The organism is Inquilinus sp. 2KB_23 (assembly GCF_052115705.1).
In the GTDB taxonomy this organism is placed as follows: domain Bacteria; phylum Pseudomonadota; class Alphaproteobacteria; order DSM-16000; family Inquilinaceae; genus Inquilinus; species Inquilinus ginsengisoli_A.
In genome coordinates, this window is the sequence record NZ_JBFRHF010000010.1 from 55,997 (window position 1) to 166,982 (window position 110,986).

113 protein-coding genes (2 of these 113 cut by a window edge) are annotated in these 110,986 nt (G+C 69.2%); 70 read left to right on the forward strand and 43 right to left on the reverse strand.

Annotated features, from left to right (window positions below; translation table 11 throughout):
* The 13 genes from AB4112_RS14480 to AB4112_RS14540 form a co-directional block, all read left to right on the forward strand.
* Positions 1-675, forward strand: the 3' portion of a protein-coding gene (locus AB4112_RS14480) for a dioxygenase family protein (protein WP_441720584.1). Its footprint begins 219 nt before the window's first position; the window shows 675 of its 894 coding nt (coding positions 220-894); its start codon lies beyond the left edge, outside the window; it ends in the stop codon at positions 673-675.
* Between the two features lie 8 nt (positions 676-683).
* Positions 684-1,448 (forward strand): SDR family NAD(P)-dependent oxidoreductase, encoded by a 765-nt coding sequence (locus AB4112_RS14485; protein WP_441720585.1) that lies wholly within the window; start codon positions 684-686, stop codon positions 1,446-1,448.
* A 12-nt stretch (positions 1,449-1,460) separates the two neighbouring features.
* On the forward strand, positions 1,461-2,345 hold the full coding sequence (locus tag AB4112_RS14490) for a 3-keto-5-aminohexanoate cleavage protein (protein WP_309794456.1): 885 nt from the start codon (positions 1,461-1,463) through the stop codon (positions 2,343-2,345).
* A complete protein-coding gene (locus AB4112_RS14495) occupies positions 2,342-2,869 on the forward strand; it encodes a gamma carbonic anhydrase family protein (RefSeq protein ID WP_309794454.1) in 528 nt (175 codons plus the stop codon). Before AB4112_RS14490 ends, AB4112_RS14495 begins: the two co-directional genes overlap by 4 nt.
* An 11-nt stretch (positions 2,870-2,880) precedes the next feature.
* Entirely contained in the window at positions 2,881-3,363 is a 483-nt protein-coding gene (locus tag AB4112_RS14500; protein WP_441720588.1) for a (2Fe-2S)-binding protein, read from the forward strand.
* The gene (locus AB4112_RS14505; RefSeq protein ID WP_441720590.1) at positions 3,353-5,455 is read left to right on the forward strand and encodes a molybdopterin cofactor-binding domain-containing protein; all 2,103 of its coding nucleotides are present in this window, start codon (positions 3,353-3,355) and stop codon (positions 5,453-5,455) included. Before AB4112_RS14500 ends, AB4112_RS14505 begins: the two co-directional genes overlap by 11 nt.
* 552 nt (positions 5,456-6,007) lie before the next feature.
* Positions 6,008-6,766, forward strand: a complete 759-nt coding sequence (locus AB4112_RS14510) for a response regulator (protein ID WP_309794450.1) — start codon at positions 6,008-6,010, stop codon at positions 6,764-6,766.
* 355 nt (positions 6,767-7,121) lie between these two features.
* Complete coding sequence (locus tag AB4112_RS14515; protein ID WP_309794448.1) at positions 7,122-7,448, forward strand: hypothetical protein; 327 nt, start codon at positions 7,122-7,124, stop codon at positions 7,446-7,448.
* Complete coding sequence (locus AB4112_RS14520) at positions 7,445-7,672, forward strand: hypothetical protein (RefSeq protein WP_309794446.1); 228 nt, start codon at positions 7,445-7,447, stop codon at positions 7,670-7,672. The genes AB4112_RS14515 and AB4112_RS14520 overlap by 4 nt, the downstream gene beginning before the upstream one ends.
* 10 nt (positions 7,673-7,682) lie before the next feature.
* Positions 7,683-7,946 carry a hypothetical protein gene (locus AB4112_RS14525; protein WP_309794445.1) on the forward strand — a complete coding sequence of 88 codons (264 nt, stop codon included), beginning with the start codon at positions 7,683-7,685 and terminating at the stop codon, positions 7,944-7,946.
* Between the two features lie 237 nt (positions 7,947-8,183).
* Positions 8,184-9,164, forward strand: coding sequence for a cytochrome-c peroxidase (locus AB4112_RS14530; protein WP_309794443.1), 981 nt, complete (start codon positions 8,184-8,186; stop codon positions 9,162-9,164).
* Positions 9,161-11,665 carry a two-component system VirA-like sensor kinase gene (locus AB4112_RS14535; RefSeq protein ID WP_441720593.1) on the forward strand — a complete coding sequence of 835 codons (2,505 nt, stop codon included), beginning with the start codon at positions 9,161-9,163 and terminating at the stop codon, positions 11,663-11,665. Before AB4112_RS14530 ends, AB4112_RS14535 begins: the two co-directional genes overlap by 4 nt.
* Before the next feature lie 260 nt (positions 11,666-11,925).
* Positions 11,926-12,219, forward strand: coding sequence for an ETC complex I subunit (locus tag AB4112_RS14540; RefSeq protein WP_309794439.1), 294 nt, complete (start codon positions 11,926-11,928; stop codon positions 12,217-12,219).
* 421 nt (positions 12,220-12,640) lie between these two features.
* Here the strand turns inward: AB4112_RS14540 and AB4112_RS14545 are convergent, their stop codons facing one another.
* Together AB4112_RS14545 and AB4112_RS14550 are read right to left on the reverse strand one after the other, a co-directional pair.
* Complete coding sequence (locus tag AB4112_RS14545) at positions 12,641-13,192, reverse strand: OsmC family protein (RefSeq protein ID WP_441720595.1); 552 nt, start codon at positions 13,190-13,192, stop codon at positions 12,641-12,643.
* Positions 13,193-13,225: 33 nt separating this feature from the next.
* Positions 13,226-14,809: an ABC transporter substrate-binding protein gene (locus AB4112_RS14550; RefSeq protein WP_441720597.1), complete on the reverse strand. Its 1,584-nt coding sequence runs from the start codon at positions 14,807-14,809 to the stop codon at positions 13,226-13,228.
* A gap of 163 nt (positions 14,810-14,972) precedes the next feature.
* Here AB4112_RS14550 and AB4112_RS14555 point away from each other — a divergent pair, with 163 nt between their 5' ends.
* From AB4112_RS14555 to AB4112_RS14570, 4 genes are read left to right on the forward strand one after another with little or no spacing between them, the layout of a single operon-like run.
* The gene (locus AB4112_RS14555; RefSeq protein ID WP_441720599.1) at positions 14,973-15,977 is read left to right on the forward strand and encodes an LLM class flavin-dependent oxidoreductase; all 1,005 of its coding nucleotides are present in this window, start codon (positions 14,973-14,975) and stop codon (positions 15,975-15,977) included.
* Between the two features lie 29 nt (positions 15,978-16,006).
* Positions 16,007-17,359, forward strand: a complete 1,353-nt coding sequence (locus AB4112_RS14560; RefSeq protein WP_441720601.1) for an LLM class flavin-dependent oxidoreductase — start codon at positions 16,007-16,009, stop codon at positions 17,357-17,359.
* Positions 17,356-17,937: a GNAT family N-acetyltransferase gene (locus AB4112_RS14565; RefSeq protein WP_441720603.1), complete on the forward strand. Its 582-nt coding sequence runs from the start codon at positions 17,356-17,358 to the stop codon at positions 17,935-17,937. The genes AB4112_RS14560 and AB4112_RS14565 overlap by 4 nt, the downstream gene beginning before the upstream one ends.
* Positions 17,934-19,103: a M20 aminoacylase family protein gene (locus tag AB4112_RS14570; protein WP_441720605.1), complete on the forward strand. Its 1,170-nt coding sequence runs from the start codon at positions 17,934-17,936 to the stop codon at positions 19,101-19,103. Before AB4112_RS14565 ends, AB4112_RS14570 begins: the two co-directional genes overlap by 4 nt.
* Positions 19,104-19,166: 63 nt before the next feature.
* Here the strand turns inward: AB4112_RS14570 and AB4112_RS14575 are convergent, their stop codons facing one another.
* From AB4112_RS14575 to AB4112_RS14585, 3 genes are all read right to left on the reverse strand, one after another.
* Complete coding sequence (locus tag AB4112_RS14575; protein ID WP_441720607.1) at positions 19,167-19,679, reverse strand: GNAT family N-acetyltransferase; 513 nt, start codon at positions 19,677-19,679, stop codon at positions 19,167-19,169.
* Between the two features lie 72 nt (positions 19,680-19,751).
* Positions 19,752-20,687 (reverse strand): ABC transporter substrate-binding protein, encoded by a 936-nt coding sequence (locus AB4112_RS14580; protein ID WP_441720609.1) that lies wholly within the window; start codon positions 20,685-20,687, stop codon positions 19,752-19,754.
* 93 nt (positions 20,688-20,780) lie between these two features.
* Positions 20,781-22,625, reverse strand: coding sequence for an amino acid ABC transporter permease/ATP-binding protein (locus AB4112_RS14585; protein ID WP_441720611.1), 1,845 nt, complete (start codon positions 22,623-22,625; stop codon positions 20,781-20,783).
* A 312-nt stretch (positions 22,626-22,937) separates the two neighbouring features.
* Between AB4112_RS14585 and AB4112_RS14590 the strand changes: the two genes are divergently transcribed.
* The 3 genes from AB4112_RS14590 (at position 22,938) to AB4112_RS14600 (ending at position 25,937) form a co-directional block, all read left to right on the forward strand.
* Entirely contained in the window at positions 22,938-23,861 is a 924-nt protein-coding gene (locus tag AB4112_RS14590) for an ABC transporter substrate-binding protein (protein ID WP_441720612.1), read from the forward strand.
* 37 nt (positions 23,862-23,898) lie between these two features.
* Positions 23,899-24,957 carry an LLM class flavin-dependent oxidoreductase gene (locus AB4112_RS14595; RefSeq protein ID WP_441720613.1) on the forward strand — a complete coding sequence of 353 codons (1,059 nt, stop codon included), beginning with the start codon at positions 23,899-23,901 and terminating at the stop codon, positions 24,955-24,957.
* A gap of 101 nt (positions 24,958-25,058) precedes the next feature.
* Positions 25,059-25,937, forward strand: coding sequence for an NAD-dependent epimerase/dehydratase family protein (locus AB4112_RS14600; protein ID WP_309794420.1), 879 nt, complete (start codon positions 25,059-25,061; stop codon positions 25,935-25,937).
* A gap of 21 nt (positions 25,938-25,958) precedes the next feature.
* Here AB4112_RS14600 and phnY read toward each other — a convergent pair whose 3' ends face one another.
* From phnY to AB4112_RS14615, 3 genes are read right to left on the reverse strand one after another with little or no spacing between them, the layout of a single operon-like run.
* Entirely contained in the window at positions 25,959-27,440 is a 1,482-nt protein-coding gene (gene phnY, locus AB4112_RS14605) for a phosphonoacetaldehyde dehydrogenase (RefSeq protein ID WP_441720614.1), read from the reverse strand.
* 16 nt (positions 27,441-27,456) lie between these two features.
* Entirely contained in the window at positions 27,457-28,737 is a 1,281-nt protein-coding gene (gene phnA, locus AB4112_RS14610) for a phosphonoacetate hydrolase (protein ID WP_441720616.1), read from the reverse strand.
* Between the two features lies 1 nt (position 28,738).
* Positions 28,739-29,935, reverse strand: a complete 1,197-nt coding sequence (locus AB4112_RS14615; RefSeq protein ID WP_441720618.1) for a 2-aminoethylphosphonate--pyruvate transaminase — start codon at positions 29,933-29,935, stop codon at positions 28,739-28,741.
* A 136-nt stretch (positions 29,936-30,071) separates the two neighbouring features.
* On the opposite strand from AB4112_RS14615, the gene AB4112_RS14620 reads away from it, so the two are divergent.
* Positions 30,072-30,935 (forward strand): LysR substrate-binding domain-containing protein, encoded by an 864-nt coding sequence (locus tag AB4112_RS14620; protein ID WP_441720620.1) that lies wholly within the window; start codon positions 30,072-30,074, stop codon positions 30,933-30,935.
* Here the strand turns inward: AB4112_RS14620 and AB4112_RS14625 are convergent.
* The 4 genes from AB4112_RS14625 to AB4112_RS14640 all read right to left on the reverse strand — a co-directional run bounded on the left by AB4112_RS14625 (position 30,932) and on the right by AB4112_RS14640 (position 35,409).
* A complete protein-coding gene (locus AB4112_RS14625; RefSeq protein ID WP_441720622.1) occupies positions 30,932-33,385 on the reverse strand; it encodes a GcvT family protein in 2,454 nt (817 codons plus the stop codon). The genes AB4112_RS14620 and AB4112_RS14625 overlap by 4 nt on opposite strands.
* An 82-nt stretch (positions 33,386-33,467) precedes the next feature.
* On the reverse strand, positions 33,468-34,259 hold the full coding sequence (locus tag AB4112_RS14630; protein WP_441720624.1) for a DeoR/GlpR family DNA-binding transcription regulator: 792 nt from the start codon (positions 34,257-34,259) through the stop codon (positions 33,468-33,470).
* Positions 34,260-34,319: 60 nt separating this feature from the next.
* Entirely contained in the window at positions 34,320-34,592 is a 273-nt protein-coding gene (locus AB4112_RS14635; protein ID WP_441720626.1) for a hypothetical protein, read from the reverse strand.
* A 238-nt stretch (positions 34,593-34,830) separates the two neighbouring features.
* Positions 34,831-35,409 carry a LexA family transcriptional regulator gene (locus tag AB4112_RS14640; protein ID WP_441720628.1) on the reverse strand — a complete coding sequence of 193 codons (579 nt, stop codon included), beginning with the start codon at positions 35,407-35,409 and terminating at the stop codon, positions 34,831-34,833.
* Positions 35,410-35,711: 302 nt separating this feature from the next.
* On the opposite strand from AB4112_RS14640, the gene AB4112_RS14645 reads away from it, so the two are divergent.
* From AB4112_RS14645 to AB4112_RS14720, 16 genes are all read left to right on the forward strand, one after another.
* Positions 35,712-36,047: a hypothetical protein gene (locus AB4112_RS14645; protein WP_309794405.1), complete on the forward strand. Its 336-nt coding sequence runs from the start codon at positions 35,712-35,714 to the stop codon at positions 36,045-36,047.
* The gene (locus tag AB4112_RS14650; RefSeq protein WP_441720630.1) at positions 36,044-36,562 is read left to right on the forward strand and encodes a hypothetical protein; all 519 of its coding nucleotides are present in this window, start codon (positions 36,044-36,046) and stop codon (positions 36,560-36,562) included. The genes AB4112_RS14645 and AB4112_RS14650 overlap by 4 nt, the downstream gene beginning before the upstream one ends.
* 18 nt (positions 36,563-36,580) lie before the next feature.
* Positions 36,581-37,117, forward strand: coding sequence for a DUF6456 domain-containing protein (locus AB4112_RS14655; RefSeq protein WP_441720632.1), 537 nt, complete (start codon positions 36,581-36,583; stop codon positions 37,115-37,117).
* A 357-nt stretch (positions 37,118-37,474) separates the two neighbouring features.
* Complete coding sequence (locus AB4112_RS14660) at positions 37,475-38,818, forward strand: DUF1073 domain-containing protein (RefSeq protein WP_309794401.1); 1,344 nt, start codon at positions 37,475-37,477, stop codon at positions 38,816-38,818.
* Between the two features lie 184 nt (positions 38,819-39,002).
* Positions 39,003-40,028, forward strand: coding sequence for a DUF2213 domain-containing protein (locus AB4112_RS14665; RefSeq protein ID WP_309794399.1), 1,026 nt, complete (start codon positions 39,003-39,005; stop codon positions 40,026-40,028).
* 65 nt (positions 40,029-40,093) lie between these two features.
* Positions 40,094-40,567 (forward strand): structural cement protein Gp24, encoded by a 474-nt coding sequence (locus tag AB4112_RS14670; RefSeq protein WP_309794397.1) that lies wholly within the window; start codon positions 40,094-40,096, stop codon positions 40,565-40,567.
* Positions 40,568-40,617: 50 nt separating this feature from the next.
* The gene (locus AB4112_RS14675) at positions 40,618-41,571 is read left to right on the forward strand and encodes a DUF2184 domain-containing protein (protein ID WP_309794396.1); all 954 of its coding nucleotides are present in this window, start codon (positions 40,618-40,620) and stop codon (positions 41,569-41,571) included.
* 174 nt (positions 41,572-41,745) lie between these two features.
* Positions 41,746-42,057 (forward strand): hypothetical protein, encoded by a 312-nt coding sequence (locus tag AB4112_RS14680; protein WP_309794395.1) that lies wholly within the window; start codon positions 41,746-41,748, stop codon positions 42,055-42,057.
* A gap of 2 nt (positions 42,058-42,059) precedes the next feature.
* Entirely contained in the window at positions 42,060-42,428 is a 369-nt protein-coding gene (locus tag AB4112_RS14685) for a DUF4054 domain-containing protein (protein WP_309794394.1), read from the forward strand.
* A complete protein-coding gene (locus AB4112_RS14690) occupies positions 42,428-42,778 on the forward strand; it encodes a hypothetical protein (RefSeq protein WP_309794393.1) in 351 nt (116 codons plus the stop codon). The genes AB4112_RS14685 and AB4112_RS14690 overlap by 1 nt, the downstream gene beginning before the upstream one ends.
* Positions 42,778-43,185 carry an HK97-gp10 family putative phage morphogenesis protein gene (locus tag AB4112_RS14695; protein ID WP_309794392.1) on the forward strand — a complete coding sequence of 136 codons (408 nt, stop codon included), beginning with the start codon at positions 42,778-42,780 and terminating at the stop codon, positions 43,183-43,185. Before AB4112_RS14690 ends, AB4112_RS14695 begins: the two co-directional genes overlap by 1 nt.
* A 40-nt stretch (positions 43,186-43,225) precedes the next feature.
* Complete coding sequence (locus tag AB4112_RS14700) at positions 43,226-43,402, forward strand: hypothetical protein (protein WP_309794391.1); 177 nt, start codon at positions 43,226-43,228, stop codon at positions 43,400-43,402.
* Positions 43,389-43,802, forward strand: coding sequence for a DUF3168 domain-containing protein (locus tag AB4112_RS14705; RefSeq protein ID WP_309794390.1), 414 nt, complete (start codon positions 43,389-43,391; stop codon positions 43,800-43,802). Before AB4112_RS14700 ends, AB4112_RS14705 begins: the two co-directional genes overlap by 14 nt.
* Positions 43,803-43,874: 72 nt before the next feature.
* Complete coding sequence (locus AB4112_RS14710) at positions 43,875-44,324, forward strand: phage tail tube protein (protein WP_309794389.1); 450 nt, start codon at positions 43,875-43,877, stop codon at positions 44,322-44,324.
* On the forward strand, positions 44,324-44,794 hold the full coding sequence (locus AB4112_RS14715) for a gene transfer agent family protein (RefSeq protein WP_309794388.1): 471 nt from the start codon (positions 44,324-44,326) through the stop codon (positions 44,792-44,794). Before AB4112_RS14710 ends, AB4112_RS14715 begins: the two co-directional genes overlap by 1 nt.
* Positions 44,791-44,937 carry a hypothetical protein gene (locus tag AB4112_RS14720; RefSeq protein ID WP_309794387.1) on the forward strand — a complete coding sequence of 49 codons (147 nt, stop codon included), beginning with the start codon at positions 44,791-44,793 and terminating at the stop codon, positions 44,935-44,937. Before AB4112_RS14715 ends, AB4112_RS14720 begins: the two co-directional genes overlap by 4 nt.
* Positions 44,938-44,975: 38 nt before the next feature.
* Here the strand turns inward: AB4112_RS14720 and AB4112_RS14725 are convergent, their stop codons facing one another.
* Entirely contained in the window at positions 44,976-45,359 is a 384-nt protein-coding gene (locus AB4112_RS14725) for a hypothetical protein (protein ID WP_309794386.1), read from the reverse strand.
* Between the two features lie 86 nt (positions 45,360-45,445).
* Between AB4112_RS14725 and AB4112_RS14730 the strand changes: the two genes are divergently transcribed.
* From AB4112_RS14730 to AB4112_RS14760, 7 genes are all read left to right on the forward strand, one after another.
* Positions 45,446-47,587 (forward strand): hypothetical protein, encoded by a 2,142-nt coding sequence (locus tag AB4112_RS14730; RefSeq protein ID WP_309794385.1) that lies wholly within the window; start codon positions 45,446-45,448, stop codon positions 47,585-47,587.
* A gap of 24 nt (positions 47,588-47,611) precedes the next feature.
* A complete protein-coding gene (locus tag AB4112_RS14735) occupies positions 47,612-47,746 on the forward strand; it encodes a hypothetical protein (protein ID WP_441720639.1) in 135 nt (44 codons plus the stop codon).
* A 4-nt stretch (positions 47,747-47,750) separates the two neighbouring features.
* A complete protein-coding gene (locus tag AB4112_RS14740; protein ID WP_309794383.1) occupies positions 47,751-48,416 on the forward strand; it encodes a hypothetical protein in 666 nt (221 codons plus the stop codon).
* Positions 48,416-49,021: a hypothetical protein gene (locus tag AB4112_RS14745; protein WP_309794382.1), complete on the forward strand. Its 606-nt coding sequence runs from the start codon at positions 48,416-48,418 to the stop codon at positions 49,019-49,021. The genes AB4112_RS14740 and AB4112_RS14745 overlap by 1 nt, the downstream gene beginning before the upstream one ends.
* Positions 49,006-49,404 carry a DUF6950 family protein gene (locus AB4112_RS14750; protein WP_309794381.1) on the forward strand — a complete coding sequence of 133 codons (399 nt, stop codon included), beginning with the start codon at positions 49,006-49,008 and terminating at the stop codon, positions 49,402-49,404. Before AB4112_RS14745 ends, AB4112_RS14750 begins: the two co-directional genes overlap by 16 nt.
* A 4-nt stretch (positions 49,405-49,408) precedes the next feature.
* Positions 49,409-52,603 (forward strand): phage tail protein, encoded by a 3,195-nt coding sequence (locus tag AB4112_RS14755; RefSeq protein ID WP_441720642.1) that lies wholly within the window; start codon positions 49,409-49,411, stop codon positions 52,601-52,603.
* A gap of 200 nt (positions 52,604-52,803) precedes the next feature.
* A complete protein-coding gene (locus AB4112_RS14760) occupies positions 52,804-55,332 on the forward strand; it encodes an SGNH/GDSL hydrolase family protein (protein WP_441720644.1) in 2,529 nt (842 codons plus the stop codon).
* Between the two features lie 10 nt (positions 55,333-55,342).
* Here AB4112_RS14760 and AB4112_RS14765 read toward each other — a convergent pair whose 3' ends face one another.
* The 3 genes from AB4112_RS14765 to AB4112_RS14775 form a co-directional block, all read right to left on the reverse strand.
* Positions 55,343-56,677 (reverse strand): hypothetical protein, encoded by a 1,335-nt coding sequence (locus AB4112_RS14765; RefSeq protein WP_441720646.1) that lies wholly within the window; start codon positions 56,675-56,677, stop codon positions 55,343-55,345.
* A gap of 67 nt (positions 56,678-56,744) precedes the next feature.
* On the reverse strand, positions 56,745-57,869 hold the full coding sequence (locus AB4112_RS14770; RefSeq protein ID WP_441720648.1) for an acyltransferase family protein: 1,125 nt from the start codon (positions 57,867-57,869) through the stop codon (positions 56,745-56,747).
* Positions 57,870-57,880: 11 nt separating this feature from the next.
* The gene (locus AB4112_RS14775; protein ID WP_441720650.1) at positions 57,881-58,723 is read right to left on the reverse strand and encodes a class I SAM-dependent methyltransferase; all 843 of its coding nucleotides are present in this window, start codon (positions 58,721-58,723) and stop codon (positions 57,881-57,883) included.
* A 68-nt stretch (positions 58,724-58,791) separates the two neighbouring features.
* Between AB4112_RS14775 and AB4112_RS14780 the strand changes: the two genes are divergently transcribed.
* From AB4112_RS14780 to AB4112_RS14790, 3 genes are all read left to right on the forward strand, one after another.
* The gene (locus tag AB4112_RS14780; RefSeq protein WP_309794373.1) at positions 58,792-59,112 is read left to right on the forward strand and encodes a hypothetical protein; all 321 of its coding nucleotides are present in this window, start codon (positions 58,792-58,794) and stop codon (positions 59,110-59,112) included.
* Positions 59,113-59,204: 92 nt separating this feature from the next.
* Positions 59,205-59,882: a structural protein gene (locus AB4112_RS14785; RefSeq protein WP_309794371.1), complete on the forward strand. Its 678-nt coding sequence runs from the start codon at positions 59,205-59,207 to the stop codon at positions 59,880-59,882.
* On the forward strand, positions 59,879-60,139 hold the full coding sequence (locus AB4112_RS14790; protein ID WP_309794369.1) for a hypothetical protein: 261 nt from the start codon (positions 59,879-59,881) through the stop codon (positions 60,137-60,139). The genes AB4112_RS14785 and AB4112_RS14790 overlap by 4 nt, the downstream gene beginning before the upstream one ends.
* Before the next feature lie 208 nt (positions 60,140-60,347).
* On the opposite strand, the gene AB4112_RS14795 is transcribed toward AB4112_RS14790, so the two are convergent.
* Entirely contained in the window at positions 60,348-61,211 is an 864-nt protein-coding gene (locus tag AB4112_RS14795) for a pirin family protein (RefSeq protein ID WP_441720653.1), read from the reverse strand.
* Between the two features lie 123 nt (positions 61,212-61,334).
* On the opposite strand from AB4112_RS14795, the gene AB4112_RS14800 reads away from it, so the two are divergent.
* The 4 genes from AB4112_RS14800 to AB4112_RS14815 all read left to right on the forward strand — a co-directional run bounded on the left by AB4112_RS14800 (position 61,335) and on the right by AB4112_RS14815 (position 64,506).
* A complete protein-coding gene (locus AB4112_RS14800) occupies positions 61,335-62,285 on the forward strand; it encodes a LysR family transcriptional regulator (protein WP_441720655.1) in 951 nt (316 codons plus the stop codon).
* Between the two features lie 67 nt (positions 62,286-62,352).
* Positions 62,353-63,045, forward strand: a complete 693-nt coding sequence (locus AB4112_RS14805; protein WP_441720657.1) for a pirin family protein — start codon at positions 62,353-62,355, stop codon at positions 63,043-63,045.
* 166 nt (positions 63,046-63,211) lie between these two features.
* Entirely contained in the window at positions 63,212-63,421 is a 210-nt protein-coding gene (locus AB4112_RS14810) for a hypothetical protein (protein ID WP_441720658.1), read from the forward strand.
* Between the two features lie 92 nt (positions 63,422-63,513).
* Positions 63,514-64,506 (forward strand): GlxA family transcriptional regulator, encoded by a 993-nt coding sequence (locus tag AB4112_RS14815; protein WP_441720660.1) that lies wholly within the window; start codon positions 63,514-63,516, stop codon positions 64,504-64,506.
* A gap of 9 nt (positions 64,507-64,515) precedes the next feature.
* Here the strand turns inward: AB4112_RS14815 and AB4112_RS14820 are convergent, their stop codons facing one another.
* The 6 genes from AB4112_RS14820 to AB4112_RS14845 all read right to left on the reverse strand — a co-directional run bounded on the left by AB4112_RS14820 (position 64,516) and on the right by AB4112_RS14845 (position 69,083).
* The gene (locus AB4112_RS14820) at positions 64,516-64,839 is read right to left on the reverse strand and encodes a low molecular weight protein tyrosine phosphatase family protein (protein WP_441720662.1); all 324 of its coding nucleotides are present in this window, start codon (positions 64,837-64,839) and stop codon (positions 64,516-64,518) included.
* A gap of 7 nt (positions 64,840-64,846) precedes the next feature.
* Complete coding sequence (locus tag AB4112_RS14825; RefSeq protein WP_441720664.1) at positions 64,847-65,461, reverse strand: NUDIX domain-containing protein; 615 nt, start codon at positions 65,459-65,461, stop codon at positions 64,847-64,849.
* Positions 65,448-66,149, reverse strand: coding sequence for a Crp/Fnr family transcriptional regulator (locus AB4112_RS14830; RefSeq protein WP_309794358.1), 702 nt, complete (start codon positions 66,147-66,149; stop codon positions 65,448-65,450). The genes AB4112_RS14825 and AB4112_RS14830 overlap by 14 nt, the downstream gene beginning before the upstream one ends.
* A 106-nt stretch (positions 66,150-66,255) precedes the next feature.
* The gene (locus AB4112_RS14835) at positions 66,256-66,756 is read right to left on the reverse strand and encodes an isoprenylcysteine carboxyl methyltransferase family protein (RefSeq protein WP_309794356.1); all 501 of its coding nucleotides are present in this window, start codon (positions 66,754-66,756) and stop codon (positions 66,256-66,258) included.
* The gene (locus tag AB4112_RS14840) at positions 66,753-67,766 is read right to left on the reverse strand and encodes a type III polyketide synthase (RefSeq protein WP_309794355.1); all 1,014 of its coding nucleotides are present in this window, start codon (positions 67,764-67,766) and stop codon (positions 66,753-66,755) included. The genes AB4112_RS14835 and AB4112_RS14840 overlap by 4 nt, the downstream gene beginning before the upstream one ends.
* A 123-nt stretch (positions 67,767-67,889) precedes the next feature.
* Positions 67,890-69,083, reverse strand: coding sequence for an MFS transporter (locus AB4112_RS14845; protein WP_441720667.1), 1,194 nt, complete (start codon positions 69,081-69,083; stop codon positions 67,890-67,892).
* 46 nt (positions 69,084-69,129) lie between these two features.
* Here AB4112_RS14845 and AB4112_RS14850 point away from each other — a divergent pair, with 46 nt between their 5' ends.
* A complete protein-coding gene (locus AB4112_RS14850; RefSeq protein WP_309794353.1) occupies positions 69,130-69,627 on the forward strand; it encodes an Lrp/AsnC family transcriptional regulator in 498 nt (165 codons plus the stop codon).
* 6 nt (positions 69,628-69,633) lie between these two features.
* Here AB4112_RS14850 and AB4112_RS14855 read toward each other — a convergent pair whose 3' ends face one another.
* The 3 genes from AB4112_RS14855 to AB4112_RS14865 form a co-directional block, all read right to left on the reverse strand.
* A complete protein-coding gene (locus tag AB4112_RS14855) occupies positions 69,634-70,335 on the reverse strand; it encodes a pirin family protein (protein WP_309794351.1) in 702 nt (233 codons plus the stop codon).
* 153 nt (positions 70,336-70,488) lie between these two features.
* The gene (locus AB4112_RS14860; RefSeq protein WP_309794350.1) at positions 70,489-70,869 is read right to left on the reverse strand and encodes a GNAT family N-acetyltransferase; all 381 of its coding nucleotides are present in this window, start codon (positions 70,867-70,869) and stop codon (positions 70,489-70,491) included.
* A gap of 71 nt (positions 70,870-70,940) precedes the next feature.
* Positions 70,941-71,495: a nucleotidyltransferase family protein gene (locus tag AB4112_RS14865; RefSeq protein WP_309794349.1), complete on the reverse strand. Its 555-nt coding sequence runs from the start codon at positions 71,493-71,495 to the stop codon at positions 70,941-70,943.
* A gap of 294 nt (positions 71,496-71,789) precedes the next feature.
* Here AB4112_RS14865 and AB4112_RS14870 point away from each other — a divergent pair, with 294 nt between their 5' ends.
* Positions 71,790-72,266 (forward strand): SRPBCC family protein, encoded by a 477-nt coding sequence (locus AB4112_RS14870; protein WP_309794348.1) that lies wholly within the window; start codon positions 71,790-71,792, stop codon positions 72,264-72,266.
* 573 nt (positions 72,267-72,839) lie between these two features.
* Here AB4112_RS14870 and AB4112_RS14875 read toward each other — a convergent pair.
* The 6 genes from AB4112_RS14875 to AB4112_RS14900 all read right to left on the reverse strand — a co-directional run bounded on the left by AB4112_RS14875 (position 72,840) and on the right by AB4112_RS14900 (position 78,750).
* The gene (locus AB4112_RS14875; RefSeq protein ID WP_309794347.1) at positions 72,840-73,601 is read right to left on the reverse strand and encodes a GNAT family N-acetyltransferase; all 762 of its coding nucleotides are present in this window, start codon (positions 73,599-73,601) and stop codon (positions 72,840-72,842) included.
* Positions 73,602-73,706: 105 nt separating this feature from the next.
* Complete coding sequence (locus AB4112_RS14880) at positions 73,707-74,972, reverse strand: ABC transporter substrate-binding protein (protein ID WP_309794346.1); 1,266 nt, start codon at positions 74,970-74,972, stop codon at positions 73,707-73,709.
* Between the two features lie 32 nt (positions 74,973-75,004).
* Complete coding sequence (locus AB4112_RS14885) at positions 75,005-75,841, reverse strand: carbohydrate ABC transporter permease (protein WP_441720671.1); 837 nt, start codon at positions 75,839-75,841, stop codon at positions 75,005-75,007.
* Positions 75,838-76,764, reverse strand: a complete 927-nt coding sequence (locus tag AB4112_RS14890; RefSeq protein WP_441720673.1) for a carbohydrate ABC transporter permease — start codon at positions 76,762-76,764, stop codon at positions 75,838-75,840. The genes AB4112_RS14885 and AB4112_RS14890 overlap by 4 nt, the downstream gene beginning before the upstream one ends.
* The gene (locus AB4112_RS14895; RefSeq protein ID WP_441720675.1) at positions 76,757-77,911 is read right to left on the reverse strand and encodes an ABC transporter ATP-binding protein; all 1,155 of its coding nucleotides are present in this window, start codon (positions 77,909-77,911) and stop codon (positions 76,757-76,759) included. The genes AB4112_RS14890 and AB4112_RS14895 overlap by 8 nt, the downstream gene beginning before the upstream one ends.
* Positions 77,908-78,750: a metallophosphoesterase family protein gene (locus AB4112_RS14900; protein WP_441720677.1), complete on the reverse strand. Its 843-nt coding sequence runs from the start codon at positions 78,748-78,750 to the stop codon at positions 77,908-77,910. Before AB4112_RS14900 ends, AB4112_RS14895 begins: the two co-directional genes overlap by 4 nt.
* Before the next feature lie 308 nt (positions 78,751-79,058).
* On the opposite strand from AB4112_RS14900, the gene AB4112_RS14905 reads away from it, so the two are divergent.
* The 3 genes from AB4112_RS14905 (at position 79,059) to AB4112_RS14915 (ending at position 83,003) form a co-directional block, all read left to right on the forward strand.
* Positions 79,059-81,221 carry an FUSC family protein gene (locus AB4112_RS14905; protein ID WP_441720678.1) on the forward strand — a complete coding sequence of 721 codons (2,163 nt, stop codon included), beginning with the start codon at positions 79,059-79,061 and terminating at the stop codon, positions 81,219-81,221.
* A 53-nt stretch (positions 81,222-81,274) separates the two neighbouring features.
* On the forward strand, positions 81,275-81,643 hold the full coding sequence (locus tag AB4112_RS14910; protein WP_441720679.1) for a GFA family protein: 369 nt from the start codon (positions 81,275-81,277) through the stop codon (positions 81,641-81,643).
* Between the two features lie 190 nt (positions 81,644-81,833).
* Positions 81,834-83,003 (forward strand): MFS transporter, encoded by a 1,170-nt coding sequence (locus AB4112_RS14915; protein WP_441720681.1) that lies wholly within the window; start codon positions 81,834-81,836, stop codon positions 83,001-83,003.
* A 22-nt stretch (positions 83,004-83,025) separates the two neighbouring features.
* On the opposite strand, the gene AB4112_RS14920 is transcribed toward AB4112_RS14915, so the two are convergent.
* Positions 83,026-83,406, reverse strand: a complete 381-nt coding sequence (locus AB4112_RS14920) for an ankyrin repeat domain-containing protein (RefSeq protein WP_309794336.1) — start codon at positions 83,404-83,406, stop codon at positions 83,026-83,028.
* A 36-nt stretch (positions 83,407-83,442) separates the two neighbouring features.
* A complete protein-coding gene (locus tag AB4112_RS14925; protein WP_309794334.1) occupies positions 83,443-84,888 on the reverse strand; it encodes a DEAD/DEAH box helicase family protein in 1,446 nt (481 codons plus the stop codon).
* A gap of 219 nt (positions 84,889-85,107) precedes the next feature.
* Here AB4112_RS14925 and AB4112_RS14930 point away from each other — a divergent pair, with 219 nt between their 5' ends.
* From AB4112_RS14930 to AB4112_RS14940, 3 genes are all read left to right on the forward strand, one after another.
* Positions 85,108-86,265 carry a porin gene (locus tag AB4112_RS14930; protein WP_309794332.1) on the forward strand — a complete coding sequence of 386 codons (1,158 nt, stop codon included), beginning with the start codon at positions 85,108-85,110 and terminating at the stop codon, positions 86,263-86,265.
* Between the two features lie 80 nt (positions 86,266-86,345).
* Positions 86,346-87,188, forward strand: coding sequence for an alpha/beta hydrolase (locus AB4112_RS14935; protein WP_309794330.1), 843 nt, complete (start codon positions 86,346-86,348; stop codon positions 87,186-87,188).
* A 317-nt stretch (positions 87,189-87,505) separates the two neighbouring features.
* The gene (locus tag AB4112_RS14940; RefSeq protein ID WP_441720684.1) at positions 87,506-87,778 is read left to right on the forward strand and encodes a hypothetical protein; all 273 of its coding nucleotides are present in this window, start codon (positions 87,506-87,508) and stop codon (positions 87,776-87,778) included.
* A 17-nt stretch (positions 87,779-87,795) separates the two neighbouring features.
* Here the strand turns inward: AB4112_RS14940 and recG are convergent, their stop codons facing one another.
* Positions 87,796-89,877 (reverse strand): ATP-dependent DNA helicase RecG, encoded by a 2,082-nt coding sequence (gene recG, locus AB4112_RS14945; protein WP_441720686.1) that lies wholly within the window; start codon positions 89,875-89,877, stop codon positions 87,796-87,798.
* Positions 89,878-89,923: 46 nt separating this feature from the next.
* Here recG and AB4112_RS14950 point away from each other — a divergent pair, with 46 nt between their 5' ends.
* Entirely contained in the window at positions 89,924-90,211 is a 288-nt protein-coding gene (locus AB4112_RS14950) for an FAD assembly factor SdhE (RefSeq protein WP_441720688.1), read from the forward strand.
* Positions 90,208-93,693 carry a transcription-repair coupling factor gene (gene mfd / locus AB4112_RS14955; RefSeq protein WP_309794323.1) on the forward strand — a complete coding sequence of 1,162 codons (3,486 nt, stop codon included), beginning with the start codon at positions 90,208-90,210 and terminating at the stop codon, positions 93,691-93,693. Before AB4112_RS14950 ends, mfd begins: the two co-directional genes overlap by 4 nt.
* A gap of 22 nt (positions 93,694-93,715) precedes the next feature.
* Here the strand turns inward: mfd and AB4112_RS14960 are convergent, their stop codons facing one another.
* Genes AB4112_RS14960 through AB4112_RS14970 form a run of 3 tightly spaced genes read right to left on the reverse strand, consistent with a single transcriptional unit; the run spans position 93,716 to position 95,135 of the window.
* Positions 93,716-94,372 (reverse strand): DsbA family oxidoreductase, encoded by a 657-nt coding sequence (locus tag AB4112_RS14960; RefSeq protein WP_441720690.1) that lies wholly within the window; start codon positions 94,370-94,372, stop codon positions 93,716-93,718.
* The gene (locus tag AB4112_RS14965; protein ID WP_441720692.1) at positions 94,373-94,627 is read right to left on the reverse strand and encodes a hypothetical protein; all 255 of its coding nucleotides are present in this window, start codon (positions 94,625-94,627) and stop codon (positions 94,373-94,375) included. It lies immediately after the preceding gene.
* 16 nt (positions 94,628-94,643) lie between these two features.
* The gene (locus AB4112_RS14970; protein WP_441720694.1) at positions 94,644-95,135 is read right to left on the reverse strand and encodes a hypothetical protein; all 492 of its coding nucleotides are present in this window, start codon (positions 95,133-95,135) and stop codon (positions 94,644-94,646) included.
* 200 nt (positions 95,136-95,335) lie between these two features.
* Here AB4112_RS14970 and AB4112_RS14975 point away from each other — a divergent pair, with 200 nt between their 5' ends.
* The 6 genes from AB4112_RS14975 to AB4112_RS15000 all read left to right on the forward strand — a co-directional run bounded on the left by AB4112_RS14975 (position 95,336) and on the right by AB4112_RS15000 (position 100,919).
* Positions 95,336-96,040 carry a corrinoid protein gene (locus tag AB4112_RS14975; RefSeq protein ID WP_309794317.1) on the forward strand — a complete coding sequence of 235 codons (705 nt, stop codon included), beginning with the start codon at positions 95,336-95,338 and terminating at the stop codon, positions 96,038-96,040.
* A 32-nt stretch (positions 96,041-96,072) separates the two neighbouring features.
* On the forward strand, positions 96,073-96,684 hold the full coding sequence (locus AB4112_RS14980; RefSeq protein WP_441720696.1) for a DUF1638 domain-containing protein: 612 nt from the start codon (positions 96,073-96,075) through the stop codon (positions 96,682-96,684).
* Between the two features lie 23 nt (positions 96,685-96,707).
* Entirely contained in the window at positions 96,708-97,022 is a 315-nt protein-coding gene (locus AB4112_RS14985; RefSeq protein ID WP_441720698.1) for a virulence factor, read from the forward strand.
* Positions 97,023-97,119: 97 nt separating this feature from the next.
* Complete coding sequence (locus AB4112_RS14990) at positions 97,120-98,028, forward strand: methyltetrahydrofolate cobalamin methyltransferase (protein ID WP_309794314.1); 909 nt, start codon at positions 97,120-97,122, stop codon at positions 98,026-98,028.
* A 56-nt stretch (positions 98,029-98,084) separates the two neighbouring features.
* A complete protein-coding gene (locus tag AB4112_RS14995; protein WP_441720700.1) occupies positions 98,085-100,163 on the forward strand; it encodes an ASKHA domain-containing protein in 2,079 nt (692 codons plus the stop codon).
* A gap of 84 nt (positions 100,164-100,247) precedes the next feature.
* A complete protein-coding gene (locus AB4112_RS15000) occupies positions 100,248-100,919 on the forward strand; it encodes a carbonic anhydrase (RefSeq protein WP_309794312.1) in 672 nt (223 codons plus the stop codon).
* A gap of 34 nt (positions 100,920-100,953) precedes the next feature.
* On the opposite strand, the gene AB4112_RS15005 is transcribed toward AB4112_RS15000, so the two are convergent.
* From AB4112_RS15005 to AB4112_RS15020, 4 genes are all read right to left on the reverse strand, one after another.
* Positions 100,954-101,538 carry a hypothetical protein gene (locus tag AB4112_RS15005; RefSeq protein ID WP_309794310.1) on the reverse strand — a complete coding sequence of 195 codons (585 nt, stop codon included), beginning with the start codon at positions 101,536-101,538 and terminating at the stop codon, positions 100,954-100,956.
* Positions 101,539-101,627: 89 nt separating this feature from the next.
* On the reverse strand, positions 101,628-102,932 hold the full coding sequence (locus AB4112_RS15010; protein WP_309794308.1) for an aminotransferase class I/II-fold pyridoxal phosphate-dependent enzyme: 1,305 nt from the start codon (positions 102,930-102,932) through the stop codon (positions 101,628-101,630).
* A gap of 131 nt (positions 102,933-103,063) precedes the next feature.
* On the reverse strand, positions 103,064-103,915 hold the full coding sequence (locus AB4112_RS15015) for a methyltransferase domain-containing protein (RefSeq protein ID WP_309794307.1): 852 nt from the start codon (positions 103,913-103,915) through the stop codon (positions 103,064-103,066).
* A gap of 62 nt (positions 103,916-103,977) precedes the next feature.
* A complete protein-coding gene (locus AB4112_RS15020) occupies positions 103,978-105,102 on the reverse strand; it encodes a 2OG-Fe(II) oxygenase (RefSeq protein ID WP_309794304.1) in 1,125 nt (374 codons plus the stop codon).
* 193 nt (positions 105,103-105,295) lie between these two features.
* On the opposite strand from AB4112_RS15020, the gene AB4112_RS15025 reads away from it, so the two are divergent.
* Positions 105,296-106,825, forward strand: coding sequence for a trimethylamine methyltransferase family protein (locus tag AB4112_RS15025; protein ID WP_309794303.1), 1,530 nt, complete (start codon positions 105,296-105,298; stop codon positions 106,823-106,825).
* Between the two features lie 150 nt (positions 106,826-106,975).
* Here the strand turns inward: AB4112_RS15025 and mbfA are convergent, their stop codons facing one another.
* A complete protein-coding gene (gene mbfA / locus AB4112_RS15030; RefSeq protein WP_309794302.1) occupies positions 106,976-107,932 on the reverse strand; it encodes an iron exporter MbfA in 957 nt (318 codons plus the stop codon).
* Positions 107,933-108,178: 246 nt separating this feature from the next.
* On the opposite strand from mbfA, the gene bmt reads away from it, so the two are divergent.
* Both bmt and asnB read left to right on the forward strand, forming a co-directional pair.
* A complete protein-coding gene (bmt, locus tag AB4112_RS15035) occupies positions 108,179-109,195 on the forward strand; it encodes a betaine--homocysteine S-methyltransferase (protein ID WP_441720704.1) in 1,017 nt (338 codons plus the stop codon).
* A 226-nt stretch (positions 109,196-109,421) separates the two neighbouring features.
* Positions 109,422-110,986, forward strand: partial view of an asparagine synthase (glutamine-hydrolyzing) gene (gene asnB / locus AB4112_RS15040; RefSeq protein WP_441720706.1) — the 5' portion only. The gene runs 205 nt beyond the window's last position; 1,565 of the gene's 1,770 nt are visible here — the first part of the coding sequence; it begins with the start codon at positions 109,422-109,424; the stop codon falls past the right edge of the window.

A 110,986-nucleotide genomic window follows, 5' to 3' on the forward strand; every position in this document is an offset into this window, starting at 1 on the left:
TTCTCCGACGCCATCGGATTCTCGACGCTGATCTGCCTGCTGAACAATGGCAATGCCGGCGCGACGGAGACGGCCTCGGCCCTGCTGGGCCCGTTCTGGCGCAAGCAGTCGCCGCGCACGGCCAATGGCGGCTCGATCGTCCGGTCGGCGACGCCGGGGCCGGAGCTGTTCGCGCGCTGCCGGATCACCGACCCGCAGGGCCGCCCGATCCCCGAGGTCGAGGTCGATGTCTGGCAGGCGTCGCCGGTCGGCCTGTACGAGAACCAGGACGACAGCCAGGCGGACATGAATCTGCGTGGCAAGTTCACCACCGATGCGGATGGCCGGTTCTGGTTCCGCTCGGTCCGCCCGGCCGGCTATCCCGTGCCGACGCATGGGCCGGTCGGCGACCTGCTGCGCGCGCAGCACCGCCACCCCTATCGCCCGGCGCATCTGCATGTCCTGGGCTACAAGCCCGGCCACAAGACGCTGATCACCCAGGTCTTCGTCGCCGAGGATGAGCGGCTGGAGACCGATGTCGTGTTCGGCGTCACCCGGCATCTGGTGGGCGAATATGTCCGCCACGAGGGCGGAGTGCCGCCCGAACCCGGCGTCACCTCCCCCTGGTACACGCTCGCCTACGACTTCGTCATGGAGCCGGGCGAGGCGAAGCTTCCCGTTCCCCCGATCAAGTGAGCCGCAGCATGGCCTATCCCAAGGACCTCTCCGGAACGGTTGCCCTGATCGTCGGCGGCGCCGGCGCGATCGGGGCCGCCACCGGCCGGATGCTGGCCGAGGCGGGCGCCACCATCGTCGTCACCCACATGCCGGGCGCGGAGTTCGGGCGCGCCGCGGCCGAGGTGATCGGCCGGCTGCCCGGCGGCCGCGACCATGCCGCCTATCCCGCCGATGTGGTGGACAGCGCGTCCCTGATCGCCCTGCGCGGGGAGATCGAGCGGCGCTACGGCCGGCTCGACATCCTGGTCAATGCGGCGGGCTTCACCAAGCCGGTGCCGCATGCCGATCTCGATGCGCTCGACGACGCCTTCATCGACCGCATGTTCCAGGTCAACTGGCGCGGCCAGTTCGCCGCGATCCGCAGCTTCGCGCCGCTCCTGAAGGCTTGCGGCGACGGCCTCGTGGTCTCGATCTCCTCGATCGCGTCCTTCACCGGGGTCGGGTCGAACATCGCCTATTGCGCGGCCAAGGCCGGCATCGACGTCATGACCAAGGCGCTGGCGCGGGCCCTGGCGCCGCAGGTGCGGGTGCTGGCGGTGTCGCCCGGCGTGGTCGACACCGCCTTCGTCCCCGGCCGCAGCGCCGACTTCAATGATAAGGTGGCGGCCTCCACCCCGCTCCGGCGCATCGGCGGAGTCGAGGATATCGCCGCCGCGATCACCGCCTGCGCCACCCATCTCGGCTATTCCACCGGCCATATCATCCAGGTCGATGGCGGCCGCGCGCTCTAGGAGGGCTGGCACATGCTCGACAAGGTCCTGATCACCTGCGCCATCACCGGCAACCTGACCACGCCGGAGCAGACGCCGCACCTGCCGATCACCCCGGCGCAGATCGCGCAATCGGCGCTGGAGGCGGCGAAGGCCGGCGCGGCGGTGGCGCATATCCATGTGCGCGACCCCGAGACCGGCCGGCCGTCGATGGCGATCGAGCTGTACCGCGAGGTCGTCGCCCGCATCCGCGACGGCAACCCCGACCTCATCCTCAACATCACCACCGGCCCGGGCGGGCGCTTCGTGCCCTCGGCCGACGACCCCAAGGTCTATGGGCCCGGCACGACCCTGATGGTGCCCGAACAGCGGGTCGAGCACATCGCCCTGCTGAAGCCCGAGATCTGCACCCTCGACCTCAACACCATGAATTCGGGCCGGGAGGTGGTGATCAACACGCCCGGCAATGTCCGTCGCATGGCCAAGGTGATCCGCGAGGCAGGGGTGAAGCCGGAGATCGAGCTGTTCGATTCCGGCGACATCGCGCTGCTGAACGATCTGGTGACGGACGGCACGCTCGACCCCGCGCCACTGTGCTCGATCGTCATGGGGGTGAAGTACGGCTTCCAGCCGGGGCCGGAGACTGTGCTCTACGCCCGGGGGCTGCTGCCGGCGAAGGCGACCTGGACCGCCTTCGGCATCGGCCGAACCACCTTCCCGATGGCGGTGCAGTCGCTGCTGGCCGGCGGCCATGTCCGGGTCGGGCTGGAGGATGCGGTCTACATCGCCCGCGGCGAGTTGGCGCCGTCCAATGCGGCCCTGGTCGCGAAGGTGCGGCGGCTGGTGGAGGAGCTGGGCGCCACGGTCGCAACCCCGCAGGAGGCGCGCGGGCTGCTCGGCCTCGGCGGACCGTCATGACCATCCACGGGCTGGATGACGATGATCCGCGGATCGACAGCGACGTCTGGATCGCCCCCAGCGCCGATGTCATCGGGCGTGTCCATCTGCGCCGCGGCGCCAGCATCTGGTTCGGCGCCATCCTGCGCGGCGACAATGAATGGATCAAGGTCGGGGCGGATTCCAACATCCAGGATGGCGCGGTGCTGCACACCGACATGGGGGCGCCGCTGACGCTGGCGGCGCGCTGCTCGGTCGGCCATCGCGCCATCCTGCATGGCTGCACGGTGGGGGAGGGCTCGCTGGTCGGGATGGGCGCGACCATCCTCAACCACGCGGTGATCGGCCGGAATTCCCTGGTCGGGGCGAATGCGCTGGTGACCGAGGGCAAGGCCTTTCCCGACCGCTCGCTGATCATCGGGGCCCCGGCGCGGGCCGTCGGCATACTCGACGATGCCGCCGTGGAACGCTGCCTGGCCGTCGCCGCCCGCTATGTCGCCAATGGCCGGCGCTTCGCCGCGGGCCTGCGGCCGGCGCGATCGTAGGAGCCTCCGCCGTGTCGATCCGGTTCCAGGTCAATGGCGAAGAGGTCGAGGTCGGCAGCGATGGGGCATCGACGCTGATCCTGGCATTGCGCAACGAGCTGGGATTGAAAGGCACGCGCTTCGGCTGCGGCGAGGAGAGTTGCGGCGCCTGCAACGTCATGATCGACGACCGGCTGCACTATGCCTGCAGCATCTTCGTCGAGGATGTCGCCGGCAAGCGGGTCGAGACCGTGGAGGGCCTGCGGGGCCCGGTCGCCGACGCGCTGCGGGCGGCCCTGGCCGAGGCGGGGGCCGGCCAATGCGGCTACTGCCTCAGCGGCATCTTCGTCACGGCGCACGACCTGCTGTCGCGGCGGCAGCGCCCGTCGATGGTCGAGGTGAAGCAGGCGCTGTCCCGCAACCTCTGCCGCTGCGGCGCGCATCTCGGTATCCTCAGGGCGGTCGCGGCCGCGATCGACACCGTCGTAGCGTCGGGAGGCTATGATGAAGCCTGAGGCCGCCAGCCCGTCGCCGGGCCCGAGCCGGCGCCTGGGCGCCTGGTTCGACCTGGCCGAGCCCGGCACCGTCACGCTCAAGACCGGCAAGGTCGAGCTGGGGCAGGGGATCCTGACCGCCCTGCGCCAGATCGCGGCGGAGGAGCTGGACCTGCCGCTCGACGCGATCGCCGTCGTCTCCGGCGACACCGCGATCTCGCCCTTCGAGGGCGGCACCGTCGGCAGCATGTCGGTGCAGGGCTCGGGGCCTCTTGTCCGAGAGGCGGCGGCGGAGCTGCGGCAGCGGCTGCTGCAGGCGGCGGCGATGCGGTCGCAGGCGGCAGCGGCCGAGCTGACCACCGCCGCCGGCCGGTTCTATCGCGACGGCGACCCGCTGGGCGACACCTTCTGGACGGTGGCGGGCGAGATCGACTTCGACGCCGCGATCTCCGGCGCCGCGCCGGTGAAGCCGCCGGGCCGGTACCGGATCGTCGGCGCCAGCCCGCGACAGGCCGGGCTGCAGGATCGCCTGGGCGGCGGTGTCTACATCCACGACATCGCGCCGGCCGGCATGCTGCATGGCCGAATCCTGCGCCCGCCCCATCCGCAGGCCCGCCTCGGCGCGGTGGCCGCCGACAAGGTCGCGGCGATGGCCGGCGTGCTCCACATCCTGCGTCAAGGTGACCTGATCGGCGTCATCGCGGCCGATGAGCACACGCTGTCGGTGGCGATGGAGCGGCTGGCGCGCGCCTGCGACTGGCAACCGCCGCAGCCCAACGACCGCAGCCGGACGGTGCTGGACATCCTGGAGCAGCACGCCGGCCAGGACAGCGTGATCCGCGACGATCCGGGTGTGGCCGACGCCGCCGGCGACCGGGTCGAGGCGACCTACACCAAGCCGCTGATCGGCCATGGCTCGATCGGGCCGTCCTGCGGCATCGCCGTGGTCGATCCCGACGGCATTTCGGTGTGGAGCCATTCGCAATCGGTCTTCGCCCTACGCGACCAGATCGCCCGGGTGACCGGACTCGCCGTCGACCGGGTCCGGGTGCGGCACGCCCAGGGCGCCGGCTGCTACGGCCACAACGGCGCCGACGACGCGGCCATGGATGCGGTGCTGCTGGCCCGGGCGGTGCCGGGCCGCCCGGTCCGGGTGCAGTGGACCCGGCGGGACGAGCTGGTGTCCGAGCCGCTGGGGTCGCCGATGCGGGTGCGCATCGTCGCCAGTGTCGCCGGGGGGCGGATCACCGGCTGGAAGATGGAGACCCGGTCGGGCACCCACATGCGCCGCCCGGGCTGGAACGGAGAGATCAACCTGCTGGGCCCGGCCGCGGCCGCCGGCGGCTGGAGCTTCGAGCGGCAGAAGGACCTGCCGGCCCACAATGGCGGCACCAAGAACGCCGTCGCGCTCTACGACATGCCGCAGCGGGTCACCCACCAGTTCGTGCCCGACCTGCCGTTCCGGCTGTCGGCGCTGCGCTCGCTCGGCGCCTTCGCCAATGTCTTCGCCATCGAGGGCGTGATGGACGAGCTGGCGGACAAGGCCGGCATCGATCCGGTGGCGTTCCGCCTGGCGCATCTGTCCGACCCGCGGGCCCGCGCCGTGATCGAGCGCGTGGCGGCGCTGAGCGGCTGGTCGGACCCGTGCCCGCCGGGCTGCGGCCTGGGGCTCGGTTTCGCCCGGTTCAAGAACACCGGGTCCTACTGCGCCGTGGTCGCCCTGGTCGCGGTGGAGGAGCAGGTCGAGCTGCGCCGGATGTGGGCGGCGGTGGATGCCGGGCTGGCGATCAACCCGGAGGGCATCGTCGCCCAGGTCGAGGGCGGCATGCTGCAGGCCGCGAGCTGGGCCCTGAAGGAGGCGGTGCCGACCGAAGGCACGCTGCTGACGGCGGAGACCTGGAAGGATTATCCGATCCTGAGCTTCGCCGAGATCCCCGAGGTCGAAGTCGACGTGATCTCCCGACCCGAGGAAGACTCGACCGGGGTCGGGGAGGTCTCGCTGGGGCCGGCGGCGGGGGCGATCGGAAATGCCGTGGCCCGGGCGCTCGGTATTCGCATCCGCGACCTGCCGATGACCCGCGAACGGGTGGTCGACGCCGTCATGAACAGCTGAGACGACAGCGGCCGGCGCGCGCTCGCAACCCCTGCCACCGCATCCGATATGCCGCTCGCCACCCTGGTCTGCCAACTGTTTGTCGCCTTAGGCGAAGAAGCACTGATCCAGCGCGACGGGGACGTCGTATAGGGGATGGATCGACAATCGAGATCCCAAACCCGGACGCCGGAGAAACCATCCGGCGTCCGGCAACGAACCAAGGCCAGCACCTGACATCAGCAGTCCGGTCATTTAGACCAAAGACTGAAAGGTCCAGAGTGGGGTCTATGAATTCGATGTCATTTCTTCTCCAGCTATCGACGTGCGCTTGCGCTGGAGGTAGTATGGTAGACTTCTTAAAAGAAACGGGCTCAACAGGGAACAACGACGGGGGCAATGTGTTTGGGTGCGGACTTGTATGATGACAGTGTTTGTCTCTGACGGGAATCCTAGAGTCGCTGTGTCGCCGGGGAATGCGGGTCAAGGCTCCGCATGCCTATGGCGCAGTTGGCCGTTCGGGGTCTCCAACCTGGAGCACGGGTGACGATGAGCGTTGAAACAAGAGTGACGATGGGCGTCGATTCACGGTTCATGATGAGCGTCGAAACCACTCAGGCGGTGCGCGTCCTGGTCGTCGATGACGATCCTGCGATGCTCCACATGATCGTCAACTATCTCGACGAGCATGGGTTCCGTGGCATCCCCGCGGCCGATCCCCACGACATCAACGACCATTTCGCCCAGGGCGAACCGGGCCTGGTGATCCTGGATCTGCATCTCGGCCAGGGTGACGGGCTCGACCTGCTGCGCGACATCCGGTCGCGCTCCGACGTGCCGGTCATCATCACCACCGGCCATCGGCGGGATGAGATCGATCGCGTCGTCGGGCTCGAACTCGGGGCCGACGACTACGTGACCAAGCCCTTCGGGCTGCGCGAGCTGCTGGCGCGGATCCGGGCGGTGCTGCGCCGACATGAGGTCGGCCGCACGGTGCCGGCGCGGGATCCGGAACGGGGCCGCTACCGCTTCGGCGGGTGGCAGCTCGACCGCCGCACGCGCCGCCTGTCGGATTCCGCCGGCGCCCCGGTCACGCTGACCAAGGGCGAATACGCCCTGCTGATCGCCTTCCTCGGCGCCCCGCAGCGGCCGCTCTCGCGCGAACACCTGCTGCAGGCGACCCGGGTGCATGAGGACGTCTTCGACCGCACCATCGATGTCCAGGTGCTGCGGCTGCGGCGCAAGCTGGAGACCGACCCCAGCGCCCCGCGCGTCATCCAGACGGAGCGCGGCGTCGGCTATGTCTTCGCCCTGCCGGTCGAAGTGATCTGACGACGGCTGCCGGGCGAATCGGCAGCCGGGTTCCGGCCGGCATCTGTGTCATGCCGGCCGGATGGGCGCTGATCCTGGCTGCGACAGGATCAGCGCGGCATCTCCTCAGGGGATGGCCGTTTCCACTTTCTTGTTCATGCCCGGTCTTGGAGAAGCAGTCGTTCGACGATGTTCGGACGACTGTCAGTGCTTGCTCGCATGATTCATGTATTCGTCAGAGAGAGTCTTTGAACTCGTGCTCCAGAGACGCGGGTGCGATCGATAAAATTACGATTGTAGCCTTATTCCACGGATCCGAACTGATACGGTAACGACGGATCGCCAAGGTCTCCCCATAACCTCGTGGGAGAAATCCATGCGATCCGTGAACCGACCACCCGATGACGCCAGCGTCGTTCCCAGCGGACGGGCGCGCCCGGGTCCCAGTGGCAGCCTGCGCTTCTGGATCAACGGCCGCGCATTCGGCATCGCCATCGATTCGATCACGGCATTCCCCACCGGCTGGGTCAGCCGTGACCATGCCAATGACCAGCCCGTCGGCGTGATATCGGTCGTCACGCCCGGCGCTCCGCTCTCGCTGGACGAGATTGCGGCCTCTTCCGCAAACAAAGGCCGGCCATGCGCTCCGGAGGGGGCTACCGGCCGCAGCGCTGCCGGACCGAAGCCGAGGGTCGGGGCATGACGGCGAACCGGCGATCGTCGCCCGGCCCGGCCACGCGGCGACGTCCCTTCGCCACCGCGACGTCGCTGGTGATGCGCCATGTGATCGCCAGCTTCGCCTTCGGCGCGACCGCCATGCATCCGGAACTGTTCTATCGGGTCTACGGGCGGCCCGAGCATGACGACTTTGTCGACGACGCCCCCGGCAATTGGCGGGCCGAAAGCCACTTCGACGAAAGCATGTGAGGGGAATCAGATGGTGTCTCTGTTGAAATCCGCGCGGGCGGTCGGGCTTGCGGCCTTGATGATGCTGGCCGCGGTCATGGGGGGAACGCTGGTCAGCCACGCCCTGCCCAGCCCCGATCCGGACGACGTCCCAACCCGGCTGGGTCCCGATGCGGTGAGCAGTTTCCAGGCTGCGCCGATGGTGTCGCAGCCTGAGGAGATGTCGAGCGGCGCCGGTCACGCTTCGGCCTCGGCGGACGGATACGGCCGCGCCGCGATCGATGGCAGGCCCTGAGCCGGTTTTGCGGTGAGGGCGGACGCCGGTCCGGACAGTGTTGGAGACGATGCGGTTTGATTTCGGGCGCCCGATCGTCGATACGACGCGATATCCTTCGAAACCGTTGACGGCGGATGCGCCGCATGGCGGGATCGTGGGCATCGACCAGGGCTGTCATCGGTCGATCGCTATCGTCGTCGATGGCCCGGTGCGGACGCCAAGGCCGAGCTGCCGCCCCATTGCAAGGACATGACCGTGGCCGCTTCGCTCGCCCTGGCCGGCGCATCGTATCGCCGATGGATCCCGATCGGCGCCGCGCTGCTGGTGCTGACCGGCGCGGCGACCGCGCAGGCGCCGGATCCGCTCGCCCCGCGCGCGGTGGTTCCGATGACTCAGGAGCCGATCACGCCGATCCCGCCGATGGCCGATCTGGATCCGCGGAAGGTGGCGCTCGGGGAGAGGCTGTTCAGCGACGTTCGCCTGTCCGGCGACGGCGCGCGGAGCTGCCTGTCATGCCACGACACGCGCACCAACGGTGCGGACGACAACCGGCGCGATCCGGGGCCCGATGGGTCGGAGCTTTCGCTTAACACCGATACGGTCTTCAATTCCGCCCTCAGCTTCCGGCTGAACTGGGAGGGCAACTACCGCACGCTGCAGGCGCAGGCCAAGGCGTCGCTGGAGAACCCCGATATCATGGCCACCAGCATCGACGATGTCCTGGCCAGGCTTCAGGCGGATCCGGAGGTGGTCAGGGAATTCCAGGAGGCCTATGGCGGCGATCCGGACCAGGACTCCCTGCTGGATGCCATCGCGACCTTCGAGCGGTCGCTGGTGACGCCGGGAAGCCGCTTCGACCTGTGGCTCGGCGGCGATGCCGATGCCCTGTCGGCGGAGGAGCTGAACGGCTACCAGCTGTTCAAGTCGCTGGGATGCGTCGCCTGTCATCAGGGGGTGAACATCGGCGGCAACCTGTTCCAGCGGCACGGCATCTTTCATCCGCTGGCATCCCCGAACCCGAAGATCCTGCGCGTGCCCAGCCTGCGCAACGTTGCGACGACGGCCCCGTATTTCCATGACGGCAGCGCGGCCACGCTCGACGATGCCGTCAGGCAGATGGCCCGGGCGCAGCTGGACCAGACGCTGTCGGACCCCCAGGTGTCCTCGATCGTCGCGTTCCTGCGCACGCTCACGGGAACCTATCGCGGCCGCCCCATCACTGCCAACGCGCCATGAGGCTGACGCCGACGGTGGTGGCCCTGCCGCTCCTTCTCCTGCTGCTGATGCTGACCTGGCTGCTGGTCCGCGGCATCAACACGGATGCCGAGCTGTTCGACCGCACGCTCGAGGCCGTCGACCAGTTCGCGATGACCAACAGCGCTCTGGGGCGCGATGTCCTGGCCACGCGGGCAGGCCTGTTGCGCACCTACGACCCGTTGGTCCGGGAGGTGAAGGGGCTGTACGATTCCCTCGACCGGCTGCGTGAAGCCGCGGCGGTGGACACGGATCTGGCGACGGCGATCGAGCGGCTCGCGACCTCGGTCGGCCAGCAGGAGCAACTGGTCGAGCTGTTCAAGAGCGACAACGCCCTGCTGCAGAATTCCCTCGCCTATTTCGGGCGCTTCAGTGCCAACCTCGGCACCGCAACCGCAGACGGGCCGCTGATCGCGGATGTCAGCGGCCTGGCCGCGGCCATCCTGCATCTCTCGCTCGACACCTCGCCGGCGACCGCACGAGAGGTCCAGGACCGGCTGGACAGCCTGTCGCAGCTGATGCCGTCCTTCAACGACGTCAACGCCGCGAAGGGGCTGCTGGTGCACGGCCAGATGCTGCACAACCTGCTGCCCGCGACCGACGGCCTCCTGAAAGCCCTGTTCGCCCTGCCGATCCGCCAGGATCAGGTCGCCCTTCGCAACATGATCGTGCGGCACCAGATCCATTCGCGGGATTCGGCGCGGCAATACCGGCTGGTGCTGTATGCCGTGGCGGTGATGCTGCTGGCGCTCCTGATCCATCTCGGGCTGCAGCTTCGCGAGCGGGCGATGGCCCTGCGGGACCGGGCCGCGTTCGAGCATTTCGTGGCCGGCATCTCGACGCGCTTCATCAATGCGCAGCCGCAGCAGGTCTCCGCCCATGTCGAGCAGTCGCTGGCGGAGCTGGCGCAGCGGGTCGGCGCCGACCGCGCCTATTTCGTGTGGCGCAGCCCCCAGACCCAGCGATATCTGTGGAGCCGCGACGGCGGCCCCTATCCGCCGAACTGGCCGGACCAGGCCCTGGCCCTGGCGGCCCGGTTCGACCCGACCAAGGACGGGGTCATCCACATCCGGCGGGTGGACCGCCTGCCGTCCGGTGCCGACCGGGACGCCCTCGCCGATGCCGGCCTGTCCAGCTGGGCTTGCGTTTCGCACCGGAACGCGGGCGCCATCGTCGGCCTGCTGGGGTTTGACGTGCTCGGCCCCTTCGCCGTGATGCGGCACAGCGAGTTCGGCCTGCTGCGCATGGCGCTCGACGCCCTCACCAACGCGGTCGGGCGCGAGCAGCTGGAACAGGAGCGGACACGCCTCGAATCCCGTCTCCAGCAGGCCCGCCACATGGAAACGGTGGGCGTCTTCGCCAGCGGCATCGCCCACAATTTCAACAATATCGTCGGTGCGATCCTCGGCTACACCGAGATGGCGGAAGGCCAGGTCGAACCGGACAGCCGGCCTGCCCGCAACCTCAGGGAAATCCGCCGGGCGGGGGAGCGGGCGCGCGATCTGATCGAACAGATCCTGACCTTCGGCCGGCGTCGCCAGCTGGGCCGCAGGGCCGTCGGCATCCCGGCCCTGGTCGCGGAGGCGGCGTCGCTGCTCCGGGCCTCCCTGCCGTCGGCGGTGGAGCTGACGGTGCACGCGGTCCCGGAGGGTGCGGTGGTGCTCGGCGATCCCGGCCAGCTGCAGCAGGTCATCCTCAATCTCTGCAACAACGCGTCGCAGGCGATGGACGAAGCCGGGACCATCGACATCGAGAGCGAGATCTACGACGTCACCGCGGAAAGCCCGCTGCCGCATCGGGAGTTGGCCTCTGGACGCTACGCGGTGCTGTCGGTCAGCGACCACGGGCGCGGCATGGACCAGGCGACCCTGGAGCGGATCTTCGAGCCGTTCTTCACCACCCGGCTGGCCGGCAACGGCCTCGGCCTGGCCACGGTGCAGGAGATCGTCCGCGAGCATGGCGGGACGGTGGTCGTGCAAAGCAAGCCGGGCTTCGGCAGCCGGTTCGAGGTCTGGCTGCCCTGCGTCTCCGCGGCCGAGCTGGAGATGACGCCGGATCAGGACACGCCCGATGCCATCCCCTTCGGGCGCGGCGAGACGGTGCTGGTGATCGACAGCGACCGGGACCGGCTGCTGCGCGACGAGGAGATGCTGGCGGCGCTCGGCTACGAGCCCGTCGGCTTCGCCCGCGCGGCCGGCGCCCTGGCTGCCTGCAAGGAGGCGCCGGACCGCTTCGACGCGTTGCTGGTGAGCCATCCGGCGTCGGCCGCGGCCGCGCTGGCCCTCGCGAAGGAGCTGCACGGGATCGCACCGTCCCTGCCGGTGCTGCTGGCGGCGAACTCGGTCGACGACTTCAATGCGCGTGATCTGGTGGATGCCGGCGTCGACGAGGTCGTGCGTCAGCCTTTGGCGTCTTCCGAAATCGCCGCCGCCCTGGCGCGGTGCCTGCCGGCGGCTGCGGAACGCCCCGTATCGGCATCCTGATCCATCGTCCCGATCCGCGACGCTGCGGCCGCTACGCCGGTAACGACGATCGGCCATAAGGCAATCATCCGGTGGCTGTGTCCCTCTAAGCCCAATACCCGATGGCCGGATCCTGTCTCCGATCATGCCCTGGCGCAGTTATGCCGGCCCGCACAGCGGTGTTCCCCTGCATCCGGGTTGGTGCTAGGAGGAGGCAGGATGTCGGGAGCGCGAATCTCTCCGCCCCGACCGCCCCGCGAGCACGAGAGGTCGACTGAGGCATGCAGGCGCGCATTTATCGCCGGTCGAAGACCGCAATGCAGAGCGGTCGCGGCAAGATCCACGACTGGGTCCTGGAGTACGAGCCGGCCACGCCGCGCCGGCCCGAGCCGCTGATGGGCTGGGTCGCGTCGGGCGACACGCTGAACCAGGTGCAGCTGGCCTTCCCGACCAAGGAGGAGGCGGTGGCCTTCGCCGAGCGCAAGGGCATGGTCTATTCGGTGCAGCAGGAGCATGAGCGCCGGGTGGTGCCGCGCAACTACTCTGACAACTTCCGGCCGCGGCCGACGCGCTGAGCGCAGGCGGGCCGGTCCGCGACGGAAGGGCTTGGCGCTTCATATTGAAATGGAGTACCGAGACGGCCACGACCCCATAGCTCAGTGGATAGAGCAACCGCCTTCAATCGGGAGTGCGCCGCCGGAAACGGCGGACGTAGAACCTGTCAAATTCGGGGAACCCCCAGCCGCCTTGCGGCGGGCAATCCCGAGCCAAGCCCGGCCGATGCCGGGAAGGTGTAGAGACTAGACGGCAGGCGCCTAACGGCAGGAATGCCCAGGGCGAAGGGATAGTCCAGACCACGAACGCCGGTTGCGGCGGCGGCGGAAGCCGAAGTGGGATGCTAAGCGGTAGGTCGCAGGTTCAAATCCTGCTGGGGTCGCCACTCCATCCAGGCTGGGTCGGGTGGGAGGCAGGGCTATCCTCCTGCCTCCGTCGCGATCATTCTGCCGCCAGACCCTCGGCCCGGCTCGGCGTCAGCCGGACCTCGCCGCCGATCTGCTGCGGGTTCTTCAGCAGATTCAGGATCGGGCAGTTGCGCTCCACCGCCTCCTGCAGGGCGTCGATCTCTTCCCGGCTGGCGGATGAGGTGACGTTCACGGTGTAGGTGATGTCATGGGGATAGATCGGCACCTGCTCGAAGCCCGGACGCCCGGCGCGCGGGTCGATCTGCCCCCGGATCTCGACATCCAGGGATTCGAGCGGCACGCCGCGGTCGGCGGCCTGGATCAGGAAGATGTGCGTCAGGCAGCTGCCGAGCACGCCGAGCTGCAGCTCGGGTGAGCTGGGGCCGAGGTCGTAGCCGGCGAAATCCGCCTCGCTGTCGCTGATCACCTGAAAGTCGCGGATGCGGATGCGGCGGATGCCGCTGCGGCCCTCGGCGCGCACCTGCGCCGTCAGGGTTTTCGGGCCGGAGTCGCCGGCGGCGATGCGAGCCTTGCGGGCGGTGATCGCCTCGCGCTTCTGGCCGAGATAGTCGTTGAGCGTGCTCATCTTCGAATTCCCATGGGTCGGAAGGGCGGTCGGTCAGTCGGCCTTGGCGACGGCGGCGTAGCTGGTCTTCGGCTGCAGGACCAGGCCGTCGACCGTGCTGCGGTGGGCGGCGACCAGGGTCTGCTGGAACAGCAGGACAAAGGGTCCTTCGGCCTGGACCTTCCGCTGCAGGTCGCCGTACAGCGCGGCACGCTTGCCGGCATCGGGCTCGCGCAGCGCCTCGGTTACGGTCTGGTTCCAGCCGGCATCCTGCCAGCGGTTGCGCCAGGCCAGCGTCTTCGGCGCGGTCGCGTCATTGACGTCCTTGTCGAAGGCGAAGGCGTCGGCATTGCTGTGCGGGTCGCGGTAGTCCGGGCCCCAGGTGCCGATGTAGATGTCATGCGTGCGGGCCCGGTATTTGGTGATGGTCTGCTTGCCGTCACCGGGCAGGATCTCCAGCCGGATTCCGGCCCGGGCGAAGCTGGCCTGCAGCGCCTGGGCGATGTCGGCGAAGGGGGCGACGTTGCGCACGTCGATGGTGACGCTGAAGCCGTCGCGCAGCCCGGCCTGGGCCAGCAGGGCCTTGGCCCGCCCGACGTCCAGCCGGTAGGGGGTGTCGTCGATGGCGCCGAGATAGCCCGTCGGCAGGAAGCTCTGGCGCACGGTGTAGGTGCCGCTCAGCAGGGCGTTCTCGATGCCCTGGTAGTCGACCAGCCACTTCAGGGCCTCGCGCACCTCGGGCTTGGCGAGGTTGGGGTTGGTCTGGTTCAGGCCGAGATAGAGCAGCAGGTCGCCGTCCTCGCTCTGCAGCGCCACGCCGGGCGCGTCCTTCAGGGACAATATCTGGTCGCGGGTCAGGTCGCGGGCGTAGTCGACATCGCCCTTTTCCAGCAGCAGGCGCTGGGTGGCCGGCTCCGGCACGTGCAGGAACACCAGATGTGGCGTCTTGGGGCCGCCGTCCTGGGCGTGCGGGTTGGCGTCCAGCACCACCCGCTCATTCGGCACCCAGCGCTGCAGGGCATAGGGGCCGGTGCCGGCGCTGTGGCCCTTCAGCCAGGCGTTGCCGAGGTCGCCGCCCACATCATGGGCCTGGACCTCCTTGGCGTCGACGATCGAGGCCACGCCCGCGGTCAGCGTGTTGAGGAAGAAGGTCGGTGCCACCGCGTGGTCGATCCGGATCTCCAGCGTGCGGTCGTCGACCGCCCGGATCCGGTCCGCCGCATTGTCCGGGGTGAAGCCGAACTGGGTCAGGATGAAGGCCGGCGACTTGTTCAGCCGCACCGACCGCTGCAGCGACCAGGCGGCATCCTGGGCCGTCACCGGATTGCCACTGGCGAAGGCCACGCCGGGCTTCAGCGTGAAGCGGTAGGTCAGCCCGTCATCGCTAATCGACCAGCTTTCGGCCAGGTCGCCGACGATGGTCGGGTCGGCGGCGCTGCGATACCCCACCAGCTGGTCGTAGAGATTGCCGGTGACCTCGCCGACGCCGGGCTCGAAGGCTTCGGCGGGGTCGAGCGAGATGAACTGGTCGATCTGCTTGGCCACCACGATGGTGTCGCGCGGGGTGCCGGCATGGGCGGCGCCGAGGCCGGGCAGGATCAGCAGGGCGCCGAGCAGCGGCGCCGCGAAACGACTCATGGGACTCTCCGTGAGATCGTGTGAGGGGATTTAACGGAGTAAATTGTATAAATAATATTCTATTGACAGTAGAATGTGTATTTCATGAGATAACAACATGAATCTTTGACCTATGGCCGGCCGGCCACGGTCCGACCCCGCACGTCATCCCGGGATGAACGGCATGAGCTATGTCCTGAGCCTGCTCGACAAGAGCCCGATCGATGGCGGCGAAGGCGCCTCCGAGGCGCTGGCGCGAACCGTCGCCCTGGCGCAGCGGGCGGAGCGCTGGGGCTTCCACCGCTTCTGGGTGGCCGAGCACCACCACACGGCGCAGCTGGCGAGCTCGTCGCCCGAGGTGCTGATCGCCTATCTGCTGGCCCACACCCGGACCATCCGCGTCGGCTCCGGTGGGGTCATGCTGCAGCATTACAGCCCCTACAAGGTGGCCGAGAACTTCAACCTGCTCGCGGCGCTGGCGCCGGGCCGGGTCGATCTCGGGATCGGCAAGGCGCCGGGCGGGCTGCCGCTGTCGACCCGGGCGCTGCAGGCTGCGATCGATCCGGCGCGCAAGCCCGGCTTCGCCGAACAGCTGGCCCAGCTCGACGCCTTCCTCGACGACACCATCGCCGATGCCGACCCGCTGGCGGGCGTCAGCGCCACGCCGCGGCCCGCGGTCCCGGCCCAGCGCTTCCTGCTCGGCGCCAGCGTCGAGAGCGCGCAGCTGGCGGCAGCCGAGGGCTGGGCCTTCGTCCATGCCAGCCACATCAATGGCGATCCTGTTCTGCTCGAACAGGTGTTCGCGGCCTATCGCGCCGTCAGCGGCGGCAAGGCGCCGCTCCTGGCCGTCGGCATCATCGTGGCCGAGACCGAAGCGCGGGCCGAACGGCTGGCCGCCGGGCTGCAGCACTTCAAGGTGCATGTCGACAATGGCCAGAGCGTGAATGTCGGCAGCATCGCCCAGGCCGAGGAATATGCCCGCCAGGCCGGCGCGAAGCAGTACCGGATCGAGGAGAAGCCCTCGAGCGTAATCCACGGCACCGCGGAGCGGGTGCGGGCCGAGCTGGACCGGCTGCACCGCCAGCACGGCGTCCGCGAATTCATCATCGACACCCCGATCGCCGCCGCCGCCGAGCGCCTGGTCTCGATCGAACTGCTCGCCCAGGCGCACTTCGCGCTCGCGGCCTGATCCCTTTCCGTGTCCAAGGACATCGTCGCATGAGCAAGTCTCAGATCACCTTCGGCGTCATGCTGCAGGGCCCCGGCGGCCACATGAATGCGTGGAAGCACCCCAGCGTGCCGGCCGATGCCAGCGTCAATTTCGGCTTCCTGCTCGACGCCGCCCGCAAGGCCGAGGCGGCGGGCATCGCCTTCGCCTTCATCGCCGACGGGCTGTACATCAACGAGAAGTCGATCCCGCATTTCCTGAACCGGTTCGAGCCGATCTCGATCCTGTCGGCCCTGGCGGCGGTGACCTCGAAGATCGGTCTGGTCGGCACGCTGTCGACCTCCTACAGCGACCCGTTCACGGTGGCCCGCCAGTTCGCCACCATCGACGCCATCAGCGGCGGCCGGGCCGGCTGGAACGCCGTGACCTCACCGCTGGAGGGCTCCGGCCGGAACTACAGCCGCGAGCATCCGGAACACGGGCTGCGCTACGAGATCGCCGAGGAATATCTCGAGGTGGTCAAGGGCCTGTGGGACAGCTGGGACGACGACGCCTTCATCCGCGACCGCGCCACCGGCCGCTTCGTCGACTTCACCAAGATGCGGCGGCTGAATCACCAGGGCCGGTTCTTCTCGGTCGAAGGGCCGTTGAACATCAGCCGCTCGGCGCAAGGGCAGCCCGTGCTGTTCCAGGCCGGCGCCTCCGATGACGGCATCCGGCTGGCGGGGCATCACGCCGATGCCGTCTTCACCAATGGCGGGCCGATCGAGGACGCCAAGGTGTTCTACAAGCAGGTCAAGGACAGCGCCGTGGCCCATGGCCGCCGGCCGGAACATGTCCGGATCTTCCCGGGCATCGGCCCGATCGTCGGCCGCACGGCGGCGGAGGCGGAGGAGAAGTACCGCGCCATCCGCGACCTGCTGTCGGTGGAGGAGGCGCTGCTGTATCTCGGCCGCTTCTTCGACCATCACGACTTCAGCCAGTACCCGCTGGACGGGCCGTTCCCGGATCTCGGTGACCTCGGCAAGAACAGCTTCCGCGCCACCACCGACACGATCAAGCGCACCGCGCGCGAGCGCAACCTGACCCTGCGCGAAGTGGCGCTGGAGACGGCAACGCGACGGGCGCTGATCGGCACGCCGGAGACGGTGGCGGACGAGTTGATCCGCTGGGTGGAGGAGGGGGCGGCCGACGGCTTCATCCTCGGCTTCCCGGTGCTGGGCGAAGGGCTGGACGATTTCACCCGCCACGTGCTGCCGCTGCTGCAGGAGCGCGGCCATTACGATCCGGTGCTGCGCGGCACGACGCTGCGGGAGAACCTCGGCCTGCCCTATCGCGAAAGCCGCTATGCCGGAGGGCCGGCGCGCGAACCGGCCGCGGCCGGGCAGGGCGCGCGCCGATGACCGACAGCATCCGCATCGCCGGCCCGGAGGACGCGCCGGCGCTGCTCGACCTGCTGAATGCGGCCTACCAGCCGCTGCGGGAGATGGGCATCCGTTTCACCGCGGTCACCGCCGATCTCGACCTGGTGCGGCGCATCATCCGGCGCCACACCACCTTCCTGCTGGAGCGGGACGGGGAAGCGATCGCCACGGTGTCGGTGCGCTTCCCCTGGCCGATGGGTGAGGGGCACCTCGCCAGCTATCCCTTCATCCATTGGTTCGCGGTGGCGCCGCAGTTGAAGCGCCAAGGCATCGGCGCCGCGCTGCTGGACCATGTCGAGGCCGATTTCCTGCGCGACCGCATCAAGGCACCGGCCGTCTACCTCGCCACCGCCACGCGCCATCCCTGGCTGGCCGGCATCTACGAGCGCCGCGGCTATGGGGCGTTCCACCGCCAGCCGAGCAGCCGGGGCGAGGAGATGGTGTTCCTGCGCAAGATCCTGCTGCCGGAGATCTACAACGATCTCGAGGTCGGCGAGCTGGCGCATGCCTTGTCGCCGGTGCCCGCAGCGGTGCTGGCGGAGGTCCGGGCGGGATGAGCGGCGGAACTGACATCGCCGCGGGCGTCGAAGCCCATCGCGAGGAGATGGTGGCGCTGCGCCGCGACCTGCACCGCCATCCGGAACTGGCCTATGCGGAACGGCGCACCAGCGACCTGGTCGCGCAGTCGCTCTCCGACTGGGGCTACCAGGTCAGCCGCGGCCTGGGCGGCACCGGTGTGGTCGGGACGCTGGTGCTGGGCGACGGTCCGCGGTGCGTCGGCATCCGCGCCGACATGGACGCGCTGCCGATCGTCGAGGCCACCGGCCTGCCTTATGCCAGCGGCACATCGGGGGTGATGCATGCCTGCGGCCATGACGGCCACACCGCCAGCCTGCTGACCGCCGCCCGGGTGCTCGCCGAACGGCGGGACTTCTCCGGCACGCTGAACCTGATCTTCCAGCCGGCGGAGGAGGGTGGCGCCGGCGCGCGGCGGATGATCGAGGACGGGCTGTTCGAGCGCTTCCCCTGCGATGCCGTGTTCGGGCTGCACAACTGGCCCGGCGTGCCGACCGGCCAGTTCGGCTTCGTCACCGGACCGGCCATGGCCGCGGCCGACCGGGTCGTGATCCGGGTGGTGGGCAAGGGCGGCCACGGCGCGGCACCGCACCAGACCGTCGATCCGGTGGTGGCCGGCGCCTCGCTGGTGATGGCGCTGCAGAGCGTGGTGTCGCGCAACGTCGACCCGCTGGACGCCGCCGTGATCACCGTGGGATCGATCCATGGCGGCCTCGCCGCCAATGTCATCCCGGACAGCGTCGAGCTGCAGATCACGGTCCGCACCTTCAAGCCGGAGGTGCGCGACCGGATCGAGGCCCGCATCACCGCCCTGGCTCGGGCCCATGCCGAAAGCTATGGCGCCGTCGCGGAGATCGACTATCGCCGCGGCTATCCGGTGCTGGTCAACCATGCCGATGAGACCGAGTTCGCACGCCGGGTCGCTGCCGAACAGTTCGGCCCGGAGCGGATCCAGGCCGGCTTCCCGCCGATCACCGCCAGCGAGGATTTCGCCTATATGCTGCAGGAGCAGCCGGGCAGCTATCTCTTCCTCGGCAACGGCGACAGCGCCGCCCTGCACAGCCCGCGCTACAATTTCAACGACGAGATCCTGCCCGTCGCCGCCCGCTACTGGGTGGCGCTGGCGGAGCGGTATCTGGCGGCGTAGGGGCGCATTCCCCCTTCACCGTCATTGCGGGCGCAGCGAAGCAATGACGGTGAAGGGACAGGATCACGCCGTCCGGCGGACCGCCGGGGCCAAGGCGCTGATGTCCTTCCTGAAGGGCAGCGTGCCGTGGATCTCGGGGTCGACCGCGGTGTCGAACAGCGCGGTGTAGCCGGAGCGGAGATAGAGGCCGGCGGCCTCCGGTTGGCGGAAGCCGGTGGTCAGGTACAGCTGGGTGTAGCCCTGCCGCGCCGCCTGGGCCTCCAGCTCGTCCAGCACCCGGCGCGCCAGGCCCTGGCGGCGAAGGTCGACATGGGTCCAGACCCGCTTCATCTCGGCGGTGGTGTCGTCATAGCGCTTGAAGGCGCCGCCGGCGATGGCGACGCCGTCGCGCAGCAGCAGTAGGAAATTGCCGTCCGGCGGCGCGAACAGCTCGGCCGGATAGCGGTTCATCTCCTTGATCCCGTCCCCGGCGCCCCAATAGTCGCCGTAGCGCGTCTCGTATTCCTGGGTCAGGGCCTGGATCAGCGGCTGCGCCTGCGGGTCCAGGGGGCTGGTGTAGAGGAAGCTGTCGGTCATCTCGGTCATGCCTGTGCGGGACGGGTGAGGGCGGCCGCGACGCCAGAAGGGCCGCGGCCGCTGGCTGGGCACTTAGACCTTGGGCAGGCCGGGTGGGTTGGTCCGGGACTGGGCGACGGCCTCGGCGGTCAGGTTCCAGCGGGCCAACGCCTCGGCATATTTGCCGTTCGCGATCAGCCCGTTGATCGCCGCCGTCAGGGCGTCGGCCAGGCCGCTGCCCTTGCGGGTGGTGATCGCGATCTCCGCCGTCAGCGGCCAGCCGCCGTTGATGACGCCGACCTGGCGGGTCTTGCCGCCGACGGCCGCGGAATAGGCCAGGCGGGAATTCGGGTTGACCTCCACATCGGCGCGGCCGGACTGGAGGGCGAGCAAGGATGCCCCATTGTCTTCGAAATACAGGAATTCAGCCGGCTTCAGGCCGGCCGCGACGTTCTGGCGATTCCATTCCAGCACGATCTTTTCCTGGTTGGTGCCGGCGCCGACGATGACCTTGAGCCCGGCGATGTCCTTGGGCTCCTTGATCGACTTGATCGGGCTGTTCAGCGCGACATAGGCGCCGAGCACGTCCTGGCGGTAGGAGGAGAAGTCGAAGCGCTGCTTGCGCTCCTCGGTCACCGTCACGTTGCTGATGACGGCGTCGAACTTGCCGGAGGTCAGGCCCAGCGGCCAGTCGTCCCAGGCCACCGGCACGAACTCCACCTTCCGGCCCAGGCCTTCCGCCACCAGCGAGGCGAGGTCGGCATCGGTGCCGATAACGGTCTTGGCGTCGGTGGCATAGGTGTTCAGCGGCGGGTCGCCGACGCTGACACCCACGGTGAAGACCCCGTCCTTGACGAATTTGAAGCCGGCGGGGATGGAGGCCGCGGCGGCATCGATCCTGGTGGTGTGGACGCGGCCGGCCTGTTCGGGGCTGAGGTCGAAGGCCTTGGTCTGGGCGGCGGCGCCGAAGGCCGTGAGGAGGGCGGCGATGCCGATGGCCGCGGCTGCCGCGTTCCGGCGGATGGACATGGTGTGACTCCTGGTCTTGAGGCGGTTGGAACCGGCCGCGGTGACGCGGACGGCACGCGGCGGCGTGAAGAACCCGGTGGTCCGGGAAGGGGGCTAGAGCACCTTGGCCAGGAACTCGGCGGTGCGGGCGTGCTTCGGCGCGGTGAACACCTGCGACGGCGGGCCCTGCTCCAGGATTCGGCCGGAATCCATGAACACCACGGTGTCGGCGACCTCGCGGGCGAAGCCGATCTCGTGGGTGACGATGACCATCGTCGTCCCGGACCTGGCGAGGTCGCGGATGACGTCCAGCACCTCGCCGACCAATTCCGGGTCGAGGGCCGAGGTCGGCTCGTCGAACAGCAGCACCTTGGGCTTGAGCGCCAACGCCCGGGCGATGGCGACGCGCTGCTGCTGCCCGCCCGACAGGCGGCGGGGATAGGCATGGGCCTTGTCGCTGAGGCCGACCCGGGCCAGCAGGGCCAGGGCATCCTGCGTCGCCGCCGCCTTCGACTGCCGGCGGACCGTGACCGGGGCCTCGATCACGTTCTCCAGCACGGTCAGGTGGGGGAACAGGTTGAAGGTCTGGAACACCATGCCGACATCGACGCGGCGCTTCAGGATCTCGGCCTCCTTCAGCTCGTACAGCGTGTCGCCCTTCTCGCGGTAGCCGAGCAGGTCGCCGTCGATGGTGACGAAGCCGGTGTCGACCTTCTCCAGGTGGTTGATGCTGCGCAGCAGCGTCGACTTGCCGGAGCCGGAGGGGCCGAGGATGACGGTGACGTCGCCGGACGGGACGGTCAGGCTGATGTCATCCAGCACCTTCAGGGCGCCGAAGCTCTTCGACACGCGATGGATCTGCACCTCGCCGGTGGCGCCGGTCGGCTGCTGCCAGGCGGCGACGGCCTTCGGCGCGACGGCGGGCACGGAGAGGGGGTTGTGATTCTCGATCTCTGCCGGGACCGGCGCGGCCACGCGGCCGGCGCGCCATGCCTTCAGCCGCTGGATCGGCGTCGGCGGCAGGGTGCGCAGCGCGCCGCGGGCGAAATGGCGCTCGACGTAGAACTGGAGGACCGACAGGCCGGTCATGATGATCAGGTACCAGACCGTGGCGACCATCAGCAGCGGGATGACCGCGAGGTTGCGCCGGTAGATCACCTGCACGGTGTAGAACAGTTCCGGCAGCGCCAGCACGTAGATGATCGACGTGCCCTTCGCCAGGCCGATGATCTCGTTGAAGGCGGTCGGCAGGATCGCCCGCATCGCCTGCGGCAGCACGATGCGCAGGGCCTGGCGCGACCGCGGCAGCCCCAGCGCGGCGGCGGCCTCCAGCTGCCCCTGGTCGACCGACAGGATGCCGCCGCGGATGATCTCGGCCGAGAAGGCGGCCTGGTTCAGGCTGAGGCCCAGGATGGCGGCGGCGAACGGCCCCAGCAGCGCGACCGTCGGGTATTCCGCGAAGACGATTTCGGTGAAGGGGATGCCCAGCCAGACCGTCTCGTAGAGGTAGCCGAGGTTGAACAGGATCAGCAGCAGCACGATCAGCGGGATCGACCGCAGCAGCCAGATATAGCCCCAGGCCAGGCCCGACAGCAGCGGCGATTTCGAGACCCGCGCCAGGGCCAGGGCGGTGCCCAGCAGGAAGCCCAGCGCCGATCCGATGACCGTCAGCAGCAGGGTGCGGCCCAGCCCGCTGATCACCGGCTCGGCGAAGAACCACTCGGCGAAGACGTCCCATTCCCAGCGCGAATTGGTCAGGATCGACTGCAGCACGGCGATGATGACGACCGCCGCGAACAGGGTGCCGGCGAGGCGGCCGGGGTGGCGGGCGCCGACGATCCGGTGCCCGGAATAGTCGCGCGGCTTGGCTGGATCCGGCCAGCGAACCTGCGGCTCCGCGGCCTTGGGGATCGGACGGATCCGGGGGCTGGCTTCGATCTCGGCGTCGCGGGTGGTCATGCGGCCTCGCGGGAAGCTCGATGTCGGAAGGGGATTGCCATGGAATCGGGGTGCAGCCGGGCGGGCAGGCGCCGCAGCGGCCCGCCACGGGACGGGTCGGGCGCCGGCACCACGCCCGGGCGGCGCGGTTCGGCGCCGCACGCCACGATCACGGAGGAAGGCCTATAGAACATATTTTATCTGCATAATTATCAAGATTCACATCTCTATTGCGCATATGTATTTTCAAACTGTCAATTGAGATTGTATATGTGATGGCGCTTTCGGCCTGGTCGGGCGGGACCATCACAGTTTTGCGAGGGAGAATTGGGTGTGACCGTTTCCAGGAAGGCGGCAGCCGCCGCGATCGCTGTCCTCTTCGTCGCCCTGGGGTTCGGCGGCGCGGCCTCGGCCCAGACCTTCGACCTCAGCCCGGAGCAGCCGGACCGCGTTCGGGCGCAGAAGGACGACGCGATCGCCGCGTCCCTGCCGAAGGACTTCAAATTCGTCGAGGACGGGGCCCTGACCATCGCAGTCGCGCCGAGCACGCCGCCGATCGCCACCTATGCCACGGATGCGCGGACCGTGGTCGGCGCCGACCCCGATCTGATCCAGCTGGTCGCCGATGTCCTCGGCCGGCGCCTGGTGCTGGTGCCGATCGCCTGGGAGGACTGGCCGCTGGGCCTGGTCTCCGGCAAGTTCGACGCCGTCGTGTCCAATGTCGGGGTGACGGAGGAGCGCAAGCAGCGCTTCGACTTCTCGACCTACCGCAAGGGCCTGCACGGCTTCTACGTGAAATCCGACAGCCCGATCCAGGCGATCCGCGAGCCGAAGGACATCGCCGGCCTCAAGATCATCACCAGCCCCGGCACCAACCAGGAGAGGATCCTGCTGGAATGGAACCGGCAGAACCTCGCCGCCGCCGACCTGCTGTACTACGAGGACGTGGCCGCCTGGCCGCTGGTCATCCAGTCCGGCCGCGCCGATGCGGAGTTCAGCGTCAACTCCGCCCTGGCCTACCAGGCCGCCCGGAACGGCCATCTCAAGCCGGTCGGGACCGTCAGCTCAGGCTGGCCGCTGGCGGCGGAGGTCGGCATCACCACGCGCCGGGGCAGCGGCCTCGCGGCCCCCTTCACCGCGGCGATCAATGCGGTGATCGCAGACGGCAAATATGCCCAGGCGCTCTCCCGTTGGAGCCTGGGCGAGGAGGCGGTGGATGTGGCCCAGACCAACCCGCCCGGCCTGCCGAAATTCTGACGCCCGCCCAGCCCTACCCAGCGACAAGGACCGGATCATGGGATCATTCCCGATCACCCTCGACCATGCGGGTTTCCTGACCCCGGGCAGCTACCCGGATGACGACCCCCATGACGGGCTGGAGAAGACGCTGCGCCTGTTCGCCTTCGGGGAAGACCTCGGCTTCGACAGCGCCTGGGTCCGGCAACGGCATCTCGAACCCGGCGTGTCGTCGGCGTCGGTGTTCCTGGCCGCCGCCAGCCAGCGCACCAGCCGCATCCAGCTCGGCACCGCGGTGATCCAGATCGGCTATGAAAGCCCGTACCGCCTGGCCGAGGACCTCTCCACCGTCGACGTGCTGTCGCGCGGCCGTCTCAATGTCGGGCTCAGCGCCGGCGTGCCGCCGCATGCCGACCTGCTGGGCCCGCGCGTCTTCGATGGCGACTGGATCGGCTACGACCTGTCCTACGGCCGGGTGGAGCGCCTGGCCGAGAATCTGCGCGGGACCTATCTCGGCGATCCCGACCGGGTGATCGTCAATGCCGCCGGCCGCCATCGGCCCCGGCTGCAGCCGCATGCAGCGGGGCTGGTCGACCGGCTGTGGTACGGCGGCGGGTCGCTGCGCTCGGCCGGCTGGGCCGGCCGCAGCGGCCTCAACCTGCTGATCGGCAACGTCACCTCCGGCGAGGACACCGACGACTTCTTCGTGGCCCAGCGGCGCCAGCTCGATGCCTACCGCGCCGCCTACCGGGGTTTGCGCCCGGCGCGCGTGGCCCTGGGCCGGGTGATCGTGCCGACCGACAGCGCCGATGCGCGCACCCGGGCCCGATACGCGGAGTTTGCCGCCAGCCGCCACGAGCGCCCCCTGAAGCCCCAGGGCGAGCGGCGGATGCTGTTCGCGCCGGATCTGGTCGGGACGTCCGACCAGATCCTCGAGGCCCTGGCACGGGACCCCGTCCTCGCCGAAGTCCGGGAGCTGCGGCTGGAACTGCCCTACGAGTTCGAACTTCACGACTACGAGCAGATTCTCCACGACGCCATCGATCACATCCTGCCGCAGCTCGGCTGGCACGGCCCGGACCGCCAGCCCCTGGTGAAGCGCCACCAGGCGTTCTGACACGGCCAATCTGCGTCGCCGGTGCCTTCTCAGCACGCATCGGGTGTGGTCCAGTACGCGCCGCCGGTTGCGTTGCCGGCGTGCAGTCGGAGCGTTCCTCGATGCCGCAAAGCGTCCTCATCACCGGTGCCGGCGGCAATCTGGGCCGCAAGCTGACGGCCCATCTGCTGGCGGGAGACTGGTGCGAGCGCGTGGTCGCCGTCGACCGCGTCGGCCACGCGCCGGCTGCCGATGATCCGCGGGTGCGGCCGGTCGAGGCCGAACTGACGGACCCGCTCGACAGCCGCTGGCGCGAGGCGCTGCAGGGCGTCGACGCCGTGGTCCATCTCGCCGCGCAGAACCCGTTGCCCGATGCGTCCTGGGCGGAGGCGGCGGCGTCGTTCGACATGACGGCGAACCTGGTCGGGGCAGCGGCCGAGGCCGGCGTCCGGCGGCTGGTGTTCGCGTCGTCCAACCATGTGATGGGGCAGTACAAGGACCCGCCGCTGGCCGACGGGCTGGAGGCGGGCGGGCTGCGCACCGACCTGCCGCCGGGCCCCGGCACGCGGTGGTTCAACGGCCAGCAGACCGTGCAGGACTTCGGCTATGCCGCGTCGAAGCTGATGGGCGAGCGGATCTGCAATGCGCGCGCGGCGCTGTCGGGCGGCGCGTTCACCACCGTCAGCGTGCGCATCGGCTGGTGCCAGCCCGGCGCGAACCTGCCGGAGACGCTGAGCGCCGCGGGCGTCCCTGGCGGCGCGGCCGGGGCCGACCCGGACGAGGTGCGCAACCTGCGCTGGTTCCGCAACATGTGGCTGTCCAACCGCGACCTGCTGGCGGTGATCGAGCGCGCGCTGGTGGCCGATGCGGCCGGCTGGCCGGCGCCGGGCATCGTGGTCAACGGCATGTCGGCCAATTCGGGCATGCCGTGGGACATCGAGACCACGCGCCGGCTGATCGGCTATCAGCCGCAGGACAACGTCTGGGACCACGTCGGCTGAGGTCTCCGGGTCAGGCCCGGGTCAGCTGGCCCAGGGCAGCGAGTAGGTCTTCACATTGGTGAAGCTCTTCATCGCCTCGACCACGCCTTCCTTGTGGCCGTTGCCGGAATCCTTGATCCCGCCGAAGGGCGATATCTCGGTGCGGTAGCCCGGAACCTCCCACAGGTTGACCGTGCCGACATCCAGCCCGTTGACATAGGCGACCATGCGGTCGAGCCGGTTGGTGCAGACGCCCGAGGACAGGCCGAAGGCGGTGGAGTTCGAGATCGCCATGGTGGCGATGTCGTCATCCGGCACCCGCACGATCGGGATCACCGGGCCGAAGGTCTCCTGCATCACCAGCTCGCTTTCATGCGGCACCCGGTCGACCACGATCGGGGGCAGCAGGGCGCCCTTGCGGCCGGGGTTGTACAGCACCTCGGCCCCCAGTTCGGCGGCGTCATGGACGCGGCGCTCGAAGGTGGCCGCGGCGTGCTCATTCACCACGGTGCCGAGATCGGTGGCCGGGTCCATCGGGTCGCCGAAGCGCAGCCGCCTGGCACGCTCCAGCACCAGCGGCACGAAGCGGTCGGCGACGCCCTGCTGGCACAGGATGCGCTTCACCGCGGTGCAGCGCTGGCCGGAGTTCCGGGTGGCGCCCTGCACCGCCAGGTCGGCGGCGCGGGCGAGGTCGTCGGGGTCGAGGTCGTTCAGGATGATCAGCGGGTCGTTGCCGCCGAGCTCCAGCACCTGGCGCTTGTAGCCGGCCTTCGAGGCGATCATCTTGCCGACCGCGACGCCGCCGGTGAAGGTGATCAGGGCGATGTCCGGGTCGGTGATCATCTGGTCGCCGATCTCGGCCGGCCAGCCGGTGACGACCTGGAACATCTCCGGCGGCAGCCCGGCCTCGTACAGGATGTCGGCCAGGGCGATGGCGGTCAGCGGCGTCGCCTCGGCCGGCTTGCACACCACGCAGTTGTTGGTGGCGATCGCCGGGGCCACCTTGTGCGCCACCATGTTCAGCGGATGGTTGAACGGGGTGATGGCCGAGATCACGCCGACCGGCTGGCGCAGCGTGTAGATCTTGCGCTCCTTGCCGTGTGGGGTGACGTCGCAGGAGAAGGTCTGGCCGTCGTCGAGGATCGCCAGCTGGCCGGCCAGAGTGAAGACGTCGAAGGCGCGGCCGATCTCGTAGAGCGAATCCTTCTTCGAGATGCCGAGCTCGAGCGTGATCAGGTGGGACAGCGCGTCCCGCCGCTCGGCCAGCAGCTCCGCGGTGCGCAACAGGATGCGCTGGCGCTCGTAGCGCGACAGCTTCGGCCTGTAGGCCGCCGCGGCGGCGAAGGCCTGCCGGGCATGTTCGGCGCGGCCCGCCGGCACGGTGCCGACCAGGGTGCCGGTGTAGGGGTAGCGGATCTCGATGACCTCGTCGGTGCCGACCGACCGGCCGGCGATCCGCATCTTCTCCCGCCGCAGCGGCCGCTCGGCCGCGGGCTTGAAGGTCAGTGGGGTGACCGTGGACATGCTCGTTCCCCTCGCTTCAGGACACCGCCGCGAGGCGGGTCGCGACCTGGAAGGCATCGAAGTTGCGCAGCCCGGGGGCGTCGCCGAGGTCGGGCAGCCGGCCGTTGACGATGAAGGGGATGACCTGCTCGGTCAGGCCGCCATGCGACCGCAGCGGCTCCTTCAGCGCGCTGAGGTCGTGCCGGTCGGCGCTGGTGCCGATGACCTTGTTCTCGGCGGAGACCAGGACGATGTCGCCGATCCGGTCCGGCGGCAGTTCGAACCGGGCGCAGGCCTCCTCGCGGCCGATGGCGACGGTGATGCCGTCGACGGCCTGGAACTTCGCCAGCACCGCGGCGCGGTCGACGCTCTCCGGCAGATAGGCGGTGGCGAAGGAGCCCAGCGCGCCGTGATGGACCACATAGGGGTCGGTGATCGGCAGGATGACACGGGCCACGGACTTGCCGAGCCAGCCGTCGAGCAGCTCCTGCGCATAGATCACGTCCGGCGCGCCGCCGGCCAGGTGCTTCGGCTTCATGCCGTGGTCGGCGGTGATGACGATGGCGGCGCCGAGCGCGTCGAGCTGGCCGAGATAGCGATCGAACATGGCGTAGAAGCGGTTCGCCTCGGCATCACCCGGCGCGAATTTGTGCTGAATGTAGTCGGTGGTGGTCAGGTACATCACGTCGGGCCGGAAGTCCGCCAGCAGCCGTACCCCGGCGGCGAAGACGAACTCGCTCAGCTCCGCCGAATAGACCTCGGGCACGGCGCGGCCGAGCCATTCGCTGGCATTGTCGATGCCGTGCTCGGCCAGGGTGGTGCGGTCGGACCGCTCGGAGGAGAAGCAGACCGCCCGGCCGTCGTCGAAGCGCAGGCCGTGGCCCAGCAGGGCGCGCAGCTTGTCCTTGGCGGTGACCACCGCGACCCGGGCGCCGGCGTCGTAGAAGCCCTGGAAGATGGTCGGCGCCCGCAGGAACTTCGGGTCGTTCATCATCACCTCCTCGCCGGTCTCCCGGTCGTAGAGGGTGTTGCCGCAGATGCCGTGCACGGAAGGCGGGCGGCCGGTCGCCATCGACAGATTGTTCGGGTTGGTGAAGCTGGGGATCACGCTGTGGGCGTGCCGGCTGGTGCCCTTCTGCCGGATCGCCTGCAGTGCCGGCATCAGCCCGGCCTCGGTCGCGGCGTCGAGATAGGCGGGCTCGCAGCCATCGACGCAGATGGCGACGGCGGGCCGCTTCGGCATCGCATAGTCGCGGCCGTTGACGGTGATGGTGGGGACGCCGGTGCTGCGCGCCAGGGTCGGGGTCATGGTGTTCATCTCAGGCGGCCTGCAGCTTGCGTTCGTCGAGGGCGGAGGAGGGCGGGGCGGCGGTGGCGACGCCCATGGCCGCCAGGGCCTGGTCCGCGGCGGCGACCACGCGGCGCATGACGTGTTCGTCCAGCTGGCCGATGCAGCCGATGCGGAAGCTGTCGACCACGGTCAGCTTGCCGGGATAGATGATGAAGCCCTGGTCCTTCATCAGCGCGTAGAACCGGTCGAAGCGGAAGGCCGGGTCGGCCGGGGCGAAGAAGGTGACGATGATCGGCGACATCAAGCGGTCGCCCAGCAGCGTCTCGAAGCCCAGGCCGCGCATCCCCGCCACCACCGTGTCGCGATTGCGGGTGTACCGCGCCAGCCGGCCGGGCTGGCCGCCCTCCAGCGCATGCAGGCGCAGCGCCTCGAGGAAGGCGGCGACCGCATGGGTCGGCGGCGTGAAACGCCACTGGCCGGTCTTGTTCATGACCGCCCACTGGTCGTGCAGGTCGAGGCTGAGCGAGTGCGAGTTGCCCTTGGCCGCGGCCAGCGAATCCTTGCGGGCGACGACGAAGCCGAAGCCGGGCACGCCCTCGATGCATTTGTTGGCCGAGGACACCATCGCCTCGTAGCCGAGGGTCGCGGCGTCCAGCGGCGCGGCCCCGAACGCGCTCATCGAATCGATCAGCAGCTTGCGGCCGCGCGCCGCCGTCGCCGCCGCGATCTCCTCGATCGGGTTCAGGATGCCGGAGCTGGTTTCGCAATGGACCACGACGACATGGGTGATCGCCGGATCGGCGTCGAGCATCGCCCCGACCTCGTGGCCGCGCGGCGGCAGGTAGTCGCCCTTGTCGAGGGTGACATGGGCGCGGCCGAGATAGCCCAGGGTCCGCGTGATGCGCTGGCCGTAGGCGCCGTTCATCAGCACCAGCACCTTGCCGTCGCGCGGCACGAAGCTGCCCAGCATCGCCTCGACGGCGTAGCTGCCGCTGCCCTGAAGCGGGACGCAGTCGTAGGCGTCGCCACCGCCGGCGATCTCGACCAGGCGGCGCCGCAGCTCGGCCGTCAGGGCCCGGAATTCGCCGTCCCAGGAGCCCCAGTCGACCAGCATCGCTTCCTTGGTCGACCGGGCGGTGGTCAGGGGGCCGGGGGTCAGGAGATAGGGCTCACCACCGGCCGGTGCCGGCAACGGAATTCCCGAGAGGGGCTCGACCGCGGTCATGAGCTGGGTGTCTCCTCCAGATTGGCGCTGACGGGCTGGACTCTGTGGCAGGACCGTGCATCTGTAAAATCGATAAAAAAGATTATCATATCGATGTGACTTATATGTGATGGCGGCCGGCCTAGAGGGTTGAGACATGCAGTACGCGCAGCTCCGCGCCTTCCACGCCGTGGCCGAGCATGGCGGCTTCTCCAGGGCGGCGGAGGCGCTGCACCTGACCCAGCCGGCGATTTCCGACCAGGTGCGCCGGCTGGAGCAGGAGTTCGGCGTGACCCTGTTCTACCGGCGAGCCCGGACCGTGGAGCCGACTCCGCTGGGGCGGCGCCTGTTCAACGTGACCCGGCAGTTCTTCGCCTTTGAGCGGGATGCGCGGGACATCCTGACCTCGGCCGGCACGCTGATCTCGGGATCGCTGACCCTGGCCGCCGACGCGCCCGACCTGGCGGTCAAGCTGATCGCCGCCTTCCGCGAGCGTTATCCCGGCATCCTGGTCAACCTGATGATCGCCAATGCCCAGGAGTGCATGGAGCGGGTGCTGACCTACGAGGCCGATGCGGCGGTGACGGCGGCGCTGCTGGTCGACGGCCGGCTGGTGTCGCAGGTGCTGCGGCGGGAGCCGATCGTGGCCATCGTGCCGCGCAACCATCTCTGGGTCGGGCGGGCCGCGGTGACGCTGGCTGAATTCGCCGGCCAGCCGGTGATCTTCCGCGAATCGCGTTCGGTGACCCAGCGGCTGCTGGAGGAGGATCTGACCCGCCACGGCCTGCAGGTCGACCCGGCGATGCTGGTCGAGGGCCGAGAGGCGCTGGAGGAGGCGGTGGCCAATGCGCTGGGCATCGGCGTCATCACCCGGGCCGAGTTCAACGGCGACCCGCGGATCGTCCCGATCCCCCTGGCGGATTCGCAGGCGGAGATGGTCGAGGCGCTGGTCCGCCTCGGCGACCGACCGCCGTCGCGCCTGGTGATGGCGCTGTTCGAGACCAGCCGGGCGCCGGCTTAACTCCGCAGGCGCTTGCTCTCGGGGTCGTAGAACGGCTTCAGGCTGCAGCGCACCGGGACGGTTTCGCCGGCGATGTCGATGGCGAAGCGCGCCTGCGCCAGCCAGGCCTCGTCGATCGGGCGGCCGTTCGACTTGACCCAGCCCAACCCGACCAGGCCGCCGACCGCATGGCCATAGGCCACCGAGGTGACCTCGCCGAACGGGGCGCCGTCGGCCAGGATCAGCTCGCCACCCCAGGCCATCGGCGTCTCCGCCTCCGTCGCCAGGAACGAGACCAGCCGCCGCGACGGCGCCGCCGCCTTGGCCTCGACCAGCGCGGCGCGGCCGATGAAGTCGACGCCCTTGTCGAGCTTGACCGCGAAGCCCATGCCGGCCTGCCAGGGCGTGTCGTCCGGCGTCAGCTCGCGGCCCCAGGCGCGGTAGCCCTTCTCGATGCGCAGGGCGTCGATGGCGTAATAGCCGGCGTCCCTGAGGCCGAGATCGGCCCCGGCCGCGCCCAGCGTGTCGTAGACCGTGGCGGCGAATTCGGTCGGGACGTACAGCTCCCACCCCAGCTCGCCCACATAGCTGCGGCGCGCGGCCAGGACGGTGGCGTGGCCGATGCCGATCTCGCGGATGGCGCCGAACCGGAATGCCGCGGCGTCCAGCGCGGCGCCGCTGACCCGTTGCAGCAGGGTGCGCGACTGCGGGCCCATCACGCCGATCACGGCATGGGCCGAGGTCACGTCGGTCAGCACGGCGCGGGCCGTCTCCGGGATCTGCCGGCGGATCCAATGCGCGTCGCGGGTCGCCTGCGCCGTGCCGGTGACGAGAAGGAAGCTGTCGCGGGCCAGCCGAGCGATGGTCAGGTCGCTCTCGAAGCCGCCGCGCCTGTTCAGCAGCGGGGTGTAGACGGTCTGGCCGACCGGCACGGCGATGTCGTTGGCGCCCAGGCGCTGCAGCACCGCCTCGGCATCCGGCCCCTGCATCAGGAACTTGGCGAAGGACGTCATGTCGAAGAGGGCCACGCCCTCGCGCGCTGCCCGCTGTTCCGCCGCGACATCGGCGAACCAGTTCTGGCGGCCGAAGGAATAGTCGATGCGCCGTTCGGTGCCGGGCGAAGCGAAGAAGTTCGGCCGCTCCCAGCCCATCTTCGACCCGAACACCGCGCCCTTGGCGACCAGCCGGTCGTACAGCGGCGACCGCCGGAATGGCCGCGCGGTGTCCAGCTCGCGGTTCGGCCAGGGCATGGCGTAGTGCAGGCCCAGCGTCTCCTTGACCCGGTCCTTCAGCCACTGCGCGTTGTTGTTGAAGCGGGCGAAGCGGCGGATGTCGACCGGCCACAAATCATGCGACGGCTCGCCGCCGACCATCCATTCGGCCAGCGCCCGGCCGGCGCCGCCGCCCGAGGCGATGCCCATCGAGTTGAAGCCGGCGGCGACGAAGACGTTGCGCACCTCCGGCGCCTCGCCCAGCAGGAAGTTGTTGTCCGGGGTGAAGCTCTCCGGGCCGTTCAGGAAGGTCTTGATCTCCGCGGTCTCCAGCGCCGGCACCCGCTGCAGTGCGTTGGTCATGAGGATCTCGAACTGGTCCCAGTCATCCGACAGCAGCTGGAACTCGAACTTGTCGGGGATGCCGTCCATGCCCCAGGGTTTGGCGTCGGGCTCGAAGCCGCCCATCACCAGCCCGCCGACCTCCTCCTTGAAGTAGACGTAGCCGTCGGGGTCGCGCATCACCGGCAGGTCGGGGTGCACGCCGTCGATCTTGCCGGTGACGATGTACATGTGTTCGGCCGAATGCAGCGGGATGCTGACGCCGCACATCTCGCCGACCTTGCGCGACCATTGGCCGGCGCAGATCGCGATGCTGCCGCAGACGACGGTGCCCTGGTCGGTCTCGACCGCGGTGACCTCGCCATTCCTGGTGCGGATGCCGGTGACCCGGATCTTCTCGATGATGCGGGCGCCGCCGTCGCGGGCGCCGCGGGCCAGCGCCTGGGTGATGTCGGTCGGGTTGGCCTTGCCGTCGCCTGGCAGCCACACCGCGCCGACCAGGTCGTCGGTGCGCATGATCGGGTACATCTCCCCGGCCTCGCGCGGGGTCAGCACCTCGATCGCCACGCCCTGGGCCCGGGCGGCGGAGGCGGTGCGCTTCAGCTGGGTCATGCGCTCGGCGGTGCGGGCGACGCTGAGCGAGCCGCACTGCTTCCAGCCGGTGGCCAGCCCGGTCTCGGCCTCGAGCGCGGCATAGAGCTCGGTCGAAGTGCGGATCAGCCGGGTCAGGCTCTGGTGCGACCGCAGCTGCCCGACCAGGCCGGCGGCGTGCCAGGTGGTGCCGCAGGACAGCGTGCCCTGCTCCAGCAGCACGACGTCGCGCCAGCCCAGCTTGGTCAGGTGGTAGGCGACGGAGCAGCCGACGATGCCCCCGCCGATGATGACGGCACGGGCGTGGGTGGGGAGATCATGCGCCATGAGGCACCTTCCGCTGCGAGGGGCGGCGTCAGGATAAGGCGCGTCGGTCAGAAATCAACAGGAAATGCAACAAAATGCAACATCAATGCGATGCGATGATCAGCTCCAGCCCCTTCCGCTCCAAGGCCTCAGCCGTTGGGGCGGGAGGGCGCGCGTCGACGATCAGGCCGGTGGCGGCCTCGAGCCGCGGGATGCGCAGCGGGGTCAGGCGGCCGAACTTGCCGTGGTCGAGCACGAAATAGGCGCGGCCAGCGGCGGCGGCCATCCGGCTGCGCTGCTCCGCCCCGGCGCGGGTGTAGTCGGTGACCTCGCCATCGGCCGACAGGCCGCCGCCACCGAGGAAGGCGATGTCGATGCGGAAGCGGGCCATCGCCTCCAGCGCATCGATCCCGCTGGTGGCCTCCTCACGCGGGTCGATCTCCCCGCCCAGCAGATGCACCCGCATCCCCGGGATGTGGCACAGCAGCTGGGCGATGGTGAGGCCGACGGTGCAGATCGTCAGATTCCGGCGCTCGCCCAGCGCCCGGGCCACGGCCAGGGTGGTGGTGCCGGAATCGAGGAAGACCACCATGCCGTCCTCGACCAGGGCTGCCGCGGTCCGGCCGATCGCCGCCTTGCCCTCGGCATTCTCGGTGCTGCGCTGGGCCAGTGCCGGCTCTTGGCCCTCGCGGCGGGTGGCGCCGCCATGGACGAGATCGAGGCGGCCGCCATCGGCCAGCTGCTTCATGTCGCGCCGGATGGTCTCGCGGGAGACGTCGAAGAATTCCGCCAGCGCGCTGATCGACACCGAGCCATCGGCGGCGAGCCGCCGGAGGATCTCGTCGTGCCGGCGCGGCGCGAGCGCCCGGCTGGAGGGGGGGAGGGGGCTGGACATCAATGGAGTGTGAGGGGTGTCCGGGAATGTTGCAATATGTGGCGATCGTCCCGCGATCGCCTACTCCGCGACAGCTCGGACCAGCGCCGCGGCCTTGAGCCGAAAGCTGCGGACCGCGGCCAGCCTGCGGGCAGGCCCGGCGCCGTCGGTCACGCCGAGGGCCCGCAGCGCGCTGCGGTTCTCGCGCAGGCAGACCAGCCCTTCCGCCGCCTTGCGCTTCCAGAATTGCGGCGTGGCCGGGCCGGCCAGCAATTCGAACCCGCCGCGTAGCCCGCCATGCACCCGAGGACGGTTGGCCGAGATGATCTGCAGCAGGCGCTGGCTCGGCGACATGACCCCTCCCCGGAAGCGGGCATCCTGGCGAGCCGCCGAAGCGCTTCCCGGAAGCCAGATCGCAGACACAAGGGATCATCCCCATTTCGTGTATCCAAAACAACCCCAAAATGGGAAATATGAACAAACACTGAAAAGTAGAGAGGGTCGGCTGAACGGCGTCGGGCGTCGCGAAGTCGATCGGCGCGGGGACGTTGAACGACGGATTGCTCAAGAAGGCGTCGCAGCGGGCCGGCCGCTAGTCGCGCTTGACCCATTTCACCGGGACCACCCACTCGACCACGACATCCTCCATCGGCGCCGCGTTGTAGCTGTCGAGGGTGAAGTAGCCGGGGCTGAAGCCGCGGCGCAGCACCTTCACGAAGGTGCGGCCGTCGGCCAGGCGGACCACCACCTCGCGCCCGATCAGGCTGGTGGGGTCAGCTGAGGCGTCGGCGCGGCGGTAGTAGATGGTCTCGCGCTCGAGATAGCGCGGGAACATCGAATCGCCGGAGACGATCACCGCCACCGTGGTCTCGTCGGCGCCGGGCGGGGCGTCGACCTCGTCGATCTGCTCCGACGACGCGTCGCCATCGAACAGATGCACCTCCGCGCCGGCGCCGACCTTGCCGACCAGCGGCACGGTGCCGGCCGCGCCCATCACCTCGAGCTCGCCCGCGCCGAAGGCCTCGGCTGCTTGCCGGATGTAGTCCGCAGTCAGCCGGCGCTCGCCGCGCTCGAGCTTGATGAACTGGCTGCGCGAGATGGCCATGGCCTCCGCCGCCTGTTCGTGCGTCCAGGCCCTGGCCAGGCGCAGTCGTTTCAGTCCGTTCCCCATTTTGGGGACTATCCGGCATTTTGAGATAAATGTCATTCCCCAAAATGGGAAATATCAGCTTGTCGATATTTCCCAATATGTGTAACATCTCGATCTGGACATGGCCGATCGCCGATGTCCCGCCACCAAACCCGGAGGCCGACCATGGATTCTCGGCTGCTCGACGCCCTGGCCGTCGCCGTGCTGCTCGGCCTGACCGTGGCCCTGGTGCTGCTAAGTGGGGCGGCCGGTTAGCCCCACCCGCGCTTCCTCGTCCCGATCCGTTGCGGCCCGGCAGACCGCCCTTGCAGGAGTTCCGTCCGATGAATTTCGCATCCGTCCTGTCCAGCCGCGCCGCCGGCCCCATCCTGGGCCTCGCCCTGCTCGCCGTCCCGGCGGCCGCGCAGGCCCCGCAGCAGAGCCCCTGCGCACCCTATGAGATCATCGCCGCCTCGCTGAACGAGCGCTACCACGAGGCCCCGGTGGCCCGGATGCTGGCCGACCAGGGCTTCGTCATCGAGGTCCTGGCCTCGGCCGACGGCGCCACCTTCACCGTGCTCGGCGTCCAGCCCAACGGCACCGCCTGCCTGCTGGCGACCGGATCGGGCTTCGCCTTCGTCAACGCCGCCGCCACGCCGGCGCCGGGGACCGGGGCATGAGCGGCCGTGCCGGCAGGCCGCCGGTCCTGAGCGACCGGAGCCAGGCGCTGTTCGCCCTCGTGGCCGCGGCGGCGGCGGCCGGCACGGTCACGCCCTCGTGCACCGAGCTGACCCGGGCGCTTCGGGCTGGCGGGCACCGCATCGGCAACAATCCCGGCCTGATCAGCTATGAGTTGCGGCGGCTGCAGACCGCCGGCCGGATCGCCGTGATCGGCGCGCAACGCCACCGTGTCCTGGAGGTCGTCGCCACCGGCCAGCGCACGGTGCGGCGGCCGATCCGGCCGAGCCCGGATCGCCTCCTGGCCCTGGGGCAGGCGATGGAGCGGCGGCGGGCCGGGCAGGAGGGTTGGCCCCGACCGACCCCGGAAAGCGCGGCCAGCTACGACGCCGCGGTCGCCCGCCGCGACTTCGCCCGGCACGAGCTGCGCGAACCATCAGGGCCGGCCACCTGGATCGGCGCGCCCTATGTCCGGCGCTCGCTGACCGGCTGCGCCGCCCAAATGATGACGACCTGAACCGGCCGCGGAGGGGTGATGGCGAAGGACAGAACCAGACAGAAGCCCTCGGCCGCGGTGATGCGCGAGACGCCGGAGCGGGCCCGGCACGCCGCCGGCATCGTCGATCGGCCGACCGGCACGGCGCTGGGGGCCCCGGTCGGCCGCCTGGTGCAGGCGCCTATAGATCGGATGATCGCCCGTGGCTCGATCAGCCGGCGCATGCATTCCGCCGGCCAGACGCTGCGCGGCCAGTTCGAGATCGGCGTGCTGGGGGCGCAGAACCGCGACGGCGAGCTGCCGCCGGGCATTCGCGGCACGGCGATGACGCGGACGCCGGGGGAGGTCCAGCTCGACACCCTGGCGGCCTACAGGACGGCGCTGCGTTGCCTCGGGGCGCATGTCGGGGCGGTGGTGGTCGCGGTCTGCTGCTACGAGTACGACGTGTCGGTGGTGGCGGAGCAGCAGGGCCGCAACCGCGACAAGGTGATGGGCGTGCTGGAGGACGGGCTGAAGACCCTGGCCGACCACTACCGCCTGACCGGGACCGATGAGCCGGCCCGGGCCGGTTCCTGATTTTTTAGGATGTTCGCTTTTTGTTCTTGACCGAGGCCGCGTCGCGTGGCATGGTTATGTCACAGTCCGACAGATGCGCCCTCCCGGCTCGCCGCGGCGGGCGCTTCCGCATCATCGACGAGCTGGCGCCTGTACAGCTGCCGCACCGACCAGCGGACCGGCGAGATCCTGCCGCTGCTGCGGGACGCGAGAACCATGTGACCAACGCCCTGCGCTGCGCCGTCGAAGGCCAGCGCCGGGGCATCTACGACACCTCGCCGAGCTGGGTCTGATCGCAGTCTCGGCGTGACCTCTCCGCTCGCGGGAGAGGCAACGCGACCATCGGGCCGGATGGGCCCGGGATTTCGGAGGCCCGCCTTGTTGCTGGACACGCTGACCAACGTCGTCGCCGGGCTGTTCTCGGCCAAGGACAAGCTCGCCCATGATCGGTTCGGGCTCTTTTCCCAGGATCGCGGGCAACTCGATGCCGCCTATCGCGGCGACTGGATCGCCCGCAAGGTGATCGACGTGCCGCCCTTCGACATGACCCGGGAATGGCGCCGCTGGCACGCCGCCCCGCCGCAGATCGCGGCGATCGAGGCGGAGGAGGCGCGGCTCGGCCTGCAGGCCAAGGTCGCCCGCGCGCTGCGGCTGGCGCGGCTGTACGGCGGCGCCGCGCTGGTGCTGGGCGCGGGCGATGCCGACCCGTCGCAGCCGCTGCCGCCGATCGGCCTCGGGGCCTTGCGCTACCTGCATGTGATGCATCGCTGGGAGATTTCGCCCGGCGAGATCGAACGCGACGTGCTGTCGCCGCTGTTCGGCGAGCCCGCCTGGTACCAGGTGGCGTCGGCTGGTCAGAGTGGGGGCGGCCAAAGCGGGGCTGGTCAGAGGAGGGCGGGTCAAAGCGTGCGGCTGCATCCCAGCCGGGTGATCCGCCTGCTGGGCGCCGAACTGCCGGACTGGGCGGCGCAAGGCGCCGACGGCTGGGGCGACAGCGTGCTGCAGGCGGTGATGGACGCCATCCGTCAGGCCGGCCTCGCCACCCAGGGCGTGGCGGCGCTGATCCATGAGGCCAAGCTCGACGTCATCCGCATTCCCAGCCTGGCGCAGAGCCTGTCGAGCCAGGACTACGCCGCCAAGCTGGTGGACCGCTTCACCCTGGCGAACACCATGAAGGGGCTGGTCAACGCCCTGGTGATCGACAAGGAGGAGGAGTGGGACCGCAAACAGCTGAGCTTCGCCCAGCTGCCCGAGATCATGCAGCAATATCTGCAGGTCGCCGCCGGCGCCGCCGACATCCCGGCCACCCGCCTGCTGGGCCAGGCCCCGGCCGGGCTGAACGCCACCGGCGAGGGCGACATCCGCAACTACTACGACCGCATCGCGGCCGAGCAGCGGGTGGTGCTGGGCCCGGCCCTGCGCCGGCTGGACGAGGCGCTGATCCTCAGTGCGCTCGGCGAGCGGCCGGCGGAGATCCATTTCGACTGGGCGCCGCTGTGGCAGCTGGGCGCGGTCGAGCGTGCGGCCGTGGCCAAGACCAAGGCCGAGACCACCGCCGTCTATGCCTCGGCCGGGCTGATCCCGCCCGAGGTGCTGGGCCGGGCGGTGCGCAACCAGGTGGTCGAGGACGGTCTCTACCCCGGTATCGAGGCCGCCTATGCCGAGTTCGACGCCCAGTCGGTGGAGGAGGCGGAGATGGAGGTCAGGGCGTCGACGACCTGATCTGACCGGTGTTTTCGACGGTCTATCTTGCCCTTTTCTGTCATTGCCGGGCTTGACCCGGCAATCCAGGGGCAGCCGGCGCCGTCCTCGATAGTCCCTGGACCACCGGGTCAAGCCCGGTGATGACAATTGAAGAGGTTGGGGTCGCCGTTCGATCCCACGACCTGCCATCACGGGAGATCCCATGCTTATCACCGACGACGTGACGCTGGTCGGCGACAGCCGGACCACGGCCGACGGCTATCTGGTCGCCGCCGCCCGCATCGCCCGCACCGGCGTCCAGACCTACAGCGGCGCCGAGATGGGGCGGCCGGACCTCGCCGCCGTTCGCGTCTGGCGGCCCGAGGACGAGGTCTTCGCGGCCGACGCCATGGCCTCGATGGCGCATCGGCCGGTCACTCTCGACCATCCGGCCGAGGCGGTCACCGCCGCCAACTGGAAGACGCATGGCGTCGGCCAGGTCGGCGGCGAGGTGGCGCGCGACGGCGACTACATCCGCGTGCCGCTGATCCTGATGGACCGGGCGGCGATCGACGCCGTCACCGCCGGCCGGCGGCAGCTCAGCGTCGGCTATTCCGCCGAGATCGACTGGACCGCCGGCACCACCGCGGGCGGCCAGGCCTATGACGCCGTGCAGCGCCGCATCCGCGCCAACCACCTGGCCGTGGTCGACGCCGCCCGCGCCGGCCCCGCCTGCCGCATCGGCGACGCCTGGACCGGCGGGGCGGCCCCGCCGGCGGCGCCGACGGTGGCCACCCTCCAGGCCGACATCGCGGCGCTGCACCAGGCGGCCGAGGCGAAGGACGGCGAGATCGCCGCCCTGGCCGCCCGGCTGCGCGACGCCGAGCTGACCCCGGCCCGGCTGGATGCCGCCGCGGCCGCCCGCGCCGCGCTGGTGGCCGATGCCCGCCGGATCGCCGGCGACCGGCTGGCAATCGAAGGGCGAAGCGGGGCGGAGATCCGCCGCGCCGCCGTCGCCGCCCGCATCGGCGAGGCCGCGGCGCAGGAGATGACCGACGCGGCGATCGAAGGCGCCTTCCGGGTGCTGGTCCCCGCGACAACGCCCGATCCGCGGCACCCCGATCCGCTGCGTCAAGTCCTGGCCGACCGGCCACTGCCGGGCGACCGCAGGGCCGAGGCGCTGCGCCGGCGCGATGGCCGGTTGGCCCAGGCCTGGAAGCCCCGCAACCCGGCCGATCCGGCCCCCTGAGTTCCGATGCGGCCCGATCCGCCGCCCAGCTTCAGCAGTCAGCTTCAGCAAAAGGAGAGACGGACATGGCCGTCGCGCAGAGCAGCTACAGCGAAACCCTCCGGCCCGGCGTCGCCGGGCTGGTCGCCAACATGACCAACGCCGATGGCGACACCCGCATCGTCGAGACCGCCGGCGGCATTCCGTTCGGCGTCGCCGTCGGCCAGGGCGCCGCCGCAAGGGGCGCGGTGCTGGGCGCCGCCGCGGCCGCCGGCTTCGTCGGCATCTCGATCCGCGACGTCACCCTCGATTCCAGCCCGGCCGACCGCTACCTGCTGAACGACAGCATCGCGGTGCTGACCGAAGGCGACATCTGGGTCGTGGTCGGCGGCGCCGTCGCGGCCGGCCAGGACGTCACCTTCGCCGCTGCGACCGGCGTGCTGTCCAGCGTCGCCGCCGATGGCGCCAATTTCGCCGTCGCCGGGGCCCGCTGGATGACCGCTGCCGGCGCCGGCGGCCTTGCCGTGCTGCGGCTCGGCGGCGCCCTGCCGGCCGCGTGACCCCCTCCCGCACCATCCGATCGCCCAGCCCCTCAAGGAGCGACCCCCTCATGTTCGCATTCGATGCTCAGCAGGCGCTGGGCTTCCTCGTCGCCCAGACCAGCCAGATCGAGGCCCAGGCCTACGAGATCCAGTACCCCGACATTCAGTATCCCAGCCTGGTGCCGGTCGACACCTCGGCCAACCCCTGGGCCAAGAGCGTCACCTTCTTCTCCACCGACAAGCTGGGCCAGGCGGCGTGGCACAACGCCCTGGCCAAGGACGTCCCGTTGGCGGATGTCGAGCGCAACCGCAGCGAACAGCCGGTGGAGCTGGCGGCCATCGGCTATCGCTACACGACCGAGGAACTGGGCCAGGCGATGATGATCCCCGGCCTGAACTTGTCGGCCGACCGTGCCGCCGCCGCGGTGCGCGCCTATGAGGAGTTCATGGACGGCGTGGCGCTGCGCGGCGTGCCGCCCAGCGGCGTGTCCAAGGGCTGGACCGGGCTGATCAACGACGCCAACGTCTTCGCCGGCAACGTCGCCAATGACGGCGCCGGGGCCTCGACCCTGTGGTCGGCCAAGACCCCGGACCAGATCCTGCGCGACATCAACGGGCTGCTGGGCGGAGTCTACACCGGGTCGCTGACCGTCGAGATGGCCGACACCCTGCTGCTGCCGGTGACGCAGTTCGACTACATCGCCACCACGGCGCGCACCGCCACCAGCGACGTCACCATCCTCGAGCATCTGCGCCGCAACAACACCTACACCGCCATCACCGGCGCACCGCTGACCATCCGCGCGGTGCGCGGGCTGGAAACCGCCGGCGCCGGGTCCAGCGCCCGCATGGTGGGCTATCGCCGCGACCCTCAGGTGGTGAAGCTGCACCTGCCGATGCCGCACCGCTTCCAGGCGCCGTGGCAGTCCGGCGCGCTGGCGTTCGACGTGCCCGGCATCTTCCGCACCGGCGGCGTCGAGATCCGGCGGCCGAAGGCGTTCCGCTACGGCGACGGCATCTGATCCGCCCGCTCGATGATGCGCCCGGGGCGGCCGTCTGGCGGCGGTTTCTGCGCTTCCGGTGCTCACGGACGACCATGTCCGCTGCGCGCCGGTTCTCGAAACCACCGCCACCCGACTCGCCCCAAATGCATCCTCGAACAGGCTTTGCTTCTCTCTCGTCGGAGGACGCGCGTCATGCGCATCGCCAACATCTCGCCGGGGCCGCGCTTCCTCTACGCCCAGGGGCAGGCAAGGCTGATCGAGCCCGGCGCCGTCGCCGATCTCGACCTGACCGAGGCCGAGATCGCCAATGCCAGGCAGCAGGTCGAGGCCGGGCTGCTGGCCTGGGCCGACCGGCCGCGCAATCCCGATGCCCCGACCGTGGTTCACAAGCGCTTCGGCCAGTATCACATCGTCGGTGTTGACGGCGAGGTGCTGCAGGCCGGCCCCTTCTCCAAAGTCGAGGCCGAGGCCGAGCTGGCCCGGATGCTCGGGCGGGGGGCCTGACCATGGCGGCTCCGACCCCCGCCGAGCTCAAGGTCCGCTTTCCGGACTTCGCCGCCGTCGCCGATGCCGTGGTCCAGGCGGCGCTGGACGAGGCCGCCCTGCAGGTCGACGGCAGCTGGGCCGGCGAGGCGGACATCCGCCTCGGCCGGCTGCTGCTGGCGGCGCACATCCTGACGCTGGACGGCCAGGGCAGCGGCGCCGAGGCCGCGGCGGTGGCAGGCGGCGGGTTCCGGCGGATGAAATCGGGCCAGCTGGAACTCGAACGCCGCGACGACGCCGGAACCGAGCCGGGCACACTCGACTCGACCGGCTATGGCCGCCGCTTCCTCGAGCTGATGCAGCGCAACGTTCCGGCCGTGTCGGTGGTGTGATGGGCCTGCTCAACGGAACGCTCCGGGCGGTGTTCGGCACCGCCTTCACGCCGCTGCTGCCTGACGGCACGCTGCATGTCGCGGCAAAGGATGTCGACGGACAGGTGATCCTGCCGCCGGTGTTCACGGATGTCCCGGTCAAGGGCCATCGCGATAACGTCACCGACCGGCAGCGCGCCGATTGGGGCATCCCGGACCGGGCGGCGCGGCTGATCGTGCTGCAGGCCGGGGTGGCTGCGGCGCCGACCCCGGATGACGAGATCACCCTGGCCGGCGGCCGCTGGCGGATCGGCGCCGTCGAGCGCGATCCGGCGGGGGCTGCCTGGGTCCTGACCGGGATGCCGGCCTGATGGCCCACGTCACCGGCGCGGACCGGCATATCCGACGCCTGAAGCGGATCGGCCAGACCGTTCGCACCCGGGTCGGCCAAGCCTTGGTACCGGCCGCGGAACTGGTCGCGGCCGAAGCGGTGACCAGCATCACCATCGACGCGGTGCGGGGACCGGGCCATGTGCCGTCGCAGCCGGGCGAGCCGCCGAACGCCGACACCGGCCGGCTCGAACACAGCATCGCCGTGGAACGGCGGGGCGAGCTCGCGGTCGATGTGGTGGCGGCCGCGCCCTATGCCGCGGATCTCGAATTCGGCACCTCGCGCGTGGCGGCGCGGCCCTATCTGCGGCCCGCCACCGCGAAGAAGCGGATGGAGGTGGTCGAGCGGATCGTCCAGGCCGCCCGCCGCGGTGTGGAGGATGCGTGAAGTCCCGGTCCTCGCGGCCCCCCGAACAGGAGACCGAACCGTGCCCTGGATCTGCTTCACTGCCGATTTCGATTTCCGGCCGTCGCGCCGTCTCGCCCTGGCTTACCGGGCGGGAACGACGCTGCTGGTCCCGACCGCCACGGCCGATGCCGCGGAAGCCGCCGGTGCCGGCCGGCGCATCCCCAAGCCGAAGGACGACCCGCATGAGCGGCCGTGACCTCTCCGGCCCGCTGCGCCGCGCCGTGGTCGCCGCGCTGCAGGCCGATTCCGGCGTGGCGGCGCTGGTCGGGACCCGCGTCTACGACTACGTCTCGGCCGCTCCGGCCTATCCCTTCCTGCGCTGCACCACCACGATCGCATCCCCATGGGAGGCGACGGGTGGGGTGCAGGGCAGCCTGGTCCAGCTGCAGGTCGACGCCTTCGTCAAGGGCCATGGCCGCGGATCGGTCGAACCCTTGACCGCAGCCGTGGTCGCGGCGCTGGACGAGGCCGATCTCGCCATCGCCGGCGGCACCGTCCTGTCGCTGCAATGGCGGCAGACCCTCACGCTCGACGACCCGGCGGAGCAGGGCGTCACTCACGGCGTCGTCGAGTTCGAGAGCATCGCGGCGCAGTAGCGTCCCCACTCATGCCTGCTGGCATGCCCGGCCCCGCCTTTGTGCGGGGTCTTTTCGTTCGAGGAGATCCCGATGGCCCAGGCCAAGACCTTCAAGTTCAGCGATGTGATGATCCTGCTCGGTAGCGGGGCGACCCCGACCGAGGTCTTCGCCGCGCCCTGCGGCCTGACCGAGCTGGGCATGACCATTGCCACCGACACCAACGAGACCGTGATCCCGGATTGCGACAATCCGGATGACCCGGCCTGGAAGATCACCGACATCACCGCCCTGCAGATGACCTTGAGCGGCCAGGGCGTGCTCGACCGCACCGCCCGCAAGACCTGGGAGGAGTGGGCGTTCTCCGGCGCCGAGAAGAACGTTCGCTGGATGTACGACGTCACCGCGGCGGATTTCGGCGGCTACTACCAGGCGCCCGGCATCCTGACGAGTTACCAGGTCACCGCCCAGCGTGGCCAGCGGGCGACGGTGCAGATCGCCATCACCCTGAACGGCAAGCCGGCCTGGACGGCGGCGACCTGATGGCGGGCCAGCCGAACGTCGCCGCCGAAATCGAGCTGAGATGGGGCGACGGCACCCATCTCTTCGCCCTCAAGCTCAAGCAGATCGAAGAGCTGCAGCGCCTGTGCGGCGTCGGGCTGGGCGAGATCGCGCAGCGGCTGTTGATCCAGCGCCGCTGGTACGCCGGCGACATCGTCGAGACCCTCCGGCTCGGCCTGATCGGTGGTGGCCTGCCCGCGGTGCGGGCGCGGGAGCTGATCGAGACCTATGTCGACGGCCATCCGCTGGCCGATCCACGCGATCCGGCGAACCATCTGGCGACGGCGCAGGCCGTCATCTCGGCCGCCTATTTCGGCGTCGCCGAAGCGTCGGAGGAGCCGGAGGGAAAAGCCGAAGCCGCGGCGGGCGAAGGGACGGATGGATCGACGTCGCGGCCTTCACCGGGCAGGCCCTCGCGGTCGGGCTCTCGCCGCTCGAAGTCCGCCGCATGAGCCTGGCCGAATTCCTGCTCGCCGGTCGGGAATACGCCAGGATCATGGATCCCGGCGGCGCTCCGACCACTGCGGCACCATCCGATGACGCCTTCGACGAAATGCTGGCCCGGGCACGGGAGACGGGCTTCCTGGCGGGATGACGGACGCCGGACGGTCGCTGCGAGCCCGGCCGGCTCGGTCAATGGCAGAGATCGTTGAACAAGGCGAGGCCGTCGTAGAGGACCTTCATCGTGGCATCGAAATCCTTCAGCAGGAGGTTGCTGGAGGTGCTCACCCGGTTGGCCACGTCTCTCATCGCCACGAGGTCGGCCGGGTCGATGCTCGGGTATTTGAGCTTCAGGAGTGCGATCGTGGCTTCAAGCCTCACCGGTTGGGTCATGATCGCTCCAGACTGGTCCGCGGCCGTCCGCTGACTGTTTTCCAAGGTCTTGAGCAGCGTCCTGAGCGTGTCGCATTGCTGTGGCGTGGCGGCGATGGCGGGGGCCGCAAACGCGACTGCAGCCGACAAAGTGGCCACCCGCAGGACAGTGCAGGCGCCGCGATATCTCAGAAAGTTGAGCATATAATATTCCATCCCCCATAAATGGAAATTCCAGTTTCCCGTGAATCTGTTCCCGTGTCGAGCCCGCTTCTCGCCGAGGTGCCGCAATGTCCCAAATCGCCGATCAGATCGTGGTCGAGATCGTCGCGATCTCCGCACAGCACGACCGTACGATGAACCAGGTCGCCGACAGCACCGATCGCAACATGGCGAAGGTCGAGGCCGCTGCGGAGAAGGCCGGTGCCACGGTCGAGAAGGTGGCCGGGACCGTAGCCTCTCGGCTTCCGGACCTGATTAGGAATCTGGGCGACGGGCAGAACGCGCTCCATCTGTTTCTGCAGGAGGGCGCCGTGCTGGCTCCCGCCTTCGGGCCTTGGGGGGTCGTAATCGGGGCCGCCAGTGCCACCCTGGATGCGCTCATCGCGTCCCTTGGCGGCTACGCCGAGGAGATGGATGCGGCAGAAGCCGCCGCGACGGCTTTCTCGGCAGCGATGGATGCCCTGAAAGGCGCATTGTCGACGACGGATGAGGAGGTCCTCAAGTCCAGGAATGAGCTCTCGTTGTTGCAGCAGGGCTATGGAGCGCTGGCTGGGCTATCGCTTTCCAATGCGATCGAGACGAACAACAAGGCCATCGCAAAAAGCTTCGCTGAGATCAAGGAGAATGGTCGGCTAGAGGAGCTTCTTCAGGCCATCGACAACACGACGGCCGCGCTTCGACAGTCCGGTGAGGCGGCGCCGGCAGCTTTTGCCCCGTTCAGGCAAGCCCTGACTGACCTCCTCGACGCGTCCGAGCCAACGCTCACTCAGCTCAACCAGTTTGTCATTGCCGCCGACAACTTCAAAGCCGCATACGAACCGGCGGCGGGTGTTGTTGACGACATCAAGGCAGCAGTGGTCGTGCTTCTACCGGAACTCGCGAAGCAGGCGCTGACGCAACAGACGCTCGACACCTATAACAAGGCCTTCACGTCATCGGCCGGCCAGGCGGCGGAGGCGACCAAGATCCTAGGCCAGGGGTTCATCAACGCGGTCATCCCGGCACTGGAATTCGGCCGGACGATCCAGGGACTGACCGGCCAGCTCGCCGCGCTGTCGAACGCCAAGCCGACGTTCGGCCTGGGCAGTTCCGGGGCACTCAGTTTCGGCGGCAAGGGCACCCCGACGCTGATTCCGAATGCGTTCCCGAGCGTTGACCTGGCCGAACTTGAAGGCCCAAACCCAATCTATGACCTCAACAACCTGGGGACGAAGAAAAGCAGCGGCGCCGGGGCTGCGGCCAAGCAGGGCGAAGCGATCGACAAATCGAACCTGAAGATCCAGCAGCAGATCGACCTCAACACCCGGCTGATCGCTGTCTACACGCAGGGCGACGCGGCCCGCGAACGCGCCAGGGCGCAGTACGACGCCGAGAGCGAGGCCCTGGCGCGCGGCCTCAAGTACGGCACGGATCGGTACAACCTGTTCGTCAAGCAGCGCACCGCCAATGCCGAATGGCTCCGGCTCTCGAACCTCACGCTCGCCGACTTTGCCAAGGGCGAAGCGCTGACCAAGGCCTCGATGAATGCCCTGGAGGCCTACAATGTCTCGCTGAATGATCTCAACCGGCTGCATGACGAGGGCGCTATTAACGCCGAGACCTACAGCCGGCAGCTCTTCAAACTAAAATCCGAGTACGGCGGATATGCAGAAGGCCTTCAGGCTGTCGCCCAGGCCATCCAGGGCGGCATTCAGGGTGCCACCAGCTTCTCGGATGCCCTGATCAAAATTGGGATCGCCTTAGGGCAATTGATCGTCCAGGCGGCGGCGCTCGGTGGCGATGGCGGCGGCCCGCTTGGGAAGTTGTTCGATGCCATCTTCGGAACGTTCGGCGGTCTCCTTGGCAGTATCGGCGGAGGTTCCACGCCAGCACCCGGGATCGGTGCCCTCGGCACCGGCGGGTCGATGGCGGCCGCTTATCCCAGCAAACGTGCCGCTGGCGGCCAGGCGCTGCCCGGCCAGATCTATCAAGTAGGCGAGACCGGCCGGGAATGGTTCGCCCCGTCCGTCCCCGGCCAAGTGATCCCGAACAGCGCGATCAAGAACGCGGCCGGCGGCGGTGGCGGCTCCGGCCAGCCAATCACCTTCAACATCTCCATGGCCGGCGCCAACGGCGACCGCGCCATTGCCGAGATCGCCTCTGCCGCCGTGAAGAAGGGCCTGCAGAGCGTGCCGGAAATCAATCGCCAGCACGCCATCCGCTTCGCCTGAAGCTTCCCAAACCAGGAGATCATCATGCCGCTCAGCGCCAGCGTCTGCGTTGCCGTGTCCGCCCGCCTGCCCAGGCAAACCCGGCACGAGCTCGACACGGCCGCCGACGTCCTCGACTTCGCCGCCGGCGTGGGGTCGGTCATCGAGATCCTGGGCTGACGTCGTGATCATCTACGACTGGCCCAGCATCCTCGTCGCCAATGCCGAGACGTTCCGGATCGACGCCAGGACGCGCTCCGGCGGCGAGACGATCCAGGGGCGCGAGCAGGCGGTCTCGTCCGGCTTGGGCCGATGGATCGCGCGCCTGACCGTGCCGCTGCACACCCCGGCGAAGATCCGGGCGGCGCGGGCGCTCCTGGCGAAGCTCGACGGCCGGGCCAACGCCGTGCGGGTCGGGCCCTGTGACTGCCGGAACGGGAACCAGATCATCCCGCTGATTGGCGGCATTCCGTATAGCGACAAGACCTCCCACACCGACGGCTCCCGCTTCCAGCAGGGCGGAACGCCGCCGGTGGTCGCAGCGGATGCGGCGGCAGGCGCCTACCAGGTCCAGGTCGACGTCGGCGCCACGATGGTCCCGGTGCTGGACGGGACCTTCGTCGGCCTGGGCGGCTATCTCTACGTCATCACCGGGGCCACGCCGCTGCCGGGCGAGGAGGCGCTGCTCGACATCCGACCGCGGCTGCGCACGCCGCTGGACGCGGATGATCCGGTCGAGTGGTGCCATGCCCGGCTGCCCATGCGGCTCATGACGGACGACAGCGGCGCATTCGAACTGCAACTGGCCCGCACCGGCAACGCGACATTCGATCTGGTCGAGGTCTTCTGATGCCCCTGTTTCCAGACTCCTCCGAGGCCCAGGCCAAGGGCCAGCATGTCGTCTGCGCCTTCTTCGTGCTGTTCGCCTTCAAGAGCCAGCCCATCCGGGTGTGGGAGGGGGATGGCGAGATCGTGCGCGGCGGCCAGACCTGGCAGGGGATCGGCCACCGCCAGGACGGCCAGGGCAACCCGCTGCAGTCGATCGATGGTCTGGAGCAGGCGATCAACGGCACCGCGCCGCAGCTCAGCCTCACGCTTTCCGGCGTCGATGCCCGTGTCGTCGCGGCGGCGAAGAAGGATGCGGCCGCGGACGAGATCGAAGGCCAGCCGATCACCATCTGGCTCGGCTTCTACGATGCCACTATGCCGGGCCTGGTCGAGCTCGACGGGCTGATCCCGATCGGCACCTGGATCATGCAGAAGCCCAGCTTCACCGCGACCGGACCGATCCAGCGCACGATCGCGTTGCCGGCCGAGACCCTGTTCGCCCAGCGTAGCCGGGCGCCGTTCGGGTTGCTGACCGATCGCGACCAGCAGCGCCGCTTTCCCGGCGACAAGGCGCTGGAGTTCGTCCCGAAGATGGTGGACCGGACGGTGACATGGCCTCGCTTCTGACCGACCTCGCCGCCCACATCCGGCATGGCGACGCGACGCCGTTCGAGCTCGGCGTGATGGACTGCTCGCTTTGGGCGGCCGATTGGGTGCGCATCTGCACCGGCCGGGACCTCGCCGCCGGCTGGCGCGGACAGTACAGCACCCGGCGCGAGTATATGCGCCTGCTGCTGTGCGACGGCGGGCTTGTCCGCGTCACCGCCCGGGCAATGCAGGCGATCGGGGCGACTCTGGTCGCGCCGGCCGAGGCGCAGCCCGGCGACATCGGCATCGTGATGACCACCGACGGCCCGGCGCTCGCTGTCCGCGGGCCGAGGGACTGGCTCGCCAAGATCGGCGACAAGCTCGCCGTATGCCCCGCCTGCTCATTCGCCTGGAGGATCTGACCGCATGGCCAAGGCCCTCCCCATCGTGCTCGGCCTGGCGGCGATCGTCGCCACCGGCGGGGCCGCCATCCCGGCCATTGCCGGCATCGCCGGAACCATAGCCATTGGCAGCGCCAGCATCAGTGTCCTCGGCGTGATCGGCGTCGGCCTGTCCATTGCCGGCACGCTGGCCGGCACCCTGCTGGCGCCGCAGCCGCCCAAGCCGAAGTTCGAAGACGGCAGCCAGAGCATCAAGCAGGCTGTGCCGGCCCGCACCCGCTGCTATGGCGAATACCGGCTGGCCGGCGCTTTCATCTTCTACAGCGACAACGATGGGGGCGGGCTCGACACGTTGGTCTGCCATGCCGCGCATGAGTGCGAGGCGGTGGTGGAGCACTGGCTGGCGGATGACGTCGTCGAGGTGCGCGAAGACAATGGCGGCGTCACCACCGATCCCTATTCAAAGTTCCGCGCCGGCACCAATAGCTCGGTCTATATCCACACCTATCTCGGGACCCCGGACCAGACGATCACCCTGCCAGCTGCCGCGGCTGAATGGACGGTGCCGGCTCATCGGGGCCGTGGCCTGTGCTGCACCTATGTCGGGTACAGCGACCTGAAGCCGGAGCAGCAGTCGGAGGTCTTCCCCAGCGGACCGCCCGCCTATCGCGCCACGCTGAAGGGCGCCAAGATCTACGACCCCCGCGAGGAAGGGCCCGATCTCGACGATCAGCATATCGATGATGAAGAGAGCTGGGCTTGGTCCGACAACGCCGCGCTGGTGCTGCTCGACTATCTCACGCGGACCGAGGCCGGCGTGCCGGTCGGGTTCGGCCTGGACATCCACAAGTACATCGACCTCGCCAGCTTCGCCGCGGCGGCCACCGTCTGCGACCAGCTGATCCCGCTGAAGGATCCCTTGAAGCCGGCCGAGAAGCGGTGGCGCAGCTGCGGCGCCTATGACCTGACCGAGGATCGCAAGTCGGTGCTGTCCGACCTGCTCGACGCCTGCGGCGGCCGGCTGACGCAGGGGCCGGACGGCAAGATCGGACTGTCGGTCGGCGCGCCCAACCCGGTCGCCGGGGTGACGGTCAACGATGACCAGATCCTGGAATACGACTTCTCGACTGGGACCGCGGCGATCACGCGCATCAATGAGGTGCGCGCCACCTATGTCTCGAAGGCGCAGAACTGGGCCGAGACCGAAGCCGGGATCCAGATGGACCAGGATTCGATCGACCGCAACGGCACTGAGAGCAGTGGGATCAAGCTGCGCTTCGTGCCGACCGACGGCCAGGCGCAGCGGGTCGCGCGGTACACGCTGAAACACGGCAACCCGGAATGGGCCGGCAAGGTGCGGGGCACCCTGGCCCTGCTCGACGCCTGGGGCGAGCGCTGGATCCGGCTGCAGATCTCCGAGTTGGAGATCGACCAGGTGTTCGAGATCACCGGCATGCGGATCGACCGCACCACCATGACGGTCGAGATGGACGTTACCAGCTATGACGGCTGGTGGGACTGGACCGCGGCGACGGACGAGCGCGACAGCGCGCCGGTGCCGGACGGGCCGTCGGTGACCCCGGCCACCCCGGCGCCGACCGGCGTGATCTCGACGGTGATGCACCGGCAGTACGACGCGCAGACGCTGATCGCCACGGCGGTGATTGCTTGGGCCGCGCCGCCCAGCGCGTCCTTCGTCGCCGAGGGCCGTTGGCGCAAGGCGGGTGGGGCTTGGCAGTCGGCCGGCGTCATTCCCGACACCAACACCTTCGAGACGCCGCCGCTCGAGGACGGCCAGAACTACGAGGCCGGGGTCCGCTTCAAGGGGCCGCGCGGGACGTCCTCGAGCTGGACCGCGGCGCCGCCTTTCATGGCAGTGGCGGATCCGGCATCGCCTGGCATGCCGACGGGGCTGACCGCGCAGGCGGCGGTGCCTGGCGTCGCCAACGTCACGGTCACCGCCACCGCGCCCAACTCGCCGCGCCATGCCGCGCTGCGGTTCTTCCGCAGCAGCACCACCAGCTTCGTCGGTGCCACGCAGCTCGGCAGCCCGCTCTATGGCGCCCCGGGCGCGCCGCAGGCCTATATCGACACGCCTGGCGTCGGCGACTGGTACTATTTCGCGACGGCGGCCAACTGGTCGGACGTCCAGAGCTTGCCGGCCGGGCCGCAGCTGGCCGAGCTCGCGCCGGCGGCGCCGGCGATCACCAGCCCGTCGGGCCCGCTCACGACCTACGACACCCGGCCGCCGGTCTCCGGCACGTCGATGCCCGGTGCGGCGATCAAGCTGTTCGCCAACGCGGTGCAGGTTGGCACCGGCACGGCCAACGGCTCTGGCGTCTGGACTGTCACGCCGACCACGCCGCTCGGACTGGGCATCAACAACGTCACGGCGACGCAGACCGTGGCGGGCAACGAGAGCCTGCCGTCGGGCCTGCGCGCCGTGACGGTCAACGCGATCGACGCCGACGCATGGGCTTACATCGCCGCCATGACGGTGATGCCGTCCTTCGCGCGCCAGACGCTGCTCAACACGCTGTTCATCGCCCTGAAGACGGCCGGGGTGTGGGCGGTTCTCGATTGCCTGTACCTGCTGGCGGCGCATGACGCACAGGCCGCGCGGCTGAACGCCAAGGCACCGGCGACCTTCGCCTTGACCGCCACCGCCAGCCCGGTCTTCACGGCCGACCACGGCTACAAGGGAACCGGCGTCGGCTCGACCGCCGGCGGCTACTTGACCAGCACCTTCGTGCCGTCGACCGCCGGCGGCCAGTGGGCGCTCAACAGCGCGCACCTGAGCGTGTGGGTCAGGACGGCGGCGACCACGTCGGCCTCGCAGACGTCGGCCGAGATCGGGACGTCCGGCGCCTTCATCTTCACCAAGGATGCGGTGTCGGGGAATATCCGGACGGCCCTCAACGATGGCTCGGTCAGCAATACGGCGGCAGGCGCGCCGACCGGCTTGGGTCACTTCTGCCTCTCGCGCACGGGGTCGACCGTCTGCGCGAAGTATCATGACGGCGCAGCCCAGGCCGCGTCGGCCGTGACGTCGACCGCGCTGCCGGCGACGGCCGTGACCATCCTGCGGGCCGGCACCACCAGCTACAGCGACGCCGAGGTCTGCGCCGCGCACTGGGGCGCCGGCCTTACTGCGACGCAGGAACTCGATCTCTACAACGCGATCCACGCCTATTTGCAGGGCGTCGGCGCCGTCCTCTAGGCCTGCGGGCCTCAACCGAAGACTGATGGAGAAGACCGGTCATGGCGATTCCGACCGTCGAACAGACCTGGGCCGATTTCAACGTCGACGGCTCGGTTCATGAGCCGGCCAAGCAGGACATCCGGCGCCTGCTGAACTTCATCATGGCGCTGGCGCAGGCCGCCGGGGTGGGGGCGAAGCCCTATCCGACCAAGGCGGCGATGGATGCCGACCTGGCGCAGCCGGATGGGCGGATCGGCCTCGTCTATGCCGACCCCGTTGACGCGAACAATTTCCCGACCCTCTGGTACTGGAACGACGCAGGCAACGTGTGGGTGATGGGCACCGACCGGGTGACGGTGCTGAGCGACCGCGCCACCGTGCTGGAGAACGCCACGCTCGACGCTGTGGTCTTTCAGCAGAAGATCCGCCTGGACCGCACCGACGTCTACGGCGGCGGAACCAATGTGCTGTATGTGCCCCGCAGCTTCTTCCGTCGCCGCGGCACGGCTCAGGTCAACATCACCATCGCCAATGCCGACAGCACGCATCTGCCCGGCTGGTCTGAAATTGTGCTGCCGACCGCGCAGCGCAATTGGGTCTATCTCGACCTCAACGACAACACGGTCAAGGTGCTGTCTGCCGTCGCGCTGCCGAACCCGCTCGACATCGCGCGCTATGTCCTGATCGGCACCTGGTCGGGCGGCACATGGTCCAGCGTATTCGCAGCGGTCGAGGTCGACGATCCTGGCACGGCGCAGGTGATCATCAACGAACCGATGATCGTTGAATGGGCGACCCAGAAGCTTCTCATCCCGGCGTTCCGCGTGCGGCAGGACGGCCTGCTGGATATCTATGTCCCGGCCAATGGCCGCTTCGACGAGATCGACATTTCTGCCAGCGGCACCAGGACCGTCTACTACAACGTTCAGACCAACGCGATCGTCAACACGGCGAGCGACGCGGGCCCGCTCTCGCCGACTGCCGGCGCGACCGTCCTGGCGCGATCCCGTGGCTTCCGGGTCACGTCGCAGCACCAGTTGGCGGGCGATGTGCCGGGCGGCTCCAGCCCGAATGTCTTTGTCGCAGGCAAGACGCCGAGCACCGCCCGACGCAAGATCGCCACGCCGAGCTTCCCGGCGATCACCGAACCCAATCTGCTGGCGCTGGGGTTCACGGAAGGCTGCTACCTGAACGACCCATTCAATCCCTGGCCCTTCTACGGCGATGATCTGCCGGACTACCGGCCGGGCGCTCGGTTCTTCGCCCGGGTCTATTTCCAAACCAGCACGGCCGACTACTACGCCGTGCCGAAGATCCTGTTCTACAAGGGTGACGACGCCACGCGGGCGGGCGTCCAGCTTACCCTCGAAAAGAAGCTGTCGGCGAACGCCGCAATCTTCAGCGTCTCCGGCATCATGCCGGCCGGGACGGATTATCGCTGGTATGTTCTGGGCGCGGACAGCGTCACGCCGGGCACCGTTCTGGTGGCGACCGGCGCCCAGTTCTCGGTCGGATACGGGCCGGCGTTCTGGATCCGGCGCGACGACTATCCGGTCGAGCAGAACCTGTCGATCCGCGTCCGTGCGCTCGAGGGCGGTGCGGCCGTCTCCGACCCGACCCCGGCGATACTCTACCCCTCGGACATGTGGACCGTGACGGGCCGGGATCAGGCGCTCTATCCCGACAACATCTGCGAGGTCCGGACCCAGGCCAAGCCCTTCGCCGTCACGCTGGCGTCGATCAACGCGGCGCTGTTGCCGGTCGCCGAGACGTCGACCGGCGGCGCGATCCGCGTCACGCCGGATCGGCTCGGCGCCACGGCCGAGATCGCCATCCGCCGGTACAGCGACAGCGCCAGCGCCTTCCCGGCACGCCGCTATCGCCGCGGCCTGACCGTGCACAAGGCGCCGGCGACGCAGGCCGGCACGGTGCGCGTCGCCTGCATCGGCGACAGCCTGACCAACCTGGACACGACGACCTATCTGAAGAACAAGCTGACGGCCATGGGACTGACGGCCAGCTTCATCGGCACGCTGGATAACTCAGGCACCCCAGGCGAGGGCCGCGGCGGCATCGACTTCGCCCAGTACATCTACCAGAAGACCACCTACGGCACGCCGCTGGACGCCGGGGCCGAGACGGCCTACCTGGCCGGCAGCGAGGGGGCGCGCATCACCAAGCTGCCGCATCTGCGCGTGGCGACCGGCGGCGACCCGGCCGGCTATGTGCACAACGGTTACATCTGGGACATGCGGTTCTATCTCAACCGCTTCGCCGGCCTGGTGGCGGGGTGGGCCGATCCGGATTTTGTCGTGGTCAGCCTGGGGACCAACGACGTCAACCACGACGGGCCGCCGACGTCGATCACCAACATCGCCCACGGCCTCGACGTGATGATCCATCAGATCCGGACGGCGCTTCCGACGGCCGACATCGGCATCGTGTTCCCCACGATTCCGCGCACCGGCGCCGCCGACTTCAAGTGGTCGGCCGAGAACAAGGATGCGATCCGCACCATCCTCAACTTCCGGTCGACGGTCATGGCCGACGCGAAGGTGTTCGTGCTGCCGGTGTGGGCGCATCTGACGCAGGACGCCGACTGGCCGCTTACGGTCGCCTCTACCGACGCGGCGACGGGGGCCGTGGTCGGCGACATCAACGACGAGCTCCATTTCGGCCCGACCGGTAAGCACCAGTATGCGGAAGTGGTGGCTTCCTGGATTGCCTGTCGAAAGGCGGGCGTCTGACCGGCCGGCCCTAGCCGAGGGCCGCGTACGCCGGCCGCGGCCCGGTAGCAGCCGGAGACCGCCGCGACCGGCGGCGCACCATGACGCACCCAAGCCAGAACGCGGCGAAGGCAGAAGTGTAAAAAATGCCGTAGGCGGCGGTGATGCCGTTGATCGCGACGCACAGGATGATCTGCATCGTGAAGGCGATGTAGAGCGAAAGCGCCCCAATGTCGCCGCGCAGCACACAGCGTCTCGTCCAGGAGATCGCAGCTCCGAACAAGAATCCGGATATCGGGACGAGCGGCCCAAAGTCTATGTAGAACGGTCCGAACAAAGTCGTATAGACCCCGAGCCTCGGGGGCAGATTGAGAATGGCGTTGCTGTCATAGGGGACGCCCCATAGTGCAGCGCTGGCGCGGCCGAACACGTTGAAAGTGTAGGCGCCCCATTGGTCAGCGCCGTTGTAGTGCTCAACCTGATAGACGAATTCGGGGACCCCATGCACATAGTATTGCGAGAATGTCGTGAAGATGAAGATGGTGTTTCGCCATACCTCTGATGCACTCGCCGTCAGCCGATAATACTCGTTGGTCACGGGCGCGAGCTTGGTGAACGACGAGAGCTTCATGACGCCTTCGGGCTTCAACCCAACCTGGGTCAGGCGCTCCAGGAATATCAGGCCGCCGAGATACACCAGCACCAGGCCCCCGATGACGCAGGTCCAGACGATCAGCTTTGAGGTGCGGGGGAAGATGGTCATCCGGGCGATGAACAGCATGCCCAGGCTCATCATCATCATCGATCGCGACCCGATGATGATGGTCAGCGCCGGCCACAGCAGCGCCAGCCCCAGGCTCTGCCATGCCTTGCCGACCTTGTCCCCGTTGCGCCGTGCCACGGCATAGATGATGTAGGGCGTCAGGCTGAACGGCACCAGCAGGGTCGATGCCATCGAGAGGGCGTTGGAGCCGGCGGTCTCGATCTTTTCCCGGTTCTCCAGGAAGTCCGTGTCGATCTGCAGGCCTCGCAGCAGGATCCAGTCGCCCAGCCGCGCCGCGATGCCCAAGGCGCCGAGAATGAATGCGATCCGGTAGAGGCTGCGGAGCATCCGGCGGCGCTCTTCCGGATCCATGGTGATGGTGGGGATCGAACGGGGCTCGAACAGGGCCAGGCCTACCAGAAGGGCGACGAAGCTGATTCCGAGCAGGAGATAGGGATACAGTTGGTCCGACCGGTAGATGCCGATCGGCGCCAGGGCGAGGATGACGGCCCACAGCGCGGCCATCAGCAGGATCGTCCTGATGGGCGTGAAGCTCCGCGGATTGATCAGGCTGAACTGGGCCTGCTGGGAGATATTGGTCATCACGCCATCGCCTTGAAATGCCGGCGGCATCATAGAGCCCGGCGCGGCCGCTGCAACGGTATCGGTCCTACGCGGTTCGCGCGTTCCGGATCGTCATGCCATAGACGGCGCGGCGCGCCGGCACTTCGATCCAGCGATAGGTCAGCGCGGAGACTCCGATCACCACGGCGAGGACAGCGACGAACATGGCCGCCGCCTCGAGGTCGGTCAGCATCCGACCGTGCATCAGGCGGCTCACCACGAAGCTGGTGACCACACAGATCAGTCGGTGCACCAGGTAGATCGAGTAGGACCATTCGCCCAGCAGCCGCAGCGGGCGGGGGGAGAGGAAGGCCGTATCCTTCCGCCGAACCGCGATGGCGTAGATCAGCAGCGAGAAGGCGACGACGGGATAGGTGTCGTTCAGGCCGAGATGCATCGCCAGGATCGCGGCGGCCAGGATCGCGGCGATGGAGAGCTGGGACCCGATCACGGGAATGGCCGGCGTGGCTCGCACGAGATCGGCGCCGGAGAGGCGCCCGATGCAGAGGCCGATGGTGAATTCCATCGCGCATCGCAGCAGCGGATAGTTCGAGTTGTTCCAGAGCTGGACGTCCGGGGCGATGAACAGGCACCAGACGCCGATTCCCGCCAGCAGGATGACGGCGGCGGCGGCGGAGAAGGCGCGGCTCTGACGCAGCACGATGAAGGCCAGCACCGGGAAAAAGATGTTCACGAACCACTCGGCGCTGATCGACCAGGCCGGCGAATTCCAGCCGAAGCCGTGCGGTACCCAGGCCTGCATCAGGAAGATGGACAGCACGAAGTTCTCCACCGTGTTCGGCGGGGCGAAGGCGGAGCTTCCTGTGCTCAGGTAGATGCGTGACAGCTCGTAGGGCAGGAAGAGCGCGAGCATGAAGAGGTGCAGCGGGAAGAGGCGCCCGATGCGCCGGACCAGGAAGGTCTTCCAGTCCCGCAGGTTGATGCGGGTCGAGAACTCTCCGGCGTAGGAGATGAACAGAACGAAGCCGCTGAGAACAAAGAAGAAATCGACGAACAGGTACGATTTGGCGATGAACTGCGTCCCCGTGTTGAAGACCGAGTCCGCTGCGATGAGGGCCTGGTTGTTGAGGTCGAGCCACAGATGCATGGCGGCGACCGACAGCGCCGCTACGCCGCGCAGGGACGTCAGGTCGTCAAATCGGAGTTTCATCGCGCGGAGTCTCAGTTGGAATCGCCAGCCATGTTCTGCGGCAGGACATCTATACCAGGCTCTTTGCGGCCGAAAGTGAGCATTCCTGTGTTGGCGGTGTGGTTGAACAGTTTCGTGCCGAACCGGCCGACGTCGTTCTGCATGAAGATCATCCCGACCTTGGACAGGTCGTATTTGTTCATCTCCATGATCGGTTCGCTGAACGGCCGGCGGCGCGACAGGTTGTAGGCCCAGTGCAGCGGGGGAATGCGGTACCGGGCCCAGTTGAGGCGCCGGCGGAGATCCTGGGTGTCGTCGACGGTGAAATGGATGGCGAACGATCCGCCGGGCCGCAGCAGTTTCAGCAGCTTGTCGATGATCTGGTAGCCCTGCTCCGGGCGGATGTGCTGCAGGACGACGAAGGTGTTGACGAAGTCGAAGGTGCCGGCCTCGCCGGACAACTGGTCGAGGGACGTGAGCAGGCGCGGCGCATTGCCCGTCACATTCTGCTTCGCCAAGGCGAGTTGGTCTTGGGAGACGTCGACCCCGACGATGGCGTCGAACCTGTCGGCGAGTTGGAGCAGAAGGCGGCCCGCGCCACAGCCGAAATCCAGCGCCTTGGCCCGGCCCTCCGGCAGGGCGTCGTATCGCTTCAACTGGTCGAACACCAAGTCCATGTGGACCTTGCCGGTCTCGAAGAAGCGTTCGCGCCAGCGCGTTTCGAACTCCTTCGTCTCGATCCCGACGATTCCGAAATAGGGGTTCTGCGCGCCCCACTTCTGCCATTGGCGATCAGTCGACGAGACCATAGAGCCCCTCCCTGAAACGTCCTTGAATATGGTCGGGATGGTCCGGGGATACGCCGAACGAGTCAAGCCTGCCGCCTCTGGCGGGCTTTTTCATGCCTGACGGCCGCGCAGGAGCCGTCAACAAGGAGAATTCTATGGCCGACCCCGTCGCGCCCGATCCCGGGCCCCTTGCGCTGCTCGCTCCCCTGATTGGCCCGGTGCTATCCGCCGGCATCGGCGTCTTCATGCGGCATGCCCATGACGCCGTTACCGGCAAGCCGTTCTCGCTCCGGCGCTTGGTCTTCGAAATTCCCAGCATGCTTGGATTCGGCGTCATGGGCGGTGCCGTTGGATCCTATCTCGGTGCGCCGGAGATCGTGCAGTGGGGGGTTGCGACGCTGCTTGGTTCTCTCGGAACTCAGGGCGTGGATGCGGTGATTGCTCGCTATCTCCGTGGCAAGACGGGTGGCGGATGAGGTCTGCCGCAACAGCCGTCCCCGGCCGATCGGGGACAATTTCGATCAAATCGCCCCGCCACGTGCGGGGCTTTCGGTTTCAGGAGGGGCGCATGCAGGCAAAGACGCGCGGTGAGCGGAACAACAATCCGGGCAACATCGAACGCATCGCCGCCAACAAATGGCAGGGCAGGCTATCGGATGCCGAGTACCGGACGACCCGCGAGTCCCGAGACAATGCCGGCCGGTTTGAGGTGTTCTCAGCTGTCGAATGGGGCATCCGCGCGCTGGCCGCGTTGCTGATCGCCTATCAGGACCGGCACGGGCTGCGCACCATTCGCGGCCTGATGGGCCGCTGGGCGCCAGGCCAGGAGAACGATACCTCCGCTTATGTCGACCATGTCGCCCGGCTCACAGGTTTCGGGGCCGACACGCTGCTCGACCTGCATTCGTATGAGCACCTCGCGCCATTGGTGCGAGCTGTCATCACCCATGAGAACGGCCGCAACGGCTATGCCAACGCGACGATCGATGAGGGGTTGTTCCGCGCCGGGGTAAAGCCGCCGGGGAAGGCTGTGGTCAATCACATCGCGGACCGGGCCAAGACGACGGTGACGGTGGCGGCCGGCGGCACGGCGGTGATTAGCGCTGCGGTGACCGCGTTGCAGCAGATCGCACCGGCGGTGCCGATCCTGCACGATCTGGCCGGCCTGCCGGTGATCGCGCTCGCTGCCGTTGGCGTCATTGCTGCAGCCGGACTCCTGATTTGGTTGGCGACCCGGCGGCGATGATGATCGGTCTTATCGCCGGACTGCTCGGCTCGACCATCGGCCGCTGGCTGGCGGTCGGCACGCTGGCCGCCGCCATCCTCACCCTCGTCGTCTGGCGCGTCTTCTCGGCGGGCAAAGCCAGCGTCGCGGCGCTGCAGACCCAGGAGACCCTGACCCATGTGCTCGATGTCGTCCGCCGCGACCAGGCTCTGCGTTCTCTGTCTCCTGGCGCTCGTCGCCGCTGGCTGCGCGAATACGCCGAGCGCCGGGGCGACTGACAGCGTCTGCTTGGTGATGGCAGAGCCGCCGATCACCGAAGCCTGGGTCGACGGTGCCGACCAGGCCTGGATCGATTGGCTGGCGCCGATCGTCGATTACGGGCGGCGACGCTGCGGCTGGCGGTGAGGGGAGGGGTGGCAGTGGCCCCGCAAAAAAGGGGTGGAGGCCTGCAGGCCTCCACCCCTTTTATCACGATCAGGTACTTGCTCAGAACCGACCGGCGCGGAAATCCTCGATCGCCTCAACGATCTGCGCCTCGGTGTTCATGACGAAGGGCCCGTATTTCGCCACCGGCTCACGCAGCGGCTTGCCGGCAACGATCAGGAACCGGGCCGGGCCGGCCTTGGCCGCCGCCCGCACACCGTCGCCGGCCCCCAGCATGCCCAGCGTGCCGCGCTCCAACATCTCGCCGCCGATCTCCGCCGCGCCCTGATAGGCATAGGCGAAGCCGGCATGGCCTTCGGGCAGTGGCACATCGATCACGGCCCCGGCCTCCAGATGCACATCGAGATAGATGGGCTCGGTGGTGCCGCCCTCGACCGCGCCGTCGGTACCGTTGAAGCGGCCAGCGATGACGCGGACGGTCGCGCCGGGACCCGCGGCGACCTCGGGGACCGCGTCGGCCGGGATGTCCTGGTAGCGCGGCGCCGTCATCTTCTCGCCCGCAGGCAGGTTGACCCAGAGCTGGAAGCCCCACATCAGGCCGTTCTCCTGCTCCGGCATCTCGGAATGGACAATCCCGCTGCCGGCCGTCATCCACTGCACGCTGCCGGGGCCGAGCAGGCCGACATTGCCTTTGTTGTCGCCATGGCGCATCCGGCCAGCCAGCATGTAGGTCACGGTCTCGAAGCCGCGATGCGGGTGGTCCGGGAAGCCGGCCAGGTAATCGGCGGTATCGTCGGACCGGAATTCGTCCAGCATCAGGAAGGGGTCGAGATCCGGCAGGCCGGGTTGGCCGATCACGCGGGTCAGCTTGACCCCGGCGCCCTCGCTGGTCGCGCGGCCCCGCAGGGTGCGGGCCAGGCTGCGTGGCCTGGCCAGGTGGCCGGTCGTCGTGGTGGTGGTTGCCATCATCATCTCCGTTCGCGGGCACCGGTCGGGCCGGTGCGGTTTCGCTCTGCCCCCAAGATCGGGATTGCCGGGCATGACGGAAATGCCGCTTTCCTCGAAACCGCTGTTCGATATGATCGAACGATGAGATATCGGCTCGACGACATCGCCACCTTCCTGCAGGTGGTCGACAGTGGCAGCATCAGCGCCGCGGCCCGGCGGCTCAACCTGTCGAAATCGGTGGTCAGCAAGCGCATCACCGATCTCGAGGCCGGGCTGGGCGGGGCGCTGCTGCAGCGCTCCACCCGCCGGGTGCTGCCGACCGAGCGCGGCCTGGCCTTCTATGAGCGCGGCCGCAGCATCCTGCGCCAGCTCGACGAGGCGGCGGCGGAGGTGGCGGAGAGCGATGGCGACCTGCGCGGCGCCCTGCGCGTGGCGGCACCGATGAGCTTCGGCACGCTCTATCTCGGCCCGGTGCTGTTCGACTTCGCCGGCCGCCACCCCGGGCTGGCGCTGACCCTCGACCTCGACGACCGCATGGTCGACCTGGTGGGGGAGGGGTACGACGTCGCCATCCGCATCACCCGGCCGCGCGATTCGGCGCTGATCGCCCGCCGGCTGGCCGCCAGCCGCCGCGTCGTCTGCGCCAGCCCGGGCTATGCCGCCGCGGTCGGGCTGCCGCGCAGCCTGGCGGAGCTGCCGCAGCATGAGGCGATCGGCTATGCCGAGGCGCCGTCGGCCTGGCTGTGGCAGTTCACGCCCTTCGCCGCGGGCGGCCCGCCGCGCACGGTGGTGATGCGCAGCCGGGTCACCGTCAACAATGGCGAGGCCGCGCGCGACGCCGCCATCGCCGGGCTGGGCCTGGTGGTGCTGCCGACCTTCATCACCGCCGATGCGCTACGCGACGGCCGGCTGGTGCCGGTGCCGCTGGACGCCGAGCCGGTGGCCGACGTGATCCATGCCCTGTATCCGCAGACCCGGCACCTGTCGCGCCGGGTGCGGGCGCTGGTCGATCATCTGGCGGCAGGGTGCACCGACCCGGCGCCGTGGGAGCAGGGCTTGTCGTTCGCTCCAGTCGAACACGGCGTTTCCTGACCGGCGGCTTTCGCGGGCGGTTGGAAAGGCCGATCTCTGCGTCACCACAGCACGACGGGAGACGGACATGATCACGCTGCACGACCGCATGGCCCGGGGCCGCACCGAGACCGGCCTGATCGAGGGCCGCCACACCTTTTCCTTCGGCCGGTTCCGCGACCCGGAGCGCATGGGGTTTCGTTCGCTGCGCGTGCTGAACGAGGACCGCGTCGTTCCCGGCGCCGGCTTTCCGGCGCATCCGCATGCCGAGATGGAGATCCTGACCTATGTGCTGGGCGGCGCGGTCGCCCATCGCGACAGCCTGGGCAATCGGGCGGAGATCCGGGCCGGCGACCTGCAGCGCATGACCGCCGGCACCGGCATCACCCACAGCGAGATGAATCCGTCCGACACCGACACGCTGCATCTGCTGCAGATCTGGATCCATCCGGACCGGTCCGGCCTGGCACCGGGCTATGAGCAGATCAGGGTGCCGGAGGCTGGAGGCAGTCTGCACCTGGTTGCCGGTCCCGACGGATCGGAGGGGGCCGTGACCATCCACCAGGACGTCCGGCTCTATATCGCCCGGCTGGCCGCCGGCGAAACGGTCGAACATGCGATCGGCCTGGGCCGGGGGGCCTTCGTGCAACTGACGCGCGGCATGGTCACGCTCGACGGCCATGAAATGCGGGCCGGCGATGGCGCCGCTATCGAGGATGAGGCCAGCCTGCGGGTCACCGCCGAGACCGAGGCCGAGATTCTGCTGTTCGATTTCGCCTGAAGTGGTCAAGAAGGGGGCGGCGACGTCGCCGCCTCCCGAAGCCGTGTCGTTGAGACGCAATTGCGGCTACAACCATCGCGGCATCCTACCGTCCGGGTCGGCCGCGGACCGAACCAGCCCCATCGAACGGCCAGTCCCGGCGCTCCTCCACCTTCCCAACCGGATCATGCGCATCGCCCTGCTTCTCGCCCTTATCGTTGCCTTCCTGGCCGGGATCGGCATCTGGAGCTTCCACATCACCGCCGGTTTGGCCGGGGCCGATGGCGGCGCGGCGATCTGGGTGGCCGGCGGCGCCGGGGTGGCCGCGGTGCTGCTGATCGGCGGCTTCGTGCTGCTGATCCTGCGCACCCGCCCGCGGGATCGCGATCGGAACTGACCTGCCCGAGCGGCGGGCTTGCTTCGGCGTCGGGGCTGTGGCCGGATGCCTGCTTTCGGGAACGCAGCAGACCGGGCATGGCCGACGATCCGATGACTGAGCCACCCCAGCGGGTGGGGTTTCTGCTGGTCCCGAACTTCTCAATGATGGCGCTGTCGGCGGTGCTCGAGCCGTTCCGCGCCGCCAATTGGGTGGCGCGCCGAACACTGTACGAATGGCGCCTTCTGTCGGTCCACGGCGCCCCGGTCACCGCCAGCAACGATGCCGTCCTGGTGACCCAGGGGGCGATCGGGCCGGAGGATTCCTTCACCATGGTGGTGGTCGTCGCCGGCCTCGACCCGCAGGATGGGCGCGACGAACGCATCCTGGCCTGGCTGCGGCGCATGGCCCGGCGCGGGTCGCGCCTCGGCGCCGTCTCGACCGGCACCTATCACCTGGCCTGGGCCGGGCTGTTGGACGGCTATCGCTGCACCATCCATTGGGAAAACCTCAGCGCCTTCACCGAGACCTTTCCACGGCTCGACGTCACCGGGCGGCTGTTCGAGATCGATCGCGACCGTTTCACCTCGGCCGGCGGCACGGCGTCGCTCGACATGACGCATTACCTGATCGGCCAGGCCCACGGCATCGACTTGGCCAACCAGGTCGCCGAACAGTTCCTGCACGCCCGGCCGCGCCAGGGCCATGCGCCGCAGCGGATGGAACTGCGCGAACGGCTCGGCGTCAGCCATCCGAAGTTGCTGGCCGCGATCGCCGAGATCGAGGCCAACCTGGCCGAGCCGCTGCCGCGTGCTACGCTGGCCCGAGCCGCCGGGCTGTCGACCCGGCAGCTCGAACGCCTGTTCCGGATCTATCTCAACTGCACCCCGTCCCAGTACTATCTCGAGGCGCGGCTGAAGCACGCCCAGATCCTGCTGGCGCAGACCTCGATGCCGGTGCTGGAGGTGGCGGTGGCCTGCGGTTTCGCCTCCGCCTCGCATTTCGCCAAATGCTATCGCTCGCTGTTCAGCCACTCGCCGCGGGCGGAGCGGGCACCGCGCCCAGCCGGGCCGATGCAGGTGATGGGCCAGCGCCGGGCGTGGTGAGGCCAAAGGTCAGCGTAACAGCGGCGTGACCTTGGCCTTCAGAAGGCGCACCAGCTCCGGGTCCATCACCTCGAACCGGTCGGGAATGTCGAGGCAAATCACGCGGGCATGCTTCAGCGAGCCGCGGAAACGGCCGGCGATCTTCGCCCGCTGCGATTTTTCCATGACGAAGATCAGATCCGCCCATTCGACCAGCTCGGCCGTCAGCGGCTCCTCGGCGTCGGGGTTCAGCCCGGCCGAGGCCGTCTCGACTCCGGGATGGCCGGCGAAGATCGCTTCCGCAGTCGGGCTGCGTTGGAGATTGCGGCCGCAGACGAACAGGACGTGCTTCAACGGGCCGTCATGTCCGCCGCAGGATTTCGGCCAGGCCGGTCGGCAGGGTGCCGCTCAGCAGCATCACCTGCAGCCGTAGCAGCGCGCCGACGGTCAGGGAGTCGGTGATCCGGCCGTCGGCGACCATGGCAAAGGCCTCGGCCAGCGGCACCGTGCGCACCGCCAGATCCTCGGTCTCCTCCGGCGCCGCCTCGCCCTGGGTCAGGCCATAGGCGACGAACAGATGGGCGATCTCGGTCGAGACGCTGTTCGACAGGTGCATCGTCAACAGCGGGTGCCAATGGGCCGCCTCCAATCCAGTCTCCTCACGCAGTTCGCGCTCGGCCGACAGCATGGGTGCGACATCGGGGTCACCGCCACCCTCCGGGATCTCCCAACTGTACAGCCCGGGGGCGTAGCGGTACTGGCCGACCAGGGTAACGCGGCCGCGATCATCGATCGGCACCACCCCGACCGCCAGATTCTTGTAGGTGATCACGCCATAGATCCCCGGCGTCCCGGCCGGGGTCAGCACGTCGTGTTCGTCCACCTTGATCCAGGGATTCTCGTAGACCGGCTTGACCTTCAGCGTGGTCCAGCGGTTCAAACCGCCGTCACCACTGGCCCCGTCACCATTCGCCACGAACATCCTCCACCAGCCGCTCCAGGCGGTTGAGGTCGGCGACGTGCAGATGGTCGGCGGCGCGGACGACGAGGCGGGCGCGGGCCAGGTCGCTCAGCACCCGGGCCACGGTCTCGCGCGTGGTGCTGACGCGGCTGGCGATGTCGGAATGCACCGGGATCGGCCGGATAACGGCAGTGCCGTCCGGCTGCCCTCCAAGGATGGCCAGGCGCAGGATCTCGGCATGCACCCGGTTGTTGGCGCCCAGTGTGCTCAGCTCCATGATCCGCTCATTGGCGCGGCGCAGCACGCCGACCAGATGCACCATGGTGGCCAGTGCCAGGGCTGGGTTCTCGGTCACGACGGCGCGGAAGGCGGCGGTCGGCAGCACGGCGACGGTCGCGTCGGTCAGCGCCATGACATTGGCGGAGCGGGGCGCCCGGTCCAGCCCGGACAGCTCGCCGAACATCGAACCGGCTTCCAGATCGTCGAAGGTGATCTCTCGGCCCGAGGCGGAATAGATCACCACCCGCACCCGGCCCTCGACGAGGAAGTAGACATGGTCGGGATCATCGTTGCGATCGATGATCTGCTCCTGCGCCTCGAAGCGCTGCCAGCGGCATTGCTTCAGGATCTCGGCGCGGATGGCGGGGGGAACGACCGACAGAAGGTCGATCCCGTCGAGGGAGCGGGCGTCGTTGGCGGTCACGGTCCGTCTCGTTCTTTGAGGCGCGCCAGGATAGGGCCGCCGGAGCGGTCCCGCCAGAGCCGATCTGCGCACCCATGACCGGGGGCGGCCACCGTGTTTCCTTGCTTCAGCCCCGGCCGGCCAATGCCTGCTGCTCGACGCCGATGCGATGGCGCAGCAGGAGCGCGTTGGCGATCGAGAAGACAAGCGCAATCCACCAGGCACCGAAAGCCAGGGGCAGCACCGCGATCTCGGCCGTGACGATCAAGTAGTTAGGGTGGCGGACCCAGCGATAGGGGCCGCGGCGCACCAAGGGCGCGCCGGGCAGGCTGAGGATCCGGGTCGTCCAATAGGGTCCCAGCGTCGCCACCACCCAGATCCGGCCCGCCTGCAGCAGCACGAACAGCGCCAGCAGCGGCCAGGAAGGAGCGCGGTCGGCCGGCACCAGCAGGAATATCGCCAGCAGCCAGCCGCCATGCAGCAGGATGAACAGCGGATAGTGGCTGGCCCCGCTTTCGACCGCGCCCCGGTCGCGCAACCGGGATTCGTTGCGGCGGGCATAGACCAACTCTCCCAGGCGCTGCGCCGCCACCAGCAACGCCACGACCTGCACCCAACCCAGCATCATCCGCAGTCCAGCACGGCAAAGCCGGCGCAGAAACCGGGGCCCAACGCGCTCAGCAGCCAGCGCCCGGCCATCTGTCGGCGCTTCTCCGCCAACACGAACATCACCGTCACCGCCGACATGTTGCCGTACTGGCGCAGCACCGCCCGTTCCGCACCCATCGCCGCATCGGTCAGCTCGAAGGCATCGCGCAGTGCCTCGACCACCTTGGTGCCGCCGGGATGGAAGACGAAGCCGTCGATGTCGCGGAGCGTCAGGTCGTGCCGTGCGAGGAAACTCTCGGCTGCCGGCCGCAGGTCGTTGCGCACCAGGGTCGGGATGTCGCGTGAGAAGATCACGCCCAACCCGTCCGCCTCGACTGACCAGCCCATCACATCGAGCGTTCCGGGCCAGCGATGCTCGCCCGTCGGCCCCAGCGCCGGCGCGCCGTCATCGGGACGGATAAGCGCCGCTGCCGCGCCGTCGCCGAACAGGGCGGTGGCCACGACGTTGCTCTTGGTCAGGTCGCCGCGCCGGAAGGTCGGGCCGCACAGCTCGACCACCAGCAGCAGCACGGTGCCGCCCAGGGCGCGCGACAGCGCCGCGGCGCGGGCCAGGCCCAGCACGCCGCCGGCACAGCCCAGGCCGAAGATCGGCAGCCGCACCATGTCGGGGCGGAAGGGCATGCGTTCCATCAGCCGGGCATCAAGGCTCGGCGTCGCGATGCCGGTCGAGCAGATGGTGACGATGGCGTCGACCTCGCCGATACCGCATCCGGCGTCGTCCAGGCAGCGCCGCGCCGCGGTCTCGAGCAGGTCGAGCGCCGCGTCCATGAACACGGCATTGCGGTCGTGCCAGTCATGCGGCGCGAAGTACCAGTCCAGCGGGACGGCGGATCGTCGGGTGTCGATGCCGGCGGATTCGTAGACCGTCGCCATGCGGTCGAACAACGCCGGCCGCGCTGCGAAGACGCGACGGGCACCCTCCCGGGCTTCCGCCTGGGTGATTACGTGTTCGGGGACGGCTGTCGCCAACCCCGCGAGCCTTGGCATCCTGGTCCTTCCGCGGGATCCGGTGCCCGCTCAATCTGGCCCCAGACAATGGGGATCCGGACGCTGTTCGGAAAGGGTTGGCCGGAAGTTTCGCGACCAGACCTGTCAGGATGTCGCGGGGTCGGCGCTTCGGCGGGACCGCAAAGCCGTGGCGGCGATCAGGGCAGCGGCGAGGCACGCGGCGGCTGCCCCCAACGCCACGGGCCGGAAGCCGGTACCGGCATAGCCGATCCCTGCCAGCCCGGTGCCGACCAGGACGCCGAGATAGGTGACGGCGCTGTTCAGGCCCAGCACGGCGCCTCGTGCGTCCGGCTTCGCCTGCGACAACTGCAGCACCAGGATGTTCAGGCCGAAATGGTTGGCGAAGCCCCATAGCCCGGTCAGCGCGGCAATGGCGGTGAAGCTATGCGCCGCTGGCAGCATCAGTGAGTAGATCGCGGCCACGGCCACGAGGATGGCGGGGAAGAGCCGGCGCGGCCCCAGCCGGTCGACCAGCCCGTCGCCGAAGCTGGCGGCGCCGAAGCCGAGCCCATAGGTCAGCACGATCAGTCCGGCCTGCCCGGCGGAGAGGCCGAGCTGGCTGCGCACATGGTCGCCGATGAAAGCGTACACGCCGTAGAATGAGGCCATGAAGCCAAGGCAGATCAGCAGCAGCGCCGGCACGCCGGAATAGGTGAGGGGGGCGACCCGCGCCGCCGGTCCCTGCCGCGCCGCCGCTGCCCGACCGCTGCGCGCCGGCAGCCGGGCGATGCCGGGCAGGGCGAGGGCGGCGAGCCCGGCCAGCAGCAGGAACACGGCGCGCCAGCCCAGCGTCTCGGCGATGAAGGCGGCCGCAGGCACCCCCGCCACCATCGAGACCGACCAGCCGGTCAGCACCCGGCCGAGCACGCGCGACTCCCGGCCCGGCGGCGCGATGGTGGTGGCCAAGGTGTAGATCGATGGCAGGATCACCCCGGCCCCCAGCCCGGCCAGCGCCTGGGCCGCTGTCAGCATCAGCCAGTGGTTGGCGAGGGCCGACAGCAGGGTCGCCGCGATCAGCCCGGCCATGCCTGCGAACAAGGCCCGTCGCGGCCCGATCCGGTCGATCTGCGGTGCCAGCAGGAAAGCCGAGAGGGCCGTGGCCCCGCCATAGGCTGCGATGGCGCGGGACACCGCCACCGGCGTTGTTGCCATCGCCGTCGCCACATCGCCCAGGATTGGACTCAGCACCAGCGAGTTCGACCCGACCACGGCAATGCCCGCCGTTAGGATCGCGGTCTGCAGCGAGATGGCGCTTCCATATTGATGATGTTCAGGCATATGGCCATAATCACCGAACCACGTTCAGTCAGGAAGCGTGATTCAAATGGTCATCGAAAAAACGAAGGCGGTTCGGCGCCGGCCGGCCGAGGCTGCCGCCGTCGACGCCGTCGACCGAAAATTATTAGGGCTGATCGCCGTCGACGCGGCCTTGAGCTATGCCGAACTCGGCCGTGCCCTGAATCTGTCGCCGCCGGCGGTGCATGAGCGGGTGAAACGGCTGAAGCGCGACGGGGTGATCAAGGCGACCGTGGCGGCGCTGGATGGGCCCAAGCTGGGCAAGCCGCTGCTGGCCTTCATCCATGTCGACACCATCGGCTGGGGCAAGAGCCAGGAGATGCTCGACCTCGCCGCGCTGCCGGATGTCGAGGAGATCCATTCGGTCACCGGCGACACCTGCATGCTGCTGAAGGTGCGGATGCGGGACACCCAGGCGCTGGAGGATCTGCTGCGGATGATCTACGAAATCCCGGGCGTCAAGGGCACCCGCAGCTATATCGCCCTCAGTTCCTATCTCGAACGCGGGCCGCAACCGGCGGCCTGACGACGGTCAGGGCAGGTCGAACAGCAGGATCTCGCTGTCTGCAGCGCGCCCGGTGATCGTCACCGCAGCCTCGTCCTCGACCGCGGCGCCGTCGCCCGCATCGAGGCGCCGGCCATTCAGTTCGACCGCTCCGCGCACCACCTGCAGCCATGCCTTGCGGCCCGGTTGCAGCGCGTGGCCGACCTCGTCTCCCGCAGCCAGGATCGAGGCATACAGCGCCACATCCTGGTGGATCGTCACCGCCCCGTCGCCGCCCGACCGGGCACCGATCAGGCGCAGGCGGCCCTGCTTCTCCTCACGCGCCACGGTGACCTGCTCGTAGCCCGGCGCCAGGCCGGCCTGCTCGGGCAGGATCCAGATCTGCAGGAAATGTACCGGGTCGCGGTCGGAATGGTTGAACTCGCTGTGTCGGATGCCGCTGCCGGCCGACATCCGCTGCACGTCGCCCGGGCGGATCACCGATCCGGTGCCGATGCTGTCCTTGTGCTCCAGCGCGCCATCGAGGACGTAGGACAGGATCTCCATGTCGCGATGGCCGTGGGTGTCGAAGCCGGCACCGCCGCGGACACGGTCTTCGTTGATCACCCGCAGCGGCCCCAGGCCCATCTGCTCCGGATCGTGGTACTGGCCGAAGGAGAAGCTGTGCCGGCTGTCGAGCCAGCCGAAATCGGCGGTGCCGCGTTCCGCGGCCGGGCGGATGGTGATCATGCGAACCTCCTTGGCGTCATGGTCGTCGTGATGGCCTCCATGTCGGGTGCCGGGCGGCGCAGACAATCATACCGTCGGGAACAAGATTGTCGCCGAAACAGCGACGATGCCGGTCGTGTCAGACCCACGGCAATCTGCCCAGGCGCGCTCGCCTCACAGATCCTTCGTCATGAACACCCGGCTCGTACCGGGCGGGTCACAGGCGATCTCGCCAAAGCGCCGCCATCCGTGGCGCTCGTAGAAGCCGGGAGCCTGGAAGCTGATCGTGAACAGCATGGCCACCCGGCAGCCGCGCCGCCGGCCCTCATCCTCGAACATCTGCAGAATCTCGCTCCCGAGCCCGGAGCCGCGCAGCGATGTCGGCAGATGGAAGAGTTCGAGGAACAGCATGCCCAGGGAGGTGCGGCCGGTGGCGCCGCCCAATACCTCACCGGTCTCGGGATCCTGGACAGTGATCGCGAGCGGCCGCCGGTCGCTGTAGCCGGTGACCTCGTCATTGTAGCTGTTCAGCCCATCGTTGAGGAGCTGTTGCATCGCTGGGTCTACGACATCGGTCAATAGGAGCAGCGGTCTCGGCATGGCGGCCTTCCGGTGTGAGCTTGGGTCTAAGCGGCGATTGTCAGCCATGGCCAGCGGGCTTGGTAGTCTTCCGCCTTGCGGCGAAAAAGATCGGGCCGCGGGTTCATGGGGTTGATCCTCAGAAGGCCATCCCACAAGTCCTCCAACCCGTTCGGGGCATACAGATCGCCCGAGGCGGCATCGATGCCGACGCAGGTGCAGGCGACGAGATAGCGGTCGATGCCGTCCTTCGAACGGTGCAGGCGCGGATAAGCGCCGCCGAACCGCTGCGGGTACCAGAGATGAACCCGGGCTTGGTTCCTGATCTCGACCGATACGTCGAGATCGTCGAACACAGAAGCGGCCCGCTGGATCACGGCATCCTCGGCCTCCCACGACAGGTCGCAATCGTCGAAATAGAAGACGTCGTAATCTTTGATGGCCGAGGGTGCCGGGCGCCCCGAGCGCCGGTTCCAGATCGTCTGGAACAGGCAGCCGGCCGTCAGGAAGCAGTCCGCCAAGCCGAGCCGGGGCAGCCGCTCTAGGATCGCGGCGTTCATCGGATTCGCCATCGCCCAGTCGACGAAGGTCGTGGCAGACATCGGCATCGTCCCGGCTCACTCCGACTCGTGGCAGGCAGGATGGCAGTCTATCGGGGGGAGGCATTTCGGAAAGGTGGAATGGACAGGTCGTCGCAGGCGGCGGTTTCGTCGACTGTCGCAGGCCCCGAGTTGTGGTGCCCTCTGGAGGTGGGCAAAGTCGCGTCGCGCGATCGGATGCAGAAGCGCCGCCAGGATGGGATCGTGGTGGCTCCGCAGAATTTTCCTCGGCCCGTGTCGGTTCGCTGATCACCCGGTCGTCCTTGGGGCAGAGACATCCAAACACGGAGACCACCGATGACCGCCAATGCCGCCCCGACCTCGGATCGCGAACTGATCCTGACCCGCCTGATCGACGCGCCGCGCGAGACCCTGTATCGCGCCTGGACCGAGCCCGAGCTGATGAAGCAGTGGTTCGCGCCGCTGCCTTGGACCACCCCGGTGATCGAGACTGACGTCCGGCCGGGCGGCTCCAGCCTGATCGTGATGCGCGGCCCCGACGGCACCGAGTTCCCGAACCCGGGCGTGTATCTCGAGGTCGTCAAGAACGAACGCCTGGTCTTCACCGACGCCTACACCAAGGCCTGGGAGCCGTCGGAGAAGCCGTTCTTTACCGGCATCATCACCTTCGAGGACGAGGGCGGGAAGACCCGCTACACCGCTCGCGCGCTGCACTGGACCGTGGCCGACCGCGAGGCCCATGAGAAGATGGGTTTCCACGAAGGCTGGGGCCAGTGCGCCGACCAGCTGGCGGCCCTTGTCGCGAAGCTCTGACACCGGACGGGCCGCGGTCGCGGGACGGATTTCCATCCTGCGCACCGTGGCTGCCGCGTGCCGGCGGTGGCGCCTTCCGCGCGGTCTATCCGCTGTCCGCAGCCTAGCCACGCGCCCGGTCCTGAAGCACTGGCGGACGATTGCAGAAGTAGCCGAGTTCCCCGCAAAACGAAATCGTGGTGTAGCCCAGATCCGGAAAACTGAGCCTCGTGAAGATGGATGCGGCCAAGGTCGCACCCCTCGGATGACAAAGTTTCCGGAGGACAAGAAAATGGACCACCACGCAGAGCGGTCGCTTTACTGTATCGAAAGCAGATTGGACTTCCCAGTTCAGGAAAGACCGGCCTTCCGCCGTCTCCGGGGCGCATTCGTCGCCTTGTATCGGGCCGCCGCCGACCGCAGCCGTCGCGCCCGTGAGCGGAAGCATCTGATGACCGATCACCAGCTGCGGGACATCGGCTTCCGCCGCATCGGCACCGGCCGGGTCATGCACCTCGTGCCGATCGACGAGACCGCCGCTTCACTGCGGCGCTGACCATGACCTCGCCTGTCGGCAGGCCGATGGCGGGGAGGTCAGCCGGCGTCGGGCTGGCGGCGATAGTGATAGCGGGACAGTTCGGTGCCGAAGCCGAGCGATCGGTAGAGGGCACGGGCGGCGCTGTTGTCGGCCACGACCTGCAGGCAGCAGCCCTGGATGCCCCGGGACTTCGCCCAGCCCATCAGGCCGCTCACGGTCCGGGCCGCGTGGCCACGCTGGCGGTGGTCCGGATGGGTGCCCACGGATTCCACCACCAGCAGTTGATCGTGGATGACGCCATAGGCGATCGCCACCAGCGCCCCGTCGACGCGGCGGGCGGCAAAGGCCTTGGGCAGCACGATGCTGCCGACCATCTGGCGATAGGGGCTTCCGGCCGCATCGGCTGACTCGGTCGGATTCATCGCGGTGCGCGCCGCCAGCCACGCCTCGCTCGGAGTTTCCGACAGCTCGACCGTCCCGTCAGGCTCGGTCCGGTGATCGGCGAGATCGGCGAAGATCGTGCAGGTCTCGCCCTCGGCGGCATAGCCCTGGCGCTCCAGCGGCCCATCCATCTCGGCGACGATGGAGGGCACCCGGAACAGGGCCGACTGGCCGAGCGAGCGGTAGATGCCTTCCGCCGCCGCCACGATGCGCGACGGATCGCGCGGCCCCGACCGCAGCGGGTTGACCGAGTTGGTCCGGCGCGTCTGGCCGCCGGATGCCCGCAGCAGCCAGCCTTCCAGCAGGACCTGACGCGGCGACGGCCACGCGTTCTGGCAGGCTTCCTCCGCCGTCCAGGCGAGATCGTCGGTGGTCATCGGCGCCTCTACAGAATGCCGGACCTGGCGAAGTTCCGGCCGCAATCCTTCTATCCATGAATCATCCGGCGAGGCCAGCCCCTGGCAGGGGCTGGCCCGCTGGTTTCAATGGCGCGGCAGCAGCTTCTGCACCTCGTCCGACGCGTCGGCCAGGGCCTCCTGCGGCGTCGCGCTCTGCTCCACCACCCGCGACAGGTTGTCGACGATGGTCTGGGTTACCTTCACGCCGTTGCTGCCGGGGAAGGCGTACCAGGGCCGCATCTCGGTCATCTGCTCCAGCCCGGCCTTGAACAGCGGGTTCTTGGCGTAGAAGTCGCCGAGATACTCCGGCGACTTCGCCGCCAGCTCGTTGTTCGGGACATAGCCGGTGCCCGGCACCACCACCGAGGCGCCATAGGGCCCGGCGGCGAATTTGATGAAGTCCCAGGCCACCTGCTGCTTGGCCGGGTCGCGGGTCAGCATGACGGCGGCGTTGCCGCCGGTCGGCAGCTGGCCCTTGGCCGGGTCCAGCATCGGGATCGGCGCGGTGCGCATCTCGAACTTGTCGCCGACATTCTTGATGGTGTTGCGCAGGGCGCCGGTGGTCTGGAACTCGATGCCGACCTTGCCGGCGACGAAGGCCTGCTCGCCGGCCGATTTGGTGAAGACCGGCATGCCGCCCTCTTTCACCATGCGCTGGACCAGGGTGAAGGCGGCCAGGCCTTCCGGCCCGTCGAAGGCGACCTTCTTCTCATCGGCCGACAGCATGTCGCCGCCGGCACCGAACAGCAGGGCGCTGAACATCCAGTCGTCGCCCTGCCAGCGGAAATCGATGCCATCGACGCCGTTGCCCAGCGCCTTGATCTTGGCGCCCAGCGCCAGCACCTCGTCCCAGGTCTTGGGCGGGACGTCGGGGTTGCCGCCGGCCTGCCGCACCAGGTCGGCGTTGAGATACATGATCGGGTTCGAGGTGGCGAAGGCCAGCCCGGCCTGCTGGCCGCCGAACTGGGCCAGGCCCAGGATGTGGTCGCTGAAGCCCTGTTCGGCCATGTGGCCGTCCTTGTCGACGAAGGGCTTGAGGTCGACCGAGATGCCGCGTTCCGCCACCACCCGCAGCCGGTTCAGGCCGATGAAGGTGATGTCGGGCATCTCGTCGGTGCCGGCTTGGCGCAGGATCTGCTGCAGCCCGTCCTCATAGGTCGGCGACGGGCTGGCGAACACGATCTTCACGTCCGGATGCCCGGCCATGTACTTCTGCGAGATCGTGTCCATCACGTCCTTGAAGAAGCCCGGCATCGGGTAATGGACGATCAGGGTGGTGTCGGCCTGCGCAGTGCCCATCAGGGCACCCGCCAGCGCCACGCCCGCCAGCATGGTTCGGAACAGTTTCACGATATCCCCTCTCCTGGATTGTCGACCGGCGCTCAGCCCTTCAGGCCGGTCAAGGTGATGCCTTCGATGAAGCGGCGCTGGGCGGCCAGGAAGGCCACGACCAGCGGCAGGGTGACGATCACCGTCGCGGCCATCAGCGCGCCGTAGTCGTCCCCGGCCTCGGCCGCGCGGAAGAACAGCAGGCCCAGCGGCGGCGTCGCCATCTTCGTGTCGCTGACCACGATCAGCGGCCAGAACAGGTCGTTCCAATGTGCGACGACCGAGAAGATCGCGAAGGCGGTGATCGCCGGCCAGGCGTTCGGCACGATGACGCGGCGGACGATCCCCAGCTCGGTCATCCCGTCCAGCCGCGCCGCGGCGATCAGGTCGTCCGGCATGGCACGGAAGAACTGCAGGAACAGGAAGATGCCGAACACCGAGATGGCGAAGGGCGACACCAGCGCCACATAGGAATTCAGCGTGCCGGTGGCCGACAGCGCGACATAGATCGGCAGGGCGATGGCGTGGATCGGAACCAGCAGGCCCAACATGATCATCGTCACCATCGCCTGGGCACCGCGGAAGCGCAGCTTGGCCATGGCGTAGGCGCAGGGGATCGCAGTCACCAGCTGCAGCACCAGGATCAGGCCGCAGACGATCACGCCGTTCAGCAGGATCCGGCCCATCGGCACCCGGGTCAGCGCCTTGGTGAAATTCTCGACCACGGCCCAGCGATGCGGCAACAGCGACAGGGAGGACGAGAAGATCTCGTCCTGCGGCTTCAGCGCGACCGCCAGCATCCACAGATAGGGCGCGATGAAGACGAAGGCGCCGAGCGACAGCAGGGCGAAGCGCGCGACCCGTCCGGCCGTCCAGGAGGACGCGCTCATGTGTAGTGCACCCGGCGGTCGAGCACCCGGTACTGCACCAGCATCAGCACCACCAGCACGGCCAGGAACACCACCGTCATCGCCGAGGCATAGCCGACGCGGAGATAGACGAAGCCTTCCTGGTAGATGGTCCACAGCAGGACCTCGGAGGCCTTGTTCGGGCCGCCCTGGGTCAGGGTGCCGACCGTCTCGAACACCTTCACCGCGTTGACCACGCTGATGGTGATGACGAACAGCGTCGTCGGCCCCAGCATCGGCCAGGTCACCAGCCGGAACCGCTCCCAGGCGCTGGCCGCGCCGTCGATCTCGGCGGCGGCATACAGCTCGCGCGGGATCGCGGTCAGCCCGGCCAGGAACAGCACCATGTTGAAGCCGACCGACTGCCACACCCCGATCAAGGCGAGGCTCAGCAGCACCGTGCCGCTGCTGCCCAGCCAGTTCGGCCCGGGCAGGCCGACCAGCCGCAGCATCTCGTTCACCGGCCCGATGCTGGGGTGCAGCAGGTACTGCCAGACCGTGGCCATGGCGACCAGCAGCGAGGCGACAGGCAGGAAGTAGACGGTGCGGAAGAAGGACCGGCCGCGCGTCTCAGCCTGAATCAGCAGCGCCACGCCCAGGCCCAGCAACACCGAGGCCGGGGTGACGATGGCGGTGTAGACCGCGGTGTTCTTCAGCGAGATCAGGAAGGTGCGGTCGCCCAGCAGCTCGGCGTAATTGTCGAGGCCGATGAAGCGGATGCCGTCATAGCCCAGTTCGTAATCGGTCAGGCTGAAGCCCAGCACGGCCAGGGTCGGGGCCAGGATCAGTACGGCCAGCAGCAGCACCGCCGGGGCGGACAGGCGCCAGGCGGCCAAGGTCTCCGCCCGCGCCGCGGAGCGGGCGGCCTTCGAGGCGATGCCGCCATCGACAGCGACGCTAGCCATGGGCGGCGATCCGCAGCGGCGCGGCCGAGACCGACAGGCGTCCGCCCCCCGGCCCGAAGACCAGGATGTCGGCGGCGTCGACCGCCAGGGTCACCGGCGCGCCGGGGGCCAGCTCGGCCGCCAGCGCCGGCACCGTCTTGGCGACCAGGCAGGTGCCGTCGGCCAGGGCCAGGAAGGCCAGCAGCTCGGATCCCAGGAACTCCAGCCGCCGCACGGTCGCGGCCAGGCCGGGCTGGCCCGGCATCAGGAAGCGCAACGCTTCGGGCCGCACGCCCAGCGTCACCGCCGTGCCCGGCGCGGCCTCGATGCCGTCGGCCAGCACCCGGCCGCCGATGCGGGCGGCGCGTGCATCATCCAGCACCGCGTGCAGCAGGTTGATGCGCGGGCTGCCGATGAACTGGGCGACCTCGACATGGGTCGGGTCGGTGTAGACCCGCGCCGGGCTGTCCAGCTGCAGCAGGCGACCGCCCATCATCACCGCCACCCGGTCGGCCATGCTCAACGCCTCCGACTGGTCATGGGTGACGTAGAGGGTGGTGACGCCGGCGCGGCGGTGCAGCTCGACGATCTCACCTCGGGTGTGGACCCGCAGATTGGCGTCGAGATTGGACAGTGGCTCGTCCATCAGGAAGGCGGCGGGCTGGCGCACCAGGGCGCGGGCCAGTGCGACGCGCTGGCGCTGCCCGCCCGACATCTGGCCGGGCTTGCGATCCAGCAGATGGTCGATCTTCAGGCTGGCGGCCGTTTCGCGCGCCCGGGCCTGGATCTCGGCCCGCAGCGCCCGCTGGCCCGGCATCAGGCCACCGATCCAGGGCAGCCGCTGGGCGGTGGACAGGCGCCGCATCGCCAGCGGCACGGCGATGTTCTGCCCGGCGGTCAGGTGCGGATACAGGGCATAGGACTGGAAGACCATGGCGATGTCGCGCGCCGCCGGCGGCAGCGCGGTGATATCGCGCTCGCCCAGCTGCACCGACCCCTCGTCGGCATGCTCCAGCCCCGCCGCGATGCGCAGCAGGGTGGTCTTGCCGCAGCCGGACGGGCCGACCAGGGCGATGAATTCGCCCGGCGCCGCCTCGACGGTCACGTCCTGCAGGATGCGGTTGCTGCCGAAGGCCTTGCTGATGCGCCGCAGCGCCAGGCCGGTCACGAGGCCGCCTCGACCGGGCCCATGGCGTGAAGTGGGGGGCGCGGATAGACCTCGTGGATGACGTCGTCGATCACGAAGGGATGCAGTGCCGGCAGGGCGACGATCTCGCTCTCCACCGTCTCGTCCAGGGTGTGGATCACGGCGCCCAGGACCCGGTCGCCCGGCATGTCGCGCTCCATCGGTCCGACGGTGAAGCCGGAGGAGGGGCCCCAGACATAGCGGGTGCCGGCATGGCTGCCGGCCCAGGCACGGTGCAGATGGCCGCTGGCGACCAGGGCCACGCCATGCCGCTCGAACAGCTCCAGCAGGCGGCGGCGCGGCGCCGGTCGGATGCTCCAATAGCCGGTGTCGCCTTCGTCCGGCCGGTCGACGAAGACCGGCTTGTGCAGGAAGACCACGACGCCGCGACCCTCCGCCCCATCCAGCGCGTCCTCGAACCAGTCGAACTGGGCCAGTTCGTCCTCGGACCCCACGCCGATCACCTGGCTGTTCAGGCCGATCAGGCGCCAGCCCGGCTGGTCGTGCACCCAGCGGTCGGGGCCGACGATGCGGCGCCAGCGGTCCAGCCGCTCGGCATCGACCGGCTGGCGGGTGCCGGGCAGGTCGCCGACATCATGGTTGCCGGGGACGGACAGCACTGGGCAGGGCAGGGTGCGCAGCAGCCCGGCGCACTGCACCAGGTCGGCCTCGACATCCGCGCCGTCGACGCTGAGATCGCCGGTGTGGACCACCAGATCCGCCCGGACACTATGCAGCCAATCCGCCAGCGGCGCCCAGTTCGGCAGGAAGTGCTGCTTGCCGGGGCTGAGATGGGTATCGGTGATCTGGACGATCCGCACGCTTCCGCTCCTTGTGCTGTCGATCGCCCCGGCGCCATGGCGGATCGCCCGCGCATCGGGAAGCCCGGGGAGCGGCGGCAATCGGAGGTCTCGAAAATGGGCGAGGGGGCTTACCGCGGCCGGTGTCCGGTTCCGCCGTCCCCTCACGGCGCGCGGATGATAGGGTCCGGAGATGACGGATCTGTTGCGCCGCGATGAAGAATCGATGTCGCGGGCGGGTGTCGACGGCGTGCGCCGCCAACGGGCATCATGCCGACCGGACGACTCGACGAAGGCAGGTGGATGACCTTCCAACCAGGCGCGAAGGATTGCCGGCAGGCAGCGTGGCGGTGACCCAGGCGGGGCCCGGCCGCTCGCCCCTGCTGGCCGCGCTGGTGCAGTGGAACCGCGCCATCATTCCCTGGCCGGTGGCCCTGCGCAACGCATTGGCCGTGGCACTGCCGGTCGTGCTCGGCGTGCTGTTCGGCCAGACGGATGTCGGCCTCGCCGTGGCCGGCGGCGCGCTCAACGTCGTCAGTTCGGACGCGCCCGGGCCGCATGCGATGCGGCTGAGGCGCATGCTGCTGATCTCGCTGGGGGCTGGCTTGGCGGCGCTGACCGGCTTCTCGCTCGGCACCCATTGGCTGATGCTGCTGCCGGTGCTCGCGATCTGGGCCTTCGTCCTGGCCCTGCTGGTGGCGCTGGGGCCGGTCGCGACCCAGGGCGGCACCGCCGTCCTGATCGTGCTGGTGGTCACCAGCGGCACCGCCGGCCATGGCTTCGACCCCTGGGCCGCCTCCGGCCTGTTCCTCGCCGGCGGCCTGCTGGCGACCCTGTTCTCCGTCGCGGCCTGGCCGCTCAGGATCTACCAGCCGGAGCGGGACGCGCTGTCCGCCATGTACCGCATGCTGTCGGAGATCGCGCGGGCGATGCCGGAGGACACGGTGTTCATGCCCCTGGCCGATTCCGTGGCCGATGCCCAGCAGCTGCTGGGGCGCAGCAACGCCGCCCGCATCCGCGGGGTCGAGGCCTTCCGGGTGCTGCTCGGCCTGGCCGAGCGCATCCGGCTCGAACTCCTGGCCCTGTCCGATCTGCGCGGGCAGATCGACGACCCGGCGCTGCCGGCGCTCATGCGCCAGGCGGCGGTGGTGCTGCGCGGCCTCGCCATGGCGCTGCGCCAGGGTCGGCCGATGGCCGAGGGCGAGGCGGTGCTGAAGGGCTTCGAAACCGCGCTGGCCGCGCTGCGCGCCGCCCGCCACGCCACCCAGGATCCCGCATTGCGCCGCCGGCTGCATCTGGCCGAGGCCCGGGCGATCGGCCTGGCCGGCACCCTGCGCGCCGCGATCCGCAACACGGCGGAGGCCGGCAGCCGCGGCGACCGGCGGGCGACGGAACGGGATGCCAGGCAGCCGGCCGCGATGCGCCCTGGCGCGCCGCTGGCCACACTGCGCGCCAATCTGTCGCTGTCCTCCGTCGCTTTCCGCCACGCCCTGCGCTGCATGGTCTGCGTGGTGGCGGCGGAGGCACTGGGCCGCGCCATCGGCCTGCCGCAGTACTATTGGATCGCCATGACCGTGGTGATCGTGCTGAAACCGGATTTCGGTGGCACCGTCAGCTTCGGCCTGCTGCGGATGTTCGGCACCCTGGCCGGGCTGCTGCTGGCCACCGCCCTGGCCCATCTGGTGTTCGCGCATCCGCTGGCCCAGGCGCTGCTGGTGGGGCCGCTGTACTTCGCCTTCCGCTATCTGGTGCCGGTGCATTACGGCCTGGCGGTGTCGCTGCTGACCGCGGTGGTGGTGCTGCTGCTCGGCCTTGCCGGGCTGCCGGCGGGGGTGTCGGTGCTGGACCGTGGCGTCGCCACGGTGCTGGGCAGCCTGCTCGGTCTCGCCGCCTATCTGCTGTGGCCCACCTGGGAACGGCGGCGTGAGCGGCCGGTGATCGCCGCGATGATCGACGCCTATGCCGCCTATCTGACGGCGCTGCTGGCGGGCGACGCCCGGGCGCAGGCCGATGCCCGCGATGTCGCCCGCGGTGCCCGGGTCAACGCCCAGGCCACGGTCGATCGGCTGCGGGTAGAGCCGGCCGATCCCGGCCAGCCGGCGCGGGCCGAGGCGATCTTCGCCAACGCCAACCGCATCCTGCGCGCCGGCATGGCGCTGGAAAGCGCGCTGCACGACCATGGCGCGGCGGCGCTGGCGAAGCATGCCGCGATCGAACCGTTCGGCCGCGCCATCGCGGCGGCGCTGGCCGAGCTGGCTGCGGCCTTGCGCGACCAGCGGCCGGCGGCGATCCCGTTCGACCTGCCGGCCCGGCACCGGGCGCTGGCCGACCTGCTCGACCCCGCGGCCCTGCCGGAGGCCGACCAGCCGGTGATCCTGGCGCTGCTGGAGGCGACCGACCGGATGGTCGATGCGACCGAGGCGCTGGCCGGAGTGGTCGGTCGGGTTCCACCGGAGGCGGAGGGGGCGCGGGAGGCGGGACAGGGCGCGTGATCTCGGCGACACTCGCGGGCCGGGACTCACCGGTCGAACGAGGGGGGAATGCCATGCCGATCAAGGGAAGCTGCCACTGTCGCGCAACGCAGTTCGAGCTGCCGGAGGCGCCGACCGGCCTGACCCGCTGCACCTGCAGCTTCTGCGCCAAGCGTGGGCCGCTATGGGCCTACTACCCGGCCGGGGCGTTCAAGCTGCTGACCGCTCGCGACCGGGTGTCGACCTACCAATGGAACAGCTACACGGTGCAGCATCACCACTGCGCCATCTGCGGCTGCGGCACCTACACCGAGACGCCGGAATGGGTCGATGGCAAGCCGGATTTCAGCAAGCTCAGGATCGGCGTCAATGCCCGGCTGCTGGATGATTTCGACATCGATGCGCTGCCGGTGCAGGTGATCGACGGCAAGAACCTCTGGTAGCGGCGGCTGACCCCAGGCTCTGTCCTCTGCCGGCATCCTTGCGCATCACGCAAGGATGCCGTGCGCGGCGCAGTGGTTCCGCGGCCCGCGCGGCCGGCCTACTGAATCCTGACAGGCCGCGCAGCAGGGGGGAGGACCATGGTCCTTGGCGCAGGGATGGTTCGTCAGTCGCCTCTCCCGGATCCCTGTCATGCGTAGGTCCGACATCTGGATCCTGGCCGTCGCCTGCGGGGTCGTGGTCGCCAACAACTACTACAACCAGCCGCTGCTGGTGGATTTCGCCGAGACCTTCCAGGTCACGCAGCGCGAGGCCGGCAGCGCCTCGATCGTGACCCAGGCGGGCTACGCGATCGGCATGCTGCTGTTCGTGCCGCTCGGCGACATGATCGACCGGCGCCTGCTGATCGGCGCTCTGCTGCTGGCCTCGGCCGGCGCGCTGGCCGCCGCCGCCCTGGCGCCGAGCCTGCCCTGGCTGATCGTCGCCTGCTTCGCCGTCGGCTTCACCAGCGTGGTGCCGCAGGTGACCGTGCCCTTCGCCGCGCATCTCGCACCGCCGCAGGAGCGCGGACGTGCCGTCGGCACCGTCCTGGGCGCGCTGCTGTGCGGCATCCTGCTGTCGCGCACCGTCGCCGGTTTCGTCGGCGCCGAATGGGGCTGGCGCGCGATGTACTGGATCGCCGCCGGCGTGATGATCGTGCTGCTGGGGGTGCTGTCCGTCCTGCTGCCGAAGGACCGGCCGTCCTTCGAGGGACGCTATGGGACGCTGATGGCGTCGCTCGCGCGGCTGGTGCGGGAACAGCCGGTGCTGCGGCAGACGTCCCTGATCGGGGCGCTGCAGTTCGGCGCGTTCAGCGCCTGCTGGACCACCCTGGCCTTCCATCTCGATGCCATGCCGGCGCGTTACGGCAGCGACGTGGCCGGCCTATTCGGCGTGATCGGGGTGGTCGCGATGCTGATCACGCCGCAGGTTGGGCGGCTGGCCGACCGGGGCAGCCCGCATCTGACCGTGCTGCTCAGCAGCATCGCCGTGCTGGTCACGTTCCTGCTGCTGGCGGTCGTCGGCGGCTCGCTCTGGGGGATGATCGCCGGCTTCGTGCTGCTCGATGTCGCTGTGCAGTCGGGCCATGTCTCGAACATGACCCGCAATGTCGGCCTGAAGGCGGATGCCATGAGCCGGCTGAACACCGTCTATATGGTGTCCCGCTTCATCGGCGGTGCCGTCGGATCCGCCATGGGCAACCTGGCCTGGAGCCTGTGGCACTGGCCCGGCGTCTGCGCTGTCGGGCTGCTGCTGTCCGCCCTGGCCATTGCGGTGCAGCTCCGCCCGCGTGCTCCTTCGGCAAAGCCGTTGATGCCGTGACGCCACGCGGCGGCCCCGTCCGTCAGCGGCGGGCCGGCCCCTTGCCTTCCAGCAGCTTGATCAGGCGCCGGTGCTTGCGGGCGCGGGCGATGTCGAGTGGGGTGCCGCCGAAATCATTCCGGCGGTCGGGATCGCCGCCGCGCTCGCGCAGCAGCGCCGCCGCTTCCACCTGGCCCTGCATCACCGCCTCGTGCAGCGGGGTGTTGCCGGCTTCCCCTGACGCATTCACATCGGCGCCGCCATCCAGCAGCGCCGTGATCTCGTCGATCCGGCCGCGGATGGCGGCGACATGGATCGGGGCATCCCCGAAGAGGCCGACCTGGTTCACACCGGCGAGGTCCATCCCGCTGAAATCGGGCAGGTCCTCGTCCTTATAGCGTTTCAGCACATCGTCTGCGTTCATCGCACCATTCTCACGGGATCCGGCGGGCCGGGCAAGTCAGGCCGCCTCGCGCTGCGCCGCCGCGGCCTCGACCACGGCCGCGATCGCATCGAGCATCGCGGTGTCGTCGCCGGCCATGGCCTCCATCGACGCCATGCGGGCGATCACGGTGCCGGCCACCTTCTCCTCCACCGTGCCTTCGGCATAGGTGTAGTAGATCACCGCGCGCTCGCCGTCACGGTGGCAGCGCCCCTCGATCTGCTGCAGCTGGATCGCGCTGTGGCGCATGTCGTGCACCACCAGCGACCGGTCGCGGTCACCGCCCGGCATCTCGCCGCGATGCAGCGAGATCGACTCCGTCACCGTGAACACCACCGCGTCCAGCGCGCCGGTCTGGAAGGCGACGCGGGTGGCCTCATTGGCCTCGCCGGATTGGGTGCCGTTGATCTCGCCGACGGTCCAGCCGTGCCCGCGCAGCGTCTCGGCCAACATGGCGCTGGTCTCGAGGAAGGCGACCGAGATCGCGACCTGCTGGCCGTTCCCCAGCAGGTCGTCGCAGAAATCGGCGGTGCCGGCCAGGCGCAGCAGGCTGGCCTTCTGGCGGAAGCGCAGGTCGGCGGCCCAGCCGGTGGCGCGGCGGGTGCTGCCGCCGGCCAGCCCGAGCTCGCGCCGGAACTCGCGCCAGGTGGCCTCGTAGAGGCGTCGGGCGGGGGCGTCCAGCGCGGTCGGGGCCAGCTCGCGCTGCACCTCCGGCCAGCCGGCGATGTCCTCCGGCCGGCGGCGCAGCCCGATCGCCTTCGGGCCCTTGAACAGCAGCTCGGACATCACCCGGCGGTCGGCCGGGTTCGGATCCCAACTCCAGTTCTTCCAGCGGCCCTTGGCGCGGCCGATCCGCAGCCGTTTCATCAGCGCCCGGAATTCGTCCATGCTGCCGTCGACGCCGCCGGTGGCGTGGGCCAGCAGCCGGCCGAGATAGGAAAGCTCATGCGGCGCCTGGCCGGCGGTCGCGCTCATATAGATGGCGAAGGCGGCGGCCGCGGCCATCTGCCGGCACACCAGCCCCTGCTGGGAACTCGGGTTGCGGATGCGGTGGCTCTCGTCGATCACCACGATCGGCCAGACCCGCTTGGCCGTGCCGTACTTGGCTAGCTCGTTGTTCTTGGCGCGGGTCGACCGTTTGGTGCTGACCGGCGGCGGCGCCAGCAGCGACTTGGTCTTCTCGAAATTAGTCAGGGTCACCCGCTTGGCCGCGGTGCCGGACCGGGCGATGGTGCGCCGCCATTGCGGCACGGCGCCCTTGGGGCAGATCACCAGCACCTCGTCCTCCGGCATCGCCGCGACGGCGAGCCAGGCCGACAGCGTCTTGCCCAGCCCTGTCAGGTCGCCCAGCAGGAAGCCCGGCCGGCCCTGGGCCCGCGCTGCGAGGATGGCGTCGCGCGCCACGATCTGGTGCGGCCGTGGAATGAAATCGGGGCCGTCTCCGGCAGGGTTCGAGGTCTTCATGGCTTCTTCCTGGGCCGATTCCCGGCAGGGCGGAAGGCCGTCCGCGGAAGGCTGTCGGATCCTTGTCCGAAGGAGACAGGGCCGCGGCGGGTGTTGCATTTCCGCACGGAATATTGTGACTCATATATTACAATGTTGTTTTAACTTGGTTTGGTGCAGTGCGGTCGGCATCGTCGCCACGCCTTTCCCGAAACGATCGCTTTGCGATCAGAGGTCATCATGACCAAGAGCTTACTGTGTGGGGCCGCGCTTGCGGTCGTCATGGCCGCAGGGGCGGCCCACGCCGCCGATGACACGGGCCTGCAGGTCAAGATCTCCGGCCGCCTCGGCTTCCTGGCGGGCGTGGTGATCGACCGCACCGACAACCAGAATCTCGACCGCGACTACGACTTCGAGACCGGGGCGCGGCTGCAGTTCGACGTCAAGAACGTGACCGATTCGGGCCTGGAATACGGTGCCCGCATCCGCTTCAACAATGTCGACCGCAAGAACGGCGTCACCGTCGACCGCACCTATGTCTACCTGAAGGGCGGCTTCGGCACGTTCACCTTCGGCGACGCGCCCTACATCGCCGAGGACTTTCATGTCTACGCGCAGCAGACGCTGGGCACGAATTTCGGCCTCGACACCGACTGGGGCAACGGCTTCCGCAGCCCCGGCACCTGGCTGAGCGGCAGCAACGCCTTCTTCGCCGTGGCGCCCTACCAGCAGTTCGGCGGGCTGAACGCCAAGGACACGAAGGTCAAGTACACCTCGCCGTTCCTCCTGGGCTCCTCCGGCTCCACCGGCATCTCCTTCGGTGTCGACTTCACCCCCGTGGTCGGCGGCAACGGCCATGCCGGCCCCGGCGGCGTCAACGACCTGATAAATGACAGCACGACGCTCTATGAGAACGTCATCGGCGGCGGCCTCGACTATCGAGAGACCTTCGCCGGCACGTCGGTGCGCCTGTCCGGCATGGCCTATGAGGGCAACGGCGTCAGCGGCAATCACGACCTCGAGGCCTACTACCTGGCCGGCCAGGTCGGCTTCGCCAATGGCTTCTGGGCCAGCGCCAGCTGGACGCATTTCTCCAGCACCTTCCACGCCGACAAGGCGATCGACTCGATCGTCGGCGACCTGTCCTACACCACCGGGCCGTGGCTGGCCTCGATCGGCTACGCCTACACCACGGCGGAGCGGGACAACGGGCTGAACTCGTCCTTGAACGATGGCAAGGATCTGCAGACCAGCCACAATGTGATCGGAACCCTGGTCTACAACGTCGCGCCGGGTCTCGATGCGTTCACCGAGCTGCGCTACGAGAAGGACGAGTTCCGTCAGGGCAGCGACTTCGAGACCTCGGCCCTGAGCGTCGGCACCATCCTGAACTTCTGAGCCGCAGGGGCGCGGTTGGCCGCGCCCCGACTTGTCTCCCTGAACCACATCCAACCGGGGCACCGGCGCGTATCAGACCGATGCGCGCGCTCCTCGTCTCCCTTCTCGCCCTGCTGCCGGGCGGCTGTTCGCCGCTCGGCATGCTCAACGCGGCCCTGGTCCGCGACAACGCCGTGGTCCAGGCGGACATCGCCTATGGCGCGGGGGACCGTCGGAAGCTAGACCTGTACCAGCCCCGGACGCCATCCTCGCAGCCTGCCCCAGTGGTGGTGTTCTTCTATGGCGGCAGCTGGACCAGTGGCGAGCGGCGCGACTACCGATTCGTCGGCCAGGCGCTGGCGGCCGAGGGGATCGTGGCGATCGTGTCGGATTACCGCCTGGCCCCGGCGGCCCCGTTCCCGGCCTTCGTCGAGGACGGGGCGGCCGCGGTGGCCTGGGCGGCGGCGAACGCGGCCCGCTATGGCGGCGATCCCGACCGCATCGTGCTGGTCGGCCACTCCGCCGGGGCCTATATCGCGGCGCTGCTGGCGACCGATCCGTCCTATCTTGCGGCTGAAGGCCTGCCCCTGACGCGCATCCGCGGCGTGGTCGGCGAGGCCGGGCCCTACAGCTTCCACCCGCTCACCTGGGGCCCGACGCGGCATGTCTTCGCCGGGCTGACCGACGAAGACAAGGCCCGCCCGATCGCCCAGGCCGGGCCGCAGGCGCGGCCGATGGTGCTGCTGCACGGCGCCGCCGACGGCACGGTGCGACCCAGCAACACGACGGAGATGGCGGAGCGTCTCCATGCCGCCGGGGTGCCGGTCGAGACCCATCTCTATCCCGGCCTCGGCCATGTCGGGCTGCTGCTGACCTTCTACCCGGCCTTCCGCGGCCGGGCGCCGGCATTCCGGGACTTGGTCGCGGCCGTGCGCGGCTTCTGATCCGTCACCGGCCGACCCGCCAAGTCGACATCGAGCGCCTCTGCGTCAACTCTGGATGATCAGGCGAATCCGATGGTCACGCGGAATATTTACTCAGGTATCGGGGAATGTTTGCTTATTTTTGATTGAAGAAAAATTATACATCCATCTCGCTTGAGGAAATCGATGTCACGGTCGGTTAACGAATATTTTACGGCAATTAGGTTTGAATCGTCTCCGGCGCCGAGTTCGGGAGGCTGTTCCCGGCCTCTCCGCCGCAGCGACAACCTCTGAGGTCATTGCACAGGGCCAGGGGAGGCCCGTCGGTCATGTTCAAAATGCTATTGCTCGTCTGCGCGACCAGCCTGTCGCCCGCGGATTGCGAGATCGACACCGCGATCGATGTCATCCAGGGACCGGCGACGGCGAGCCCGTCCGCCTGCGCCTTCCAGGGACAGGCGCAGGTCGCGGACACCGCCCTGCCGATCCGGCCGGGCGAGACCTACCTGAAGGTGCGGTGCATCCGGATGGTTGCGGAGGCGCTCCAGCGCATCGCGCCTGAGGCCGTCGTCCCTGGCGAAGAGGTCGCGGCCTCGGCGCTGTATCGCTGACCCGGCGGTCGGCAACGTCACCCCGCCCTGAGATACTTCGCGCTGCTGTCGTGCTCGAACAGGTACAGCAGGGTGCGCAGCGCCTGGCCGCGCGGGCCCTCCAGCTCGGGATCCTTGTTCAGGATCAGGGCGACGTCGTCGCGCGCCACCGCCAGCAGGTCGCCTTGGCTGTCGATGTCGGCAATGCGGAACTCCGGCAGGCCGCTCTGGCGCGTCCCCAGCACCTCGCCGGCGCCGCGCAGGCGTAGATCCTCCTCGGCGATGCGGAACCCGTCCTCGGTCTCGCGGATGGTGGCCAGGCGCTGCCGCGCCGTCTCCGACAGCGGCTGGGTGTACAGCAGGATGCAGCGCGACGCCGCATCGCCGCGCCCGACCCGGCCGCGCAGCTGATGCAGCTGGGCCAGGCCGAAGCGCTCGGCATGCTCGATCACCATCACCGTCGCCGCCGGCACGTTGACGCCGACCTCGATCACTGTGGTGGCGATCAAGAGGTCGATGCCGCCCTCGGCAAAGCCGGCCATGACGGCGTCCTTCTCCGCCGCCTTCATCTTGCCGTGCACCAGCCCGACCTTCTCGCCGAACATGCGGCGCAGGTCCTCGAAGCGGTCGGCCGCGGCGGCCAGGTCGATGGTCTCCGACTCCTCGACCAGCGGGCACACCCAATAGGCCTTGCCGCCGGCCGCCAGATGCCGGCCGATGCCGGCCACCACCTCGTCGATCCGCTCGGCCGAGACGGCGCGGGTGTCGACCGGGGTGCGGCCCGGCGGCTTCTCGGTCAGCTTCGACACCTCCATGTCGCCATAGGCGGTCAGCTGCAGCGTGCGCGGGATCGGCGTGGCGGTCATCACCAGCACGTCGACGCCGTCGCCCTTGGCCGACAACTGCAGCCGCTGGTGCACGCCGAAGCGGTGCTGCTCGTCGATCACCGCGACCGCGAGATCGGCGAACTCGACGCTCTCCTGGAACAAGGCATGGGTGCCGACGACGATCCGTATCGACCCATCGGCCAGGCCGGCCAGCGTCTCGCGGCGGGCCTTGCCCTTGTCGCGGCCGGTCAGCAGGCCGGCGGTCAGCCCGACTGGCGCCAGCAGCGCCGACAGGGTCTCGCGGTGCTGTCGCGCCAGGATCTCGGTCGGCGCCAGCATCGCCGCCTGCCGGCCATCCTCCACCGCCGCCAGCATCGCCAGCAGGGCGACCACGGTCTTGCCGCTGCCGACATCGCCCTGCAGCAGCCGCAGCATCCGGTTGGGCGCCGCCATGTCGGCATAGATCTCGGCCAGGGACAGCCGCTGGGCATTGGTCAGGGCGAAGGGCAGGGCGGCCTCGACCTTGGCGCGCAGCGACCCGTCACCCTTGGTCGGGCGGCCGGGCCTTTGGCGGGTGGAGCGGCGGAACAGGGCCAGGGCCAGCTGATTCGCCAGCAGCTCGTCATAGGCCAGGCGTTGCCGGGCCGGGGCGACGGGCAGCAGGTCGGCCCCATCCTGCGGTGCGTGGGCGCGGCGAAGCGCATCCTGCCAGCCCGGCCAGCCGCGGCGCTGCAGCCAGGCGGCGTCCTGCCATTCCGGCAGCTCGGGCGCCTTGGCGACGGCGTCGGCGATCACCTTCGCCAGGGTGCGGGGCATCAGGCCGGCGGTCAGGGGATAGACCGGCTCGACCACCGCAATCTCCTCGCGCTCCTCCAGCGGGCCGGTCCGGTCGGGATGCGGCATCTGCAAGGCGCCCTGGAACTGCTCGATCCGGCCGGAGACGATTCGGACCTGGCCGATCGGGAAGTTCGTCTCCAGCCAGTCCGGCCGGGCGTGGAAGAAGACGAGATCGATCGCCCCGGTCGCATCCGAGGCCCGCACCCGGTGCGGCGCGCGGGCGGAGGAGCCGCGGATATGGCCGTCGACATGCAGGGTCAGGGTGACGATGGTGCCCGGCATGGCCTCGCGCAGCGTGACCACGCGGCGACGGTCGATCACCCCGCTCGGCAGGTGCCACAGCAGGTCGATCGCCTTCGGTCCGGCCAGCTTTTCGATCAGCTTGGCGGTCTTCGGGCCGATGCCGTGCAGGGATTCGATGGCAGCAAAGAGTGGGAAGAGGATTTGCGGACGCAAGGCTCAGGTCTATATGGGGGCGTAAGTGGAGAAGCACCTTAAGCCAATGACCGAGCCGACCGATAGCGATGCGGCAGCACCGCTGCGCCGCCGACTGCGCTTCCGCAGCTGGCATCGCGGCACCCGCGAAGCCGATCTGCTGCTCGGCGGATTCGCCGACGCCACACTGGACCGCCTCGATGCGGCCCAGCTGGAGCGCTATGGCGAATTGCTGGGAAATGAAGACCCCGACCTGTGGGACTGGGTCACCGAACGTACGCCGGTGCCGCCCGAGGCCGACAGCGACGTGATGCAGCTGCTGCTCGACTACAGCCGGTCTCGGGGGCGCAAATGAGCGCGCTGGCCGAACGCACGGCGCCCGAGGCCGGCGCCCGCCACCACACCATCGGCGGCGTGCCGCAAGGCCAGGATGCGCGGCTGATCGCCGAGCTGGCGCGCAAGGCCGGTGGCCGCGGCCTGCTGCATGTCGCCAGCGACGATGCGCGCCTGCCGGCGCTGGAGGGCGCGCTGGCCTTCTTCGCGCCCGACCTGCCGGTGGTGGTGCTGCCGCCCTGGGACTGCCTGCCCTATGACCGCGTCTCGCCGAATCCCGAGACGGTGGCGGAGCGGGTGGATGCCCTGACCCGGCTGCTGGCCCCGCGCAAGCCCGACCAGCCCTTCATCGTCCTGACCACCATCGGCGCCGCGATGCAGCGGGTGCCGCCGCGCGCCAGCTTCGCCGAGGCCAGCCTGTCGGTCGCGCCGGGCGACCGGATCGATCTCGAGGCGCTGCAAGGCTTCCTCGCCCGCAACGGCTATGTCCGCGCCCAGACGGTGCGCGAGCCGGGCGAATTCGCCATCCGCGGCGGCATCGTCGACCTGTTCCCCCCGGGGATGGCGGAGCCGCTGCGGCTCGACCTGTTCGGCGACGAGCTGGAGAAGATCCGCCGCTTCGACGCGATGTCGCAGCGCACCACCGGCGAGGTCGAGCGGGTGACGCTCAAGCCGATGGGCGAGGTCTTCCTTGACGCAGCGTCGATCGCGCGGTTCCGCAGCGGCTATCGCGAGCTGTTCGGCGCCATCAACGACGACGACCCGCTGTACGAGGCGGTCTCCGCCGGCCGCAAGCAGGCCGGGATGGAGCACTGGCTGCCGCTGTTCCACGACCATCTCGACACCCTCTTCGACTACCTGCCCGACGCCTCGGTCACGCTCGACCACCAGATCGAGCAGGCGCGCGACCAGCGGCTGGCCCAGATCGCCGATTTCTACGAGGCGCGGCTGACCCACCAGGCGGCGCAGAAGAAGGCCAAGGGCGTGCCCTACCGGCCGATCCCGCCGGACCGCCTGTATCTCGACGTGGCGGAGTGGGATGCCGGGCTCGCCGGCCGGCCGGTCGCCGATTTCTCGCCCTTCGCCCCGCCCGAGGGCGGCACCGATGCCGGCGGCCGCCGCGGCCGCGACTTCGCCGACGCCCGAGCGAATCCTGAGACCAATCTCTACGCTGCCGCGCGCCAGCATCTGGCGGAGCTGAAGGCTGCCGGCAAGCGCGTGCTGATCGCCGGCTACACCACCGGCGCCCGCGACCGCCTGCGCTCGATGCTGTCGGAGCAGGGCAAGGCCGATTTCGCCGTGGCCGAGACCTGGCCGGGGGTGGAGAAGACCGACCCGCGCACCGCCGTGATGGTGGTGCTGCCGTTGGAGCACGGCTTCACCGCGCCCGACCTCGCCGTCGTCACCGAACAGGACATCCTCGGCGACCGGCTGACCCGGCCGCAGAAGAAGCGGCGCAAGTCGGACCAGTTCATCGCCGAGGTCTCGGCCCTGGCGGCGGGCGACATCGTCGTCCACCAGGACCACGGCATCGGCCGCTACGAGGGGCTGGAGACGCTGACCGTCGGCGGCGCGGCGCATGACTGCCTGCGCATCGTCTACGAGGGCGGCGACAAGCTGTTCGTGCCGGTCGAGAACATCGAGGTGCTGTCGCGTTACGGCTCCGGCGACATGGCCGTGGTGCTCGACAAGCTCGGCGGCGCCGGCTGGCAGGCGCGGAAAGCGCGCGTCAAGAAGCGGCTGAAGGACATGGCGGAGGAGCTGATGCGCATCGCCGCCGCCCGCGCCCTGCGCACCACCGAGCCGCTGCCGCCGCCCGAGGGCCTGTACGAGGAATTCGCCGCCCGCTTCCCCTATGCCGAGACCGAGGACCAGCAGCGCGCCATCGACGAGGTGCTGGACGACCTGCAATCCGGCCGGCCGATGGACCGCCTGGTGTGCGGCGATGTCGGCTTCGGCAAGACCGAGGTGGCGCTGCGCGCCGCCTTCACCGCCGCGGCCAACGGCGCCCAGGTGGCGGTGGTGGTGCCGACCACGCTGCTGTCGCGCCAGCATTTCCGCACCTTCTCCGAGCGGTTCAAGGGCCTGCCACTGCGCATCGGCCAGCTGTCGCGCATGGTCACGGCGAAGGAGGCGAAGCTGGTGCGCGACGAGCTGGCGGCCGGCACCATCGACATCGTCGTCGGCACCCACGCCATCCTGTCGAAGCAGGTCAGCTTCAAGAATCTCGGCCTCGTCATCGTCGACGAGGAGCAGCATTTCGGCGTGAAGCAGAAGGAGAAGCTGAAGGCGCTGCGCGAGGACGTGCATGTGCTGACGCTGACCGCGACGCCGATCCCGCGCACGCTGCAGATGTCGCTGTCCGGCGTGCGCGAGCTGTCGCTGATCACCACTCCGCCGATCGACCGGCTGGCGGTGCGCACCTTCGTGCTGCCCTTCGACCCCGTGATCATCCGCGAGGCGGTGCTGCGCGAGCATTTCCGCGGCGGCCAGACCTACTATGTCTGCCCGCGGATCGAGGATCTCGGCGAGGCGCACCAGACCCTGTTGGAGTTGGTGCCGGAGGTGAAGATCGCCGTCGCCCACGGCCAGATGCCGCCGACCCAGCTGGAGGAGGTGATGAGCGCCTTCTACGACGGCCAGTTCGACGTGCTGCTGGCCACGGCGATCGTCGAATCCGGGCTGGACGTGCCGTCGGCCAACACCATGGTGATCCACCGCGCCGATCTGTTCGGCCTGGCCCAGCTGTACCAGCTGCGCGGCCGCATCGGCCGGTCGAAGCTGCGCGGCTACGCCTATCTCACCTACGGCCCGCGCAAGGCGCTGAGCAAGACGGCGCAGCAGCGGCTGCATGTGATCGAGACGCTGGACACGCTGGGCGCCGGCTTCACCCTGGCCAGCCACGACATGGACATCCGCGGCGCCGGCAACCTGCTGGGCGAGGAGCAGTCGGGCCATATCCGCGAGGTCGGGGCCGAGCTGTACCAGCAGATGCTGGACGAGGCGGTGCGCACCGCCCGCGCCGGCGTCAGCGCGGTGGAGGACCAGGCCGACAGCTGGACGCCGCAGATCAATCTCGGCGTGCCGGTGCTGATCCCGGAGGTCTATGTCGCCGACCTGCAGATCCGGCTCGACCTCTACCGCCGGATCTCGGCGCTGGAGGGCCAGGCGGAGCTGGACGGCTTCGCCGCCGAGCTGATCGACCGCTTCGGTGCCCTGCCGGAGGAGGTCGAGAACCTGCTGGAGCTGGTGGCGATCAAGCGGCTGTGCCGCGTCGCCGGGATCGAGCGGCTGGATGCCGGGCCGAAGGGCGCGGTGGTCGGCTTCCGCGACAACCAGTTCGCCAAGCCCGACAAGCTGATCGGCTTCATCCAGCGCATGGCCGGGGCGATCAAGGTCCGGCCCGACCAGAAGCTGGTCTACGCGCGAAGCTGGGAAACCCCGCAGGACCGCGTCACCGGCGCCCGCAAGCTGGTGCAGCGCCTGGCCGACCTGGCGGGGTAGTTCCCGACGTCAGAGGCGCAGGCTACGCCCGTTCCGACAGCGGGGCGGAGACGGCGTGTTCGCGGGAGAGGTCGAGCAGCGGCAGGAAGGCGCTCGGCTCCTGCGCGCCGGAGACGGCGTAGCGGCCGTCGAAGACGAAGCACGGCACCGCCTGGATGCCGAGCTGCCGGGCCCGCAGGTCGGCCGCCTGGATCTCGGCGACCCCGAGCTCGCTGGCCAGGACCCCCGCCACCCGCTTGCGGTCGAATCCGATCTCGACGGCGATGCTGATCAACGTCGCCCGGTCGCCGACATCCAGCCCCTGGGCGAAATAGGCGGAGAACAGGGCGTCGACCATGCGGTCGGCCTCCCCCAACTCGCCGGCATGGCGGATCAGCCGGTGGGCCTCGACCGTGTTCGGGGTGCGGCGGATGATGCTCTGGTTCAGGGGCAGGCCTTCCTTGGCGGCGGCCTCGGCCACGACGGCGTTGATCTGCCGCATCCGCTCGCGGCCGCCGAACTTGGCGATCATGTAGCTCTGCCGGTCGACGCCGACCTTCGGCATCTCCGGATTCAGCTGGAAGGGCTGCCAGCGGATCTCCAGACCCGGCAGCGGCCTGATGGCCAAAGCGCGCTCCAGCCGGTGCTTGCCGATATAGCACCAGGGGCACACCACATCGAAGAAGACGTCGATCCGCATTCACACACTATCCCGCGCAGCGTCGCCCTTGGATACGGGATTCGTTTCCTGTGCGGCTGCCTCGCCGTCCAGCCTCGCTTCCGGATCGACGATCTCGGCGGCCAGAAGGTTGAGCGCCAAGGCGTTGCGCTCGGCCTCCAGCGCCTGGCGGTCGGTCTTGGCCCGGCGGTCCTGGCGCCGGTCCGCCGCCTGCACCACCCGCGTCAGCTTGTCCGGGTCGCGCGGCCCGCCGCCGCGGTTCTTCCATCCCGGCATGTCGGTTTCCCTCCGGTCAGGACCGTTTGGTCTTGGTCTTCACCGTGCCGACCCGGGTCTTGAGCATCTGGCGCGCGGCCCGGTACTCGGTGCGGAAGCGCAGCAACTGGCCGCACAGGAAGGCGATGCGCCGCTTCAACAGCTGGTCGGGCGCGGCCTCGCCGCCCAGGATCCGGCCGTCGGCGCCGGTGACGAAGTCGCGGATCGCCGCCTCGACGCCCGATGGCTCCAGGTTGTGCGCCAGGCGGTTGCGCAGCCGGTTCAACTTCTCCGCCGCGTCCAGGATGCTGTCGAGCGTCTCGTTCTTGATCAGCGCCCGCAGGAACTGGGTCTTGATGAAGAAGTTGATCTGCAGGCCGTCGAGCGCGGCCGGGTTCGCCAGCATCTCGTGCAGGAGGTTGTTGATCTCCTCCTCCAGCAGCAGGTGGCCCTTCAGGATGATCAGCGTGGTGTCGTCCGTCCGCGGAAAGTGGCGGAGGAAGGTGAGCAGCGAATCCTGGAGGTCCATGGCTACCATGTGGCCGGGGCAGGGGCGCATCATCCGGGGACGCCGCCCTCCTGGCAAGGGCGCCATCGCCGCGGCCGTGTCGCAAACGTGTCGCCGCCTTCGCAGTCCGGGTCGGTTCCAGGCTAGCGACGACGGGCGGCTTCCCCGCTAAATGCCATCCGTGGCTTGTCAGCGGATGCAGCCGGCGATCGAGGGCCCTCATGGCGGATGACGATATCGACCTGAACGCGCTGAACGACGAGGAACTCGTCGAACAGATGTGGGACGACCTCTATGACGGTCTCGCCGATGAGATCGTGGAGGGCGTCAACATCCTGCTGGCGCGCAAATGGACCCCCTACGACGTGCTGACCAAGGCGCTGGTCGAGGGCATGCGCATCGTCGGCATCGACTTCCGCGACGGCATCCTGTTCGTGCCCGAGGTGCTGCTGGCCGCCAACGCCATGAAGCGGGGCATGTTCATTCTGCGGCCGCTGCTGGCCGAGACCGGCGCGCCCAAGGTCGGCAAGATGGTGATCGGCACGGTCAAGGGCGACATCCACGACATCGGCAAGAACCTGGTGTCGATGATGATGGAAGGCGCCGGCTTCGAGGTCATCGACCTCGGCATCAACAATCCGGTCGAGAACTATCTGAAGGCGATCGAGGAGCACCAGCCCGACATCGTCGGCATGTCCGCCCTGTTGACGACCACCATGCCCTACATGAAGGTCGTCATCGACACCTTGAAGGAGCAGGGGATCCGCGACGACTACGTGGTGCTGGTCGGCGGTGCGCCCCTGAACGAAGAATTCGCACGGGAAATCGGCGCCGACGCCTATTGCCGCGACGCGGCGGTGGCGGTGGAGACGGCCAAGGACTTCATGCGACGCAAGCACAACCAGCCAAAGGCCGTGGCGGGCTGAGGCCCGACGCTGCGCTGGTCGAGCGGTTCGGCGTGGCCGGGGTCGCCCCCGGCCCTGATCGAACCCTGCTGATCGCCTGCGGTGCCCTGGCGCGCGAGACCCTGGCCGTGATCCGCGCCAACGGCATCGAGGACCGCGTCGCGGTCACCTGCCTGCCCGCCATCCTGCACAACCGGCCCGAGCGCATCCCCGAGCGCCTGCGCCAGCGCATCCGCACCGCCCGCGCCATGGGCTGGACCCGGATCCGCATCGCCTATGCCGATTGCGGCACCGGCGGCGGCATCGACCGGATGCTGGCGGAGGAGGGGGCGGAGCGCATCGGCGGCCCGCATTGCTATTCCTTCTTCGCCGGGGCGCCCGATTTCGACCGGCTGATGGAGGAGGAGCCGGGCAGCTTCTTCCTGACCGACTTCCTGACCCGCCACTTCCACACCCTGGTGGTCGAAGGCATGGGCCTGGACCGCCACCCCGAACTGCTGCCGATGTTCTTCGGCAACTATAAACGCGTGGTCTACCTCGCCCAGACCGAGGATCCGGCGCTGCAGGCCCAGGCGAAGGCGGCGGCGGAGCGGCTGGGCCTCGACTACGAGTACCGCTTCACGGGATATGGCGAGTTCGCCGGCTTCGTGGCGGCGTCCGCCTGACCGTTCCTCAATCGAGAGTTCCCATGCCGCAGCTCATCATCGTCTCCTGGCGCGACATCCCGAGCCAGGTCACCGCCAAGGCCGGCCGGCGCGACCAGGCCAAGGTGCTGCTGTCGCAGCGCTTCCAGGACGCGATCGACCGCGCCGCCATGCGCGGCAAGGCGCGCGATGCCGACAGCTATCTCGAGGAATGGAAGAAGTCCGAGCCGGTGGAGTGCGGCGACGACCTGCAGGCCGAAGCCGACGCGGCGGCGGCACGGATCGAGGCAGCCTATGACGCCGCCCGGCTGAAGGCGCTGGTCGAGGCCGGCGGTGTCGAAGGCGGGGAGAGCGCCTGACGCGCCTGTGGCAGGCGATGCCGCTGCAAGACGATCCCCGGACCGCCATCCCGCCTAGCGTCGATGCTATCGAACCTCCAGGCAAGGCGGTCACGGCATGACGGACACGGTGATCAGTTCGGCGACCAAAGAGATCGCCATCGGCTTCGAACGGCCCTTCGTCATCATCGGGGAGCGGATCAACCCGACCGGCCGCAAGATCCTGGCCGAGGAGATGAAGGCCGGCGACTACAGCCGGGTCCAGTCCGACGCCCTGGCTCAGGTCGCGGCCGGCGCCCAGATGCTGGACGTCAATGCCGGCATCCCGCTGGCGGACGAGCCGCGCATCCTGGCGGAATGCATCCAGCTGGTGCAGTCGATCACCGACGTGCCGCTGTCGATCGACAGCTCGATCGTCGCCGCGCTCGAGGCCGGGCTGTCCGTCTACAAGGGCAAGGCCCTGGTCAACTCCGTCACCGGCGAGGATGAGCGGCTCGAGACGGTGCTGCCGCTGGTGAAGAAGTACGGCGCCGCCGTCGTCGCCATCTCCAACGACGAGACCGGCATCTCCGAGGACCCCGACGTCCGCTTCGCCGTCGCCAAGAAGATCGTCGAGCGGGCGCGCGACCACGGCATCTCCTACGCCGACATCGTGGTCGACCCGCTGGTGATGCCGATCGGCGCCATCAACACCGCCGGGCGGCAAGTGTTCGCGCTGGTCCGCCGGCTGCGCGAGGAGCTGAAGGTCAACACCACCTGCGGCGCCTCCAATGTCAGCTTCGGCATGCCCAACCGGCACGGGCTGAACGCCGCCTTCCTGACCATGGCGATCGGTGCGGGCATGACCTCGGCCATCACCAATCCGCTGCATGCCGAAAGCCTGCAGGCGGTGCTGGGCGCCGACACCATGATGGGGCATGACCCCCATTGCGCCCGCTGGATCCGCCAGTATCGTGAGCCCGCGCCGGAAGGTGCCGAGGCCAGCGGTGCGCGCGGCGGCCGCGAGGGCCGTCGGCGGCGCGGATGAGATGGGATTGATGGGCGACGCCTCGGCCGGGGTTTCGCAATGGTGACGGGTTGGCGATGAACATGATCGATGCAGGGCAGCCGGCCAGCCAGGAGGCGAAGGAGACGGCGCTCGTCGTCTTCACCCCGTCGGGCCGGCGCGGGCGTTTCGCCATGGGCACGCCGCTGCTGCAGGCGGCGCGGTCGCTCGGCGTCGATGTCGACAGCGTCTGCGGCGGGCGGTCGATCTGCGGCCGCTGCCAGGTCGAGATCGGCAGTGGGCAGTTCGCCAAGCACGGCATCGAATCCCGGGCCGGCCATGCCTCCGAGGCAGGGATGGCGGAGCTTCGCTACGCCGAGAAGCGCGGGCTGAAGCCCGGCCGGCGGCTGTCCTGCCAGACCCTGATCCAGGGCGACCTGGTGGTCGACGTGCCGGCCGAAAGCCAGGTGCACAAGCAGGTCGTCCGCAAGGATGCCGAGCACCGCATCATCGAGGTCGATCCCGCGGTCAAGCTCTACTACGTCGAGGTGCGCGAGCCCGACATGCACGACCCCTCCGGTGATCTGCGCCGGCTGGAAGAAGCGCTGGCGGAGCAATGGGGCATCACCGGCCTGGACTGCGACCTCAGGGTGGTGCAGCGGCTGCAGAAGGCACTGCGCGGCCCGGGCGCCTCGGGGGGCGGCGAGGGCGCCTGGACCTGCACCGTGGCGGTGCGCGAGCAACGGGTGAAGCGGCTGCTCGCCGTCTGGCCCGGCTTCCGCGACAAGATCTACGGCCTGGCCTATGACATCGGCTCGACCACCATCGCCTGCCACCTCTGCGACATCGAGACCGGCGAGGTCGTCGCCTCCGGCGGCGCCATGAACCCGCAGATCCGCTTCGGCGAGGATCTGATGAGCCGGGTCAGCTACATCATGATGAACCTCGGCGGCGACAAGGCGCTGACCGAGGCGGTGCGAGGCGCGCTGAACGATCTCGCCGCCCACGTCACCGCCCAGGCCGGGCTGGAGGTCGAGGACGTGCTGGAGGTGACGCTGGTCGGCAACCCGATCATGCATCACCTGGTGCTGGGCATCGACCCGATCGAGCTGGGCGGCGCCCCCTTCGCCCTGGCCACCGACCAGGCGATCAACATCTGGGCGACCGAGATCGACCTCAGGATCCACCCCAACGCCCGGGTCTATGTGCTGCCCTGCATCGCCGGCCATGTCGGCGCCGACACCGCGGCGGTGATCCTGTCGGAGGAGCCGCACAAATCCGACGACCTCCGGCTGATCGTCGATGTCGGCACCAATGCCGAGATCGTGCTGGGCAACAGGCACCGGCTGCTGGCCTGTTCCAGCCCCACCGGCCCGGCCTTCGAAGGCGCGCAGATCTCCTCCGGCCAGCGCGCCGCGCCGGGCGCGATCGAGCGGGTGCGGATCGACCGCGTGACGCTGGAGCCGCGCTTCCGCGTCATCGGCAGTGAGCTGTGGTCGGATGACGAGGGCTTCGCCGAGGCGGTGCGCCGCACCGGTGTCACCGGTATCTGCGGCTCCGGCATCATCGAGGTGCTGGCCGAGATGTTCCTGGCTGGGATCATCACCCAGGACGGCGTGATCGACGGCGGCATGGCGGCGCGCAGCGACCGGATCGTCGCCGACGGCCGCACCTTCAGCTACCTGCTCTACAAGGATGGCGAGCGCGAGCTGCGGGTGACCCAGAACGACGTCCGCGCCATCCAGCTGGCCAAGGCGGCGCTGTACGCCGGCGTACGCCTGCTGATGGACAAGCTCGGCGTCGACCAGGTCGACCGCATCACCCTGGCCGGCGCCTTCGGCAGCCATATCGACGTGAAATACGCCATGGTGCTGGGGCTGATCCCGGATTGCGACCTGACCAAGGTGGTGGCCGGCGGCAACGCCGCGGGCACCGGCGCCCGCATCGCCCTGGTCAACCGCAGCGCCCGGGCCGAGATCGAGCAGATCGTCCGCCGGGTCGAGAAGATCGAGACCGCGGTCGAGCCGATGTTCCAGCAGCATTTCGTCGAGGCCATGGCCTTGCCGCACAAGACCGCCGCCTTCCCGAACCTCGCGGCGGTGGTCGACCTTCCGGCCCCGAAGGTGTCGGATGGCGGCGATGGCGAAGGCGGCCGCCGCCGGCGCCGCCGCGGCTAGGGCTGTTGGCGCGGCGGGGCGCATCTGCTATTGCCACGCTGTCGCCGCATTCGTCCTGGCGGCACGGTGAATGCGAGAAGAACCATGTTTCCCGAACGGCTCACCGAAGGATACCGCGCCTTCCTGGGCGGCCGCTTCGCCAGCGAGCGCAATCGCTACGAGATGCTGGCCGAGGCCGGGCAGAAGCCCGAGATCATGGTCATCGGCTGCGTCGATTCCCGGGTGTCGCCCGAGGTCATCTTCGACGCCGCGCCGGGCGAATTGCTGGTCGTGCGCAACGTCGCCAACCTGGTGCCGCCCTATGAGCCGGACCGGGAGACCCAGCACGGCACCAGCGCGGCGCTGGAATTCGGCGTCCAGGCCCTCAGGGTCAAGCACATCGTCGTGCTGGGCCATGCCCATTGCGGCGGCATCCGCGCCTTCGCCGACGAGCAGGAGCCGCTGTCGCCGGGCGACTTCATCGGCCGCTGGATGTCGCAGATCGCCCCGGCGGCGGAAGGCCTCGGCCCCCGTCGGCCGGAGGACGGCGACGACTATCTGCGCCGGCTTGAGTTCGCGTCGGTCGAACTCAGCCTGCAGAACCTGATGACCTTCCCCTGCATCTCGATCCTGGTCGGGCGCGGCAAGCTGCAGCTGCACGGCGCCTATTTCGGCGTCGCCTCCGGCCGCCTGCTGGTGCGGGATCCGGACACCGGGCGCTTCGAGCCGGTGGCGGATGAAGGCAAGGGCGGGCTGGCCGCGATCCGCTGTTCCTGACTCCGGCGGCGCCCGAGGCGAGGGGCGGGCGGCGTCAGCCCTTCTTGAGTTCGAACGGGACGTCGAAGGACCCGCTCTTGCCGGTCGCCTTGTCGTGGACGGTGAAGGTGGCGACGTACTGGCCGTCGGGCGCGTCGGTCAGGGTCAAGGTCAGGTTGAGGAACATTTCGCGCACCCGGTCGCGGCTTTCGACCTTGAAGGTCTGGAAGTCCTTCTGCTCGCCAAGTGCTTCGCCTGTGGCCGATTTCAGCGAGAAGTCGATCGACAGGTCGATCCGGTACAGCTCGCCGTCCTTGCTCCAGCCGAAGCCGGTGGGCTCGGCGTAGAAGCGCAGCGGGGACGTGCCGTCGAACACGCTGGTCTCGCGCGGGCTGAACGACCCGTAGCTCTGCGCCGGGGCCGCCACCAGCAGCGACCGGTGGAAGGCCAGCGGCGCCTGCAGCCAGGCTTCGATCGCGGCGTCGTTGAAGGCCTTGTAGGCGTCGGCGAACTGCCCGGCCTGCAGCAGCTGGGTGCCCTTGGCCGCCAGCTGCCCGGCGTCGTCGGCCCTGGCCGCGGTCGCGGCGCCGGCCAGGGCAAGGGTCAGGGCTGCGATCCGGAGCAGGGAAGGGTGGGCCATGCTGTCGTCCTTGGGGCATCGGGCTGGGGGGAACCGGACCCTCAACCCACGGACGACAGGCGGCGTTCCGTCGCCGGCCGCAGACCGCGTCAGTGCCCGCTATGGGACTCCCGTTCGGCCAGGATCGCCTCGCTGGTCGCCACCAGCACCGACAGCGCCACGCCCTCTGCCGCCAGCCCGACCTCCGGCAGCGCCGGGAAGGTCGGCGCGATGCGGATGTTCTGGTCCTGCGGGTCCTTACCGTAGGGGAAGGTCGCGCCCGGGGCCACCATCGCCACCCCGGCCTCCTGCGCGAGGGTCACGACGCGGCGGGCCGAACCCGGCCGCACGTCCAGGCTGATGAAATAGCCGCCCTCCGGCTCGGTCCAGCGGGCGACGCCGGCGCCGTCGAGATGCTCGGCGAACACCGCCTGCACCCGCTGGAACTTCGGCACCAGGATCTGGCGGTGGCGCTCCATCAGCGCGGCGATGCCGGCCATGTCGCGCAGCAGCCGGACATGGCGCAGCTGGTTCAGCTTGTCCGGCCCGATCGACTGGCGGCTGAGATGCTTGCGCGCCCAATCCAGATTCGCGGTGGAACTGGCGAACAGCGACAGGCCGGCGCCGGCAAAGGTGACCTTCGAGGTCGAGCCGAAGACGAAGGGCCGGTTGGCGTGGCCGTGCCGGGCGCAGGCCGCGAGGATGTCGGCCAGCTGGTGCGGCCGGTCGGTCAGGTGGTGGACGGCATAGGCGTTGTCCCAGAACAGCCGGAAATCCGGGGCGGCCGTGCGCATCGCCGCCAGCCGCTCGACCGTCTCGTCGGAATAGGTCTCGGCGGTCGGGTTGCTGTATTTCGGCACGCACCACATGCCCTTGATGCCGGGATCCCCGGCCACCAGCCGCTCCACCACATCCATGTCCGGCCCGTGCCCGGTCAGCGGCACCGGGACCAAGCGGATACCGAAGCCTTCGCAGATCGAGAAGTGGCGGTCGTAGCCGGGCACCGGGCACAGGAAGCTGACCGGCGCCTGGGCAGACCACGAAGCGGTGCCGTCCGGCACGCCGTGCAGCAGGGCGAAGACGATCAGGTCGTGCATCAGCGTCAGGCTGGAATTGCCGCCGACCAGCATCTGGTCGGCCGGCGCGCCCAGCATCGGGGCGAACAGCGCCCGCGCCTCCGGCAGACCGCGCACATCGCCGAGATAGTTGCGACAGTCGCCGCCATCCTGGGCCTTGAAGCCGTCGGTCCCCGGCAGGTCGAGCAGCGCGTTCGACAGGTCCAGTTGCTCCGCCGACGGCTTGCCGCGGGTGCTGTCCAGCTTCAGTCCGCGGGCCTTGAAGGCGGTGTGCCGGTCGCCCGCCTGACGCCGGAAGGCGCGGAGATCGTCGGTCATCAGGGTCTCGAGGCGCGGCATGGCCGTCTCCCAGGCTGGAGTGTTGCGAAGCGGACCCTACCGGCCAGGCCCGAGGCGAGGCCAGAGCCGAGCCATGCGATCCGGACGGCCCTGGTCTGCCGGCTCTTCCCTGCGGGCATGGCTGGTCGCTGTCAGCCGATGCGCCGGCAGGTCATCGCGAAGGACGGCAGAGATTCGATCTCGGCGGATCCGATGACGGCCTGCAGCGCCGCCATGTCGATCCCGGCCAGCGGTGCCGCCTCGAACGCCGTGAGCGGCTGGGGCAGCAGCGCCAGGCCGTTGTCGACCTCCCAGCGGCCATCCTGCAGCTGCGTGCTGTCCACCGGCACCGCCTCGCCCACCCGCCACCCCGCCTCGCGCAGCACGGCCGTGAGCGCGGCCTGCGACAGCGGGGTCCGGACATTGCCGTCGAAGGCGGAGTCGAGGCGCGCCATCCGGCCCTGCAGGATCACCGCCAACAGGTGCGGGATCTGGGTCGGCTTGGTCGGCTGCAGGTCCCATTCCGACAGGCACAGCCGGTCGGTCCAGTCGCCGAGGCGCCGGAGCGTGCGGCGCAGCACCTCCGCCGAGCGGAAGTACCAGGAGCAGTGGGCCAGCACGGCGCAGTCGTACCGGCTGTGGGGCAGCGGGATCGCCGGGTCCAGGATGTCGGCCCCGAAGCGGAAGCCGATGCGGCCGCCGAGGGAAGACCGGCCGATGCGCTCCGCCGCATCGGCGAGCGTGTCCGGCGCGCCGTAGCCTCCGTCCGCTGCGTCGATCGCGGTGACATGGCCGTCGGGGCCCACGGCGGCGGCGAGGGCCACGGTGGTGTCGCCCTGGCCGCAACCGATCTCCAGCACCCTGGCGCCCGGCGCGATCCGCCAATGCTCGACCAGCCGCATGCGGAAGCGGGTCTGGGCCAGCTGGATGGCATGCGCCGGCCCTGCGAGACCGAGGCCGGCCACGACCCCGTCCGCATCCATCATGTCGTCCGGTGTGGTCACCGCTGCCCCATCATCCGCCGGCCCCCGATCAGCCGCCTCGGGGCGGCCGACCGGGCCAAGCCTCAACCCGCCTGCTGCGCTTCCTTGTTCAGCAGGTTGCGCTCCAGCTGGGTGCGCAGGGTCTCGTCGGCGAAGTAGGAGAGGTTCTGTTCGCGGATCCTGGCGCCCTCCTCGTCGTAGAGGAAAGGCAGGGTGCAGTATCGCGTGCCCTTGGTCACCGGCAGCGCCTCATGCAGCAGCGAGCACGAGAACACCACGGCGCCGCCGGTCGGGGCGCGGTAGCTGTGCCGGTCGTATTCCGGGAAGCGCAGCTCGCCGCCCTCGAACTCGTCGGCGTTCAGGTTGATGGTGACGGCGAAGCGGCGATGCGCCGTGCCCTTGGTGGTGTTGTCGCGATGGGCGCGGAAATAGCCGCCCTCGCCGGCGTCGTAGCAGGCGACGATGTAGCGCTCGATCCGGGTGGCGTTGAACTGGAAGGCCTTCTTGATCTCCGGCACCAGCCGCCGTTCGATCCGGGCCTTCATGGCCAGGCGCAGTTCGTCATCCTCGATCGTCGCATCCTTGCGGCGCTTGTGGCTGTGGTCGAGCGCGCCGACGGTGCGGCCGTCGGGCAGCGACTGCATGAAGCCGCTCTCCTCGCCGCCGACCTTGTTGTAGTAGTCGATCAGGCGGCGGCAGAACGCCGGCTCGAACAGGTACGGCACCGTCAGCACCGGCGCGCCCGGGATGCCGGTGCCGAGCGAGGTCAGCGGCGGCAGGCGGCTGACGAAATCGACCAGCGCCTTGGCGTGCTCCACGCCGTCCTGCAGCGCGAACCGGCCGAGGATGCGGAGGTTGGGCGACAGCACGAAGCTGACGCGATGCTGCTCCGCGCCATAGGCGTCGGAGATCTTGTTCTCGAAATCGAAGAAATAGCGCAGTCCCGGAACCCGGCCGGGCAGGCGCTGCTGCTCGACATCGGTGCGGTCCCGGGTGACGCCGAAGAAGGAGGCATGGCCGTCGTTGAACGGTCCGATGTCGGCCGCGATCGCCGCCAGCAGCCGCGCCACCTGGGGCTCGCCGGCCGACCCGAAGAAACTGAGCACGATGTATCGTCCGGCGACCGTGTCGAACCGGAAATCCTCGCGCTGCGCCGTCGGGGCCACGAAAAGCGGGGCAGGATCCCCCGGCTCCAGCAGACGGGCCATATAAACCCTCCATGAAAAAAAGCGCATCTCTATTGAGAGCTAATCTCATATTACAGCAGGAATGCGGCGGCGATAGTGCCCTGCGTTGCATGTCGCATCGAAGCTGTTGCGTGGCGAATCCGGGCGGCGCGACGGCCCCCGGGCGTGCCACGGTTCGGCCCCATGATCGGGCCAATGTCGCGACGAGGTCAGGATGAGCCGCAACCGAACCACACCGCGCCGCCGCCGCGAAGGGCCCGTGGGCATCGCCCAGCTGCCGTGGCAGCTGGTGGAGAACCCGCTGCCGCCGGTGGAGGTGCTGCGCCCGGATCAGGTCGAACGCATCCATGACGCGTCGCTGACCATCCTGGAAGAGATCGGGATGGATTTCCTGCATGACGAGGCGATCGAGATCTGGCGCCAGGCCGGCGCCCGGACCACGCCGGGCAGCCGCCGCGTCCGCTTCGACCGCGGCATGGTGCTGGAGGCGGTGGCCAAGGCGCCGTCGGACTACACCTTCCACGCCCGCAACCCGGAGCGCGACGTCCATATCGGCGGCCGGTCGATCGTCTTCGCCTCGGTCGGGTCGGCCCCCAACGTCTCCGACATCGAGGGCGGGCGCCGGGTCGGCAACTACCGCGACTACTGCAACCTGATCCGCCTCGGCCAGGCGCTGAACGCGATGCACATCTTCGGCGGCTATCCGGTCGAGCCGGTGGACCTGCATCCTTCGACCCGGCATCTCGATGCGCTGCGGGCCTTCGTCACCCTGTCGGACAAGCCGTTCCACGCCTATGCGCTGGGCCGCACCCGCATGCTGGACGGGATCGAGATCGCCCGCATCGCCCGCGGCGTCAGCCGCGACCAGCTGCTGCGCGAGCCAAGCCTGTTCACCGTGGTCAACACCTCCTCGCCGCTGCGCCTGGACGGGCCGATGATCGAGGGCCTGATCGAGATGGCGAAGGCCGGGCAGATCGTCGCCGTCACCCCCTTCACCCTGGCCGGCGCGATGGCGCCGGCGACCCTGGCGGGCGCCCTGGCGCAGCAGAACGCCGAGGCGCTGGCCACCATCGCGCTGATCCAGATGGTGCGGCCGGGGGCGCCGGTGATGTATGGCGGCTTCACCTCGAATGTCGACATGAAGTCGGGCGCGCCGGCCTTCGGCACCCCGGAATACGCCAAGGCGGCCCTGGCCGGCGGCCAGCTGGCGCGGCGCTACGGCCTGCCCTACCGGTCCTCCAACACCAACGCCTCGAACGCGGTCGACGTGCAGGCGACCTATGAGAGCATGGTCTCGCTGTGGGCCGCGACCCAGGGCCACGCCAATATGATCATGCACAGCCTGGGCTGGCTCGAGGGCGGGCTGCGCGCCAGTTTCGAGAAGATGATCATCGATGCCGAGCTGGTGCAGACCATGGTCGAGTTCATGAAGCCGATCGTGGTCGACGACGACACGCTAGGTCTCGACGCGATCCGCGAGGTCGGGCCCGGCGGCCATTTCTTCGGCTGCCAGCACACGCTGGCCCGCTACGAGAGCGCGTTCTACGCGCCGCTGTTGTCCGACTGGCGGAACTTCGAGGCCTGGCAGGAGGCGGGGGCCCCGGACGCGACCCAGCGGGCGCACCAGCTGTACAAGCGCATCCTGGCCGAATTCGAACCCCCGCCGCTCGACCCCGCCATCGCTGAGGAGCTCGACGCCTTCGTCGCCCGGCGGAAGGAGGAGGGTGGGGTGATCAGCGACTGAGAGACCGCCTGGAAACGCTACTGGCGCGGCCGCCTGACGGCGGTTTCTCCGCTTCCGGTGCTCACGGACCCAAACGTCCGCCGCGCGCCGGTTCTCGAAACCACCCCCATTCGACTCGCGCCGGCGCGTTTCCAGACGATCTCTGAGCGCTCACGCGCTGCCGATCAGGATCCCGGTCAGGAACACCAAGGCGCCACCGACTCCCACCTGGAAGGCGGAGGACAGCAGCGGCGTGTCCATGAAGCGGTGACGGATCCAGGAGATCACCGCCAGCTCCACCGCCACCACGCCGACCGCGATGCCGGTGGCGACGCGGAAGTCCGGGATCAGGTAGGGCAGGGTGTGGCCGAGGCCGCCCAGCGCCGTCATGCCGCCGCAGACCAGGCCGCGCAGCCACGGCCGGCCGCGCCCGGTCAGGCTGCCGTCGTCGGACAGCGCCTCGGCGAAGCCCATGCTGATGCCGGCGCCGACCGAGGCGGCGAGGCCGACCAGGAAGGTGTCGAAGCTGTCACGGGTGGCGAAGGCCGCGGCGAACAGCGGTGCCAGGGTGGAGACCGACCCGTCCATCAGTCCGGCCAGGCCGGGCTGCACGATCTGCAGCACGAACAGCCGGCGCTCGTCCTCGCCCTCGCGCTTCTGGACCTTGGCCGGAGCGTGCTTCTCCTCCAGCTGCTCGGCGATGTGCTCGTGCCGTCGCTCCTCCTCCGCCAGGTCGCCCAGCAGTTGGCGCACGGCGACATCGGTGGCGCGGCCGGCGGCGCGTTCGTAGAAGCGCCGGGTCTCTGCTTCCATCGCCTCGGCCTGCTTGCGCACCGTGTCGAGCGACAGCGGCCGGGTCAGCCACACCGGGCGCCGGCGGATGAAGCCGCGGACATGGTGGCGGCTGATCAGCGGGATGTGGTCGCCGAAGCGATCCTTGTAGAGCGTGAGCAGGCGGTGGCGATGCCCATCCTCCTCGCGGCCCATGCCGCGGAAGATCGCGGCCGATGCCGGAAAATCGGCGCTCAAGCCCTCGGCGAAATCGCCATAGACCCGGGAATCCTCCTCCTCCAGCGAGATCGCCAGCGCCAGCAGCTCCCGCTCCGTCAGCTCGGAAAAATCCTTCATCGCCCGTCTCCACACCGACTCCCGCTTCGCTTCTCGTCCGGGCGGCGGGCGAAGGCAATGACGAACGACTCGCAGACGCCGGACCGGGGGCGGGCCCGGGCCTCGGGGAGGGTCAGGCGCATCGATGTCGCAGTCGGGATATAAATTCATAACGATATCCTTATATTGTGGTGGAGTTCCCCTCGGGCCGGCAGTAGCGTTTCCAGCTCCGTCGCGCCCATCCGCGGTTTCCATGAAGGTCCGGCCATGACCAGCACCCGCTTCCCCGATCTCCTTGCCGCCAAGCCGATCCTGTTCGCCGATGGCGGCATGGGCACCGGCCTGTTCAGCCAGGGGCTGGAGACCGGCGACAGCCCGGAGCTGTGGAACGTCGACCAGCCGGCGCGGGTGCAGGCGGTGCATCGCGGCTTCGCCGAAGCCGGATCCGACATCATCCTGACCAACACCTTCGGCGGCAACGCGCGCCGGCTGACGCTGCACAGCGCCCAGAACCGGGTGCGCGAGCTGAACGTGGCCGGCGCCCGCATCGCCCGCGCAGTGGCGGAGGAGTTTGACCGCCCGGTCATCGTCGCCGGCTCGATGGGGCCGACCGGGGACATCTTCCAGCCGGTCGGCGTGCTGAGCTACGAGGAGGGCGTCGCCGCCTTTGCCGAACAGGCCGAGGCGCTGGCCGAGGGCGGCGTCGACGTGCTGTGGATCGAGACCATCTCGGCGGCGGAGGAGATCCAGGCGGCGATCGAGGGCGCGTCGCGCACCGGCCTGCCGATCGTCTCGACCATGACCTTCGACACCAATGGCCGCACCATGATGGGGCTGACGCCGGAGGCGGCGATCACCCATGGCCGCAACTGCGCCTGCCGGCCCAGCGCCTTCGGCGCCAATTGCGGCATCGGCCCGGCCCAGCTGCTGGACAGCATCCTCGGCCTGGTTCGCGCGTCGGACGGCAACGACATCATCGTCGCCAAGGGCAATTGCGGCATCCCGCAGTATCGCCAGGGCGCCATCGTCTATGACGGCACGCCGGAGATCATGGCTTCTTACGCCATCCTGGCGCGCGACGCCGGCGCCCGCATCATCGGCGGCTGCTGCGGCACCACACCGGAGCACATCCGCGCCATGGTCGCGGCGGTGAACGGCACCGCGCGCGGCCCGGTGCCGGATGTCGAGACGGTCGAACGCCTGCTGGGCCCGATCAAGACCCAGTCGGGCCGACCGGCCGAAGGCGGCGGCGAGCGCGAAGGCCGCCGGCGCCGCCGCGCCTGAGGCGGCATCGCCTGTCGCTGCGCCGCGCATCGATTACGAATCGGTAACTACCCCTTGGTGATCCGGCGGGCCTAGGGTTCGGTCCTTCGCTCCCTGCCGGACCCTCCATGACTGACCATCCGCCTGTCTGCGCGGCCCTGACCGGGGTTGCGCAGGAAGCCTTGTCGCGGCCTCATCGCGCCACGCCCACCGTCGAACGTCGCCGCCGCAGCACCGGCCTGGCGCCATGTGCGGCATAGCCGGCCTGGTGACGTGCCGAAGCGGGCCGCCGGATGCGGCGATGCTGTCCCGCCTCGAACGGGCCCTGGATCATCGCGGGCCGGATTCCTCCGGCCGCTTCGTCGGCGACGGCGTCGCCCTGATCTCGACCCGTCTCGCCATCGTCGACGTGGCCCATGGCCAGCAGCCGTTCCACGGGCCGGCCGACACCGTCCTCGTCGCCAATGGCGAGATCTACAACGCCCCGGCGCTGCGCGCCACGGTGGGGGTGGAGCACCTCGCGACCGGATCGGATTGCGAGCCGCTGGTGCACCTCTACGCCGGCCGGGGCCCGTCCTTCGCCGAGGATCTGCGCGGCATGTACGCCATCGCCGTCTATGACCGGCCGCGGCGGCGGCTGGTGCTGTCGCGCGACCCTTTCGGCATCAAGCCGCTGTACTATGTCGAGAGCGGCGGCACCTTCGCCTTCGCGTCCGAGCCGCAGGCCCTGTTCAAGGCCGGGCTGGCCCGGCCGGAGGTGGCGACGCCGCAGCGCGCCGAGCTGATGCAGCTCAAATTCACCACCGGCGAGGACACCATCTTCCCGCAGGTCCGCCGCGTCCTGCCCGGCGAGACGCTGGTGGTGGAGGACGGCCGCATCGTCCAGCGGCTGCACCGCGCCGCCTTGCCGGCCGCGATGGCGGGCTGGACCGGCGATCCTGATTGCACGCTCGCCGCGCTGGACCGTGTGCTGGAGGACAGCGTCGGCGTCCACCTCAACTCCGACGTGCCCTGTGGGTTGTTCCTGTCCGGCGGGGTCGATTCCTCGCTGCTGCTGGCCTATGTCCGCCGCATGGCGGGCCGGCGGGTCCAGGCGATCACTATCGGCTATGACGGCGCTGATCCCGCGGATGAGAGCCGGGAGGCGATCCGGGTCGCGGCGCTGGCCGGCGCCGATTGCGAGCGGGTGGAGATGGATGCGGCGGCGTTCTGGGCCCTGGCGCCCGCCGTCGCGGCGGCACTGGACGACCCCACCGGCGACCCCGCCGCCTTGCCGACCTACTGCATGGCCCAGGCGGCCGCGAAGGGCGGGCTCAAGGTGATGCTGTGCGGCGAGGGCGCCGACGAGCTGTTCGGCGGCTATGTCCGCTACCGCCGGACCCGGCTGCCCTGGCGCTGGGTGACCCGCGGCGCCCGTGCCGAAGGCATCTTCCATGGCCTGGACGGGGTCAGCGGGCTGGAAGGCTGGCGTACCGCGCTCGGCGCGGTCGAGCGGCGCGAGACGGAGGCCGGCCGCACGCTGCTGCAGACGCTGCAGGCGATCGATTGCGACGAAGCCCTGCCGAACGCGCTCCTGGCCAAACTGGACCGCTGCCTGATGCGCCATGGCGTCGAGGGGCGCACCCCCTTCATCGACCCTGTCGTGGCCGACTTCGCCTTCTCCCTGCCGGACAGCACCAAGATCGGACTGAAGCGGGGCAAGCTGCTGCTGCGCCGGCAACTGGCGGCGATGCTGCCGGACCGCGTGGCCCGGGCGAGGAAGAAGGGCTTCAACACGCCGGTCGGGCGCTGGATGGCGGGCCGGCGGGCCGA

Coding starts and splice junctions, on each gene's coding strand:
- AB4112_RS14720 (WP_309794387.1), top strand. CDS start 44,791: ATGAGCCTGGCCGAATTCCTGCTCGCCGGTCGGGAATACGCCAGGATC.
- AB4112_RS14730 (WP_309794385.1), top strand. CDS start 45,446: ATGTCCCAAATCGCCGATCAGATCGTGGTCGAGATCGTCGCGATCTCC.
- AB4112_RS14575 (WP_441720607.1), bottom strand. CDS start 19,679: ATGACCGACAGCTTCCTCTACACCAGCCCCCTGGACCCGCAGGCGCAG.
- AB4112_RS14965 (WP_441720692.1), bottom strand. CDS start 94,627: ATGCCGGGATGGAAGAACCGCGGCGGCGGGCCGCGCGACCCGGACAAG.
- AB4112_RS14640 (WP_441720628.1), bottom strand. CDS start 35,409: ATGGGGAACGGACTGAAACGACTGCGCCTGGCCAGGGCCTGGACGCAC.
- AB4112_RS14515 (WP_309794448.1), top strand. CDS start 7,122: ATGCGATCCGTGAACCGACCACCCGATGACGCCAGCGTCGTTCCCAGC.
- AB4112_RS14750 (WP_309794381.1), top strand. CDS start 49,006: ATGGCCTCGCTTCTGACCGACCTCGCCGCCCACATCCGGCATGGCGAC.
- AB4112_RS14535 (WP_441720593.1), top strand. CDS start 9,161: ATGAGGCTGACGCCGACGGTGGTGGCCCTGCCGCTCCTTCTCCTGCTG.
- AB4112_RS15000 (WP_309794312.1), top strand. CDS start 100,248: ATGTTTCCCGAACGGCTCACCGAAGGATACCGCGCCTTCCTGGGCGGC.
- AB4112_RS14525 (WP_309794445.1), top strand. CDS start 7,683: ATGGTGTCTCTGTTGAAATCCGCGCGGGCGGTCGGGCTTGCGGCCTTG.
- AB4112_RS14710 (WP_309794389.1), top strand. CDS start 43,875: ATGGCCCAGGCCAAGACCTTCAAGTTCAGCGATGTGATGATCCTGCTC.
- AB4112_RS14985 (WP_441720698.1), top strand. CDS start 96,708: ATGCCGCAGCTCATCATCGTCTCCTGGCGCGACATCCCGAGCCAGGTC.
- AB4112_RS14855 (WP_309794351.1), bottom strand. CDS start 70,335: ATGATCACCATCCGCCCGGCCGCGGAACGCGGCACCGCCGATTTCGGC.
- mbfA (WP_309794302.1), bottom strand. CDS start 107,932: ATGAAGGATTTTTCCGAGCTGACGGAGCGGGAGCTGCTGGCGCTGGCG.
- AB4112_RS14675 (WP_309794396.1), top strand. CDS start 40,618: ATGTTCGCATTCGATGCTCAGCAGGCGCTGGGCTTCCTCGTCGCCCAG.
- AB4112_RS14890 (WP_441720673.1), bottom strand. CDS start 76,764: ATGGCTAGCGTCGCTGTCGATGGCGGCATCGCCTCGAAGGCCGCCCGC.
- AB4112_RS14940 (WP_441720684.1), top strand. CDS start 87,506: ATGCTATTGCTCGTCTGCGCGACCAGCCTGTCGCCCGCGGATTGCGAG.
- AB4112_RS14995 (WP_441720700.1), top strand. CDS start 98,085: ATGAACATGATCGATGCAGGGCAGCCGGCCAGCCAGGAGGCGAAGGAG.
- AB4112_RS14725 (WP_309794386.1), bottom strand. CDS start 45,359: ATGCTCAACTTTCTGAGATATCGCGGCGCCTGCACTGTCCTGCGGGTG.
- AB4112_RS14780 (WP_309794373.1), top strand. CDS start 58,792: ATGGCCGACCCCGTCGCGCCCGATCCCGGGCCCCTTGCGCTGCTCGCT.
- AB4112_RS14920 (WP_309794336.1), bottom strand. CDS start 83,406: ATGAACGCAGACGATGTGCTGAAACGCTATAAGGACGAGGACCTGCCC.
- AB4112_RS14850 (WP_309794353.1), top strand. CDS start 69,130: ATGGTCATCGAAAAAACGAAGGCGGTTCGGCGCCGGCCGGCCGAGGCT.
- AB4112_RS14620 (WP_441720620.1), top strand. CDS start 30,072: ATGCAGTACGCGCAGCTCCGCGCCTTCCACGCCGTGGCCGAGCATGGC.
- AB4112_RS14910 (WP_441720679.1), top strand. CDS start 81,275: ATGCCGATCAAGGGAAGCTGCCACTGTCGCGCAACGCAGTTCGAGCTG.
- AB4112_RS14615 (WP_441720618.1), bottom strand. CDS start 29,935: ATGACCGCGGTCGAGCCCCTCTCGGGAATTCCGTTGCCGGCACCGGCC.
- AB4112_RS14935 (WP_309794330.1), top strand. CDS start 86,346: ATGCGCGCGCTCCTCGTCTCCCTTCTCGCCCTGCTGCCGGGCGGCTGT.
- phnY (WP_441720614.1), bottom strand. CDS start 27,440: ATGTCCACGGTCACCCCACTGACCTTCAAGCCCGCGGCCGAGCGGCCG.
- AB4112_RS14790 (WP_309794369.1), top strand. CDS start 59,879: ATGATGATCGGTCTTATCGCCGGACTGCTCGGCTCGACCATCGGCCGC.
- AB4112_RS14715 (WP_309794388.1), top strand. CDS start 44,324: ATGGCGGGCCAGCCGAACGTCGCCGCCGAAATCGAGCTGAGATGGGGC.
- AB4112_RS14565 (WP_441720603.1), top strand. CDS start 17,356: ATGACCGACAGCATCCGCATCGCCGGCCCGGAGGACGCGCCGGCGCTG.
- AB4112_RS14540 (WP_309794439.1), top strand. CDS start 11,926: ATGCAGGCGCGCATTTATCGCCGGTCGAAGACCGCAATGCAGAGCGGT.
- mfd (WP_309794323.1), top strand. CDS start 90,208: ATGAGCGCGCTGGCCGAACGCACGGCGCCCGAGGCCGGCGCCCGCCAC.
- AB4112_RS14870 (WP_309794348.1), top strand. CDS start 71,790: ATGACCGCCAATGCCGCCCCGACCTCGGATCGCGAACTGATCCTGACC.
- AB4112_RS14650 (WP_441720630.1), top strand. CDS start 36,044: ATGAGCGGCCGTGCCGGCAGGCCGCCGGTCCTGAGCGACCGGAGCCAG.
- AB4112_RS14810 (WP_441720658.1), top strand. CDS start 63,212: ATGCGCATCGCCCTGCTTCTCGCCCTTATCGTTGCCTTCCTGGCCGGG.
- AB4112_RS14845 (WP_441720667.1), bottom strand. CDS start 69,083: ATGCCTGAACATCATCAATATGGAAGCGCCATCTCGCTGCAGACCGCG.
- AB4112_RS14765 (WP_441720646.1), bottom strand. CDS start 56,677: ATGACCAATATCTCCCAGCAGGCCCAGTTCAGCCTGATCAATCCGCGG.
- AB4112_RS14485 (WP_441720585.1), top strand. CDS start 684: ATGGCCTATCCCAAGGACCTCTCCGGAACGGTTGCCCTGATCGTCGGC.
- AB4112_RS14885 (WP_441720671.1), bottom strand. CDS start 75,841: ATGAGCGCGTCCTCCTGGACGGCCGGACGGGTCGCGCGCTTCGCCCTG.
- AB4112_RS14550 (WP_441720597.1), bottom strand. CDS start 14,809: ATGAGTCGTTTCGCGGCGCCGCTGCTCGGCGCCCTGCTGATCCTGCCC.
- AB4112_RS14635 (WP_441720626.1), bottom strand. CDS start 34,592: ATGTCGCCGAGCCAGCGCCTGCTGCAGATCATCTCGGCCAACCGTCCT.
- AB4112_RS14690 (WP_309794393.1), top strand. CDS start 42,428: ATGGGCCTGCTCAACGGAACGCTCCGGGCGGTGTTCGGCACCGCCTTC.
- AB4112_RS14585 (WP_441720611.1), bottom strand. CDS start 22,625: ATGACCACCCGCGACGCCGAGATCGAAGCCAGCCCCCGGATCCGTCCG.
- AB4112_RS14865 (WP_309794349.1), bottom strand. CDS start 71,495: ATGTCTGCCACGACCTTCGTCGACTGGGCGATGGCGAATCCGATGAAC.
- AB4112_RS14655 (WP_441720632.1), top strand. CDS start 36,581: ATGGCGAAGGACAGAACCAGACAGAAGCCCTCGGCCGCGGTGATGCGC.
- AB4112_RS14930 (WP_309794332.1), top strand. CDS start 85,108: ATGACCAAGAGCTTACTGTGTGGGGCCGCGCTTGCGGTCGTCATGGCC.
- AB4112_RS14695 (WP_309794392.1), top strand. CDS start 42,778: ATGGCCCACGTCACCGGCGCGGACCGGCATATCCGACGCCTGAAGCGG.
- AB4112_RS14665 (WP_309794399.1), top strand. CDS start 39,003: ATGCTTATCACCGACGACGTGACGCTGGTCGGCGACAGCCGGACCACG.
- AB4112_RS14960 (WP_441720690.1), bottom strand. CDS start 94,372: ATGCGGATCGACGTCTTCTTCGATGTGGTGTGCCCCTGGTGCTATATC.
- AB4112_RS14595 (WP_441720613.1), top strand. CDS start 23,899: ATGGGATCATTCCCGATCACCCTCGACCATGCGGGTTTCCTGACCCCG.
- AB4112_RS15020 (WP_309794304.1), bottom strand. CDS start 105,102: ATGGCCCGTCTGCTGGAGCCGGGGGATCCTGCCCCGCTTTTCGTGGCC.
- AB4112_RS14860 (WP_309794350.1), bottom strand. CDS start 70,869: ATGCAACAGCTCCTCAACGATGGGCTGAACAGCTACAATGACGAGGTC.
- AB4112_RS14520 (WP_309794446.1), top strand. CDS start 7,445: ATGACGGCGAACCGGCGATCGTCGCCCGGCCCGGCCACGCGGCGACGT.
- AB4112_RS14490 (WP_309794456.1), top strand. CDS start 1,461: ATGCTCGACAAGGTCCTGATCACCTGCGCCATCACCGGCAACCTGACC.
- AB4112_RS14990 (WP_309794314.1), top strand. CDS start 97,120: ATGACGGACACGGTGATCAGTTCGGCGACCAAAGAGATCGCCATCGGC.
- AB4112_RS14705 (WP_309794390.1), top strand. CDS start 43,389: ATGAGCGGCCGTGACCTCTCCGGCCCGCTGCGCCGCGCCGTGGTCGCC.
- AB4112_RS14795 (WP_441720653.1), bottom strand. CDS start 61,211: ATGGCAACCACCACCACGACGACCGGCCACCTGGCCAGGCCACGCAGC.
- AB4112_RS14785 (WP_309794371.1), top strand. CDS start 59,205: ATGCAGGCAAAGACGCGCGGTGAGCGGAACAACAATCCGGGCAACATC.
- AB4112_RS14755 (WP_441720642.1), top strand. CDS start 49,409: ATGGCCAAGGCCCTCCCCATCGTGCTCGGCCTGGCGGCGATCGTCGCC.
- phnA (WP_441720616.1), bottom strand. CDS start 28,737: ATGAACACCATGACCCCGACCCTGGCGCGCAGCACCGGCGTCCCCACC.
- AB4112_RS14835 (WP_309794356.1), bottom strand. CDS start 66,756: ATGATGCTGGGTTGGGTGCAGGTCGTGGCGTTGCTGGTGGCGGCGCAG.
- AB4112_RS14545 (WP_441720595.1), bottom strand. CDS start 13,192: ATGAGCACGCTCAACGACTATCTCGGCCAGAAGCGCGAGGCGATCACC.
- AB4112_RS14505 (WP_441720590.1), top strand. CDS start 3,353: ATGAAGCCTGAGGCCGCCAGCCCGTCGCCGGGCCCGAGCCGGCGCCTG.
- AB4112_RS14670 (WP_309794397.1), top strand. CDS start 40,094: ATGGCCGTCGCGCAGAGCAGCTACAGCGAAACCCTCCGGCCCGGCGTC.
- AB4112_RS15025 (WP_309794303.1), top strand. CDS start 105,296: ATGAGCCGCAACCGAACCACACCGCGCCGCCGCCGCGAAGGGCCCGTG.
- AB4112_RS14625 (WP_441720622.1), bottom strand. CDS start 33,385: ATGGCGCATGATCTCCCCACCCACGCCCGTGCCGTCATCATCGGCGGG.
- AB4112_RS14805 (WP_441720657.1), top strand. CDS start 62,353: ATGATCACGCTGCACGACCGCATGGCCCGGGGCCGCACCGAGACCGGC.
- AB4112_RS14570 (WP_441720605.1), top strand. CDS start 17,934: ATGAGCGGCGGAACTGACATCGCCGCGGGCGTCGAAGCCCATCGCGAG.
- AB4112_RS14680 (WP_309794395.1), top strand. CDS start 41,746: ATGCGCATCGCCAACATCTCGCCGGGGCCGCGCTTCCTCTACGCCCAG.
- bmt (WP_441720704.1), top strand. CDS start 108,179: ATGACCAGCACCCGCTTCCCCGATCTCCTTGCCGCCAAGCCGATCCTG.
- AB4112_RS15010 (WP_309794308.1), bottom strand. CDS start 102,932: ATGCCGCGCCTCGAGACCCTGATGACCGACGATCTCCGCGCCTTCCGG.
- AB4112_RS14770 (WP_441720648.1), bottom strand. CDS start 57,869: ATGAAACTCCGATTTGACGACCTGACGTCCCTGCGCGGCGTAGCGGCG.
- AB4112_RS14630 (WP_441720624.1), bottom strand. CDS start 34,259: ATGTCCAGCCCCCTCCCCCCCTCCAGCCGGGCGCTCGCGCCGCGCCGG.
- AB4112_RS14975 (WP_309794317.1), top strand. CDS start 95,336: ATGGCGGATGACGATATCGACCTGAACGCGCTGAACGACGAGGAACTC.
- AB4112_RS14735 (WP_441720639.1), top strand. CDS start 47,612: ATGCCGCTCAGCGCCAGCGTCTGCGTTGCCGTGTCCGCCCGCCTGCCC.
- AB4112_RS14555 (WP_441720599.1), top strand. CDS start 14,973: ATGAGCTATGTCCTGAGCCTGCTCGACAAGAGCCCGATCGATGGCGGC.
- AB4112_RS14925 (WP_309794334.1), bottom strand. CDS start 84,888: ATGAAGACCTCGAACCCTGCCGGAGACGGCCCCGATTTCATTCCACGG.
- AB4112_RS14645 (WP_309794405.1), top strand. CDS start 35,712: ATGAATTTCGCATCCGTCCTGTCCAGCCGCGCCGCCGGCCCCATCCTG.
- AB4112_RS14745 (WP_309794382.1), top strand. CDS start 48,416: ATGCCCCTGTTTCCAGACTCCTCCGAGGCCCAGGCCAAGGGCCAGCAT.
- AB4112_RS14815 (WP_441720660.1), top strand. CDS start 63,514: ATGACTGAGCCACCCCAGCGGGTGGGGTTTCTGCTGGTCCCGAACTTC.
- AB4112_RS14600 (WP_309794420.1), top strand. CDS start 25,059: ATGCCGCAAAGCGTCCTCATCACCGGTGCCGGCGGCAATCTGGGCCGC.
- AB4112_RS14580 (WP_441720609.1), bottom strand. CDS start 20,687: ATGTCCATCCGCCGGAACGCGGCAGCCGCGGCCATCGGCATCGCCGCC.
- AB4112_RS14915 (WP_441720681.1), top strand. CDS start 81,834: ATGCGTAGGTCCGACATCTGGATCCTGGCCGTCGCCTGCGGGGTCGTG.
- AB4112_RS14760 (WP_441720644.1), top strand. CDS start 52,804: ATGGATGCCGACCTGGCGCAGCCGGATGGGCGGATCGGCCTCGTCTAT.
- AB4112_RS14875 (WP_309794347.1), bottom strand. CDS start 73,601: ATGACCACCGACGATCTCGCCTGGACGGCGGAGGAAGCCTGCCAGAAC.
- AB4112_RS14510 (WP_309794450.1), top strand. CDS start 6,008: ATGGGCGTCGATTCACGGTTCATGATGAGCGTCGAAACCACTCAGGCG.
- AB4112_RS14560 (WP_441720601.1), top strand. CDS start 16,007: ATGAGCAAGTCTCAGATCACCTTCGGCGTCATGCTGCAGGGCCCCGGC.
- AB4112_RS14970 (WP_441720694.1), bottom strand. CDS start 95,135: ATGGACCTCCAGGATTCGCTGCTCACCTTCCTCCGCCACTTTCCGCGG.
- AB4112_RS14950 (WP_441720688.1), top strand. CDS start 89,924: ATGACCGAGCCGACCGATAGCGATGCGGCAGCACCGCTGCGCCGCCGA.
- AB4112_RS14800 (WP_441720655.1), top strand. CDS start 61,335: ATGAGATATCGGCTCGACGACATCGCCACCTTCCTGCAGGTGGTCGAC.
- AB4112_RS14495 (WP_309794454.1), top strand. CDS start 2,342: ATGACCATCCACGGGCTGGATGACGATGATCCGCGGATCGACAGCGAC.
- AB4112_RS15005 (WP_309794310.1), bottom strand. CDS start 101,538: ATGGCCCACCCTTCCCTGCTCCGGATCGCAGCCCTGACCCTTGCCCTG.
- AB4112_RS14685 (WP_309794394.1), top strand. CDS start 42,060: ATGGCGGCTCCGACCCCCGCCGAGCTCAAGGTCCGCTTTCCGGACTTC.